We start from the raw sequence: 115,343 nt of genomic DNA on the forward strand, positions 1-115,343 counted from the left end.
GTTTAGGGGTCATATCACTGAGGAAGAGTACGAGGATATTCTTTTAACAATCAAACAGTTTAAACAACCGATAGCTACATCCAGTCTCGATGCAGGGGAAGTATATCAGGTTTCAAGACTGGATAAAAAAATGGATTCTGATAAAGTGAAATTTATACTTTTACATGATATCGGTGAAGCAGTGATTGATTCTAGCATAACAAAGGAAGAGATGATTGAGGCAATTGAATCGGTATTACAATAGGTTAGGAAATTCGAATGAATACTTAAGATAATAGGAGGAAATATGAAAGAACGAATTAAGCATCTTATATTACTAATCGCACTGATTGGTTTAGACCAGTTGGTGAAATTCTGGATATCTACTAATCTAAAGGGGCAGGATCCGATTATTATTATACCTCACAAGATATTGAACCTACAGTATTATGAAAATACAGGTGCAGTTTGGGGTATCCTGAGTGGTCGTGTTGATTTTTTAAGAATTTTAACATTGATGATATTAGTAGTCATATTATTCTTGTATTTTAAAATACCTAGTGGAAAACGTTACGGTGCCTTAAAAGTATTAGCTGTTTTTATCGTTGCAGGTGCGTTGGGTAATATGATTGATCGCTTTGCTCTTGGATATGTTGTGGATTTTATCTATTTTGAGTTCATTAACTTCCCGTTATTTAATGTTGCGGATTGTTACCTAACAATATCATCCGTAGTATTAGTATTGTTTGCATTATTTTATTATAAGGACGAGGACTTTGCCTTTTTGGAAGAGACACTTGGTAGGAAAAAACATAACGTGGAAGATAAAGTAGAAGAGGAATCTGCTAGAGAAGAAGAATTACAAGTGACTAAAGAAACAGAAGATGCCGGAAAGTAAACAGAAGATACCGGAAAGTAAACATCGTGATGAAAGAAGGAAAGCATCATATTTCGGCGAAATGCGAGAGATCGGACACGTGTCTGATGGACGTTGATCAAGTTTACGAATAATGACTTTGTGAATAACGAAAAACTGGAGATACAAGAAAGTATGAAGAATAATGAGTTCGACTATCAGGAATGTATAGATAAGGATAAGTTTGAAGAATTGGAGACCAAGGATGAGGAGCTTGTTGATCTGGACAGCGAGGACGAGGAGCTTGAAGATTTGGAAATCGAGGAGAAAGATAAGAATGTGATACAGGAATATATCGTATCGGAGGAATATAATGGCCTTCGAATCGATAAATATCTTACTTCTATTCAGACTGATTTGTCCAGAAATTATATCCAAAAGCTGATTGAGGATTCGATGATTGAAATGAATCAAAAATCGGTGAAAGCAAATATTAAAGTAAAAACCGGTTCCGTTATCACAATCCGCCTTCCGGAGCTAAAGGAAACTGAAATCCTACCGGAAGATATTCCTTTGGATATTATATATGAAGATAAAGATTATATTATAATTAATAAACGTAAGGGTATGGTAGTGCACCCTGCTGCAGGGCACTCTACCGGTACTTTAGTAAATGCATTACTATATCATTGTAAGAATGATCTATCCGGTATTAATGGTGTATTACGACCGGGAATCGTACACAGGATTGATCGGGATACCACTGGTGTAATGATAGCGTGTAAGAATGACAAAGCGCATCAATTTATTGCGGATCAGCTCAAGGTTCATTCCATTACCAGAAGATATCAGGCAATTGTGTACCATGCGTTTAAGATAGATGGCGGTAGAGTTGAGGCTCCGATAGGTAGAGACCCGAAAGACCGAAAAAAGATGGCAATTAATCATAAGAACGGAAAATCTGCAGCCACAAATTATAAGGTGATTGAAAATATAAATAATCAATATGCAGTCATAGAGTGTTCGTTGGAAACAGGAAGAACTCATCAAATCAGAGTTCATATGGCGAGCATTCATCACCCACTGCTTGGCGATACGGTGTATGGACCTAGTAAGGATTCCTTTCGATTAGTGGGTCAGGCACTGCATGCAGAAGTATTGGGATTTATCCATCCGACGACAAAAGAATATGTAGAATATCATGCGCCACTTCCTGATTATTTTACTCAACTTATTGAGAAATTAAGAAATAAGGGGTAATATTTGTTGAAGAGAAAAGCAATCGATGAACTGATTAAATGGAAAGAAAATGATACACGAAGGCCTATGCTTATAACAGGTGCTAAGGGTGTGGGAAAAACATATCTGGCTTATGAATTTGGCAAAGCCTTTTATAAAGATATATGTTATCTCAATTTTGAAAGAGAGCCATCATTGAAGGAGTTTGTTTCAAAAAAGGATTTTAATGCGATACAAGCTCAACTCATATCACATATTCATTCGGTTAATGAAGCTGGGGATGCGATATTAATAGTAGATGAGGTTATCTTGTCGTATCAATTAATCGCTTTACTTAGTATGCATAAAATTCAAGAAATGTTTGCGTATGTTATATTAATAACCAGTGAATCTATTCATCACGAGCTTGGCGAATGCTTTGACCGATTAACACTTTATCCATTTGACTTTGATGAGTTTTTGAGAGCAACAAATAATGAATGGTATATTGAATTGATTATGAACCACTTTCAGACTAATTCAAAGATACCTGAGATAGTACATAAAGAACTGATGGAACTACACCATATATTTTTGAGAATCGGGGGTATGCCCGGAGCGATCAATGAATATATGAATTTGTCAACCATGATTAACATTCCCGAGCAGCACAATACTTTGATCGGTTCCTATCATGATACCATTATGCGTGTTTTTGCAGAGAGTGATGCCTTCCGCATGAAACAAGTCTTTGACAGCCTTGTATCCCAGCTGATGAAAGACAATAAAAAATTCCAATATAAGCTGATACGTAAGGGTACGACCCATTCCATGTATAAAGATGCGATTCGAAAGCTTTCAGATATTTATTATATAATCAAATGCAACCGTGTTTCGAATGAACAGCTCCTTGCTGTAAATGGTGCGTTGAGTCATTTGGATCTACAGGATGATAATATATCTAATTTTAAGCTATATCTATCCGATACCGGATTACTGTATTCAAAGATATTGGAGGAGAATGGTTTATTTGATCATAGTATTTATCAAAAAGTGATTATGGAAAACTATGTTGCGCAATCTCTCCAAGCGAATCACCATACTTTCGCATTCTGGGAATCTGAGTCAATGGCAAAAGTTGATTTTATCATTCCGGAGGACGATAAATTTATTCCAATTGAAATTCATGAAACCAAAAATACAAGATCAAAGAGTATCAGCATACTACGGCAAAAATTTGATTTTGACTACGCAATTAAGATCTCACCGAATAATTTTGAGTTTTCGAATCGCATAAAATATGTTCCCTACTATGCTGTATTTTGTATATGAAACTTGTAACAGATCTTGAGAAAAAATATTGGATTGTGGCTATAAACCATACAAAGAGCTGTTTTTCATAGTAAATAAAGTGGTTGACAAAGCTGTTCTATTATAATAGTATAAGCTGTGAAGAGTTATCTACTATAGTAGATATTTATATAGATGGTATTTTTATGGGTTGAAAAATAAGTTGATAGAAGAAAATAAGGCTAGCATATATCTTGATAAATGCTAGCGAAATATTGATTCTATAACTGTAGAATGTTTATATTAAAGGGGTGTAGTTGCGAATGTCGTCGTTGCCAGAAATACGGTTACACGAGGGTGAACTTAATATTATGGAATTGTTATGGTCGAATAAAGCTTTAGCTGCTAAGGACATTTCTAAGATTATTAAAGAGTACATAGGATGGGAAAAGAATACGACTTATACAGTAATAAAGCGTTTAATTGATAAAGGTGCAGTTAAGAGAGAAGATCCTGGCTTTGTTTGCCGTGCAACGATATCAAAAAGAACAGTACAGACTATTGAAACAAAAGTATTGTTGAACAAATTATATAATGGTTCCTTAAGTACGTTTCTTTCGGATTATCTTAAGAATCAGGATTTAACAAAAGCAGAACTATTAGAACTTCAAAGAATAATTGGAGAACAGAGATTTTAAGATCTCTGTTTTTCTTTTCCTTGAATTAACGTAGTTATTAGTGTGGGAACCTTTTTGAATCATCTGTCGTCTGTATTAATAGCTTTTTATACCTTATATTGGTATGAATATGTTAGTAATGCAATATATACTAATGAATGGAAAATAAATACATGCTATATGTTAAAAGTAGACAATTAAACATAAGTGTGTTATAATTTACAAACATTAGAAATTCTATGATACATTAACGAAGTGGGGTGATAACGGGCGCGTTAAGATTACATCGTAGTGACAAACCTGAAGCGAAGAAAGGTGTGAAAATTATGTACAACCAACTAAAAGTAACAAATCAAATTTCTGAACTCTCTAAACTGTGTGAAAACCGAAGCAGAATTGACCCTGAATTATACATAAAGTATGACGTGAAAAGGGGACTGCGTGATATTAGTGGCAAAGGCGTTGTTGCCGGTTTGACTGAAATTGGGGAAGTAAAAGCCTATGAAATGAAGGATGGTGCTCCGGTACCCTGTGAAGGTAAACTTTACTACCGCGGAATCGATGTGGAAAATATTGTTAACGGATTCGTTAAAGATAATCGCTTTGGTTTTGAAGAAACTACATATCTTTTATTATTCGGAAAACTACCGACAAAAGCCCAACTCGATGGGTTTAATCAAATATTAATGGATTATCGTCAATTACCAATTGATTTTGTTCGTGACATAATTATGAAAGCTCCAAGCAAAGATATGATGAACACCTTAGCAAGAAGTGTTCTTACATTATATTCATATGACGAAGCACCGGATGATATCAGTATTCCGAATACATTACGACAGTGTCTGGAATTAATCGCATTATTTCCGTTGTTATCCGTATATGGATATCAAGCATATAGACACTATCATGATGGGGAAAGCTTAATCATTCATCGTGCTAATAAAAGCCTTTCTACTGCAGAAAATATTTTATATATGCTTCGTTCCGATAGTAACTATTCTACACTTGAAGCAAAAATTTTGGATATAGCATTAGTGTTGCATGCGGAGCATGGCGGTGGTAATAATTCAACCTTTACCGCACATGTAGTTACATCCTCCGGCACAGATACATATTCGACTATGGCTGCAGCAATCAGCTCATTAAAGGGTCCAAAGCATGGCGGCGCGAATATAAAAGTAGTGCAGATGTTTGAGGATCTAAAAAGAGTCGTAAAGGATACAAAGGACGAAACTCAGGTAAGGGAATATTTAAAATCATTACTACATAAACAGGCATTTGACCGTTCCGGTCTTATCTATGGTATGGGGCATGCTGTATATTCTCTATCCGACCCCCGTGCAAATGTGTTCAAAAACTATGTGGAGCTTCTCTCGAAAGAAAAAGGAAGAGAAGAAGAATTCGCTTTGTATAATATGGTTGAACGACTTGCAGCGGAGGTTATTGCAGAGGAACGTAAAATCTATAAGGGTGTGGCAGCAAATATTGATTTTTATAGTGGGCTGGTTTATAGTATGCTAGACTTGCCGAATGAACTGTTTACTCCTATTTTTGCGATAGCACGTGTTGTAGGATGGTCTGCTCATCGAATCGAGGAATTAATTAGTGCGGGAAAAATCATACGTCCGGCTTATAAGAGTGTTATTGAGATTATGGATTACATTGATTTAGACAATCGATAATAAAGTATAAAGAAACTCCCTGATTGGTTACGGTTTATACCGTACCGGTTTGGGAGCTTTTTCATTCTATATTAGGTAAAATAAATTGTTTTTATGCTGATTCACGTATTTTAATAGAAAAGAATATATTAAATTGTAAGTACTAATTACAAATTTAAAAGGGGGTATTCTTCGAAAGCTTTAAAAGAGAAGGCAGATATGAATATTTATTCTAGGTTTGGAAAAAGGATATTTGATATTGCGATAGCTTTGATTGCACTTATTGTCCTATTACCCTTATTCCTTTTTATTGCACTTGCAGTTAAGATTAAAATTGGTAGTCCGATTATATTTAAACAGGAACGACCGGGATTAAATGAGAAAATCTTTATTTTATATAAATTTCGAACAATGACAAATGCAAAGGATGAGCAAGGTAAGTTATTAAGTGATTCAGAGCGATTAACAAGGTTTGGGAATGTGCTACGAAAGACGTCATTAGATGAGTTGCCAGAGTTGTTTAATGTATTGAAGGGGGATATGAGCATTGTTGGACCGAGACCTTTACTTATAAGATATCTTCCGTATTTTTATGAGTATGAGAGATTAAGAAGTAAGGTAAGACCCGGTATCACAGGACTATCACAGGTAAACGGACGAAATGCTTTGTGTTGGGAGGAAAGGTTTGCTACGGATGTAAAGTATATAAAAAGTATAACATTTCGAACAGATCTCGGCATAATGTTTAAAACCTTTCTCGTTGTTTTACAAAAGAAAGATATCTTAATTGGTGAAGAGTTGCATATTAGTGATCTTGATATTGAACGAAGTAGTAATGTTCGAAATACTGAAGCAGATAATAAATCCATGTTATAGTTAATTGATTATGAAGTATATCGAATAAGCAAGGCTGCAGTAAATGATAAATCCTTAAGGTAGCAACAAAGCTTGATGTTAAGGAGAATATCATATACTGCAGCCTTTATAAATTCAGATATAGACAGATAATTTGTATTCATTAAGAACCGGTTCCGGTATATGTGGTTGCACCTTTCATCCATATACGATAGCTTAGGTAAAAGAATGCAATCGCGATTATTGGCGACAGCCAAGTAAGTAAAGGAATACTATCCGTTCGAAGAAATAGTAAACTTGGATAGTATGCTATAAATGCAATCGGAATAATGAAGGTAAATAGGAATCGAAATACCGGGTTAAAAATCGTAATAGGGTACTTTGCATAATCTTTGAATTTGTTAACTGTTACCATGATATAACCAGTGTTAACCACCCAGAAGCATGTAGCCGCTGCGATGACCATTAACGCGATAATGAACAGGGATGATGTAAGCACAGCAAGCAATAACTTTAATAAAATCATAAATGAAAACGGGAGTTGTAGTTTGTTCCAGGCATAGACTAATGTACCGATTCCAAATGCACACTGGCCAATCCCCTTGATATCAAATACCTCCGAAGTAAAGTAGAAGAATAAATTAATTGGTCGGAAGCAATATTTAATAAAATCACCTGAATATACATAAAATCTTAAATCCCAGTGATTATCGAATAAGCATTGCACGGGTGTTAGGGCTATCAAGGAAAACCCATATAAAAACAACATCTCATAATAACTCCATCCCATGATTGAAGGGAAATTCTTATAGATAATCCAGAAGGACATAAACCCCAGGATATTTGTAAAAACCAAGCCCACAGTAGATATAATAAAGTCTGCCCGGTAGCTTAACTTGCTTTTTAGATCTTGAAACAATATCTTCTTATATATCTTTAAATAGAAGAGTATACCTTTTCTTTTCATTATATATTAACCTCCGTTTACCGTGATGATCTTTAAGGATTTTCTCCAGAACAGATCGCTGATAATTCCTATAACTAAAACCCAGAAAAGCTGGATAGCAATTAATGTAACGCGGTCCTGCATTGACATTTGATAATCGATCAGAAGTCTTAACGGTGTATTATAAATCGCCTGGAACGGTAGATACATTACAATTTTGCCAAGTAGCGCCGGGAAAAAAGCAATTGGAACAACCGCTCCTGATAACAAGGTTACGATTACCTCCTTCATAATATTAATACCCCAGGAGGACTGGGTATATAAGCAGATTGTGGATACAAAAAAGTTGATATAGAAATTAATGATTAAGCCAAAACCTACACCAATTATAAAAAACAGTAGGTTTACGCCCAGGTGAAGAGCGCCCTGTACAATAATAAATACAATTACAAAGGTTGGTAAAAATGTGATGAAGAAGGACATAACATTACCACCAAAATTTAGGAAAAACATGAATTGCCGAAACTTCATAGGCTTAATGATATTCAATACGATTTTTCCGGTTTGTATATCTCTGACAATCTGCCACACCAGATAATCTTCCATAAAATAAAACAATGCTGTTGCGAGAACCAGATAAATAATGGTATCTTGGAAGGTCATTCCGTTAACCACAGGGGTGCTTACTGAAGCATAAATGGCTTTCCATAAAAAATATACAATGACGAGGTAGATTAAATTACCGAGGACAGTCACTGCGGCGCCTAAACGAAACTGTAGTGACTCAATCATTCCCGCTCTGATTAATGTAAAATATTTTTTTAGACTCACCGTAATCCCCCTTCGTATATTTTCTTAATAATACTTTCTGTGGAAATCTCTTTAAGTTTCATATCCTTTATTCGGTACTTATCTTGCAGGGTATTTAAGATATCCATCAATAATACTTCTTCCTCGTTCATCAATATATCAATCCATTCCTCGTTTTCTGATATTGCTATCGAAGAGGCATCAGGATATCGTGAATGAAGAAGCTGTTCAAGATTAGAGATCAGGATATTCTTATCAACCTTGTTCCCGCCTTGAATAGTATCCTCCAACATAATTTGCAAAGTACGATATGCACCAAAAAAGCTCTGTAGATTATCGATTGCATCATCATATAGAAGAGCTCCCTTGTCTATGATAACGATCCTTCTGCATAACGCATCCACATCACCCATATCATGTGTGGTGAGTATGATAGTGGTTTCTTTTTCCCTGTTCAAGGTCTTGATTAAATCTCGGATCTTACTCTTCATGGATACATCAAGACCGATAGTGGGTTCATCTAAAAATACAACACCCGGATTATGTAAAAAAGCGGCCAGAATATCACACAGGGTTCTTTGGCCAAGGGACATCTGCCTAACCGGCTTATGTAATAAAGCATCCATATCCACTAAAGACAAATACAGATCCATCATATCCTTATAGTCCTTATCGTTCACCTGATAGATATCTTTAAGAATTTTGAAGGATTCGATTACCGGCAAAGCCCACCAAAGTTGAGAACGCTGGCCAAACACTACACCTATTTCCTGTGCATTCTGAGTTCTCTTCTTATATGGAATTCTGCCGTTTACCGTGATTTCTCCATTCGTAGGTTCTAAAACTCCGGTCATCATCTTGATTGTGGTTGATTTACCTGCACCATTTGGCCCGAGATATCCAACAATCTCCCCTTTTGTGATGTCCATGGTAATATGATTAACTGCTTTTATTATGTTATAATCTCTTGAGAATAGATCCCTAAATGAGCCACGCAGACCTTCTCTACGATTTAACACTTTGAATTCCTTTGTTACATCATTTAATGTAATGATATTTTCCATACTCATATCGCTCCCTGTTTTTGAATTACATAATTTTATACTATGGGATTGTAAACTAAGAATAGAGTGTATTGAATTTAGGTCGACGTTCAAGAGTAAATCCCTTACAAAATTACCTTATATTAGTATAATAAGAACATATGTTTTGTGTCAAGATGTTTTTGGTTTTTTATACATTTTTACTCAATATTTCCTATTATTAGAAAATAAAAGGATTATTTAATACTAAGTTCGTATAGTTGGTAGTTGATTTCTATATGGTTCACTAGGTTCTTTCATTGACACAGATTTTTTTACATGTTAACTTTAAAAATAATTGAGTATTGTTTTGCATACTGCTATAATAGTAAAAATATTTATTCCGTGCTAACAATCGGTTTGAGAAAATGAGGATGAAAATTATGAAGGTACTAATCACGGCTGGAGGTACAACGGAGTCGATCGATCGTGTTAGAAGTATTACCAATACTTCGACCGGTAAGTTGGGTTGTGAGATAGCGAAAGAATTCCAGAAGAGATCGGACATAACTAAAATATATTATATCTGCGGAAAAAATTCGCTTTACCCGGATTTAGAAAAGACAGAAGTCATATTTATAGATTCCGTTGCTAGTCTTGAAGAAGAGATTTTGAAGATATGTTCAAAGGATTGTATTGATATTGTTATCCACAGTATGGCGGTGAGTGATTATCGGGTAAAAGCTGTCACAACCTCATCAAGAATTGCGGATACAATTAATAAATATAGAAATCAAAATCGGATACATACTCAATCAGTGGATGAAGAGCTTGTATCAAACTTGGTAATAGATTCAGATTCGGTTCTTAGCGGGGAGGGGAAAATACCTTCCGGTATCAATGACTTGATCTTGTGTATGGAGCAGACGCCTAAAATTATATCTTTATATCAAACAATCGTTCCGGAGGCTACATTGGTGGGTTTTAAATTACTTGATCACGTGCAACATGATCAACTGATTGACACTGCTTACCAAATCTTAAAAATTAATCACTGCGATTTCGTTCTTGCGAATGATCTTAAAAATATCAATGATACGCAACATATCGGTTATCTACTAGATGAAAGTAAGAATTATATAACATGTACTACTAAAATAGAGATTGCCAAAGCAATTGTATCATCAACTATGAAAAAAAGAAGGTGTAAATCATGAAAGAGATTATTTTAGGTGTTACCGGTAGTATTGCAGCTTATAAGGCAGCAGACATCGCAAATCAATTATCGAAAAGTGGCATCGCTATTCATACAATTATGACGAAATCTGCCACGAAACTGATCACACCACTCACATTTCAGACATTAACTAAGAACAAAGTATATACTGAGATGTTTGATGATTCCTATTATCCCGATGTACGTCATATTTCCTTAGCGCAAAGAGCAGATTGCTTTTTGATCGCGCCGGCAACTGCCAATATTATTGGAAAAATTGCATCCGGTATTGCGGATGATATGCTGACTACCGTTGTTATGGCGATAAAGAATAAACCTGTCATAATATGCCCTGCGATGAATACAGCCATGTATGAAAATCCAATTACGCAGGATAATATTAAGAAATTAAAGTCATATGGATATCTTTTTGTTGAGCCGAAAGAGGCACTTCTTGCTTGTGGAGATATCGGAAAAGGAGCGCTCGCAGATATTGATACCATAATTGCAAAAGTAAAAGAAGCTATTGGAGAAAATTAACATGAACAGAATTAATATAAATGATATAGAAGGATTTAAAATTGGCCAAGCGCAAAATACACTGGCTGCAACTGGATGTACGGTTATTATCAATGAAAAAGGAGCGGTATGTGGGGTGGATGTGCGTGGCGGTTCTCCGGGAACCCGCGATACGGATGCGCTTAATCCGATCAACAACAGAGAAAAGGTACATGCGATAACTATAGCGGGTGGAAGTTCTTATGGACTGGATGCTGCCGGAGGTGTGATGCAATATTTAGAGGAACATAGAATCGGACGGGATGTGGGGATGACGGTTGTTCCAAATGTATGCGGAGCGATTTTATTTGATTTAAAGTGTGGTGATTACAAGGTACGACCGGATGCAAAGATGGGTTATGAGTCATGTGTCGATGCCTTTACGAACTCTGAATGGAAAAGTGGTAATTACGGAGCAGGTACGGGTGCTACGATCGGAACCACCTGTGGCATTGAACGTGCTATGAAGGGCGGGATAGGTAGCTTCGCCTTTCGTTATCAAGATCTATGTGTGGGTGCGGTCATCGCAGTGAATTGTGTTGGAGATATCTATGATCCAAATGAAAGTAGAATCATTGCCGGGATGCGCTCCGTGGATGGTAAGAGCTTATATGGAAGTGAAAGAGCAATTTTGGAACGTTACCAGAAAAAAGCGGATTTATTCAGTGGAAATACAATGATTGGAACCATCATCACCAATGCAAAGCTAAACAAATCACAGATGACGAAACTGGCAGCAGTTGCACAAAACGGTATAGCAAGATGTGTTAGGCCGGCTCATACTATTTTTGACGGCGATACGATATTTGCAATGAGTAGCTGTGAAGTGGAATCCACTCTGGATGCGGTTGGAATACTGGCTTGTAAGGCAGTGGAACATGCGATTTTGGATGCAATCGGTTCTGCTGAAACAATCGGATGTTATTTATCATGGAAGGATTTTCAGAATAAGTACTAGTTGCAGTTTGAGAATAGTATGATATAATACTCTTTATTCATTATTACAACGAGGGAATCGTATATGACATCAATCAGATTAAATCAACGGATTATGATACTGCTTATAACGATAACGGTAATCGTATCAGGAATGTGTAACCTATATCAGGATACAGATTCCGGCTTTTCATACCCACATTCTGTTCATACGCTATCAACCTTTGAATTTGATAAACAGATGGATTCCTTTCATGCAAGACCGGGTATTATAACGGATGAGATAAAAGCCAGTATAACCTCTGATGTAAAGGAAGACCTTCCCTCAAAAGCAAATGTAATCAAAGGTTTTATTGCGTTTTTGATGTTATCTATTGTTCCTGTTATCGTAGGAATGATCTTAATAATATTGCTGCAATATATATTAGAAAATAAAATGTATCTTATAACATATATTCACAAATCGGACGGTAAGAAAGGAGACAGCTTAAGCATTTTAACGGCATAATAAACTGAATAGAAAAGAGGATTATTTATGAAGCCAGGTAAAAAAATGCTTGCTGTCATATTTCTTGTGATTGCCGCGGTTATCTATATTGCGGGATTCGGTTTGGGAAATAACATCAAGAGTGTGTTTGACATGCGTTACGGTATCGATATCAGAGGTGGAGTGGAGGCGATTTTTGAACCACAGAATCTGAAGCGACTACCTACGGAAAAGGAATTGGATTCTGCCCGTGAAATCATTGAGAGTAGACTGGATGCACAAAATATTACAGATCGTGAAGTGACAGTTGACAAGAACGGTGGTTATGTAATTGTACAATTCCCCTGGAAATCTGGTGAAACTAACTTTAACCCGGAGGACGCGATTAAGGAATTAGGACAGATGGCGCAACTTACCTTTCGGGCACCGGACGGGAAGGTATTAGTAGAAGGAAAATACATTAAAAACGCTACCCCAAAAGTGGGCAATTCCGGTGCAACAAATGATTATCAGGTAGCATTAGAATTTAATGCCGAGGGAGCAAAACTGTTTCAGAAAGCAACCGGAGAGCTTGTCGGAAAGCAATTAAGAATTTATATGGATCAAACCTTGATCTCCAGTCCTACTGTACAGAGCCAGATATCAGGCGGTCAGGCGGTGATAACGAATCTGGACAGTATGAAAGAGGCGAAACAGCTTGCTGAAAAGATTAATGCCGGTTCCCTGCCTTTTTCATTAAAAACGACAAATTTTCAGACGATCAGTCCCACGCTTGGAAGTAATGCATTAGGGGTTATGGTGGCAGCAGGAGTGATTGCTTTCTTTGTGGTGTGTGCGTTTATGATGATATATTACAAACTACCCGGTGTGATTTCATGTATAACTCTGGTTATGCAGATGCTGCTGCAGCTACTGGCAATATCGGTGCCGCAGTTCACGCTCACGCTTCCGGGCATTGCAGGTATTATATTAACACTGGGCATGTCGGTTGATGCCAATATTATCATATCGGAGCGAATATCGGAAGAATTGATGAATGGCAGATCGATCTTAGATGCGGTAAAATCGGGTTATAAACATGCATTCACATCTGTATTAGATGGTAATATTACAACAGCGATAGTAGCGGTTATCCTAATGATATTTGGATCCGGTTCTATGCTAAGCTTTGGATATACCTTATTAATCGGTATGTTTATAAATTTATTTACCGGTGTTACTGTGTCAAGATATCTTTTATTAAGCTTTATTGACAATAAAAGATGGAATAAAGAGAGATATTTCCGTAAGAAGATTTACAAAAAAGCAAAACCGTTCTATCAAAAGAAATTCATCTATGCCATTGTATCGGGTGTGATATTTTTGATCGGAATTGTGGGGGTCTTTGGCAGAGGAGTAAAGTTAGATACCCAATTTACAGGTGGAGCAGTACTGAGTTATACGGTATCAAACGATGTGGATACGGATCAAATTCAAAAAGCAATTATGAAACAGACCGCAAGACCGGTAACCGTGCAGGTTACGAAGGATAATATAACCGGCACAGAAAAACTCTCCGTCACACTTGCCGGTAAAGGTGGATTATCGCCGGAGGATCAAAAGGCGATCACGAATGCAATCAACAGCACTTCGCCGAATCTTCATGCAAAACTTTCCCAGACATATGCGGTGGAGCCATATATCGGTGCAAAGGCATTAAAGAATGCTGGACTGGCGATTTTGTTCTCATTTATCGCAATCGGATTGTATATAGCGGTACGATTTACAGTTTTATCCGGTTTCTCGGCAGGGGTTATGGCTGTTGTTTCACTGATCCATGATTTTGGGGTGGTGTTCTTTGTGTTCGTAGTATTTGGTATTCCGCTAAATGATGCATTTGTGGCAGTTGTGCTGACAATTATCGGTTACTCAATTAACGATACGATTGTAATCTATGATCGAATACGAGAGAATAGGAAGGAGAATTCCTCCTTATCCGTTGTTGAACTGGTAAATGATAGTTTATCCCAAACGCTTGGTAGATCCATCAATACCGTATTAATGACTGCAATCTGTATTCTCATCATTCTAATTGCATCCTCCATCTATCAGATTGATTCCATTATAGAATTCTCCCTGCCGATGCTATTTGGTATAGTGATCGGATGTTATTCCTCCATCTGTATCGCAGGAACGCTATGGGCAATGTGGATGAGAAGGAAGGAAGCGCGCAGTTGAGAGCTGAGGCATAAATATAATTAGAAGTTGGCTTAAATAAATGTGATAGGTGCTGTTACGAAATAATAATTCAATTATGAAAATATGATATATTGACTTCATAGTGTTTGTGAGGCAATGAATTATGATGATATTACTATTTTCTTTCGGATTATTTATTTTGTAACAGCATCTTTTGTATAAAGGTAAAATTAGTCATAATGATATGTTGAAAACTGCTAACATTTGGTATATTATATAAATAGAGCGCAAAATGACGAGATGTGTCATGGGAATTTGGATATAAGCAATGATGAGGTAAAATCAACGGAAGCGAGATTTTCCCTGAATTATTGCTTATTTTGCTTTAGTATCACGTTGACCGGTTTGAAAAGGAGAAATCATGAGTTTTAAATTCAAAAAGAAGTATGTAGCAGCCTTGCTTATCCTTTCGCTTGTCGTTCAAAATCTATTATTTAATTATACGGATAAAGTATATGCCACAACGACAGGAACAGTAACAGCTAGCTCACTTTATGTTAGAAGCGGGCCTTCAACATCATCCAGCCATGTAAAAGTTAATGGCAATAATGTGTATTTGAAAAAGGGGGCAAAAGTTTCTATTCTTAGTTCGAAGGGAAGTTTTTATTATGTATCCTTGAAATTTAGCGGAAAATCAGTAAAAGGGTATGTACATAAAAACTATATTAAAACAACGACTGCGAAGCCTACGCCTACGAAAAAACCAACACCGAAACCAACACCGAAACCATCCGGTACAGCGGGTTTATCTGTCAGTGGGAAGGTTACAGCTTCCTCGCTTATAATTAGAAGTGGCGCGGGTACAAAATATTCAAAAATCGGAACATTAGTGAAAAACAATTCCGTAACAGTAAAAGGGGATACCACGGTCGGAAATACAAAATGGTATAAAATAACTGCGAAAAAGAATAATAAGACACTAAACGGCTACGTATCTGCATATTATGTCAAACTTTCATATACCAAAGCGCTGAACGCGCAGGTGTTGACATCGAAAGTTAATGTAAGTACAAAAGCCGGAAGCACGTCTTATGTTAAAAATAAAAGTAAGAAGGCGATTTCTTTAAACAAAGGTACTAGTATTACGGTAAAAAATGAAACCGTTATAGGGTCGAATAAGTGGTACCAGATTACCTTTAAGGTGAGTGGTACAAGCTATGTCGGTTACTTACAGGCGGCTAAGTTTTTATTTAAATCGGTTATAACCCCAACCCCTACAAAAAAACCAACACCAAAACCGACCAAGAAACCGACACCAATTCCAACTAAGAAACCAACACCAAAGCCAACGAAAAAGCCAACACCAAAGCCTACGAAAAAGCCAACACCAAAGCCAACCTCAAAACCTTCGAATAATAATCCGCCGGCCAACGGTGGGACAATAGGTATTCCAAAGGAAGGTACTGCTTTTGAAGTAAATAATTTAAAAGTTTATGACAGCATTACAACACCAACTACCGGTTATGTATGCAATACGGATTTTGTATTCAATGTTTTTAGTTATAATTCGTCGTCCAAAACATTAAGCTTTCTTAAAGATAACAATGATAAGCATATCAAATTAAAAAGTGCTCAGGCTGTAAAGGTAACCGAATCAGTAATATTAAATTATGTACGATATTATAAAATAGAATTCACCTATAACGGAGCAAAGAAAACCGGATATATAATGCCGTCGGTGATATATATTCCGTCAAAAAATTCACCGGTTCCGACGCCGAAGCCTTCAACTGGTTCAGTCACGCCCACAAAGGCTCCGTTAAATAATACACAATTTGAACAGTCATTAACAAAGGAGAAGTTCCCGGAAAGCTATAAAGTATATTTGAGATTACTCCATAACCAGTATCCACAATGGGTATTTAAGGCTTACCATACGGGACTTGACTGGAATACAGTGATTACTGCGGAAAATAAGACCGGTGTCAATCTGATTCCTAATTATAAGGGATTAGAATGGTTATCCATGCAAGGAAGTGCATATAACTGGAGCACGGATAAGTTCACTGTATATGACGGATCATATTGGGTCACCACATCCAAGGCAGCCCTTGGATATTATATGGATCCGCGTAATTTTATTACTACGAATGGTATCTTTCAATTTGAATTATTAAAGTATCAGAGTGCATATCAAGATATCAATGGTGTGGAAAATATATTGAATAATACTGCCTTTGATAAAAAATACAGTTTCACTAACAACTATGGTGTAAAAAAGGACTATAGCTATGCCGAAACATTTTTAAAAGCTGCATTATATTCCGGTGTAAGCCCGTATCACTTAGCTTCCAGATCAAAACAGGAAGTGTTAAGCAGCACAACAAGCTTTAGTGGAAGCGCCACTGGTACATATTCAGGTTATTCCGGATATTATAATTTCTATAATATCGGTGCCACAAACAGTTCCTATGGAGGAGCTATTGCAAATGGATTATCCTTTGCAAAGAACTCGTCTATTACCGTTAATAATACACAATATATGCTGGCTTGGAATGACCGTTTCGGTGCAATTGCTGGCGGTGCTTTCTGGATCGGTAGCCGTTATATCAACAGAGGACAGGATACGGTATATCTTCAGAAGTTCAATGTAACTGATGTTTCAAGATACAGCCATCAGTATATGAGCAATGTAGAAGCTCCATATGCAGAAGCAAAGAAAGTAAAAAGTGCATATAACAGTTTGCTAAATACTCCAATCGTATTCTCGATACCAGTATATCTGAATATGCCATCAAAGCCGGTTCCAATACCTGCTCCGATCAAAAATCCAAATAATAGAATTAAAACTCTTACGGTTAAGAAGACGGACGGAGCTTCTTTGAGCCTTACACCATCCTTTAGTCAAACAACCAAAACCTATAGTGTCGCTGTAACTAATAAGATTACTAAGGTAGTGATTGGTGCAACTGCGGTAAGCTCAGATGCTACGTTAAGCGGAACAGGAACAAAAACACTGAATGTTGGGCAGAATAAGATAGTAGTTTCCATTAAAGCGGAAAACGGCTCTGTTGCCAATTATACGATTATTATTGAAAGAAAAAAATAATTCAAGTATAAATTTGAATGATTAGTGGATAATGTAACGACGTTGTGAAATCATAATTATCTCTTGACTATGGCTAAAATTCATACTATACTAATTACAGTTGAACAACTATTCAATTGTAATTAGTATGGGAGGATTTTATGATACAGTTAATTGGAATTATAGAAGTGATAATATTTTATTCTGCATACTTTTTAAAACTTTTTGATCAAAGAAAAAGAGGAATACAGACAACTCAATTAGGAATCGGAAACAAAAGCAAAAAGACTATTCGGGTCGAAAGTTTACTTAGAATATTTAGTATAATAATTGTACCCGTAATGTTAATCAGTGCGCTGATCAATACCAATCTTACTAAGAATATAAGTTTTCGTAGCATAGGATTACTATTATTCGCGCTTGGAATTATCTCATTTATTATTGCTATGACCACAATGAGAGATAATTGGAGAGCCGGTATACCGGATGAAGATAAAACGGAGATGGTAAGTTCGGGAATATATCGAATTAGTCGTAATCCAGCCTTTTTGGGTTTCGATCTGACCTATATCGGAATATGCTTAAGCTTTGGAAATGCAATCTTGATTATTTTATCAATCGTTACTATAATATTAATGCATCATCAGATATTAGAAGAAGAACGATTTTTAGAGAAGACATTTGGAAAAGAGTATTTGGATTATAAGGGCAAGGTTGGACGTTATTTTATATGGGTTTAATGTGATCATTTCAAGCTTCTTAAGTGATTAATAAATATTGACATGCAATATACATTTCTATAATAGTGATTGGAGAAAATAGAATGGCAGATCGGAAGATACCGGATTTTAAAGAGCTAGAACATAATATTATTGATGTAATAAAGGAAGAACAGATAAAATTGGGATATCGAAGTGAAACCATACGTTTATATTATCCGATGGAGTCCGTTCAAAAATTACTAGGAGAAAATTACGACATAACTACATTGAATGATGTTTTGGATCGATTTTGTCAATCGGTTAAGGAACGTCTTGGAGATGTGTCTCATTCCCATCAAGGCAGCAGATATTGCTTCATTATCCCTGCTTACGGAGTAACCTATGTACATGAAGAGGTGGAAGAGAACTTGTTTTTAGTGGATTTTATCAATAAAATAAACCAACATGGTTGTACACTTGAAGAAATTCTTGATTTATTTCACCATTATAGTGAAAAGGTAGTATTTGAAAACACCACGCATGGTGAATTTGATTACTTGATTTATTTTGAAGATTCTGTTCCGGATGGTTATCGATACTGCATAAAATTTGAGCATGGGCATGCAATTTATCATCGTTTTACAAAAAATGATTATAAAAGTTTTGACTTTGATTAACTTAAAAATCGACAATTTATTTTATATATTTTACAAAGAATAGCGCATATTAAACAAATTGAGTTAGTAATTATTGCTTAAAATGTTTCGATATGTGCTCTTTTTTTGTGATTTAATTGATTAAAGCGAATAATATGTTATAATTCAATTGGCAAATCGTGTAGTTATTTAGCAAATTATTAAGATAGGATTATGACGGTGGTGTGATGAAAAGTTTCTTACATAACGACTTTAAGGGGTTAAAGTCAAGAAAAGCAAAATTTATATTATTAGGAGTGTTTCTAAGTATTTTATTATGCTCTTGTAAGAAGGTTGACGATGATGAGAAAACCATATTCTTACAGCATGAGAGAAAGGACGTATACAACTATTCTTATGTTCAACGAGGTGAAGTGAAATTATCTCAAGAAATTATGTGTACCTATGTCCAGTCTAGGAGTGAAAATTATGCCTTTGCGGTAAAGGACAGAATGATTCAAAATATCTGTGTTAACGAAGGGGAACAAGTACAAAAGGGACAAGTCTTAGCAGAACTTGACAATGATAATGCAGATGCCAAGATTAAGGACAGTAATTATATTATTAAGAAGAATACCTTAATGATTAGTCAGACAAAACAGCAAAAAGAATTGGATTTAAAGGATGCAAAGAAAATTTATAATGCTTCTCCAAAATCAAGTCAGGATAAGAGCACTTATGATAATAAAGTGAATGAGATCAATGCAACTTACAATCAGACGATTGAGGATGGTAAGAATGCTATTGAGATTGAGAAACTCAAATTAAAGTCATACAACAAGACAATAGCGCAGAGCAAGATCTTTTCCGGTATAACCGGAACGGTGTCCTTTATAAAGGCTAACCTGGTAGGTACCTATTCTAATCCGGAAGATCAGGTTATTACAGTAGTAGATAATACAAGCTGTGTATATGAGGTCAAAGATACAAAGTATATGAAATACTTTAAGGATAAACAGAAGATAGATTTGCATGTAAAAACGTCTGATAAAGATAAAATATATCAAATAAAACCGACTGAGGTGTCCAAGTGGAAGAATGTAATGATGTTTCGCTTAGATAAACAAAGTTTCAATCCTAAAGTTGGAGACAATGGTTATATCTATGCAATTATGGGACATAAGGAAAATGTATTATATGTCGACAGCAAGACGATTCATAAGGCAAAAGATAAATATTATGTCTATGTGCTGGATAGCGATGGAAACCGACAAATGAAATATGTGACGATCGGACTTAAGGGTAATAACACCACGGAAATCGTAAGTGGCTTAAATGAGGGCGAGAAAATTATCCTGACAATGGATAGTGTGTGGGGTGAATAATGGAAATTAAAATTTTTAAACAAATTATAGCTTACATATTAATTGTATCACTAGTACTTATTTCAGGAGGATGTTCTAGTTCAAAGAGCATTCAGACATCAAAAGAAATTACCGCCAAGGATCTGATTGAACCGGTTGCTGCACACGATACTTATGTAAAGGCCAACTATGGAGACATAATGAATGCAGACGTTATGAATGCAAGAGTTAGCCCAGAGGTAAAATATCTATCCTTTAAGAAATCAGTCACCTTTGGAGAGTTTTGTGTATCTATTGGTGATAAAGTGAAAAAGGGAGAAGTATTAGCTAGATCATATACAACAGGCACAGAAAAAGCGTTAGTGGATTTGAAGAAACAACGGAAGGATTTACAGGATAAATATAAATATGAAAGCTCATCAAAAAATTATCAGCTTTCCATACTGAAATACCAATTACAATTAATTGATAAAAAGAAAAGTTATACGGATTATGTGGCTAAGAAGGCTGAAATTGATAAAATACAGCTTTTAATAAACCAGTCCAAGGAGACTGAGAGACTGGAAGAACAACATATAAATGATCAGATATCAGAATTGACCGGTAGTAATTCGGTCTATGAAATAAAAGCACCATATGATGGTCAAATAGCCAGCTTAATGAAATTAAAGCAAGGAGATATCGTTTCCACTGCAGCAAAAGTAATCGCTTTTGCGGATAATACGAAGTCTTTAATTCAGACCGATTTTGTTGAACCTAGTATTGTGTCACAGTATGTAAGAAAGTTTGTGGTGATTGACGGGAAAGAGTATCCAATTAAATATGAACCGTATAGTGATGCGGAGTATAAAAGCATAACAGCGGCAGGGGATGCGCTGGTAGGAAATTATAAATTTGAAAATGCTACAAACGATACATTAATCGGTTCATATGCAACAGTCGTTCTGGTTAAGGAGGAACATAAACAAGTTCTCTGCATACCGAATGAATCGATTAACCAGGATACATCCGGTCAGTACATATTTAAAATTGAGAACAATAAAAAAGTTCGGTATAATATCAAAACCGGTATCTCAGATGGTGTATATACTGAAATCCTTGATGGTGTTAAGGAAGGGGATAATGTCTATACCTGGGATAATAATAAAGATGCCACTTTCTCAAAGAAAGCGGTGAAAAAAGGTAATTTTGCGAAGGAATACAAAATAGGTAGTGAAAAAGTATGGTTAAATGACAAGCCAATCACTTTTGACTCTGAAGGTACCAATATGGTCTTTAACTCTTTCGCTGTAAAGGAACATAATAGGATAAAAGCAGGACAGACAATTGCGTATGTAGTGCCTTCCGCAGATGATGTAACATTGGTTGAAAAAAAATTCGAACTAAATGCACTGAAAAAGAAAATGTCAGGAATAGAGGATAATTATAAGTTGTCTTTGAAATTAAAGAACAGCGAATTGAGCAAGTTGAAATCATCCATTGATCGGAATATTAAGAATACAGAGATAAAGTTGTTAAAGCTTGACTATGAATATCAAAAATCAGAATTAAATAAACAACGTCAAATTCTGGAACAGGATGTCTCGAAGATATCAGCGATGTCGAAAGTATCAAAGATTGTTGCAAAAGAAGATTGCATCATAACTGGTCTAGGGCATTTATCAAAGGGAGATGTCATTTTGCCAACAACAATTATAGCTAGAACAGCGAAAATCAACGAATATTTTATTTCGGTTGGAGATGAGGAATGCTCGTTGAATTATGGTCAGAAGGTTAAAGTAGTAGACGATAGTAAGAGTAAAACAGATGGTACTGTTATCACTACATGGAAGTATTCTCTCCCGGGACAATTAGTAAACAGTACGATGTTAATTAAAGTGGACGATTCAACAAAAATCAAACATAATTTAATGACAACAATAACAGAAACGAATATTGCTAAAAACGTAATTATGATTGATAATTCTTATGTTTTTGCTACTGAAACAAATTCTTATGTAAAATATAAGGACAAAGATGGTAATGTAGTTCGAAAAGTATTTATTTCGGGCGGTTATGATGAGAAACGTTGTTGGGCAATAACCGGCATAAGCGAAGATATGGAACTGATGAAAAATACAGAAAAGTAGAGGATATGGCGTAGATATGTTTCAATATTTATTACAAAAAATCATTAATAAAAAATGGATGATTATCAGTCAATTGATTGGCATTGTTTTATTAATCGGAATAGCGACGTCAAATCCTATGTATTTGAATGCAGCACTTTCCCGAATGTTGACTGATGAGTTCACTTCAAAGGTTGAAAAGAATCAGTCCTGGCCGTTTGAAATGGTAACATCAAAAGATTTTGACGTTAATACATCGATAGCAGATGTTAATAAGGTGAATGACTTTATGCAACAAATTCCGGATAGTTTTAATGTGAAAAAACATAATACTATTCGATTATCACAACTTGATACCAGTCTTGCAGATTCTCTCTATGGAAGAGAAGAAAACAGCAATAAAGTTTATAGTATTTCATCCATGACGGATATGGATCAGCATGTTAAGATTGTATCGGGTAAAATGTACTCAAATGAAATCAAGGATGGTAAGATTGAAGCAATAATAAGTGAAGCAGCGATGGTTTCATTGGATGTTCTATTAAATGAAGAATTACAGCTTACATCCTATAAATCACCGGATGGCAAACCGATTATTATTAAAATAGTTGGGGTATATAAAGAAGCCAATCCAGGCGATATGTTCTTTACAACGAAACCAGATAAATATACCACTCAGTGCTTTATACAACCGTCAGTATTTGAAAAAATGTTTGAATCAAAGAGTCTTCAAACAATAAAGATGAATGTTACTTGGTATTCTCAAATGGAATATAAGAACATGAACATAAAAAATATTGATCATATTCTTAAGAAAACATACGATATCAGTGGCGGAGAATATAAAAACACCTTAAAATCCACTAATTATCAGGATGTATTGAAGAATTTTGATAGTAAAATGGATCGAATTCGTACTACCTTTTGGATCTTACAGATTCCATTACTGATATTACTATGTGCCTTTTTATTCATGATATCCGGTCAGATGTTGAAGATGGAGCAAAGTGAAATCTCCGTTATGAAAAGCCGTGGTGCCAGTAGCTTGCAGATCATTGCACTATATTTTTACCAAAGTACTATACTTGCTGTATTAGGATTATTAATTGGAATTCCATTAGGGCGGTTGTTTACCGGGGCTCTTGGCAGTACCAATGAATTTTTACAGTTTTCGAGCTTAAGAAATCTGAATATTCAATATTCCTATGATGTATTTTTATCTGCTTTTGCAGCAGCACTCCTAACGATTTTGGTAACGATTATACCTGTGTTCCGATATAGTAATATCTCAATTGTTGCATTAAAGCAGCAAAAGTATCAGAATAAGAATCCGTTTTGGGAACGCTTTTTCTTAGATTTTATTTTAATCGGTATCGCGTTATATTGTTATTTCACCTATTCAAAGAATACCACTAATATAGTTGCATCCGTAGCAACTGGAAAAGGAGCGGAACCGTTATTATACTTAGGAAGTTCCATTTTTGTATTGGGACTCGGTATGTTTTACATGAGAATACAGCCGTTACTAATTAAATTGATTTATTATATCGGCCGTAATCATTGGAAACCAGCATCCTATACTTCGTTCCTTCAAACAATAAGAGTTGGTAAGAAGCAACAGTTTATTATGCTGTTCATGATTATGATGGTATCACTCGGTATCTTCGATTCCGTTGTTGCCAGAACGATTGTTGTAAATGCGGAAAAGAATATACGCTATCTAGATAGTGCGACCGTTTCATCATTAGAGTTATGGAAAAATAACGGATCAGGCTCTTCGATGGCAGGACCGTTTACCTATTACGAACCCGATTATGACAGATATGCGACGATTAAGGGAGTTAACAAAACCACAAAGGTAGTAATTGATAAGGGAGCTTATATTAAGACTACTGCGGAAGAACTAAAGGGTAATCTGACATTGATGGGAATTCAAACGAAGGAATTTGGTACGATGATTTCTCTTCCGAAGAATTTGAACAGTGAAAATTACTACAGCCAATTAAATAAGATGGCGAAGTCTTCTAATAACGTCCTTGTGTCCTATAATTTTAAAGATAAGATGGGTTACCATATCGGTGATAAAATTGATATATATAATCATAAGGATAAACCCTATATTGGAACCATAAGTGGTTTCTTTAAATATTGGCCAACTTATAAGGATAAGAAAGCGATTATTACAGAAGATGGTAATTATAAAGAAGATGATCAGTATATGATAGTTGCGAATATCGCATCCTTACAGGATACACTTGGAGTAATACCGTATTATGTATTTATGGATTTTAAGGGTGATACGAAGGGATATTATGATTTTGTTGCCAAGAATGAAATCTTAATATCAGATTATACAGACATGACCAAAGATTTGGATGGTATCAGGACAGATACGCTATTTCAAGGGACGAATGGTATCCTAACTATGAGTTTTATCATCATTTTGGTACTATGCGTAATCGGATATTTAATTTATTGGATTCTATCGATAAGATCCAGAGAATTATTGTTTGGTGTTCTTAGAGCGATGGGTATGAGAAAGCGGGAGATTAATCAGATGTTGATTAGTGAACAAATCTTCTCAGGAATTTTTCCGATTATCGCAGGAGGCTGTATCGGATACTTCGCTTCCGTTTTATTTGTTCCTCTATTGCAGACGGCATATGCGACCTCTGACCAGGTGCTTCCTTTAAAATTAATGATACAATCCAGTGATATGATAAGATTATTCATCGTAGTCTTGATGGTGCTTTTGGTCAGTTTAGCAGTAATTATGAGAATTGTATCAAAATTAAATATTACGAACGCTTTGAAGCTGGGAGAGGATTAATAATAATACGGTGTAACCTAGATTAAGAAATGCACGAGTGAGAATGAGGTAAAATATGAATCAGACTTTAATAAATGTCGAACATGTAAATCAAATATTTAATAAGGGTCGTTCCAATGAATTTCAAGCACTGAAGGATATTAATTTCCAAATTCAAGAAAAAGGACTGATTATACTTAGAGGTAGATCCGGTTCCGGTAAGACAACACTTCTAAATATATTGGGCGCGTTGGATTATCCAGAAAGTGGTACTGTAAAATTCGATGATCAGGATATCACAGAAATGTCGGAGGCCAAGAGAGAGCAGCTCAGGCGCGAGCAATTCGGTTTCGTATTTCAATCCGTATCTCTGGTGCCGATGATGAGTGCTTATGAGAATGTGGAATTAGCGATGAGACTTGCAGGGATGAACGAGAACCGAAAGGACAGAGTAGAAGAAGCTTTGAATATGGTCGGTCTGGGTAATCGTATGACCCATATGCCGGCTGAGATGTCCGGTGGTGAGCAACAAAGAGTAGCAATAGCAAGAGCGGTGTCTCATAAGCCAAGAATTATATTTGCCGATGAACCGACCGCTGAATTGGATACTCAAACTGCACATGAGGTTCTCAAGTTATTTAAAGAAATGATAGAAAAAGAAGGAATTACTATCGTAATGACAACCCATGATATCAGCTTAATGAACCTTGGCGATATGTTAATTCAATTAGAAGACGGTATGGTTAAAGAAATAAGTAATAAAAGATAGCAGGGTTTTATATCCGCCAAAGGAAAGGATAAATATATGGCTGAAGCAATGGTTAAGTCGGACAACTTAGTCAAAATATATAAGACAAAGGACATAGAGGTTCTAGCGCTCCAAGGACTTGATTTGAACGTAGAAGCTGGAGAGTTTATGGCCATAATCGGCAATAGCGGAAGTGGTAAAAGTACATTTCTTAATATGATTGGTGGACTGGATCGACCAAGCGCGGGCAAACTATACGTGGATGGTAAGAATCTATTTACGATGACGAATAAGGAATTGGTAGATTACAAAAGAAACACAGTAGGCTTTGTTTGGCAAAATAATGCCAGAAACTTGGTTCCTTATCTGTCGGTACTGGAAAATATTAAAATGCCGATGCAGTTCAATAGTTTAAAGGAAAAGAAGGAAAAATCTTTAGAACTCTTAGATATGGTTGGGTTATCAAAGAAAAAAGATAATAAACTTTATCAACTCTCCGGTGGTGAGCAGCAGCGTATCGCGATCGCGATTGCGTTAGCGAATTCGCCAAAGGTACTTTTGGCAGATGAGCCTACCGGTGCAGTGGATCGTGCTACCGCAGATGTAATCTTTGATGTGTTCAGACGATTAAATAGAGAGCTTGGACTGACCCTTATTGTCGTTACTCATGACGTGGAACTATCCTCTAAGGTTGAACGAGTGGCAGCAATCCGTGATGGTAAGATCAGTAGCGAGCTCTTACTGAAAGAGGCCATTGATTTAGACTCTGAAGAAGCTCATATTGATGGTTGGGGAAGAAAAACACATCAAAAGGAATATGTTGTTGTGGATAGAGCAGGTCGTATTCAGATTCCTAGAGAAATATTGAATGATATGGAGCTGGAAGGTAATAAAATGGTATTGGATTATAAGGATGGTAGAATTACAATTGATAGACCTTAAATCAAAGTTGTGATGTTATCCTATAAACTGTAATTATTCAAGCTGCAATACTTATAATAAATGTTAATGGGACGTTTTTCGGTTGAATAGTGACTGAAAGATGTCCCTTTCCTTTGAATAGAAATAACTGATAGGATTACTCTTCTGGAATATACTAGAAAGGATTGACATTATTAAAGATTAGGAGTAAACTAAAACTACTTAATAAATGCACTTTATAAAGCGCGTTAAATAAAGGGATATTGACAAATTATATGAAGTATTATTAAAAATCATCCCACACAATTTATGAAATAATATCACTATATTTCAATAAATATCAATTAATATCAAAGGTATCAATCAGTATCCATAGGCATCAATAGGTATCAATCAGTATCAATAGGAATCAAAGGTATCAATCAGTATCAATAGGTATCAATCAGTATCAATAACATCAATAGGTATTAATAGTTATTAATCATTATTAATAAGATTCAATAATTATCTATAAGTATTAAAATGTATCATTTAATTTCAATAAGAATCAATTTAAACTATTTAAGATGAAGGAGATTTTTATGGCAACTGGGTTCTTAATCATTATTTATATGGCGTTTATTAGTTTAGGGTTACCGGATTCGTTACTTGGGTCAGCATGGCCGATGATATGGCCAGACATGGGCACATCTTTCGGGACGGCAGGAATTATTACAATGGTGATATCGGGAGGTACAATAATCTCAAGCTTATTAAGTGGAAGGATTATAAAGAAATTTGGAACCGGTAAAGTGACCTTAATTAGTTGTCTTCTTACTGCAGCTCCATTAATGGGATTTTCCGTAGCACCATCTATTATATGGATTATTCTTTTGGCTATTCCACTTGGATTAGGCGCAGGTTCTGTGGACTCAGCTTTAAATCATTATGTAGCTGAAAATTATAAAGCACATCATATGAACTGGTTACATTGTTTCTGGGGCGTAGGTGCAACTACCGGTCCAATTATTATGTCCTACTATACCACGAAGCATAATTCTTGGAGAGGAGGTTATATGGCAGTATCGATCATTCAATTTGCCTTTGTGATTATCCTATTTGTTACCCTTCCACTTTGGAAGCGAGTTGCACAGATCCATGAGCGAGAAAAAATGAATCAAGAATCTACAGATGCGATTCAAACAGACGAATCCTCACAATTCCATGATAAAACCAAACAGAATGTATTCAAAATAAAAGGAGTAAAATTCACGTTATTAGCCTTTTTATTATATTGTGGCACCGAGATGTCGGTAGGTTTGTGGGGAGCCAGTTACTTAGTCGGAGCTAGACATATTTCTGCAGAACGTGCAGCCGGATGGGTTTCACTTTATTATGGCGGTATTACGGCGGGAAGATTAATTACCGGTTTTATAACGATGAAAGTAAGTAATCGTATATTGATCCGATGCGGTCAGATTATCGCTTTGGTAGGTGGAATTTTATTATTACTTCCATTACCAGTTCTATTCTCATTGATCGGATTTGTTCTAATTGGGCTTGGACTTGCGCCGATATATCCTGGTCTGATTCATGAAACACCGAAGCGGTTTGGAAGTGAGAATTCCGCCAATTTGATCGGTTATCAGATGGCTGTTGCTTATACAGGAAGCACATTTTTGCCACCTTTATTTGGAGCATTAGCTACGAATATGAGTGTAGCGATATTACCGATTATTGTTCTGGTATATGTGGCGTTCATGTTTGCGAGTACGGAACGAGTTAACCAACTTTTATCTTTAAAGGGTGTGAGAGGATAAATGAATGGATAAAAAAAGTAATATTATTAAGGATATCAATCTGAATAAGATACGTAAGGCTTTAAAGGAAGTGGGTATTGCAACGAAGCCACAATTATCGGAAGCAACTGGTCTTAGTGTGGTTACTGTTAATTCACTTATTAAAACTTTAATTAATAATGGAGAAATCATTCCGGATGAGATGGTGAGCTCGGAAGGGGGACGTCCTGCTTTGTCTTACCGATTTAACTCAGATTACCGCATGGCTTTGACGATTAATATGCAAGAATATAAGGGAAAAGATATCGCCTTTTACTGTATGATCAACTTAAGAGGAGAGGTGGTAGAACGTAAGGAACAGATTTTGTCCGATGTTAATTTGGAGTCATTTGATACCTATATTGAAGATTTCGTTCATCGATATCCGAATCTTCAAGTCATATACTTTGGTATTCCAGGAGAGGATGTAAATCAAAGGCTGGTAATTTGTGATTATGAGAAGTTAAGAGATCAATCCTTATCCGGATACATCAGTGATAAATTTCAAATGCCTGTATTTTGCGAAAATGATATCAATGCCGCCGTAAATGGATATTGTCATAAGAACGGAACCCGGAAAGACCAGTGTATTGTAGGATTGTATTTTCCGGAAAAATACCCACCAGGAGCAGGTGTCTATTTAGACAATCATATCTATAAAGGAAGAGATGGATTGGTGGGTGAGATAAAATATTTACCATTAGGTATTGACTGGGAAACTTTTGATTTTGATCCGGAGATGGTTCAAGATATCATAATTAAGACCATACAGACATTTCAATGTATGTATGGTCCTAACAGGATCATACTTTACGGAAATGGCGTGAAAAGGGATATCAAAGAGCGCCTGGAAAATCGTTGTTTATCCCAAGTTGAAAAGATGATGCTACCTGACTTAATCTTATCAGACGAATTACACTTGGATTTTGAAGAAGGAATCAACCGTATTGCACTTGACTTTATTGATACAGAACGAATCGAATTATCATGATTTTTATATGGGGAGGGTATTTATGGAGAGCTTAACGAAGAATAAACAGAGCAGGAACACGATAGAAGAGATGGTCAAACGTAGCTTCCAGGATTGTGAACTAGCAAAAGGGGAAGATGCAGTCACCGAGATGAAGGAAGGATGGTTCAATGTAGCCTATAAAGTTATATTATCGGATGGAAGGGATACTGTTTTAAAAATCGCTCCTCCTGTGATTGCTGATATTATGACCTATGAAAAAAATATCATGAAAACCGAGGCTAATATGATGAGACTGGTTGGGGAGCTTACGGATGTAAAGGTTCCTAAAGTTTATTATTATGACGACAGAAGAGATATCTGCGATTCGGATTATTTCTTTATGGAGTTATTGACCGGTAATAATTATGGTAATGTGAAAGGTGATTTATCTGAAGAGGAACAGAGAAATATAGACTTTGAAATTGGTCATTATGTAAGAAAAATGAATGATATTCATGGGAAGGATTACTTCGGATATGAAGCGAATACAGATCTGAGGGGCACCACATGGAAAGATACATTTTTAAAAATGATGGAAGCACTCATAGAGGATGGAAAAAGGAAAGAAGTAACGCTTACTTATTCTTATGATATGCTACGTTCACTAATCGCTGAATACGATACCTATTTGGAAGAAGTTAATGAGCCACGATTTATACACTGGGATCTATGGGATTCTAATGTATTTGTAAAAGAAGGTAAAGTAATCGGACTCCTTGATTTCGAGCGTGCATTATGGGGAGATCCGCTAATGGAAGCACATTTTCGTACCATGGAACCAATGAAGCTGAAGGGGTATGGGAAGGTGGAGTTTACTAGAAGTGAGCAAATCCGCTGCAAACTATATGATATCTATTTATACCTGATTATGATAATTGAGAGCTTCTACAGGAGTTATGATACGGATGAAGCATATAACTATGGATGCGAGAATTTAATTAGGGCTGTGGACTGGTTGGTGAAGGAGCGTAAATAAAGAGAGAGAAATCCTTCCCTATATTATTATAAATACACTGGATAATACTTGAAAGCTACCCATCAATTTGATAATGATACTGGTTTAGAATGTATTTATAATGATAATATACACTCGTTAATCTATTTATCATGAAGTGGAGTATGCCTATGGCACGAAAGCGAAAATTAGTTTCTTTTGCTTTGATACTACTTCTTTTACTCATAATAATGATGAAAGAGCAAATCAGAGCACAAGCAGCAACCATTCGTATCAGTAGTAGTTCATCTACGATGGAAGCGAATCATTATAAAACATTATACATAAATGGAACTAGTAAAAAGGTATCCTGGTATTCAAGTAATAAATCAGTTGCAACAGTGACTACAGGTGGAAAAGTGTACGGTAAGGCACCAGGAACGGCCATCATATATGCTTCTGTTTCGGGTAAGAAACTAGCCTGTAAGGTAACCATAATTAAGCTAAATTCATCCTCGGTTACAATGGGTAAGAGTATCACTCTCAAAGTAAGCGGTACCTCCTCGAAAGTAACCTGGTCAACAAGTAGTAAAAATATAGCCACCATTACCACAACCGGTAAAGTTACGGGGAAAGCACCTGGGAAGGTTACGATTTATGCTTCAGTGGCTGGTAAAAAGCTATCCGGCACCGTAACAGTAGTAAAATTAAGCGGCATTTCTGCTTCCTTATCAATAGGTCAATCGACAACACTGAAAGTTTTAGGAACGACGAATAAAGTTAGTTGGAGCACTAATAACAGTAAAATTGCAGTGGTTTCTGCAAGTGGTGTTGTAACAGCAAAATCAGCTGGTACAGCTGCAATTACCGGAAGTGTATTAGGAATAAAACTATCATCAAATATCACAGTAAAAAGACCGGTTATAGCTCCCGTGGTTACACCAACGTTAACCCCGATAAAAACACCGACTTCGGTACCTACCAAAGTGCTAACACCTTTATCAACACCAACCACGACACCAACCAAGGCACCAACCATGGCACCAACACTTGTATTGACACCAACAACAGCACCCACAAAGGTGCCGACAGTTACTCCAATACCTTCACCATCAAATAAGATAGTCGGGTATTATGCAGCGTGGTCAAGATATTCGGGCTATACTCCGGATAAGATGGATGCGAATAAACTAACGCATATTAATTATGCCTTTGCCGATATCGGCAGTGATTTAAAGATTAAATTAGGTTATCCTGATATCGATGCTGCCAATATTAGTGGTCTGAATCAATTAAAAAAGATCAATCCTAATTTGAGAACGATAATATCGGTAGGAGGATATTCCTGGTCGGGAAGATTTTCGGATGCGGCATTAACCGATCAATCCAGATTAACATTTGCAAATAGTTGTGTTGACTTCATGGTGTATTATGGGTTTGATGGAATCGATATAGACTGGGAATACCCGGTATCGGGAGGATTGTCTTCAAACAGCAAGAGAACGGAGGATAAGCATAATTTCACCTTGTTAATGAAAACCTTAAGAGAAAGATTAAATACACGCGGTATCATAACTGGTAAGCATTATGACCTCACCTTTGCAGGAGCAGCCGGAGCCTGGTATTTGAACAACATTGAATTGATGCAGATTAATCCTTATGTAGATTTTGTGAATATCATGACCTATGATTTACATGGAACGTGGGAGTCAAAAACTAATTTTAATGCACCTCTCTTTAGTGATGATCCTACTAAACCATATAATATCAGTGTGGATAAGAGTATTAAAGAGTGGTTGCAAACGGGTATCCCAAAATCGAAGTTAGTTATGGGAGTGCCATTCTATGGATATATCTATCAATCAGTACCGAATGTGAACAATGGATTCATGCAAACATATTCAGGTGGTGCATCCATATCCTATCAAAAGGTTATATCAAATTACCGGAATGCACCCGGGTATCAATATTATTATAATACCTATGCGAGGGTTCCGTGGATATTTAACCGCTCTACCTTTATCACCTATGAAAATGAGCTGTCCATGAGTGAAAAAGCACAATACATTATGAATAATGATTTAGGCGGCGTTATGATTTGGGAATTAAGCCAAGATCCAAATCAACAGTTATTAAACTCATTATATCAGAAGTTAAAATAAACAAAAATTCATGGATCAAAGGTCTATCTAATCAATAAATATGTTGTAAACAATTAGGCTGGTGCTTGAAAGGGATTCTGTATGGATTCTTATCAAGTATTAGCCTGATTGTTTAATGAAAAAGTCATTTGGCATTTATTTGGTAAGTATGTTATATTTGTTATAGTGATAGGGAATGTAGTACAGGCAAAAAGTACTATAATTATGATTGCTGCAGATATAATGATAGATGCGAAAGGATGGATAATGGAATGAAAGAATCGGATATTAATTTTGACTGCGATGTGATACATGCAGACATTGTCGATAAAGTAAGACTAGTTATGCCGGATGAGGATGAATTATATGACCTTTCGGATTTCTTTAAGGTCTTAGGAGATAGTACGAGGGCGAAGATTATGTGGGCACTAGATGAAAGTGAGATGTGTGTCTGTGATTTAGCGGTATTATTGAATATGACGAAATCTGCGATATCTCATCAGCTAAAATCCTTAAAAGCAGCAAATCTAGTGAAACACAGAAAAGAAGGGAAGGTAGTTTTCTACTCATTAACCGACGATCATGTAAAGCAAATATTTGAAAAAGGATTAGAGCATATACGGGAAAAATAATGAGGTAATATAGATAAGAAGCGTGTGAATAATTTATCCAATTGTTCACACGCTATTCTTATAAATAAATGATATTGGTAGTATTTATGACTCTGATGAAACTTCTTTTACAGCTTTTTTATTATAATCTGCTTCGTTGATGCCAAAAATCATGGTTAAGATAAAGCTGATGATAAAGGCTAGCACCATGGAGAAAAAGAACGTCCAAAAGCCTTCTCCTAGATAAACAACTAATGACGCCATCGAAGGAAACGCAAATGCGATTGCTCCGGCATGTGAGGTTCCTACAATTGCTCCTCCAATTGCTCCTGCGATACAGGCTGCAAACATAGGGCGCTTTAATGGGACGGTTACTCCAAACAAAGCAGGCTCCGTAACTCCAAGAATCGCAGCGATAGAACTAGACATACCTACTGATTTTAAACTTTTATTTTTAGCTATAAAGCTGACTGCCATAGCGGCACCTGCCTGTCCCATAACAGCCGGTCCTAGCAATGGTAGACAGGTATCTATTCCTGTATTTTTAATATTATTAATAATAGCAGGAACCATTCCCCATTGAAAACCAAAGATTACAGCTGGCTGCCAGATAAATCCGAAGATTGCACCCGCTAAAATCGGGCTGGTATTGTATAATGCATTATATCCACCGGCGATGGAATTACCAATAAATGCCCCGATTGGTCCAAAGATAAGGAAAGTTAGAGGAATTACGATTACTGCTGAAAGTAAAGGCTTTAAAAATCCTTTTATCGTATTCGGCAGATATCGTTCCAATGGAATTTCTACATAGTGAAGTAAGGCTACGGCAAGGATAATAGGGATGACACTGGACGGATAATTTAATGATCGAACTGGTAATCCTAAGAATTCCGTCCCTCCACCACCATTCATTAAAGTAGTGATACTGGGGTATACTAGAGCTGCAGCAATCATAACAGAAGTATAAATATCTGCTTTCAGCTTTTTCGCAGCGGAATACGCCAAGAAAACCGGTAAAAAGTAAAAGAATCCGTCAGCTGCTGCATATAAGATCTGATAGGTTCCTTCTGCCTTATCGATCCATCCAAGATTCGTAATCAGGATTAGTAATCCTTTTAATAATGCGGCGGCCATCAATACATTGATGATGGGTAGAAAGATACCGGATATGATATCAATCAATTTGTTGAAAATACTTAGTTTTTGTTTCAGTGTAGTAGTATTCATAAGCGCTCCATTCTGTTCTTTCTTATGTGGATAAAGTGAATCTATTAATTCATGTAAATTCAATCATAATTCGAAAAGAAGTAGAAGTTTGTCGAACGTAGATTGTTTATTGACTTAATTATATAATATACTATTGTAATAGGATATTACAAGTGTATATAATAAATTTATTTCATAATAAGGTATTATGGTTTTAATAAACTAAAATATATACAAAGTTACGTGTGGGTTTGTTTATACTGATAATACAAAGGCATAAACTTTGACTGTACATTATGTTATTAATAATTTAAAGGGAGGTTATATCAAAATTTTAATACGAAAGGACGTGAATAATTGAGTACAAAACATTTAAATATATCTTTTCCTCAGTGGCAGGGGGGTGGCAGGGATTTATCTACATATCATGGTGCAAAGGAATTTCTTGAACTTTATCTTAAGGAAAGTAAGGTGAAGATAATTGAAGTATCTACAGATGACGTGAATTGCACGAAAAATAACATATTCGGTTATGATGTCATTGTAAAACAATTGATGCATGTACATAATTTATTAAAGGAAGAAGATCCGGATACCATATTTACCATTGGAGGGGGATGTGATGCAAATGTTCCGATGGTTTCTTATCTGAATTATAAATTATCGGGTGATATGACGATTCTTTGGTTTGATTCTCATGGTGATTTGAATACGCCACAATCCTCTCCTAGTAAAAATTTTTACGGAATGCCCCTTAGAACCTTATTAGGAGAGAGTGACGATAATATAGTGGAAAGCTTGCCGTCCACATTACTTCCGTCGCAGGTTGTTATGATGGGTGCGCATGAGCTTGATCCGGAAGAGAAGGAGTACATTAAGAATTACACTATCCCTGTTGTATCAGTTTCAGATATGGAGCATAATACAGAGGATGTGATACGATTGATACGGTCAAAGGGAAGCAAGAATCTCTATATCCATTTAGATCTTGATGTACTTGATTCGGAGGATTTTCCTTATGTTCCACTTCCGGTTAAGAGTGGGTTAACAATGAAAACCCTACAAGAGATGATATCCTTACTTAATAATGAATTCCAACTAATCGGGTTGGATATAATGGAATATAATAAAACCGATATGGCTCGATATGAAATGTTTGAAGTTATAACACGAATCGGTTTAGAGCTTGAGAAAAACAACTTATGATAGGAGACAAATAATATGAGAGCATATGAAAGACTTATTAATTATACGAAATACGAAACCGGATCAGTGAGCGGAAATGAGAATTGTCCCAGCTCTCCAGAGCAGTTGGTATTTGCAGATGCATTGGCAAAAGAGATGAAGGACATCGGGATTGACGATGTGACGGTTGACCAGAATGGTTATGTATTCGGTACAATAAAATCCAATATTGAAAACTGGAATGGTACGGTTATAGGCTTCCTCGCACATATGGATGTGGTTCGTGATGTTCCATATCAAAATGTAAAAACAAGACTTGTTGAGAATTATGATGGAACAGATATTATCCTTAATAAGGAGCAGAATATCGTATTAAGCCCATTAGAATATGATTCCTTGAATTCATATATTGGATGTGATCTTGTGGTGACGGATGGAACCACTTTATTGGGTGCGGATGACAAATGCGGTATTGCTGAGATACTCACCATGGCAGAACACCTCTACCAAAACCCTGATATTAAGCATGGAACGATTAAAATCGGTTTTACACCTGATGAGGAGATCGGAAGAGGAGCGGATTTATTCGACGTGAAACTCTTCGGTGCGGAATATGCCTACACTGTAGACGGAGCTGCATTCGGAGAAGTGGAATATGAGACTTTTAATGCAGCTGCTGCACATATTACAATTAATGGGGTCAATATTCATCCGGGCTCTGCAAAAGATAAGATGAAAAATGCATTGCAGATCGCGATGGAATTCAATCAAATGCTGCCAGCGTTGGAAAGACCGGAACATACACAGGATTATGAAGGATTCTATCATCTGGATCAATTGGAGGGCAATGTTGAGAAGGCGGAGTTGCGTTATCTGCTTAGAGACCATGATAAGGATAAATTAGAAGAGAAAAAAGAAAAAATTATAACTATCGCATCAAAGCTGAATCAAAAGTTTGGCGAGAATACAGTGATTGCTAAAGTTAGAGATAGCTATTATAATATGTCCGAGCAGATTAAACCTCATTGGCATTTGATTGATAATGCATATGAAGCTATCAAGGAGTTGGGTGGAAATCCGGTTAGTCTTCCAGTACGTGGTGGTACGGATGGATCCAGATTATCCTTTATGGGATTACCTTGCCCTAACCTGGGAACCGGCAGTCATAATCACCATGGGAAGAAGGAATATGCCTGCGTACAGGCAATGGATCAGAGCGTTGAGCTTTTGATCAAGATCGCAGAAAAGTACGCAAATCTATAGACTAAATTAAATTATATAGCTACAAAACTATAATGATATTGTAATCACATATATCAATTATCCTAATCATATGTGGCTTTAAAGAATATAATATGAATTTTATAATAATAAAAAATGCGCTCGCATTAACTGAAGTACTTGGTTAATACGAGCGTATCTTTTATTATTATTATTATTTAATAAAATTCGTTTACACTATAAAAGTGGATATTTCCTTAATTAATACATCGGAACTTTCCTTTGAAACTGTTGCCTGGGTAGCAATTTCAGAAGACATATTTGTGATTTGGGATATCTTTTCAGCAATATCACCCGTTCCAATTGCTCCTTCAGTAGCTGCTTGCGCAACTTCATTTACAGATACCATAATGTTTTCAATGGATGCAAGTAATTCCTCAGATGTTGCACTGAAATCTGTAATTAAATTATCCATATAAATCGCATCATCATTATATGCTTCCGACACTTTTAAAAACTTATCAAAGCTTTCTGAAATATCACTTGATACGAAGGATAGTAGTTCCTTTGAGCTTTCTGACAGGTTGTTCATCGCTACCGTAACATCACCGGTTACAGTATGTATATTAGTAGCAGCATTCTTGGATTGTTCCGCAAGATTACGAATTTCATCTGCAACAACTGCAAAGCCTTTTCCGCTTTCCCCTGCTCTGGCCGCCTCGATAGAAGCGTTAAGTGCCAACAGGTTGGTTTGTGCAGTGATTTGCATAATTGTATCAGTAAGAACATTAATTTGACTAACAACTTTGGATTGTTCAATTGCTTCTTTCAGTTTAAATTGAATATCATTACCAATACTAACTGTTTTATCCTGGGTTGTTAAGATGTCCTCTTTGGAATCTTTTGCACGTTTGCTGATTTCGATAACTTGTAATGCGGCTTCCTGCGATCTTGTCGCAATATTCTTTGTAGCTGTTTCGATTTCTGAAGATGTGGTTGCCATCATTTCAGCAGAAGCAGATGTTTCTTCCATACTTGCTGCCAATTCTTCTGAAGTTGCAGCAACATCTTCAATGTTACCATTTAGAGCCAATATATTATCGTTAATATTAGAAACTACCTCAACGATATTATCTGAAGCATCTTTAGTGCTACCGATTAGTCGGCCTATCGAATCTTTCATCGTCTCAATTTCATTCGCGAGGGAACCAAAATCATCCCTTCTTATGAGGAATTTACTTGGTAATTGTACAGAAAAATCTCCGGTCGCTAAGGTCTTAAAATAGTTACTTATGGTTTTGAATGATTTTCCTAAATTAATGGATAAGTATACAGATACGGAAACAGCAATAATAATTGAGATAGCGAAAATAATGATGAAACGCATTATAATCCCTTGTGCTACCGCTTTTTCTTCTTTCGTAATATTATTTACATAGCTATCAACAAAATCAACATAATTTCCGGTTCCAATTACCCATTTATATGGTTCAAAAGCTAAGCTATAGCCCCTCTTAGGAGAGGGCTTGGTTTCGTTTACTTTCGGAAACCAGTAATCGGTGTATCCACCACCAGGCTGCTGGCCGGCTTTAATAATAGCTTTGACCATCTCGAAGCCTTTGGCATCTACCATGTCCAAACGATTTTTGCCTTCTTGGTCTTTGCCAAGCAGAACTACATTTGTGCCGTCGTAGGTATCAATCCAAAAATACCCATCCTTACCATAAGTCATCTTTCTTACAGTGTCAGCAGATATTTTCTTTGCTTCCTCTAAAGTATATTCTCCGGATTTATACTTTTGATAGTTATAATCAAGTATGGAGTAAACACTTTGTACATGTTCCTTTATGTTGGTATCGAAATCAGAGCGAATACTCTTTTCCATGGATTGTGTCGTTCTTTTCATAGCGTTATTTTGCTCAATAATAGCAACACTCGCTAAGAGAACAGACACGGCAAGCAGAATCACTGCAAATAAAATAATTTTGGTTCGCACTTTAAAGTGGTTTAGATTCATATTAACAATCTCCTTATTTGGGGAATAGTTTTGTAATACATTTATATATAGAATTTTATAATATTTTGTAGAAATATGCAACTTTATAGTGATTCCAATTATAGTAAAATTGTACTATTAATACTCATATATGTTAATTTTCTTGGCCAAATAGACTGTTTATAGAATAAAATAGGGACACAAGCAAAATATTTGTATGCAAGGGCCCCTATTTCTAATAAATATTATGAAATTGTTTTTGAAACTGTCTTTCCGTATTGATCGATTTCATAAAAAATAATTTTCTCACTTCTGTATTCAAGATTTTTCAGTTGATTCTTAGATTTATATAATGTCTTCCCGGAGTAATTCATGATTTTATATTCCGGATTCTTGGGATTCTCAAAATGTGCAGGACCTTCAATGTATATGAGAGATTTAATATCCTTCTTATTCCATACAAACCAGCTACCATACTCTGTATATTCAAATTGATTACTGATGGAATTATATATTGTAAAATAATCGAGAGAGGGATTGACATGACATATAATCTCAACTCTATTATTATCGATCCAATCCAATGATTTAATTGAGGTTACTGAGGAACGTTGATCCTTCACTTTCACTAAATGATCATCAATAAGAAAGCTTGATTTATCATTTTTATCCACTGCTAAATTCTTGTGTAGAACGGAAGGGGAGGGGGAAGAAGTTAAAGAGTGAAGGTTGCTTTTTGTTGAGTTTAATTTACATCCAGAAAATAAGATAGCTACAATTAAAATGATAAGTAATATTTTTTTCATAAACATCTCCTTGGTGGTATGGTGAAATATATCATATTTAAAGAACGAATATATTATAAGAATCACGATAACATATATTGACTTAATATGCCATATATTATCAAATTAATAAATGCATATTGGATTTACATATATATCCATGTGCGTTATTATCAACATGTAAAATCTAGTATGTTGGAATAAATGAAAAGAGTTTACATAATAATGTTATGTAGTTAAATTAAAACAAAATATGATATTTAAAAAATAACAGAAAATATTAATTGAAATATAAATATCGAATGGTTTAAATGAAATTACAAGATGATCATAGATGAAATTAATGTAAGAGATAGCATATAATATTGTAAACGATTATCAGAGGTTCATCATGGAAATATATGAAATTAAGCAAGGAGATACCATTCAGTCTATAGCTAAGAAATATGGTGTAACTGTTGATAAGATATTACAAGATAATGGGCTCTCAAGCACGGATGATTTAGTAAATGGTCAATCCATTGTAATAGCAAATCCTAAACAGAGCTATATCGTGAAAGAGGGGGATACCTTATTTAACATTGCTAATACATTTAATGTATCTGTTATTCAACTTTTAGCAAATAATCCGTTTCTGGCTGAACGTCAATATATTTATCCGGGTGATATCCTTATTATATCATATGATACAAAAAAGAAAATCACAACTCATGGGAATTCTCCGCCTAATATTGATAAATTAATTTTAAGAAAAACATTGCCTTATTTGACCTATCTATCTGTATTAAATTTTACAGCCACTGCAGAAGGTGGAATAAAGTCGTATTATGATGATTCTGAGATTGTTAAGATATCTAAGGAATACGGGGTAGCGCCTTTAATGCTTCTAACAACATTAACAATTACCGGAGAAGCGAATATAAGAGTTGCATTTGACTTACTGTTAAATGAAGAGTATCAAAATAAACAAATAGAAAACATACTTAATATTCTAAAAGAAAGAGGATATTATGGTTTGAATTTATCATTACAATACATGAGCATTTCAAACCTGAAATTATATGAAAGTTATTTTACAAATGTGGTGAATCGCTTAAATAGAGAGGGGTATCCGGTTTTCTTAACAATAAATCCGGAACTTACTACAGATCAGAATAATGTTAATTTTGAAAAGATAGATTACTCACTATTAAACCAGTTGGCATATAATATCATTTTTATGAGTTATGAATGGTCAACGAAGGTAACTCCACCATCCCCAATTAGTTCTTTTAATGAAATAAATAATTTTTTAAAATATATCCTTCAGTATATACCCCCTGAAAAAATTATATTAGGAATAGCTACGATTGGATATGATTGGGAATTACCATTTGTCCCGGGGATTTCAAATATCTATAGCATTTCTTTAAGTAACGTTTATACTTTGGCTCGGAATGTTGGCGCCGAAATAAAGTATGATGAAAAATCTCAATCACCATATTTTTTTTATACGGTTAGAGATGAGGTTCAGCATTTAGTGTGGTTTATTAATTCTAAAAGCATAAATGCTAGCCTGGAGTTAGTAGCAAACTATAACTTGTCAGGTATAAGTATTTGGAATATAACAATTTTTAATCCTGAATTATGGTTAATCATTAATTCACAGTATGAAATTGTAAAAGTAGATGTAAGTAAAAACGTTCAATCAACTAGATAAATGCAATGTATCTAGTTGATTGAAAAGTAATATGTCAAATATATAAAATCAGGACGGTATTTTTGACCGTCCTGATTTTTATTATAAATGAATGGTTTGAACTTCCTAAAGTAAATTATGAACAGTAGAAGAGGAAGGCTTAAGCTTTCTAAATTCTCTGATTATTAATATAGCACACACCAGTGTTGAGACCACATCGGATATCGGTCCTGCATACCAGATACCATTTAAACCAAAGTAGCGTGGTAGGATCAGTACAAATGGAATTAAAATGACTACCTGACGCAATAAACTTAGTGTCATTGCTATGAGAGCTTTTTGAACTGATTGAAAATAGTTAATACAAGCTGTTTGTGCTCCAACGATAAGCATTGCTACAAGATAGATCCGAAGGCCATTGGAAGCTATATGGATTAATTCAAGATCCTCTTTATTAAATATTTTTATGATTTGAGTTGCAAATAATTCAACGGACAGCCAGCCAAGGAGGGAAATACAAGTATTAACTATGATTGAATAAAGTACAGTTTTCTTAACTCGTTGGATGTTATCGGCACCATAATTATAACCAATGATTGGTTGTGCACCTTGATTGACACCAAAGCTTGGCATTAATATCAGCATGGCAATGCTTATAATCAGTGAATAGGCGCCAACCGCAAGATCTCCGCCATATTTTACAAGATTGATATTGAATATAATCGTCACAAAACTTGCAGCCACCTGCATGATAAAGGGTGAGATACCAATAGAAGAGATTTCTTTAAATGTATGACTACTTAGCTTAAGATTACATTTCTTCAACTTGACGAGACTTTTTCTGGTTAGATATAAGACAACCCATATGGAACATACTGCTTGTGATATCAAGGTAGCTAGAGCAGATCCAGCAACACCGAATTTGAATATAAAAATAAAGATTGGATTCAGTATGGTATTCAGAACCGCTCCAATTAACATGGTATTCATTGCGGTTTTTGCATCCCCCTCGGAACGGATGATCGAATTAAGACCAAAGCCGATATTCTGAAGAACTGCACCGGTGAGTAGAATCCTAGCAAAGGTTTTAGCGTAGGGCATGGTTTCAGAACTTGCACCTAACATTGTCAGGATGGGATTTAAGAATATCAATCCAATTACAGTTACAACAAGTGAAAGTATTATGGTAAGAAGAAATGCATTTCCGACTATTTTTTCGGCTTCCTCATATTTCTTTTGTCCTAATTTAATGGATACAATTGTTGATGAACCGATACCAATCAACATACCCACCCCCATAATTATATTGGTTATCGGTAATGTAACAGCAACACCTGACAGCGCAATTGAACCCACGCCTCTGCCGATAAAGATACGGTCGACAATACTATATAAGGCATTTACAAGCATTCCAATAACCGCGGGCACTGAAAACATAAGTAGAAGACTGCCGATACTTTTTGATTCTAGATCTTTTGTAGTATTCAAATTTACTTTTCCTTTCTAATAAAACTTTTGATAGGATTTCAAAATTATTTACTTCATATATATTATTCATGAAGTACTAATATTTATTATATCCTGGTTGGATTTCATTATATGATGAAGAGAGATGACGGTTTCATTGCACATCCCAATTTTAGACGTCTGATTTTCCCAGTATTTACTGTGATTTGATTCTGTAGAAAAGCTTGCCACAACATATAGATGCATCACTTTTAGTATTCTATAATACTTTTTTAATAAACGCAATGTTTATACTTATTAAAACAGATATTTATTATATGATAAAGGATTAGGTTTGTTGAGAGTTGTTGAAAAATGGAATGGGAGAGAAGATGACTTGATTTGTTAAGTAGAGTAGTTGGATGAAATAATTGAGGAAAAACAAAAGGAAAAGCGAAAGAAAACATTGAATAAAAATTATATAGATTAGGAAATTATGATAATGGTCCCTAAAGAGAATTATGAAATGGAGTGAGTCAATGATAAAAAAGATAATTTTAGTTGTAACTATATCTATTGTAATTATAGTTGCAATCACTATAAAAAATACGTTTGTTAATGCCGAAGTAAAGCAAACGGAAGAAGAGCCACGTGATATTTTGTATCAAGATGTTATCATAACAGCACTTGCTCCCACAATAGATACAGTAATTGACTACTATTATAAAAATATTTTAACTGAGACACCATTTTATGATAGCACATCGATAAAAGTTCTAAATATTGAACGACCCAATGGCAATCGTACTTCGGATTTTATAATTAATATAGAAGTTGAACCTTTTATAGGGCCACACATCACGGTGGGTAAAGACAGGATTTTGATAGAACTTTCATACCCAGGCCTGCAAAAAGTATTAAAATATGAACATATGGAAGACTATCCGTTACCAGAACGATATAAGGATCTTTATTTACATTAAGCAGTAAATAGAGATAAATAAGCTGTGTAGATTGATATAAATAAGCTTATTATATTATTTATAGTAAGATTTGCATGTAGTGGTATAATGTTGTTGTAAAACATCAATCTAATAGATATAATTTTTATATGTTTAAAGTAAAGAGAGGATAATATGAATAAGAAAAATAAACAGGCATGCGCACCTAAAACACAACAATTTGGAATAGAAGCATTTGCTCCATCGAATAAAACAATAATTCGTTGGTTGGGGAATGCAGGTATATTCGTTAATTGCCGTGGAACATGTGTCATGATAGATCCTCTTTTAGAGGGGTTTGATTTACCGTTACTAATCGATATGCCTATTCTACCAGATGATATACCTCATTTGGATTCAATATTGGTTACTCATAGCGATAATGACCATTTTAGCAGAGTAACCTGTAAGAAAATCGAACCAGTTTGTAAAGAATATCATGGAACCAAATATGTATCTGAACTAATGAAAGAGGAAGGTATGGCAGGATTCGGACATGCTATTGGAGAGACTTTTGAAGTTGGGAATATAAACGTAACTGTAACACCTGCGGATCATGCCTGGCAAAATGAAACAAAGGAATTTACAAGGATCTTTCAATTTGAAGACTGCTGTGGTTTCTGGCTAGAAACTCCAGATGGTTCAATATGGGCTCCTGGCGACTCAAGACTTTTACCCGATCATCTTAAGATGCCAAACCCGGACGTCATAATTTTTGATTTCTCAAATAATTCGTGGCATATCGGTCTGCAGGGAGCTGTTAAATTAGCAAACACATATCCCAATGCCGATTTATTATTATCTCATTGGGGAAGTGTAGATGCACCTGATATCGATGCTTTTAATGCTGATCCGGATGACTTACTTGGGCTTATTGATAATCCGGAACGTATATGTGTACTTGCACCAGGAGAAGCCTTTACGCTTAATAACAGTACCTTAAAAAATAAGTAAATAATAAAAAAGGATAGGCTATAAGTTCGGAAAATTCAGGTGATAAAAGTGATATTTAAATGATAAATAAGTAAGAAAGAACATGCAGATAGCCATGATGGAACTGCGTGTTTTTTTACGATTCCAATTTCACTTAAATATTACATAAACATTACACAAATCATATTGACAAATGTCTATATGATTTATAATATAGAGACATAGATAAATGTCTATATCATAAGGGTATAGTAAATACAAATAAGGAGACTCTGTTAAATATGAAAGATTACACGGAAGTAGCACCGATATTTAAAGCACTTGGAGACAGTACAAGGTTGAAAATCATAGAAATGCTTTCTTGTGGTGAATTGTGTGCCTGCGATATCCTTGAGTCTTTCCAGATCACTCAGCCTACACTATCATATCATATGAAGATACTAACAGATTGTGGACTGGTAAAGAGCCGTAAAGAGGGTTCTTGGATGCGTTACAGTAATAATAATGAGCTCATTCTTAATGTCAAAGAGTATTGGAATATCATTACAACGCAACAGGACGACTGTATTTGTAAAGAGATAATGGAGGGCAATTCATGCGAATAGTTATAATTGGTGCGGTAGCTGCAGGAACATCGGCAGCCGCAAAAGCACGAAGAAATGATGAAAGTGCAGAGATTGTTATATATGATAAAGATAGCTTTATTTCTTATTCCGGCTGTGGTATGCCTTATTACATCGGAGGAGAAGTAGAAGAAGTAGATATGCTGATACCCAGAGACCCAGCGTTCTTTAAAAGTAAATATAATGTAGAGGTAAGAATTCAACATGAAGTATTGAAAGTAAATACCGAAGCAAAAACTGTGGAAGTTAAGAATCTGATGGATGGGCAGGTATTTACTGATAATTTTGATAAGCTGATACTTGCAACAGGTGCATCGGCAATTATTCCCCCAATGGAGGGTGTAAATAATTCTAACGTGTTTACCTTGCGTAATATTAATGATATGAATCGTATAAAAGCCTATGTTGATAATACGAATCCAAAGAATGCAGTAATCATAGGGACAGGGTTTATTGGACTTGAAGTATGTGAAAACCTGAAAGGGTTAGGAATAGATGTCACATTAGTGGAGAAGCTTCCACAAGTTACACCGGGTCTTGATCCGGATATGGCAGTGTATGTAGAAGAATATTTAAAGAAGAATGGTGTAAAGGTATTTACAGGAGTATCTGCTGTTAAGGTAGAAGAAGATCAGGTGCTTCTTGAAAATGGGGAATCCATTGCCGCTGACTTTGTTCTTCTTGCGGTAGGAATAAGACCGAATACTAATCTAGCCGTAAATATGGGAGTGGAGCTAGGGGAGACAGGGGCAATCAAGGTTGATAATCAAATGAAGACAAATCTTGCAGATATCTATGCCTGTGGAGATTGTATCGAACAGTTTCATGTGGTAACAGGAAATCCAGTCTATCGTCCGATGGGTTCTACAGCGAATAAGACAGGTAGAATTGCAGGTGATGTGATTACCGGAGGAAACTTTTCTTTTCGAGGAGTTCTCGGAACAGGAATATTCAAGGTCTTTGGCTTGAATGTGGCATTAACCGGATTATCAGAGAAGGATGCACTAAAAGAAGGTTTTGATGTTGAAGTATGCCATAATATAAAACCTAACAAACCGGAGTATATGGGTGGTAAAGAAATGGTTATAAAAGGGATTGCTGATAGAAAAACGGGAAGACTTCTGGGTGTACAGATTGTCGGTCAAGAAGGTGTAGATAAGCGAATTGATGTATTTATCACAGCAATCACATATCGGGCAAAAGTAGAAGATCTGTTTCATCTGGATCTGGCATATGCACCACCATTCTCTACAACCAAGGATCCGGTTATGTATACTGGTATGATTCTTGACAATGCAATTAACCAGGGAAGAAAACTTATCACAACCAATCAACTCACAGAATTAATTGAAAGCAATGAAAAGATACAAATTGTAGACTCAAGAGTATCAAGTCAGTATGAGAGGGATCATGTTGAAACAGCAGTTAATATGCCTCACAGCAAATTACGAGGTCAGTTAGATCAGCTTGATCCTAAGGTAATGACGGTTACTTACTGTAACAAAGGAGTTACTGGGAATGCGGCTCAGAATATTTTATTAAATAATGGATTTAAGAAAGTTTATAATTTGTCCGGTGGTCATAAGAATTATTCCAAAACGAAGAAATCATAGTAACAGATGATATTTTCACGCATAGTATATGCATATATGCTCATATACATATTTATGAGAAAGGGGTGAGGAAGTGGTTGATATCTTTAAAGCACTATCAGAGATAAGCAGATTAAGAATATTAGCATTACTGATAGAGGAAGAATTGTGTGTCTGTGAGATTGAGCATTGTTTAAATATGACACAATCGAATGCTTCAAGACATTTAACAATCTTAAGACAGTGCGGAATTCTTGACTACAATAAAAAAGCTCAGTGGGCATATTATCAGGTGAATGAAGACTTTAAGAAAAACAATAAGGGACTATGGGAATATTTAGTTGTGGAACTAAAGAAACTTCCGAACTATAAGGAAGACAATGAGCAAAGGGTTAAGTGTAAAGATATTGATATTTGCTCATTAGTGGACGAAAAGAGAGATTAAACTTAGTAAAGATAAGTTAGTTTACTAAATGATGATTTATATAAAGAATGAAAAGGAGAATATGGATGAATCAAGATAAAAAGGAAAGGCTGTCTTTTCTTGACCGCTTTTTAACACTTTGGATTTTTATTGCAATGGGAATCGGGGTTTTTGCAGGTTTCTTATTCCCGGACTTAGGCAAAGCTTTGGAAGGATTGAGTACCGGAACAATATCATGGCCAATTGCGATTGGCCTTATCATTATGATGTATCCACCATTGGCAAAAATAAAGTATGAAGAGATAGGGAAAGTTGCAAGGAATCGAAAGGTTCTAATTCTTTCACTAATACAAAACTGGATTGTTGGGCCGTTATTGATGTTTATATTAGCGGTATTGTTATTACCTGATATGCCAAACTATGCAATTGGATTAATTATAATTGGATTGGCTCGTTGTATTGCGATGGTAATCGTTTGGAATACGCTTGCAAAGGGTGATAACGAATATTGTGCAGCATTAGTTGCTTTAAACTCCATTTTTCAGATTTTCCTATACTCTGTATATATTTATTTGTTTGTCACTGTCTTACCAAAATGGTTGGGATTATCCTGGGGTGGTCAGGTGATCGATATATCCATATGGGATGTTGCAAAGAGTGTATTAATTTATCTTGGAATACCATTTGCGGCAGGATTTATTACAAGATTTTCCCTATTGCGAATTAAGAATAAAGAATGGTATGAAAAAGTCTTTTTACCCAAAATATCACCCTTGGCATTGATCGCATTACTTTATACGATAGTGGTTATGTTTACATTAAAAGGTCATGTTATTATAACTCTTCCAATGCATGTTGTAAGAATTGCCATTCCGTTATTGATTTATTTTATGATTATGTTTTTGGTTAGCTTTTATATGTCTTATAGACAGGGGATTAACTACGAAAAGTCAGTCACCTTATCGTTTACGGCGGCAAGTAATAATTTTGAACTTGCAATTGCAGTAGCAGTAGCAGTGTTTGGAATTTCGTCAGATCAGGCCTTTGCAGCTGTAATTGGACCATTAATTGAGGTTCCAGTAATGATTGCACTGGTAAACCTAGCACTTTATTTTAAAAAGAAATATTTTGTTCCAAAAAATAATTAATTATAAACATGGAGGTACGAAAATGAAAACTATGAAAATTTATGAACCAGCTATGTGCTGTTCAACCGGGCTTTGCGGTGTTGGAATTGATCAAGAGTTGTTAAGAATTTCTACGGTACTAAACTCATTAGAGAATAACGGAGTGCATGTTGATCGTTTTAACCTTAAAAGCGCTCCTCAGGAATTTGTAACCAATAAAACAGTTAATACTTATATTAATGAAAGTGGAGTGGATGGCCTACCGGTTATCGTTGTGGATGATGAAATTGTAATAACTGGCAGATATCCATCCAATGATGAATTTGTAAAAATACTGGATTTACCTAACAGTTATTTAGGGGAAAAAGTAGCTACGGAAGAAATTTCAGAAACTGAAAATCAGGGATGTGGATGCTCTGGTGGAGGATGTTGTTGTTAAAAATTATTGTAATGCATCAATACAAGCAAAGGAGTGAAACTGACTTATAATGGAGAACTTTAATGTGCAAAAGATAGCACTTACAAAATATCTTTTTTTCACAGGGAAAGGAGGAGTTGGTAAAACTTCGACTGCCTGTGCAACCGCAGTATCGCTTGCTGATTCAGGAAAGAAAGTTATGTTAATCAGCACGGATCCGGCATCAAACTTACAAGATGTATTTCAGACAGAGTTGAACAATAAAGGGGTTGCAATTCATGATGTTCCAAACCTTGTGGTTGCGAATTTAGATCCAATCGAAGCGGCTGCGGAATATAGAGAAAGTGTAGTTGCACCATATCGAGGGCTGCTACCTGATGTTGTATTAAAAAATATGGAAGAGCAGCTATCTGGATCCTGCACTGTTGAAATTGCATCATTTAATGAGTTTTCGAAATTTATAACAGATAGTGAACTTCAAGATGAGTTTGAATATATAATTTTTGATACAGCACCAACAGGACATACATTAAGAATGCTACAATTACCGTCGGCATGGAGTAACTTTATAAGTGAAAACACACATGGCGCTTCCTGCTTGGGACAGTTATCAGGTTTGGAAAGCAAAAGAGAAATCTATAAAAATGCAGTAGAAACTTTATCAGATGGAAATCTTACGACTTTGATTTTAGTATCAAGACCAGAAGTAACTCCTTTAAAGGAAGCTGCCAGAGCATCATTAGAACTTGCACAAATCGGAATAAAAAATCAAGTAATGATATTAAATGGAATATTAACAACTTATGATGACGTTATATCTGAGAGCTTATACAAAAAGCAGCAAACAGCATTGAATAACATTCCGGAAGAAATCAGAGAACTGAAGGTGTATTCCATACCACTTAGAGCTTATAATATCACCGGCATTGAGAACGTAAGATCTTTCCTTGAAAAAGATAATTATACTATTAGGGCAGAAAAGATATATGCAGATGTTATACCTGGTCTGAAAGATGTAATTGATGATCTGTTTCACACCAATAAAAAGGTTATCTTTACTATGGGTAAAGGGGGCGTTGGTAAGACAACAATTGCAGCCTATATTGCGTTAGGTCTGGCATCAAGAGGGAAAAAGGTACATTTGACAACAACTGATCCTGCAGCGCATCTTAAATATGTTATGGATGAGTTTGATGGAATTACAATGAGTCATATCGATGAAAAAGAAGAGTTAAAAAAGTATCAGCACGAGGTGTTATCAAAAGCAAGGGAAACAATGACGGAACAAGACATAGCATACGTAGAAGAGGACTTAAGATCTCCTTGTACGCAGGAAATTGCCGTATTTAGAGCATTTGCAGATATTGTTGAAAAAGCGGAAGATCAGATTGTTGTAATTGACACAGCGCCAACAGGACATACGCTTTTACTTTTGGATTCTACACAAAGCTATAATCAAGAGATTAAACGTTCTGGCGGTGATATACCGGAATCAGCAAAAAAGCTATTACCTAGATTACGTAATAATGAAGAAACTGAAGTCATAATCGTAACTCTTGCAGAAACTACACCGGTGTATGAAGCTATGCGTTTGGAAGAAGATTTAAAACGGGCTGATATTGCTACAAAATGGTGGGTTATCAATTCATCCCTGTATCGAACAAGGACTACGAATAAATTGCTATCAGCAAAAGCAAGCAATGAAATTGAATGGATTAATAGGGTTGATGAGTATTCAAATGGGAATTTCGCTGTGATTGAATGGAAAGCGGATGAGATTAAAATAAATATGCTAAAAGAGTTGTCAAAAGTATAATATTTTATTAATACCGGTTCAGATGGAAAAATCAGATGATGTCAGATGATTTGGTTTAATAAAATAATTAGGAGTTAAATAATATATTTACTTCAGATACTAATCTAATTGATTATATTAAGTCAAAAAGCGATCAAACAAATTTTATTTAAGGAAAACACCAATATGACAGGTATTAGTGAAAGAACATAATTTCGAGCTAATCAAGAATTCTACGAATGATAGTTGATAATCATACATTTATAATGTGGAAGATGTATGATTATCAATATTAACATTTTATAAATAATAAATTCAGGAATATTAAATCAAAAGCCAAATCTAAGGAAAGAAGGGGTGTCATGGATAACAGTTATGAGGTAAATATAGATTATCTTAATCAAGTTATAGAAAATTATAATATATCTTAAATATTGCAATCAAGCCTTTATTTATCATATATTTAAATATTCTATAAGGTTATAGAAAATAAACATAAATTTGAAATGAATAAATGTATAATTATAATATTTGATAAGGAATTGAGATTAATCTCCTTTCCTTATTTTTTATTATAAATTAAAAATAATTTATTACCATGACAAAATATGGTATAATATCTCTTGATAAATAAAGTTATATAAATTTTCATTATTTATTAAGAGATATGAAATTGAATGAAGTGAGGTAATGTATGGCTAATTATTTGATACCGTATGTTGATCCAAAAAAACTGGAAGGCCATGAAGATCCAATGATAGATGAATTTACATATGGCGATGTAAATGCTAGAGGAAAAAAACTTTTGGAAGAAGTAAAAAAAGGCGATTTCTTATTTTTTCATACGAGCAGCAGAAATCGAAGGATTATTACAGCGTATTATTGTGTGGAAGAAGTAATGTTGGTATCAGAAGCTAGAAAGAATAACTTGATTTCTACAAAATACCGAAATCCTCATTTGAAAAAAGAGCCTGAAAGTAAATATGATACATTGGTATTTGGTAACCCAATTACGTCAAATAAATTGAAAGCACCTCTACCGTTGACTCCTACTATTTTAGCTAAACTTTCGAACCCCTCTAATCTAAACAATGATCAAACAGAATTTGCTGCAATAACATCAGCTTTGAGAACATGGAAAGCACTTAATGCAAATGATGTAGAAATGTTAATTTCCGACATAACCAATCTTCAAATGAAAGAACGACTGAAAGATGTATTTTTGAGTAACGAAGAAATTTTACAGCTAGATGAAATTGATATTGAAGATTATCTGGTTAATACTCCTAAAAATCTAGATATAGACTATGAATACGTTGATCGACAGATTGTACTAGATTCAAAATTGAGGGTTGATGTGCTTTTAAAGAATGAAAAAGAAAAAGAGCTTATCGTTATTGAGATAAAAAAAGGTATGATTGGAAAAGAAGTTTATAAACAGTTAAGGGATTATATTAAAGAATTGGAGCCACAAGTAAAGTCCAAATATGGATTGGAAAAAATCAAGGGAATTATTGTATGTAGTGGCATCCTTCCTGCATTTGAGGATTTCTATTATGATCTGGTTATGAAAAAGGATATTGAAATTAAGTTTTACGCTTGGAAATTTAGCTTTAGATCATTTTAAATAAAGGATACGGGAGATCATTAAAGTAGGATTATTTTTATGTGGTATATTTTATCACGCATTGTGTATACGAAACTTACTATTGATTTTACTTATTATTTATAATTATAACTTATATCCTTATTTCTATTATAGGTGGTAAAATGAAAGACAATAATATATTCGTTTCTTATTCATGGGAAGACAAAGATATAGTAGATAAAATTGATGCAGATTGGTGTAGTTGCTACAGCGGCAGGCGGTCTACTTAGCAGCTCAAGCTTAGCACGACGATGACAAGAAAAATTTAATACATCACCCCGATGGAGATGACGACGAAGGAGGATTACTATGGGATGTAATTATAGTGATAGTTGGTTTGAAAGCGCCACATTAGAAGAACTTCAGGCCGAAAGAGATAAAGTTCAGTCAGATTATTTGAATCCTGATTTGGATATCGAATATCGAGGAGAACTGTGGGATTTACTCCCTAAGTTTGACAATGCTATCGGTGAAAGAAAATGGGACGGACAAGAATATGGTTATCCTGCACATCGCGAACATGGATGGTATTTACCCAACGATGACTGATTTGGCAAGGCAAAAAATATGTAAGGTATATGTCCAAGGGAGGATAACTAATGTGCGAAGAAGAGATGACTTTAACGCATTCTGACCTTTCTTTTTTAGAGAGATTGAGAGAGTATACTTTTGATAGTAAGATGTGTATTTGCCAGAGATTTGCTTCTCGGATTATGAGTACGTCAGAAGTATCTACCAAATATATGTTAGAACAGAACATCATGCCGTGGGAATTAGAGGCTTTTGCTGCATTTTCTGTAATATATGATGACCCAAGCGCTACAGAAACAATAGGCGGTGAGGTTTTTGCAGAAATTATTACTCTATTAAGAAACTACTGGCATCCTGAATTGACCCTTGCAGAACAAAATGGAATCTACGCAGATATATATATGATGATTTCGATAATACAACAGTTTCCAACACAGGGTATATTTTTGCAGAAAATGTTCCGTTACGATTTCTTCTTCAGCTTTAAGAATGAAAATGTGGATATGGAACATGAGTTTCAGAAAGCGTTCGGAACAGAATATAGATTATTTGAGGCATTTGCTTTTATTGTATTTTTGACATGTAGTATTGATGGACAAAAGCAACTGGGGAACGAGGCGTGTGGTATTGGACTCACAAAAGCATTTTCTATACCAAAAGTATATTCACATCTACAGGTTACAAAAGAAAAATATCAAGAGCTGTTAGAAGGACAGTATAACGGAATTGTATTAGATTACTACTACGGCTTAAAGGTTCAGTATCTATATCCGATAATTGAAGGAGAGATTTGCTCATACGTTCCTTCGCCATACCTTACTGTAAATGCTATAACAGAGTCGTTGTTGAATAGATTGACCTTAGGTAACAATTCGCTTAGAAGAAAACTGGGAAAAGAAGTAATCGAAGAGTACCTGTATTCAATTTATAGAGAGCTTGACTCGGTTACATGGATTAGTAGAGAGTTTGAATACAAAATTGGTAAGCGCCTAATTCGGACTCCGGATATTTTAGTTGAGGAAGATGCTCATGCATTATTGTTTGATACTAAAGCTCTGGTACCGAACTTAAAAATGCGTCAGTTTGATAAAGAAGAAATCGAGAAAGAAACCAGTACTTATGCAGATGATATTCTGCAGATATATCAAAGAATACTTGATTTGTTAGAAGGTCACTATGCCCTACAAAACACGTTTGACCAAAATGACATATTTGGTGTTGTTGTTGTTCTGGAAGATGCTGCAGTTGCAAGGCATATAGTATATGAAAAAGTGTTTGATAAGTTAAGTGAGAAAGACTTAGAGGATTCGGTGGCTGTAAGAGATTATATACATAGCCATATAAAAATTGTTCCTCTCTGTCAGATAGAGCAGACGGTTCTTATTGGCCACAGTTTTATGGAATGCTTAATGAACCAGGTAGATAGTGCTAATAAATGGGACAATTACACATTCTTTATTCCAAAGGATGAGTATACATGTATTCCGTGCTATGAAACATATTGCTCAGCGATAAAAGGCTTAGTGAGAAATATACTCAAATAAAAAAAGCACTTCACTGCTGACATCAAAACCACAATCTAGAGAGAAAATAAGAAAGATTATGAGGATGAAAATGAAATCTAAAATACCGTTATGGAATAAAGAAAAAGTAATTGAAAATATTAGAAAATATTTGCTACTACCAGAAAGAAATTCAATAGAATACAATTGCTTGAATTATCCTATGAGTGATATATTAGCAGAGTTTTATAATAAAGCCGATATTTTAGGTTATGATTTTCATTCACTTCAAAAATTGAAAATTTTGTATCAGAATTACAAGTCAATCCATCCCCAATTTCAACATACCCTACAGGACTTAATAAATAATGGTTGGATATCAGTATTTCTAAATAGATGGGAAATTCCTATTCGTAAATCTAATCCATTTAAAGGTGAAAATCTTGATGGCTATGAGCAAGGTGAAATAATAGAGTTTTTTTTATGGCTTTTGGAGAAAGAGGAAGAATTGATACCATTTATTGAAATCGTTAATCCGAATTTATATATTATGAAGTGGAAAAATCTTTATCCAGGTACACCTTATTTGCATGAATTTGTGGATAAAGGTTACTTACAGGAAATAGAAGGAAAATATTATATTTGGAATAATTATTCATGGGATAGAAATATTAATGAAGCATTAGCAAAATTATGGTTGTTTAACATTGACCATACATCAAGTAATGGTTTTAATATATGGCTGTCTATTGCCAGGACTGTAAATGGTACATATGGCATTATGGATTATTTAAATAGGGATCAACAGAAAGAATTATTAAATATAATTTTAGATGAATGTGTTTTAAAATACTCAGTACCAACATTAGAAACTGAAGAAAAATTTATTATTCATCAACAAATTTTGCAGAACAAGGACTATGTAAAAAATAATGTTAATACAAGATTATTTTCTGAGAACAGATCTTTTAATACTACTGATTTTGAGAGAAGAGGTTTTGAATATCATCAGCTTTTAAGCAATCGAGAAATTGACATTTATTTAATATTATATATGGTGTATAACCACTTACATTTACTTTCGGAGAATAAGTTTGAGATATTGGAGCCGATATTAAATGCATATGATATGATGGGTATTACTAACCAGATTATTTTAAATTCAGCAGAAAATGTTTTGGAACTATGTCTTCATTATAATACACAGTTCATCGGATTCAGGCTTTTGTTGACTAATATAGGTCAACAAGATGATCATTTGGTTAATTATGTAGATTGCTATCTTGATATTATGAGAGGGTTACTCCAGGATGCTGATAAGTTTATCTCACCATTAAATTCTAAAGAAATGGCTATGCTGTTATTATATCTTGCAGAAAAATCCTTAATGAGAAGCAATGGAAATAAAATTTATGGAATCTATTGGAAAGTATTAGATGGAGTGGTTAGGTTAATTTGTTCAGATGAAAATCGTTTTGAAATAATGTGTGGAGAAATATGTGACTATTTTGAAACCTTATTATCACAAGATAATGTTATTAATTGGACGCGTGCATATCATTTGATAAATTTTTGTATGGAACAATGGTTCTATAAAAAAAATAAATTTAAAATATTACCGGTTTTTAAACGAATGCAGAAAATAATTCTAGGTGGATATGTACTTATTTTCCAGTCTGTTAAAGTGAATTATGCTAATTATATGGATGTGGATTATATATATCCTGACATCTGGAATGATATTTATGATGATATAATTGGAAAGAAGACCAGTGAAGATAGGCGAAATCTGTTAATGCCTATTCATATATATGGAAATAAGGAGCAAGATGAGTTATATGTCATTAGACACCAATATAGAATACTATTAACCATTCTTTGCGATATTTACGAAATGCACATTGGAAATTGTGATCCAATAAGAGATGCAATTATTGAATGTTTGGAAACTTTATTAAAACATGATTCACGATTATTTGATTATTCTAACATTCAAATATTTCATTCCGAGGGACCGATACGAAGAAGCATTGAAATTATAGACAGTGAGAAAGAGATTTTTCATCCCTTGATGGAATTAATGTTGAATGCAGAAGTACCGGATTTAATAATATACTTTGATGCCTGCAAGGATACAATATTTAGAGAACAATTGAGAAAAAAAATTGATCAGAAGAAACAACAAAATTCTTTGGATGTCTTTAGTAATCAACATGCAATTGATTTAGTTCTAAATAATAAGATTGAGTGCTTATATCCAGCTGTGGAAAGTAATTTGAAAAATCACCTTCATATTTTAGATGAACGAAAATGTAATCCTAGTGCAGTTTTTTATCAGCAAGCCGTCCAGCAATTAAGTCGACTATCATATGTAAAAGGTGAATATACTGACATCATAAATGGAGATGATCAATTTTTCAAAGCAATTGTTTACATGGAAGTAGATATATATAAGGATTATGATAAAGCAGCTACAATTTGGGAGAATATAATAAATAGAAGAAATAATATACGTTACTCTAGTTCTGTATTTTTAAATTATCTTATCTTGTTATTTAGAAGTATAGATGAAATAAGAAAAAATAAATCTTTAACATGTGATAATAATAAAGAACTTAGAGAACTCAATACTAAGTTTAGTAGGATAGCTTTAATCATCGAAAAGGAAGAAATTTTACATTGGTCAAAAGAAGAAAAGGAAAAATACTGTATTCTACAGATACAGAAAAAGGCTCTTTTAGGAGAGGACTTTGCAGATCAAATTTATCAATATAATAGCAGTTATCAGTTAAAACTTATAATTGATGATTTTATGAAAAAGGAAGAGACTATATTGGGTGAAGGAAGCAATAGTATAGGGGGCGTGTCTGATGAGTCTTATGACCGGCAAATGGCCGATATGCTTTGCAGATTTAAATCTATGGAACAAAGGTCAAAAAGTCGTATCTATTATCTTAGTAGGAATATATCTTCGTTGCAAATGGAGGAATATGTATTATTGCTTGATACAGTGATGAAAACCTGTTATACACTTAGTCATTATGGACCACAACTTCTTGTTGAGGATAGTAAGGTAAATGAAACAGATGCTAAAAATACTAAAAATGACAGTGACAGTTATGAAAAAAAATATCGTTTATATGAGGATTATGTGACACAACTATTTCGTGAAATGTATAATTTAGCATTTGCAGAGACATTTGACTTGTCTGTACATGATCAAGAGAAATCAGCAACAACGGGATATACCTTTGGCAAAAAGAGATCTAGTGCTGAAATTGATCTAACAGCTTATTTACAAGGAGGAAAGCCACAATGTATCGTAGAAGCATTTGTTTTGGAGGATAAAACGTCTAAAACAGTATTCAGGGATCATATCGGTAAAATAATAGGTAATAATATAGCGCATTTTCCAATATCCTTTATGTTGATTTATGGTAATGCTTTAAATTCAACAAAAGCATATGAAAGATATTGTCAATATCTTGAGAATGATATGAATAATGAAATGAAAGGTAAGGTAACTTTATTAGAGACTCGGGAATTTGAGAATTCGCCACTTTACTATGATATAATTGATAAGGAATATAATAATATTTTTGTAAAATATCAAAGAATTAAATTTGATAATGGTGATGAAAATCAAATTTATCATATTTATATAGATATTGCAAAGGAAAAAGAAGCTCAGATAAGGTTAATAATGTCAAAAAAATCCAAGAGAGAAGAAGTCTAAATATAAACTTTGGAGTGAAATTTCTAAAAATAAGTTTGTTTTGATACAATTAGAGTGCATCTATAGGAAACTTTATTCTGGAACCAAATATAAATCTTATAATTAAAAATTATAATTCAAATCAAAAAAAGGAAGTTTGTTTGATTGTTGTTTTGGTCAATTTATTAATGATTTTTTAATAGAAATGCTATATAACATGAAAATGATCGTTTATATTATAATAGGTGCACAGGCCTTCAGAAAAGTAAGCATAATATAGAAAACAAAGTAAATATTATAGGAAAACCAAAGAAATATACAACTAAACAATTAAAAGATGCGCTAAGCTTACATGATAAATTTACTTTTGAAGAAATAAGTAAAATGACAGGTATAAGTCATAGAACATTATAATAAATTTACTGAATGATAGTATATAAATACACAATCCAATTGTTTTGATGTATAATTATAATTAATCTGGAGTAGTGATTAAAAAAATGATTCTAGAAAATTAGATAGTATGCAAAAATCAAAAGAAGAGTTTTCTCTATAAATTTCATGTAGATAATGACAATACATCCAACTATTCGCAAAACCTAAGTTTAACGAATAGTTGGATGTATTTTAATGTGAAACCACTTTCAATCCTTGTCTGAGGAAGTAAATCTGGTAATATTTTTGAAGAGAATCTGGTAATATATTATTTATTAATACTATCACAACCGGAATTTAACCATCAACTATTTATTCATACTTAGTGCTACTATATTATTTACATGAATATTCTATCTAATATACCTATATATTGAACCAAATATGGTAATAAGCCGTAACTCTGGAAGTAAAACTGGTTATATCCCGTATTAATATGAAGAGAATATGGTAATATCCCGTAACTAGGTAAGTAAATCTGGTAATATCCCGTAGATTGAAGTAATTCTGGTAAAATGCCGATGAACATAAAATTATTCTATCATAACATACAAAAAAGACTTGCACTATTTGAATAGATACAAGCCATTCTTTTTAAATCTTAATTGTCATTTGCTATACACCATAATTTTCCGTAATCATCGTTTAATTCTAATATATAGGAATTAGGATCTTCTATGTCATTCCGGAAATGATTATAATAATCATCCAATATTACATTATTAAACTCTTCATAATCCAACGTAACTTGTTCAAGAATTAAGTCATAGGTTTTTAGTAGCCTTAGAATAAATAACCTATAAATAACATTATGGTATATGAATAATTTTCTATCCGTCGGAAATTTATGATATAAATTATCTAAATGCCCTAATTCATTAAATATATGCTTTGGTAGCCACTCATCCCTCCCAATACTATAAGAATGAAGTCTACGTTGTTTCATATATAAACTATGGATTAAATTTATATATGAAACACCTTCAGAATATTTTACCCAAATAAAATAAGCAATTGTTTCTTTATCATAATAATTCAGCTGTAACCTTGTATTTGATAAATTATAGATTTTCTTTATATCTTTTAACTTCTTAAATCTTCGAATATGTCTCCCAGCTATCTGAATTGCTTTCCAGTAAACAATGTCAATATCTGCATCAGTACTTAAATTGCTTGATTTGTCATGGTTGGAAATGTTATCCTCATTCTTTTTATTATCTTGAACTACAAAGCTATAATTTGGCTTTTTATTGAGATCACTATATATATAGCTTACAGTATCTATTAAATTGGGAGTAATAATCTCACGATTATAAATTAATTTTGGAATAATGATTGCCATAGAAGTTAAAATATTACCCCTCACACTTTTTTCTGTTATTTCAATAGGATTAAACCAAATATTATAAGCTTCATCAAACTGCAAATCAAATAATTTGTGACCACAACTGCACGTAAATGGATATTTATTCTCTTTTGATAGTGCATATGGAATTGGATTACCACATTCAGGGCAACAATTATTTAATTCTATTTTATGTATGAAACATTCATTATTATTAAATATATATTGGTGAAGTAAACTATGATATCCTAATTTAATACATTCCGGACAATAACACAATTCTTTCTTGAACCACAGATTTGTTTTATATAAGGTTTTATAATCTGAGGTAAAAAAGCTATTTAATGTGAATGGATATAGAATATCATTTATGCTTCTCTTCTGCTTATCAATGATATCGACACCTAAGTGTGATGTGATTTCTTGATAATTAATCATAAATCTTTCCATATTATACATTTTTATATCTTTTTTCATCCTTAACTCCTTATTACAATAAGGATAATCACTTTTTAAATCTACATCATTGACTTGATTTGCATATTCAAGTTTATTAATAAATCCCCAAACAGATTCGTATTTCCATAACCATTGGTTATCCCATATTATCATTTTATCTCCTACTCTTCTTTTTATCTCTTTTATTTTCTAGTTGAATACTCAACATGGTTCTTTCAGCTTGTAAAAATCCTGAATCTTCAACTGCTTTAAACCATTCCTTAGAACCAGGTTTATCTAAATCATCTCCGTCAGCTCCATAGGATTTTAAGCAATTATTAATTGCCGAGATAACATATTGCATAGGTATCTCGATTTTTGATTCTAAGCTTACATTTCTACTGATTTTTTCAAAACAACTGAATAATGTCGCGGCATCATCACTTAAACGATAACCTTTTTCATAACCTTCAGGAAAGAAATATTTCGTATAAGTCCAATCGCTATCATAGGGGTATTTGAGCATGTAGTCATATGATGCAAGACATTTTTGTAAATCTAGGGAACATTTAACACCATGAAAATGATATTCAAAGACCATAAACCGGCCAATTAATTGTTGAAGATCGTCTCTAATAAATTGTAACTTTTTGTTAAGGATATCATTTGTTCCAACTAATAACGTTGTGAGCCTAATATGTTTTAACATTAGTCTATTATAAATATCCATTAACCAGGCATATTCTTTCTCTTCCAAATAATTTGCTTCATCAATAAATAAGATAATCTTCTTACTATTTGCTTCCAAGGCACTATAAATGAAAAGATTAATCAATCTTTCTTTTTTTTCGTAAGTTGTTCCCCTTTTTATATCATGACCAACATCATGTAGAAACTGTTCATAAAAGGTTTTTTCATTTATAATATGGGATGTCATGTTCATCCGAAAAATAGGAAGCTTTTCTCCATATTTATTTTGAAGCATAGTCTCGATGCAATCAATAGCTTTTGATTTACCAAGTCTCGCTGCTCCATATATTATTGCACCTGGAACTTGATTATCAATCCATTTAGTCACATTACTAAATAACCCATTAATCTCATTAGTATTGATCGAATAATCACTATCATATAATGGGTGTTCACTATGTTGTAAATAAGGTCTTACTATCATACTTATCATCCTTCCTTGGTATATAATGCTTGTATTTCATTTGAATTAAATGAAGCAAGTAATTCCTCTTTTGACAATAATCCGTTATTACTTGATTCATTATCTGACTTTTCTTGGTGCTGCTGTGGTAGAACACTGTTGGGAGTATGAAAATTTTTTTTATTACCCATAGTATTTTGTAAGTAACCTAGTTTGTTTCGGGCAGCTTTATTATCTTTTGCTCTATATTGTAAATGATCATGATAAATTGATACCGGATCATCAAAAGGTCCTAGAGTAATATGATTCATTTTGAAAAACTTTGTAATTTCTTTTCGTTGTTTTAATGTATGTGGCGTATTGCCCCATTTACCAACGACATACAATTTTCCTATTTCTGAACCATCTTCTTTATATGCAATAAGAGTCCGCAGATCCTCCGGATTAATTAATATTGTTATTTTTTGACCTATCAATTTATAATTATAAGATAGATCATCACTTCTATATTCTGCTTCTTCAAATTGAATATATGGGCGGCGGCCTGTTTTAATAGATCCTCTTACTTGTCGAGTCTCTGAATATTGCAATAACGCAAAAGCTTCTTGCTTAGCTTCCTCAAGTAATGATGGTTGTAGTCCACGATCTATTCGTTGTTTCATAATCTCAAGCGGTGAAAAACCTTTTAGTATGGAATGTGGAGTGAGGTTATAATTTGCAATTAATACTTCTGTTAGTTCGACGATTTCCTGAAAGGTTATTTGAAACTTAATTGCATCTTCTTCACTCTGTCTTCTTCTCGCATCATTTATGTTTGATCCAGTAGTTGATACAACCCGATGATATCCTTTCTCTTCTAATACACCAAAAAATCTTTCTATAATACCTCGTCTTTCCGGAGTAGAAACTGGTCCAAAACTCATTGCAGCATTTAAGTATTCCGTTATTTTAGATACTGCTAACTGAGAATGATGACTTAAAGCATTATCCAGTTCTATTTCATCAAATACCGCCCATTTGGCTTCAGTAATTTCGAAAGAAGGATAGCCACCACCTTCTGGGTATTGAAACTTAGGAATCGTAAATTTCATTCTTTTTCTAGGTTCAATAGCATTTTGTATGCAAAGTAGAATATCAAACCGGTCATATTCATCTTTAATCGTCATATGATAGCCTAAAATAGTTCTGGTAGCTACATCTATTAATGTCAGCAACCAAAATCGCTTGATCGGTACATAACAGATATCACCATTCTCATCCTCTAATCTGATTGTTGTTTCCAGATCAACTTTATGACCGTCTATCTGCACCTTACTATAAGGGCGCAAACGTTCATAATTTGTTGCTATACCTATACCAGTAGAGTTGAATTTTTGAATAGAATTTTTATTGTACCTATAAATAGCTTCATTAGCTATCTGCTTTTCCAAATTTTTGAGGTATTCATAAAATGAACGTTTACCCATATTATTTGTGTTAAAAGGGTATTCATTTTCTTTTATGCCTAACTCTTTACATTGACTTTTAAACTTTTCATATATAATGCTTGGTCTCATATTTTTTTCTAAAATATTTTTATCTCTTTGAAGAAAAAGATCATCTATTCTTTCTTTTAATGATGGGTGCTTATCAAATAATTGTGATAAAGCACCTGTGTAGTTTGAAGAATTATCTTTCACTTCTTGTTTTCTCTCATATTTCTTAAGGTGTTTATATGGGATTAAAGCTGTATACCCTAACATTATTCCATGTTCGTCTAATTGAAGACACTTTTTTACTAGACCTAAATATTTTGTTGCTTTTATATTAGTGGTTGCCTCAATTTCTTTTAAAGTTTTACCGTTAATATACATATCAACCGCAAGTTTTCTGCTTTGAAATGTTTGTTTATCTAGATCAGATAAACATTCCACATTTACAGATTTCCATTCTTTATGTTGCTCATATAGCTTTGCTAAGTTGCATTGTTTATTTGCCAAGCAGTTTTACCTCCGTGTTATTATCTAAGGGTTTATCAAATAAATTTAGGGTTATTAAACCGTCATAATAAGCAAATGAAATTACTGATAGGAATTCATTAAAATATAGCTGAAGAGCCATATTATAATATAAGCTACCTAGTGTATATTCATCTTGCTTTAAAGTGCTGCTGATGCGGTCATAAAAAGATCTCGCATAACTATGATCATATCTCTTAATGCAGGAGCAAATATGAGATATATTCTCAATATGATGTCGACCTTTCTCTATATCATCTTCATTTCTCACTGTGTATGGTATTTTATTTAGCTTGCACCATCTTCTTTGGAAGTCTACTTGCTCAGTACATCGTATATAATTAATGTTTTGCGAATTAATTAGCTCATCGCTGTATTTAACTTCCTGGAATTCTTCAAGACCATTTTTGTACAATACCCACATATCAAAAATAGTTTCTTTTTTATTACCACTTATAAACATTTCAGCTTTATATGGCTGCTCACAGAAAGTTAGTACTTCTGGATTAGCTTCTAGGGTTAAACAGTTTTTATATTCAAGATTACTATATAAGGTAACTATTCGCCCAACTTTATAACTGTTTACAACGAAATAATCACTTCCATATTTTTTGCCTACAGGCATTTTTATAGGTGTAAACTTATCTTTTATCATATATCTCCTATTCCATATCTTGTAGATTTAGATCTGTTTTGTTTTTATAAATACAGCTTTCATTGTTTTCTATATGTATATAATGAGATTTAATCCATTTCCCTTTATCTACTGACAACTGAATAAATTGTTGTTGATTAATAATCCAATCAAGTTTCGACTCAAGTATATTTTGTATCATGTCTATTGACATTAAATTTGGCGCTTTGATATGTACTTCCCCGTCCGGCGGTATTATTCTAATACAAAGATGTTTAGTATTGCTCCTTATAATCTTCATGGTAAAACCATTAACAAGAACTAACGTACATTTTTGTTTCCTCATTATTAATCTCCTCTCATGTTCTTTAAAATTAAAATCTCAAATAGTATGATAGAAAATTTCTGTTTTGCATAAAAAAATACGACTTTATAAAAATTTAATAATTCATCTTTTATTGCTTATGAAAAGAGCTTCTCCAGAACTGAGGTTACACATTTTTTCTTTCGATGCTTTTTCAACCGGCAAGATAGGATAGCTACTCCTCTGATTCGGCATTTAAATTATTAACCATATTTTACCTTTAATACACTCGGCAGAGAATTATAGATAAAAAATGGACGCCATCATCTAATATTGACAGCATCCATTTTTATTTAAAAAATTATATAATCATAATTATCCGCTTTAGAATTATTATTGCATCAGCCTGAAAGCTGGTACCCTTTTCAAATGCCCTATGGGAATGCATTATAAATATTAATGGGAAGTTGAGAAATTATAAAATTATCGTTAAAATATCTTTTTCTCAATTATCTTATAGTCACATTAATATAATTATGGTCACGTTGATAACTGCTCTTTAAAAAAAATACTGGGGCATGAAAGTATTGCCACAACAGAAATTTATACACATATTGATAAGAATAAATGCATTCTGCTGTCAATTTCAATCCTTTAGCCAAAATATTCTATTGAATATCATGGCTTATTAAATATAATGAAACCATTAATTAATACAATAAACTATGGAATATAGTTTTCATTCCTATTAAAAAGGTATTCTTAATACCATATTTCGACCACTTCTCTTTGCAAATTCAAATTTTCCTTTGATAGCTTTACTCGTAAATATAAAATACAATAATCCACTTTTCCCCTATTCATAAAACTCTTTATTCATTGTTTTGTGAGGAAGCTTACTTATTTTTTAATGACTTCCAATATTTATGAACATTCCTTATCTCTTTCGGTTTTTTTATTACTTTCTGTGCTGCATCAGTATCCTCGTTATTGGCTGCATAATATATGACTTTCCTAATCTCTAGATTATTATTTATGGCATCAAAGATATGTACATCATTATTTGGTGACATGCCTATTATATATAAATCACCGACTAGATTCTCAAAAAATGGAAAAGGGTATTCAGAATGACTAAGTTCTGGATGCGTTAACTTCGCAAATACTGAATTATAAGCATATATTTCTTTTTCATCAATCGATGTTCTTAGTTGTTGAAATCTTGTATGGAATTCTGTATCTAAAGGATTATTGTATCTTTCTATCATCTGGCTCAACCCAAAATTTCCATTAGTATACAAATCCATAATGCCTTTCTTATAAGCCCCGGAATACCCCATAATGGCATTACAATACAGATGCTCCAACCCTTTGATATATGTTGGTGGATTTGGTTTATGTTTTGCTATATACCCATTGATGGTTTCTTCTCTATATGTATCATCTAGAACATCGAATGAACCATGCAAGTGATGTACTGGCTTATCTGTCAGCTTATCCAAATTAGTATCATAATTAACAGTAAAGATATTATCATACCAATCTAGTTCTTTTCTGAGGCAATCCATATTTGTATAAAGTGTTTCTATCTTCCCCTCGTTATAGATGGCATCCAAGAAGATATACTTCAAGGCATCAAAGATTGTATGCTCTGGCAATGCATCAGCACCGAACTTGTTATTAAACCATTTCATTACATAAAAATAATCTTCCATGCCCACTTCTAAGATATCGGGCGATTTACCCTTGTAACGAGATATTATTTCAAGTAAAATCTTCATATCTTCTGCATCACTTGTCCACCTAAATGCCGTTATTCCTCTTAACATTTCTTTAAATTGTTCATTTAAACCAATGATAACTGCCTTTATCTCTGACGGCTCTACTGTATTTAAAAAGACCTCGCGGAACTTGTCTGTGTCTAAGACTTGTAATAAACGTTCAATAATTTTATAGTTACAGTAATCAGAATTACCACTAAAAGCTATATTTATCCCGTTACCAAATAAGACTGATTTATTCATTTCATTTTCCTCACACACCTAATAATTACTCTTTTCCATTGATCTTTGTTGTTTAAAAGTTATCGTTTTACCCGGACCACCTGTTCTTCGGATAAGCTCTTCCTGACCTATAACCTTTACCAAATTAGCAATCTGCTGAGCATATACCTCTTTACTATGATGAAAGATTGTCGTTTGTATATTATTATTTAGAATTAAATCACGCAGAATGTCTTTATCTGTTATATCAAGGGAATGTCCAAATATATATAAGTTATGTAATTTCAAACCTATTACTTTTTTTATAGTAAGTGCTGCTATGTTATTAATCATTGAATGAAGGCTATCGCCCGGATAACTATGCATTCTTCCATTTGCTTCTTCTTGCGTTTCTATATAATCAAGATATTCCGCTTGTACCTCATATACCCAATCCTTATAAAGGGAACCTGTCTGTTTATGAATTCTTTGGAAGTACTTTTTAAATGCTATAAAATCAACATCAAAATTTTTTCTGTCTTCTGACAAATATTCATCGATACCTAAGACCAATCTATTATCCTCAATTGAATGATGTTGTTCTGCTCGTCCATGAATAAAGTCATATTCTATCTGTTTCCCTTTTCCGTACAGTTTATTATAGGTATCTGTATAGTTAAAGCTTAAAATTTTATCGGGATTTAAATCCTTTATATCTGGTGACACAACTTCAATCTCTATTTTGTTAACATACTCTATAAGGTAATATTCTAAAGTCTTGATTAACTTATTAAGGTCGTCAAATAGCCTATCTCGAATTTCTTTAAATGTGATATTTCTATTAACACTATCTATAAATTGTGCAACAAATGTATAATCGCTATAATATTCTGCCAAAAATGGATTACTGAGGTTTCCCATATTACTATGTAATGAAATTCTTTTTTTATCTGATTCATTCATATCTTCATCAAGCGATTTTATTACTGATGCAATTTCACTTTCAAAGTCTATCCAGCCTTCTTTAATTAATATTTGGTTCCTGTGAAATACTCAACCCATATATTATTACCAACCAAGTCCAACCAAAAATGTTTACTTTCAGGGCTTGTAATAAAACAACTGTCGAGATTTGTTTGAATTAATACCTGTATCCATTTATTTAACTTGCCCCAATGTACTTTATCATTACCTTTTTCAATAACTTCTCGAACTACTCTGATAAATTCTAAGAAATCAGAATATTTTGTGGGAAGATCATGAGTGAGGTCAAAACCATTACCTAATACTAATATCTCCACTGTCTTTTCCTACCGTTACTTTTATATTTTTAATTTGCGTATTATTAAACTCCTAATATAGCTAAAACATGTAATTATTTACAACTCCCAGGATTCTCTATTACTTATTTGTACAAAAGATACTGTTTTGCATAACTACATACCTTTATAAACAACTATAGAATTATTAATGCATCAGTCCCAAAAATGAAACCCTATTTAAATGCCCAATGCGAATGTATAAAAATATTAATTAAAAACCATTAACTAATATTATATACTATGTAATACAGTTTTCGATCCTTTTAAAAAGGTTTTTAAAATTTTCCAAACATACCTTACCACAAATGTAAGATTTATCTTCAACAGCGTTGCAGAATAACTTTGCAGTCAACGTTTTCCCAAGCTTAGCTGAAATATTTTTCTCTTTTTTAAAGCGTTCTATTTCTTCTCTTGTTACTACATCTTCTATAACAAATGGATTTTTTAAATAATCTTTATTATCAATACATTCTTGGGATACATCTTTAATATAAAGGTATTGTTTACCCATCTCATATAAAAAGTCTTTTCGGAGAATTTCTCCACTTTTAGTTACACCTTCATTATCATAATCAAATATTGCAATATATTGACACCCCCAACCATGTAAGATGGAACATAGATTCAAACAATTTGTTGCTCCATTTGAAGGAATAAAAACAAATCGGTGTAAATCAAATTCTAATTGTTTTGCCATTAAATGTAGGTAAATATAATCACTAACTCCTTCAGTTACTATATTTATCTTGTCTTTAGCAGGGCCAAAAGTATCATTTAGATTCATCCCAATTGCATTGATTATAGGAGTAAGAGTATCTTCTTGATTTTCTTGATGAATTCTTGCATCATAAGCGGTTTTATAAATATATGTATAGCCTAGAATGTCTTTTTCAATAGCACGAATTCTATGTATACCACCATTATCGATATTTAGCATATATGGGGAATGTGTTGTATAAATCACTTGATTCCCCTTGCTAACTAAATCTTCAAATAAATTGATTAGTTCCTTTTGGGCATTGACATGTAATGAAATTCCAGGTTCATCAAATAAATATACAACATTGTTTTCTAAAGAATCGTTTGCTTTGGCATCTATGAAAGTGTTTAGATACCAACGAAGTCCATTGCTTCTCTCAGATAATAGCATATTTTCACCATCCCCTGATTGAACGGAAAAATATACAACATTAGCATCAAAATCTACGGTTAAAAATACATGTTCCACAGTGTAGAAAGTACTAAAATTTTTATTAATTATTGTATCAATGTTTCTCTTTATTTTGCTTCTTATAGTCGTTTTATTGCCAGAAATACCTGATTGAACAGCCATTAAAAATTCTTCATTTGTGACTTGTATCAAGCGGATAAGATCAGATAAAAGGCTACCAGAGTATGAGGCTGGAGACTGTAACTCTTTCTGTATTTCTTCAAAATTATACTGAGATTTTAAAACTTTATCTGAATTACGATAAAATATTTTCGGAAATAATGAAATTAACTTATTCCATAAAGGTTTAACATTACTTATTGAATTTTTTATTTCTTCTCGCCTATCAAGTTGAGCATTTGAAGTCCATGCTTCAAATGCTTTTAATGCTGTGTCCATTTTGTAGAAGTTAAGGTTATCCGTTTGCTGTAAAGCCGAAATATATAAATTATAGTTTTTCAAGTCCTGATCACGTAATTGAAAAGGATTATGTTCAAATGATGTAACAAGGGCATCTATTTTATCTTTAATATTATTGTTATAGTAATCTACAATGCCACCCACTGCATTATAATTGTCTTTGGTAATAATTATCTGTGAATCTTTAGTGATTTTCATAGTATCAATTTCAGTTTGATTCGGCTTAAGAAAAATAGAAAATTTAATATTCGTTTCCAATCCATTATTACGATTTATATTTTCATTATTAAATGCAGAGACCATACTTTTAAAAAATGAAATTTTACTCAATCCATCAAGTATATTACTCTTTCCACTTTCGTTTTTGCCAATAATTGCAGTAACTCCAGGTTCTATAATAATTTCTGAGAGATCATATTCTCCAATTGATTTATAATTCATAAGTTTTACTGAGTGAATATACATAACAACTTTATACCTCCAATTTTAAATTGACTGAATTAGTATATAACAACAATGCCTCTTTTTTATTAGATTACATATATTTTTCAAGTGCTCGCTTGATTTTATCAATCTCAGCGCTACCATTTGTCGGTAATCGCAAAAATGGAATACTATAGAGATTCAAAATGTGGTCTTTCATCCGGTCGCGTTCATATTGACGTGTTCCTATCTTGTGGTTATGGAATCCATCGACCTCTATTGCAAGGACTGGCGTCTTACTAATTCTGTTATATATAAGAAAATCTATATGAGTAGCTGTATTCATTACATAACGACACTCTTCATCATTCAGAAACTTCGGATCTTTAATTAACATATTGAGCGGTTGATGACATATTATATTCAACAACAATTGCGGTCTGCTATTCAGTAGGTCTACAATTGTACCATACATTAGGTTTTCTGAATCGTATGCAGAAATTCGTGAATGCCGTTTCAGAAATGCAATTCTGGCATCTGTATATTGTTGATACAATAGATCAAATACTGAATAGATTTCGCTTTGAACAACTTGAAAATTATTATATTCGATATAAGAGATAAGATCACCAATATTACTGTCTACTGGCTGTTCATTACCTGATACGATGAGACATAGTCTGCTCTTGGCGCGAGAAACTGCCACATTCAAAAGGTTTGGATCATCGGAAAAATCCGTTACTTCATCATCTACTGTAGTCAGCAAAATAGTGTTTTTCTCGCGTCCCTGATATTTATGTACGGTATTTACTTCGATTTTTTCAGTATCTAATTGTTTGGCTATGGCAGCTACCTGGTTCTTGTAAGGTGCAATTATTCCTATGTTTTCAGGTGTTTCATCTTTAAGCATTGGAAGCGCTTCCTGAATGGTAATATCAATTTGACGCTGGTTAATATGATCTCTCCGATGATTACCAACATTAGTTTTAATAACAGACAGTGTATCTGTTTCACCATGATCTTCCGTCATTATAACTAGATTATTGTTATAAAATTTCTGATTGCAAAAACCGATAATTTTTGGATGACAACGATAATGTTCCCTTAGTAACGTCTGTGGTGCGTCTTTAATGATGCTGCAAATAGATTTAAGGAAACTATTTTCTGAGAAAGAATAACCAGGCGGTAACTTGTAGGAACTAAAAATGGCATCACTACGTCTCTTCATATCATCTTTAATTACGTTAGGCAGTTGATTGAGATCTCCAACGATAACTGCATTTTTTGCAGAGGACAAAGCCAAGGCACCTGTGGCTATATCTACCTGTGAGGCTTCGTCCATAATTAAGTAATCGTATGTCACATCCTTAAGACAGCTCTGTGAAGCAAACGTTGTGCTAAGTACAATGGGATACTCCTTCAAAATATTATTTGAACGCTTCCATAAATCATCACCGGAGAAGGATAACCGCTCGGAACGGTTGCCATATCGCTCAAACAATTTATCTCTTAAATAATCCATTGATAAACTTATGAGTTCATCCATTTTTCTTTTGGTATCATTATCCGCTAAATATTTTTCAAGCATTTCAATTTCTAAATTCAATTCCACCTGTCGCGCATGATAAAAGCGACTTTGCAATAGTGTTATAATAGCTGATAGACTATTTTTATAAAATTTCCAATCAGATATTCCGTAAATAAAAGCGCTTTTAATTTTGAACCAGAAAGTTATCGACCTATCCTTTTCAGAGAATTCATAACATTCCTGCCAAAGCTGCATTAGTGTTTCAGATTTTAGGTTATGTCGAGATTTTATATCTGCACAATTTAGCCCTGTGTCGCTACAATATTGATTAAAATACTTAATTTCCAAAGTCAAAGAATTCAGCTCAAGCCGAGCTTTTGCTAACATTTCCTGTTTATCAAACGATTTTGAAATTGCATCTGAATGGCTTTGGATTTTATCTCTTAACGCATTTTGATTCGATGCATCCAACTTCCAGCCAGATAAATCCGGATAACGACCGCTTTGATTTTGAACAAAGATTTCCTTGTTTTTTGAATTACCCAAAGGCGCAACCAAAAACCCTAAGTTGTATTTGGAGGAGGTCAACTTTTCTAGTATATTTTCTGTTGCAGAGTTATTATTAGAAACTATCTGTACCGTCTTGCCATCTATCAATAAATTCGCAATGATATTTAGGATGGTCTGGGTTTTACCTGTACCCGGTGGTCCTTGAATTACACTAACCTGATTATTGATCGCATTATTTACCGCTTTAAACTGGCTAGCATTTACACCAAATGGGAATATAAGAGAACGCTTATTATAAGTGCATATTTTATGTATTTTGGGATTCAAATATATAGCTAATGCAGTATTATTACCCACAAATTCAATCTTTTCATACTGCTTCTGGAGTAGGATGTCTCCTTCCTCACTTCTGAGTTCGTTTATAGCAGCTATCTGACGTAAATAGCCCATACCATTCTGAGCCTCTTTATCACCAAGACAAGAGCATACAACATTAAGATCACGCTTATCGTAGGTTCTTTCACTTCCATCTGAAAAACGAATATACCAGAAGTCTGTTACTTTTGAATGAAAGATGGAGATGACCTGAATATTGAATAGTTCACGTCCATTATGTATAACTCTAAATAAACTTGGATTCAGAACTTCAGGATTTCTTATCCATTCTATAGATGTATAGCCATATGGGTACATTTGTCCATTATTGAATGTTACGTTATATCTACCAGTATTAGGATCATACCTGCAAAATTGAACATCACCGGTTATGTCTTTGCCATTATTAATAACTAAATTTTTACTTTTGTTCATTTTGTAACCTCCGGGTAATGGATAAATAAACATTTAAAGTTAAGAAAGATACGTTATAAACATTATGGAAAGTTCAGTTTCTTCATGAAGATATAGTTTGGTATACTTCAATATATTTGAATTTAATTAAAAGTTTTTTAGGAATCAAATCATAGTCAGAGCTCAATTCATCAAAAACTATTTTATATACTGGAATATTCAGCACATGAGCTATTTTAACAATTCGATCCTCATAAGTGGGCATACAGTTCATACCAGTATATATTTCTTTTGGTACCGCTGATAGATAAGGCATACCCTCAGCATTTGCCCCTACTGTACACCTAAATTCGTTTTCGTAACTCTATGAAAGATGCTTTATATTGCAAAATAAAGTTGTCAAATATACCAACGATAAGTCATCCAATAATATTTGCTTTTTCCCCTCTGCTAATTGAGTGTCTAATTCTCGTAATACTTTATTTGCTTGTTGATTCATCAAGCTAGTAACTTTTTATTTCGCTAATGCATGACCTAGAGTAGACTTTCCACCTCCATTCAGCCCCAAAATAGCAATCCATTTAATCTTTCTTTATACCCACATATTCTAATTTGTAGTAACACTAACATTATATAATGATGATACATTTTTAACTACCAAAGGATAGATTGTATATTCCCATGGTATCAATTTAAGTAGATATGGAATATTTGCTAACCTTATTATTTCAAAGCCATCTTGATATACGAAAATTACATACTTGATTTTATTTTTAAATTTATAAATAAAATCAAGCAATATCTTATCTCTTGTTAACCGATAACAATGTAAATTTTCTTGTTCTCTCATATCTCCTTGTGACATTCCATTAATCCAGCCTTCATATACATTCTCTACCATGCTAAGAGCATAATCCGAATATTCAATTAAAAATATCCCAACATCTTTTTTACCTGTATATTTATTGAGGCTATTTATATGATTTTCCCAGTTATCTTCAAATGACTTTATAAGAAAAGAATGACTATGTTCTGGATTATCTATTATCCATTGTTTTGAACGCACCTCATCATAACTAGGTATTTCATTCCATTTTTGTTTTAAAATTTCTTTTTCCTTATTTACGTTGGAAATAAAGCAATTCATTTTTTTTATATGTTCCGCACCCTTACGTGTGATTTTAGATGATGATACTTGAAAATGTTCTATAAAGCCATAATCAAATATAAAATCTGGAAATTCACTTGTTTTAACGTTAGGTTTAGCAAAACGTAATATCTGTTCTATTTCGTTTCTGTCTTCTTCTAATAACCCAAAATAACTTTTATGGCATTTATCGTTAATAAACCATATTTGCTCCTTCGCAAATTCATTATCGTCTACTTCGGTATATGTTTTCCCCGTAAATGGGTGGAGTTTGGGTGTACCATCACTTGTAAATATTTCTTGTTTTATAAAATCTAAACAGTTCTGCTCTTTGTCGCCTCTCATTTCTTATCCCTCTATTTCAACCACGATTTTATCTATATTTTCATATAATATAAATTTTTAATGTTTCAATGGTAACCGCTTACTTTCAATGCATTTTCCTACAAATCAAGCTATATATCCTAGCATTCAGTTAATCAGCTATCATAATGTATTAGATAAGTCTGGATGATATAGCTACAAATTCAAATTTGTCTGTTACTCTTAATTTTATTACCTTCATAAATATAATGGGAGTTTCACCCTAATCTATACAAATTGAAATTTGTCTTCGCACAAATAAAACTCTTATATATTTACTACAAGTATTGACAGATTATTTCGTATACTTCAATTAATGTTTTTTGGCGTTTACTCGGATGTCCCCCAAAATTAGTAAATTCATTCTGATCCGTAAAAACAGTATTTTTCTCTGGTTGTCTCTCAAAATCAAATATTTTATGTATTGTTCCTTCTATACCAACATGTACTGCTTGTACCTCTTTTGAAGAGACTAATTTATTTACAAATTGGTCTCCTGTAATGTCGATTACAATCTCATTATTAGTTAATAACCACACATGATGCCATTGTTCATCGCACTTACATTTGCCTTTCATTTGATATGTTTCTATATCATTTTCAGACAAATACTGTCCCAATAAGTCACAAGTAAGGTCACAACATTCATTAGGAAATCTTGAAAACGGCGGATGTTTTCTCATTTCTCCACTATCATAAGCAGCCTCTATAGCATTTCTAAATTGTTTAGCCAATCGTTTAATCTCTCTCATTATAATCTCCAATATGCTCTACGAATTTGTCATTAGTTTCACTGATACAAATTTAAATTTACTGTTACCTATGCTTACATTACCCCATAAATATAATAGGAAGTTAAAACAAATCCATTTCCATTTGTAAAACAGAAAAATTAGAATCTTGCAACTGCTTCTTCATAATCGAAACGATATTTTCTTTCTATATATTTACCGATTCCATCTAATCCAGGAAATAGAGTTTTTTCATTTATTCCCATTATATCTAGTGTTCTAAGTATCTCCTGCTTACAATCATTATAAATTTCTAATTTTAATATAATTCCTTGCTCTTGCATTTTGCCAAATGTCCTTTCTCCATTTGAGTCAATATTTGAAAGTTGCATGTAATTTTTCTCAAGAATCATCTCTTCTAATGCTTCACATTTACTTCCCCAAACCATAAAGTAACTGGACTGTGCACTCATACGGGCATCTATATAAAGCGGTTGATATAAGGTAGGGTAATCAAATATAGGTTTACCAGCTAACATTTGATTGAAAATTTCGGACCTTTTCATAGTCTTGATAGTATCTTTATCTAGTTTTTCAATATTTTTATGATCGGAAAATCGTATATAATTACTTATATTTAGTATCCATACAGCCGGATTTTCTTCACCCTGTGCACAGCAAGCAAAAAAAAGTGCTACTAAGGGATTACCTGTCCAATCCAGAAAACGTGTTGGTACGCCAAAGTGTTGGGCATATTCTGCCCAACGATACCAATCTGTGGCAGGGATACTATTTACAATCCCGGATGCTTCCGCAATGAAATTTTTCAATATACTACTTTCCGTTGCCCAAGCCGTATATTTTTGATTGCTGATCTCCTGTCCATCAATATTCGTGTTATAATTTCGTAATATATTCGGTAATAACGGATAGCTTTTTTTACCTATTCCTCGAAAAACAAATTTCTGAAGAACTGGTACATCCGAAAAGACATTTGTAGGATAACACATAGATAATTCATCAATTATTCCAATAAAATGCTGTACTCCTTTAATAACAGTTTCCATTTTGTGTAATCCCTCCTAGTAACTTTGTTTAATCAATTCATCTATTATAATTTAGCCTGGAGTGTATCCAGCTTGTCACAAAAATCAGTCCATCCTGCAACAGCTATTTCTTTTTTAAGCTGAAATATTTCTTCTATTCCAAATATTTCTGTACCGCTTAACCACAAACAATGCATTTTCAAAATTTCATTTAAAGCCCTTATATTATCCTCCGTATCAAATCGTGAAAACAATGCAAATGTAAAATGTTCTAAATCCGTCATTAGACTATAATATATAGATGTCCACCCCTTATTCCTATAGAGATAAAAAGTATTAATTATACTACTTAATACATCTTTGACCTCATCCTCAGTCAAATATGGAAATAATTCTTCGTATAATCTATTGCAGCCATCATATTCCAGAGGATTAGTTTCTCTTTTATCAAGCATTTGCATTATTTGTGGCTTATATTTCAAAATGCAATGAGGTTCTCTGTTTTTTGCCACCTGAATAAAATATTTAATATAATCCCATGAAAATCCATTCTTACCAAACTGTGCTACGATATAAGAAAACATTTCATCAAGAGCCATTTTACTTGTAATATTAATAAAATCATCCATATTCCCAGGATACTCTGATTCATACCATCTGCTCGGAATAATGCAGCTATGTTTCGAACTATTTAACCGCCCTTGTACATATTCATGATGAGCCATTTTGTCCATTTTTTCTTCTACTTTATCATACCCTAATCTCTGAGCACATAAATTGATTGCTTTATGAATATCGGAACAGTAAATTTTATTCCTGGTATTTTTGTTATCGTATCGCTCCGCATATTCGTCTAAAGCAAAATAGTTAGAAGCCTTTCTCCATATTTGCAGTAGTTCTTCTTCTGTAAAATCACCTGTTTCCAACGCCGAGATCACTCCGTCAAATGTCAATTCTCTCCAGTCTGTTTCAGATGCTTGAACCATATTTGCAAATTGATAAAGACTACAAGCCCCCATTTTTCCTGCCGCCGCCGCTAATGCACTGCCAATTTGAATAAATGCCCTGTTATCTCCAATTCTGGACGCATATTCAGAAATATTCATAAGTAAACGTCCCTCTGTTTTCCAAACTTCATTTTTATTTCTTGCAATTCTTTCAAACCATTTTAACGGATTGAAAAGACTATAATCTTTGCGCCCTACATATCCAATTCTTCTTACATTAAGTAATTCTACAGCCTTTTGCGCTCTTTCTTGCCATCTCATTTCTTTTGCAATATTTAGCAAAACTCCTGAGATATACTCCCTATCAGACAGATCCTCTATCCATATTTTACCATTATATCCCATCCACATATCAAAATAGTTTTCAACTAAATCAGTCTTACCTTGGACACACAAATATAACCAATAACTTTCAAAAAGTGCCACCTCGCTATAATCTTCTGCTTTAGCACAAAGCTTTTCTTTTAGCATATTTATAAATAATTGAGGAAGCCTATCATTAAGTCGAATGATACTTTCCAATATTCTTTTTCTAAAAAGAGTGGTTTCAATTCTATAGCATCCATTATAATATTTTTCTTCCAAAATTATGTCTAGCAAAACCATAAAATCTTCCAAATTAAGTCTACTATTCACATTTAGTAAAACACATTGTTCGATACGGGCTATATTAGCAATTGCCGTCAGTATATTCTCTGCAACAATCTTATCACTTTCATACTTACTTATACCGCATTTCTCTAATGCACTCTCTCTTAATTCAAAAAATTTTGTTTCCGAGATAAATGATAATACATACATAATATCAGATACTACTTTAAACTGCTGTCTTTCTCTATCAATTTCATTATACTTCCGTTTCACCCACTCGTCTGGTATAAATGCATACTCTTTATCTCGAATATCCTTCAACCAATCTTCACATAAAGCTACCCTATTATTTCTTACTGCCCATGCACATGCAGCAAGCTTATTATATTCTGAAAATGCCTCTCTTTCTTTTCCGCATAGAATATATTCGATTTCTTCCAACCGATTGCTCTTTATAACACACTGAAAGAAATCCTCTATGTCTGCATTATAATAGTAGGTCAGATTTTCTAAAGTGTAATCTAATTGAGGTATTCCATTAGAATTTTGAGCTTCTTTTAACCAGCCCTTATAAAACTGTGCTGCCGCTCTTTTTTCTTTATCTTCTAAATAATCCACTTTTTCCGGTTTCACTTGAAACATGCGGGCATATTTCCCCCATACTTCAAGAATATCATTTAATTCATCTATTTTACATTTCATTTCCAAAAGATCAAATAGCGTCTTCGGTGATCTCATTCCCATCCAACGTTCTAAAAGACACTTTGCTCTGGTTTGGTACCCATGTCGAATCAATGACTCCATATTTCCAAACATGCTACTGAAATCATCGATTGAAAGAAGTGTATCTGAAATGGTTCTTCTTTCACTTTCCAGTGCGAAAGGAATTTCAATATCATACTGGTATTTTATATCGAGCCATCGTAATGATTCATCATGCTGTTGCATAGTTGTTACGGCACAGCTAAACTTCAGAATTTTTCTTTTATCCTCAACTACATTAAGCGACTCCAACGTAGACAACATTTGCTGCCGAATTTCACCCAGATCTCTCTTTAAAGAATAAGCTTCAATTACATACTTACTGGTAAATATATCCACATATTCATTTTCTCTTCCGGCATCCTTTAATAGTTTAAAAACTATTTCATGTTTAATTATCGCATCAAAACCATTTTCAACTAAGAAATCTGCTATTTTACCATTTATTTCTGGCATCATCTGGTTTGCCTTCTTGTAATGAGCCGCTAAAAAAATCCTTACATCATTATGAAATACGCTATATCCGAATTTATCACATTTAATAATAGGAAACAGATTTCTAAGAGTATCTTCACACTGCCAGGCTGATATTGTATTATCAAATATTTCCGTAATAGTTTGTGCAGATATTTTTCTATTTATAGTTGAAAAAACTGCTGACAAGTACATATCTATAGTATATCCAACATCTCGTGTCCGTTGTAATGCTCTCTTCCAAATATATTCATAATATGATTGAATACCTGAACTTAATTTTTTTACATTACTATTTCTCTCATAATCATCAAAAGCATTATATTTCGAAGCTTCCTGCATGGCAAAAACTGCCGAAAGTGTATTGCCTTTGGCTATATCAGCAACATGGTTTATCACTAACGATTTTCCTAATTCGTCGTATTTCATTAACTCATTGTTTGCTTCATACAATAATTCCAAATCTTCTATTTGTACATCGGGTACTTCTATCAATTCTATTCTATCTGAATCAGATAGAAAATCCGGATATTCTGTGAACTGATGTATCGGCTGCCCGGCAAGTATAAAACGCACATTAGCTGGTACTGCTTCCGGAGGTAATAAAGTATGTAAAAAAGTATGTATTTCTCCACACCTAGCGGCATGATCAATTCCATCAACAGCAATAACTGTTGGTTTTCTTGTAATATCTGCCCAAGCGGATGACAATCTCATAACTTCATCTCTGAGACTATCAACAGAATCAATCAATTCTATTGATATAGGTACACGATACTCATGAAGTCTACCACTGAACAACTCTCGAAGCATAATTAATAAACTACCCCAGAATTCTTTTTGATCGCTAATACCTGTATCTGCTGATATGTATAAATCTCCTGGTATAATTGGTTTAAATGCATGGAATCGTAAAGTAATGATACTTTCCGGCTTACAAGCTAAATAGCTTATCACATTAGTCTTTCCACATCCTGGATTACCAGTCAAAAAAGCCACTCTTGATTTTCCATCTAATATTTTTTTCTCTAAACCACATATAAATTCAATTCTCGATTTAAAAAAAGGCTCGCATAATGGTAAAATGTGTTCCCCTTTTATATCATCTCCGCTCAAAGAAAGTGCCTGCATTACATCTTCTTTTTCCACCTCCTTTTTATCACAGATAGTAGTTGACCACCACATTAACTGATAGCATAGTTTTTGATGTAACTCTACCGCTTTTCTATGTGTTGTCTTAAATATTTCTTGAAGCCCATCTGCAATTGCATTAATCATTCCATCTAAATCTTCCTGATCTGTTACTAAATCAAAATTCTGCAAAAAATGAAACTGTTCTTTTTCATCAAGAGCTCCCATGTACTCTTTCCAGACTTTCCATGCCTCTTGCCATTCTTCTTTCACAACAAGTTTATTAATGTCTGCTTGTTTATAATCTTCTGCTTGTGTCAAATCATCCACTTGTTTCTTTATGGACTTCCAAAAAGATGCTAAAGGTGGACGTTGCCATTCCTGCTTTGGCGTATATTTTCTATCTCCTATTTTCCTGTTTGTAAACAAAATCACTCTGTTTTTACCAGTATTTTTTTTTGATAATTCTTTCCACTCAGATGAATATTTATAGAGATATGACTTTTCTTTTTCCCCCTCAATCATATCTGAATAAGCTAATTTATCATTCTCTCGCGTATGTTTTACCTGAATATATTCTATTATCCCGTCCTCATAAGTAATAACCACATCATCCAAACTTTGATTCTTATTTGATTGTAAAACTACATTTTTTATATTATTATCTGGATTTAACATTTTTACCATATACAACAATCCTACCGACCATTCAAACCAGTATGGAGTTCCTGTTCCAGCAGTCAAATTACACATACAAACACCCCTATAATTATTTTTCATAACAAAACAAATTCTTCTTACCATCTATGAAATATTTTGTTTTATTGAACAAAGTATTTTCCGTAATTTTTATCTTCGCATTATTGCTATAACCAGTATGACAGTATGACTACTTTATATAAATTATAGTTCATTCAAATACAAGTTTCCAATATATTCTAACATAAATCCAGAAATAATACCATGCATTTCCATATCTATTTATCTACTCTAGTAAAGTAATAAATGTATAAAAGTAGTTCTCAATTAAAAAAGATTAAAGTTGTTAATCATTAATCTTCATAATTATGCATTGATTATTAAATTTGACATTTTGAATTTCTTGAACCTTATAGAATATTTAAATCACTGTAAATTAAGGGATTGATAAAGATTTAATAATTTTCTATAATTAGAATAATAGAATATTACCAATTTTACTTCCACATTTTTAGAGCAACATAAAAAATCCCGTAGATACGACTTTTTACCACTTTCTCCTCAATTCTACGGCATTTAACCAGTTTTACTTCCACTTTATAGCCATTTATTAGGAAGTAAACAAAAACAGAAAAAGTGGTAAAAAGCTTGATTTTGCTTAGCTTTTACCACTTTAATTATTTACCACTTTTACTTCACCCGACAATCCTTGTCTGAGGAAGTAAATCTGGTAATATTTTTGTCCTATCAATTGATTATCTTTATATCTTCACTTATATAGATTAATAAGATCCTTCACAAATATTTCGCCATTTGTAAATTGAATTTTATTATTGCTTAATAACCCATCCAATGATTGAATTGTTTTTTCAACAATAGAGATCTTCCATTTTTTTTCGAAATCTGTTTTTAAACTAATATAAGCTTCATTTTTTAATGGCTCAAATACTATTGAACACATAGTTATCTCTTGAGAAGTTCTTTTTAAAACTTCAAAAGCTTCATTTATCCCAAAGCTATTAATATTATTACTGATATATTTATGAGCACAAATATATCGATCTGCACCGCATCCATATACTTTGTCATAATTTAATTCTTGGAAAGCTCCATTTGGAAAATTAGTCATAATAATAAAATCATTCTTAATTTTACTTATTATATTTTCATCTATTCCTTCTTCTAGAATAAATGCATCACCATATTTATCTGCTATAATAGTGTGCAGCCCATAACCTGGAAATAATGGATTGCTAGGAAACACTATTATTCTATTGTTAAGAATTTCAAAAAATTCAGCTGCTTTTTTTGTTTCCTTTAATGACTCATCAAAAATATCAAAGGCAAATACATCATTTTCACTACAACTTGGTTTAAAACATGCACTATATTCTAATGCCTGAGTATAGATAAAAAGACCGTCACTATTAACACCAGCGATATCAATGTATTGATTTTCAATTAAGCCTGAAAAAGTAAAAATGTTTTTATCATTATGACTATTAATTTTCAGTTTTAAATCAATATCATTACTATCGAAATTCATACCATATATGATTTTTTTTTGTCCGTATACTGCAAAGCTTGTACACATGTTGTAATTTCCTTTCAATATATATATTTGTCATATTAAATGCTTAGAATTAAGTTTCATTATATTTATTAAACATAATGGGATTTTCATGTTTTCACTCCGCCTAAGAATAATCATTGTCAATTAATACAGGTTACATTATATTTAACTTAATATTGTTGATTAATGATACAATCAAAGGCATAATGATCAATCCTATTGTGTATGAGCAAACATTAATAAGCAAAGACAATAAAATGGCTCTGCTTCGATTATATTGCATCATTAAAATTATAATAAAGGCTTCAACAATAACTACACATACCTCTAAAACCAGTACAACAACCAAATAATTTACTCGACCAAACCAAGTGACATACAGTACTAAAAGCAGATTTAAAAGTGGATTGGTCAACAAATTACATAGGAATATCGTGTAGGTCAGTTGTTTTGATTTAAAGAATAGAGATATACCGCATTCAATTAACTCTGTTAGCAAAAAGGCGGAAAAAATCAATAGTAGGTTACTCATCTTTTTGTGCTTGCGAAGCATCTTTATTGTTCTTTAAACTTCGCTTTACTAATATAATTGCTACTGCCACAACGGCAGCGACAACAATTACCCCCACCAATAATGTGCCTGCCGGTATATCGGTAATTGTTTTTTCAGGGATATCAGAATCAAGTAAAATAAACATTGCTTATTCCTCTCCTTTTTCTTGTACATCGTCTACTGTTTCGGAAGTTGATGCACTATCCTGATGTTTTTGATCTGAAGGTTGATGCTTATTTTGAGATTTCTTATTGTTAACGCTTTGCTCAATCAAACAAAATGCTACAATAACAGCGATAATAACAGCGACTATTAAAAAGGGTAAAACCACATCACTTAATGTGATAGACGGCGTCGAAATATCGAGATAGATTAACGGCATTTTCATTGCAATTCCTCCTCATATTTTGTAGAACGGTTTGACGCGGTTAAATAAATACTAATTGCTGATATTAATGTAAACGTTATGAGTAAAATTGGACGTAACGATGATGACATGATGAAAAAGAAACAAAAAGCAGTCCCAATAAAAAGCGTAAGCGTTGTTAATCCAAAACCTAAGCCCGGATTATTCGGAAGCTTTGATACGATAATGCAAAGGGTTATAGATGTTGAAATGTTAAAAAGCAAAAGGCCGATACAACATAAAATCACATTGCTATTATACAATGCCAGTAACGGTGCAGCGATCATTAGTGAAATAACCGTCACATTTTTCGCACCATATTTATCTGCCAACAATCCACCAAAAAATTTACCTATAAAAACACATAACGTCGGCAACAGGGTCAGCATATACGAAGTTCTCCAGGTTATCGGTGTGTAAGAACCTACTAATGCTCTGATGATAATTGTAATCATACAAATATAGATGACGATGTCTGCACGATTTATAATTGCCGGTTTCATACTGAACCTCGCAACCTTGACAAGATCTTTTGTATTGCAATAAGTTAATTGTAAACCAGCACAAATTATTAAAAGGGTAATCAAGAACCAAGCCGGCAGTAAATTGTGCTTTCCGGTAAGTGTACCGATTGTTACGCCTATCGCACCAAAGGAAATGAAAATTCCGCTTCTAGCATATCTCCCATTTGCGTTCACAAGGGAATCGATTCCGCCTCCAATATGAAAGAAAGCATTGCCAAGTGCGCACATAATGAGCTTTACCCATGCGAAACAAGGAAGCGCAACTCCCAAAGCAACCGCTAAAGTACCCATTATCGCAAAATATGTATAGGATATCTTTGTTTGATCGGCAAGGTATCCGATTGGTACTTGTAATGCAAAAGCAATAAAATTGTATATAAGAAAACCTATAGTTATCAACGAGATACGATTGACATCATGGGAAAAGCTACCCATCAATATAAAAAAGCAAGCAAAATCAACAGTAAAATGAGAAATTGAAAAAATGGCAAGTTGTTTTTTGTATTTGATAATTCTTCACCTTCTTTAGCATATTTGATCTATATAACATGAAATCAATATACCATAATATACCAAATATTACAATGATGTATCTGCTTTGTGGCTACTATCAAGTAGAATTCAAAAGTATTAATTTTCTATAATTATTATATTAATCTTTGGCTCATAACTATCATATATTCAGAAGTTTGAAACCCTTTCTTTTGATAAAATCCTTCGGTACGTTCTCCTTTAGAAGTTATTAAATAGATATTTGATACATTAGTATTCTTTAATGTTGTTCTTAAAGAATCTAATAATTTGGTTCCATAACCTTTCCCCTGTACGTTTGCTCTAACGCAAAACTCTTGAATTTGAAAATGAATTCCATCAAAATATTGCTCCTTTTGGCCCCATATCATACCGATTAAAATATCATTATCAATCAGCGCTTTTCCGACAAAGGTGTTCGTTTCCATCATATTCTTGATTCGAATCCTTGCTGTTTCTTCTGTCCAGCTGTCATTCCAGGGATCCGAATTAAACACTGCAACAAATAATTCGACATATTTTTCTAAATCTCTTGTACTCATTTCATTTATTTCCATATTATGTCTCCTTATACAATAATCCAATTCGGATTATATTATTTATTGTTTTATTTGTAATTTTTGATATTAATTTTACTTAAAAGCTCATTGTCAAATCAGTTAAGATTCAGGATCATACCTTCTTCTGTTTTAACAAATCCCATCTTTTCATATAAGAACCTTCCGGATTCTGTGGCATCCAGTGAAATCTCAGTGACTCCTTTTTGTTTCGCCTCTTCGATCAATATATTCATCATATTTAGTGCGATACCTTGCCGGCGGTAAGCGCTTCTTGTATATACGTTCATGACATGCGCCCTGTTTCCGCTGGGATGGTCAAATGTTGGCATAAGATTGATATAACATATGGTAGCACAACCAATGACCTCATTATCAAAATCATCAATAGCTAACATGGTAGATTGATTTCCATTTTTAAAATACTCTTCTGTGCTCTTCATAAATGCCTGGCTAAATAAGGTATCTTCAGGTAAGTTGTTTACTACTTTCAGCATTTCAATTCTGCTATGCATTACGGAGTCGAGCTCATTTGCACTTGCTTTTACAAAGTTAATCATAGAATCTCCTTTTAAATTTATCATTAGAAAGTAAATGAATTAGTATAACAAAGTATTATAAAATAAATCCTGTAATACTGAGAATGAAAATAATTAGTAGTATTGCAGACTCTGTTTTGGTAAACAGCATGCCTTTTACATCTTTTGAATATTGCGTATAAGCGTCACCGAACAATGGTTTAAGCTGCTTATTCTCTTCTATCCTTGCATTTACATATTGCATTATTATTATAAGGAAAGCGAATAATAATCCATCGAGTGAACGAAGGGACATCATAAAACCTGCTTGCAAGATAATGAAGGTTCCATACATGGGATGACGAACCTTAGCATAATAGCCATTTTTAAGCAAAGTCTTCGGGGTAATGCCCTTACCCCTTGCTTGATGGTTTTGAAAGGTTATCGTAGAAAGCCTTAATGATCCGTAGCAATTTATAATTAGCCCCGTGATAAAGTATAATAGATCAGCTTTTGTAAAACTTAATTTATCGATATAGAACAAGGTATTAGAGTCATTCCAGGGCTGGATGTCCGGAATATACTGAATGAGAGATTTACATATGTAATATAACAACAGATAAACTACTACACCCCATATTAATCTAATGAATTTCATGATAATGTTATTGGATTGTAATATTTGATACTGTTTATCGAAATGTAACTTTTCCTCATACTTTAACATAAATTCACCCCTAATAATTGTTTAACTCACTAATTAGTTCTGCGTAACATTAGTCGTAGACCAAAATATATAATAATACATCCGACAATTATATTAAGTGCATTCATGATAACCGGTGATAAGAAGCTGCTAATCACGGTACCAAGAAACGCTATTACAGATAAAAAGACAATAGTGGACATTACACAACCGAATCCGAAGTAACCAAGTTGTATCCGGTTGTAATTATTTTCAATAACTTGAGTGGAAAACACGCCGCTCCAGAATATTATGGTTAAAGGATTCGATGCTGTTAATAGAAGCCCTTGAAGAAAGATACCTTTCTTATTCCCTTCCGATAATAAATGAATACCTGGTAACATATTGATATGAAAAACGCTCCCAATCATATTAGTGCCAAATAATATTAATACAAATGCACCGAATATCTTAATGAATGTTTTAACGTTTTTCCTGTCAATGATTGCGCTAACACCGACACCGGATAACGTGATAAATAATAAATCTACTAAGGTGATAGCTAGAACCAGCGATAACCCCTTATCAATACCGTATTTTGCGGACGTATTGAACACTAGTAGGCACATGGGACCAACGGCCAACTGTAACAACATTCCGAATCTGAAGCCTTTTAAAATCATATTTTTCCTCACTACTAATTTCACCTATTATGTATCGATTTCAAGAGAATATTTTAATTCCTCTCGCTCTTCCTCTGATAGCTTGTTTTTGCGTCCCCATCTTCTGCTTTCCAGTGACATTCCTAATTTCTCCATGACTCTGTAGGAAGCAATATTCTCGCTGTCACAGAAAGCGACAAATCTATTGATCTTAAGTTCCTTGATCGCGAACTTTATAATTTCACTTGTGGCCTCCACTGCATATCCATTACCCCAGTAGTTCTTATGAATGATCCAGCCCAGTTCTCCAACCTTTCTCTCTTCATCTAGATAGATGCAAGCTCCACCGATATGTTCCTCTTCAAGGAGGATAGCAAATTCATAGTATTCAGGGTCTGAACTGTGCCATTGTGATTCCACATCTTCTAAAAAACTTTTTGTTTCAGATATATCCATATTCGGGAGATATACCATAAATTTTGCGTTTTGCGAATCACCGGAGTATGCGTGAGTTGAGATCAGATATTGAGATCCTAATGGAACAAGTAATAATCTTTTTGATACTAATTTCATTTCCCACCGTCCCTTTAATAATTGATAATCTTTCGCAATTACTTATATTCATTTTAAAATTATTTATAATGATACCAACATATTATACAACTTGTTAACGGTATTCCAATTTCGAACGGTACTTGATTTAAAGAGCTTTGAAGCTTGGATTGCCAGTTTTGAGTCACGTACACTTTGATGACAAAGTAGATAAGCCTCTCTCTTCCCGGGTCTAAGGATATCGGATTTAGCATATTCCTTACATATTGTATCAATCTTTGATTGTTCGGGTAAATTGTCCATGAAGTACACATATAGATGTTCTACCTCACTATTTGAAGCAATAGCAGCTGCAATCTCATCCGTAGTGATAGGTAGGTTATTGATTAGGTTTTCCATCTGTTCAATATTTCGTATGATTACATCACATGTGTAGTTAAAATGTTTCTCAAAACCACATTGTACTACAAGCTTTAATTCTGATTCAACCATATTTGTTTCTACAAGGGCATTTCCACTTTGGATATATGTCGCAACCTTATTTAGACCCAAATCAAGAAGTAACTGTTTCAGATCCTTCATTTTTACGATGTTCTTTCCTCCAACATTAATTCCACGAAAAAGTATGATGTATCTCATGTGCACCTCGCATATTGTGTTTATAATTGTTTATTGTTTTATACAGCGTAACGTTTATATTATGGGTAGAAATGTCGTTGCGGAAAATTAGATAGAGCTAGATTCGAAATCAATGCTCTCTCATTCGTTTTAAAGTTTCTTCTAACGTAATATATTCCGCATATCTGTTATTCCAGATAAATTCATTGTAGTATTTATAACTCATCTCAGAGGTCATATATTGATTGCTCATTGTTGAATTAGAATGAGATGGTATTATCATATGAAAACCGTGCTCAAAACCGCATTTTACCGTCGCATCAATACAATAATCGGTTTGGAGACCTACAAGGAGGATTTCTTTTTCCCCTTTATCTTTCAGATATTCTAATAACCCGCTTTCTTTAAAGGCACTGTTCACCGTTTTATCGAAGATTTTTTCGCCCGTTTGGGGTTCGAACTCAGAGTAAATTTCAAAGCACTCATTCCCTTTGGTCAATTCGCTACCCTCACCGTCGTCATGGCGTACATAGATAACTTCGATCTGGTTCTCCCTAGCGGATGTTATCAATTCTTTTACATTTGATACAAACGTATCAAACGCGTATAAATACTGATTGGTAATCAAATTTTGAGTATCTACTACAAGTAATATCATGTCTTATCTCCTTGCTTTATAGTGTGTTATTATATATAGATTATCATAATATGTATTTTAATATACAACTTCATACGCGATATATTCATGGTCAAAATGATATCCCAGTTTTTCAGATAAAGCCACGGACCATTTGTTCTGGGCATCCCAGCTTGGATATAATTTTCTATCCAAACATTCCAGGATTAATTTTGCACCGCATACATAGGCAAGACCTTTTCTACGGAACTCTTCCTTTGTGTCAATCTCTATTTCAATCCCCTCAAGATATCTTGAGTAGGAGGAGGCACCGGCTACAAGCGCACCATCCTTTAATATAGCCACTCCTATTCCTAAGCGGTGATACATATTATAATCTTTATATTGGGATACTAGATCCTTGCACCATTCATTTGATAAGCATTGATGAAATATGGCTTCGTCAATCATGCTTATGGTGTATTCACCTGGCAAGGAACGAACTACCTGCTTTAATTGCTTCTTGTCAAATACATCAGGTTCTTTTTTTATGGCATAACGGGTCACTTGTTTTGCATTTGCTCCATGAATCTGTTCAATCAGAACTGCCCATTCATCGTTCTGCGGCACCATGATGATGAAATTCTTCTGTTCCGGTTGGAATTTCACCAGCTCCTGACTGGGGGCACCGCCTAAAAAACAAAAATCACCGAGCACTGCCATTGCTGACCTAGGCTTATCTTCGCAATCAGTATAAATACTGCCCATAATATTTTGCAAGCTTGACCATATGGGAGTTTCCTGCCAATTTGCGAATAATGTTTCCGCTTTCTTTGTGTCATCTATTTTTGTAATCATTGTTTTCTCCTTGTTAGATAAGTTGTTAATTATCTTGCTATTGTAATATATGAAACAGAATTTAATTTAGTTTGGAAATGGATCCGTATTCGGATCTGTTTTCCATATGTACTCAATTCCATCGGCATACCATCTTAATTAAAATCTAAAAACAATATGACATTCATATAAAATTAAAAAGTTATTATTAATCAGTAAAGCGAACAATGTAGTTACGATACATGGCATGTTATACATTAGTTATATTTAATCAAAAATTATTTATCATTCTAATTATTTTTTCTTTCTCTGCCTTATATAAGGTTCCTTCTCCTATAAACGAATGGATTGGGTGAAATCCTATTCTCTCTAGACAGTGGCTTCCTTCCGGTGATACAGCATCTGCATATATGGAAGAATAAGCGACACCATTTATATCCAACCACGTTTTTAGTCCCTCATATAATCGATATATTAAGCCTTGTCCTCTGTATTGAGGTAGCAATAATATACAATGACAATAGAGAATGCCTGGTTTGGAATCATTCAGTGCCTCTGGAGTTAATAACTTGTAGATCGGCCTGTTTGTTTTGGTTGAGATGTTTGGAATCTGCTCGTGAATAGGTATTATTGTTATAAAACCGGCAGGCTCCTTATCGATTGTAAGCCATATAATACTATCCTTTCTAGAATAAATCATATCTGCATCCTTATCTGTTATCCAATCTGATTTTTGGAATGCAGCGTAATCCATATTCTTTGCTATTTCCATTATAGATTCTGTTGCATATTCAATAAGATTGATTTCATACATTGATACCTGCCTTCTTTCCTAACAAGATAATGTCAATTCTTTAGGGTGACACTAATTTCCTTAAACTGATTACATAACTATTATTTATTAAACTCCTCTTCATGTGATTTAAAAAAGTCAAAATAGGTTCGTACATTTTCTAGATTTGTCCATCTCTCGATCGTTACAGGATTTTCATCAAGGTTATATATTTTAGCACTACGCATCGCCAGTAGAAAGGGTGAATGAGTTGAGATAATAAACTGGCACCCAAAAAATCGTGCCGATTCTTCCAGAAAGTTCACTAATTCCATCTGACGTTTTGGAGAGAGGCTATTCTCAGGCTCGTCTAATAAATAGAGTCCGTTTTCCCCTATTTTCTCGGTGAAATAGCGAAATGCACTTTCACCGTTCGAATATTCTCGTACATTGTCAATTAATTCTCCCCTTACATAACGGGATTGGGATTTACGTCTGGAGTTATTAACTTTTTTGAGCTGTTCATAATCATCCATGGATTTCATCTGAAAATTCGAGTATTTTGACTCAAGATATTCATCAAATAGCTTGTCACGCTTTAAGTCAATTCCTTGATTTAGATTACGGATATTTAACATATAATCAAATACGTCATCGCTGGTAATAATTCTACTACCCTCAGGTATATCCTCTTCCTCATCCTTATTCATATCACACATACTCACATAGTCAGGGAAAAAGTTTGATTTATTATAAACAGAATCACGGATTACACCAGTTTTTTCTGCAATCACATTTAATGCAGTTGTTTTTCCTGAACCATTTCCACCATACAATATGGTAATCGGTTCGAAATCAAGTCGGTCTAGATCATGACTGGACAAAATTTTAAATGGGTAAAAGGAGTCGTAACAGGTTCTTCGAATGCTCATAAAAAAATTAAATTCCATGTCCGAGCTTGGGAAGGTAAAGCTTCTTAAATAAATCATGAGTACTCCAATCTAAGAATAAATTAAATATGTATGATAACTAATAGTGAAATTAGAAGTTATTTAAAAACAAATATAAAATCAATTTCATATATTCTCTAATTATCCATTAATTATCCATTGTTGGAATAAAACTAACATAACGATATCCTTGTTCTGCAACTAATTGAAAACAGAGGAAAGTTCTTTTATCCCGTATGTATAACAAGATTGTACTTCATGGAGCATATTGTTATAAAAAGAAATTGCGGAATGTTTTCGATCTTTGCCAATTTCTATGGCTCGTTTGGTATAAAATTTGTCATATATGTTTTCAAGTTTGTATTTGTACTCCTGAAAAAAGGATGCTTGGTCATCATGGGTTCCATCTAGTACATTACCGTTTGCATCAAGGGAGTATAATGGATCAGAAACAATACCTTTATACAGTAAGGTACGTGCAATTCCCAATGTTCCTGTTACATCTAATTTATCAGAGTCAAATAGTATTTTTGCTTCTAGGGTATTCGGTGGATTGTCACTACGAAATCTATGTGACAATATACATTCCCTAATATGCTGAGCGCTATTTTTTGACCAGTTGTTATTGATCAAAAAATTGTAAGCTTTTTGACTTCCAACTTGTTCATGCCTTAACTTGGCATTTTCAAACTGCTCCTGTCTTCCAATGTCATGTAGTAAACATGCTGCAATTAAAACATCCTTATTCACATTATTCTCATATGCGGCGATGTCCAAAGCTAAATAAAGTACCCTGTAAACGTGATCTTTATCATGTGCGCTATCTTTCATACATTCCAACATATAATTTTCAAGAAGTGTAAATGAGTTTTTATCCATAAGTTTTCCTCCGTGTAGTTTCAATAGTAAGTATAATTCTCCAAATTATACGATTAATCATTTACTAATTATTCTATTATATTCCTCCAGCTTTGTAGCTCAATAATATTACCCTCCGGATCTCTAGCATATACAAATACTGCTTCCGTACCATCAGGGTATCCTGCGGTAACCAACTCTCCAACACTACTTCCGCCTGCGCTTATAATATCAGCTAAAGTCTTCTCTACATCATCCACCTCAAACGCCAAGTGGGCAAAACCCGGTCGGTTAATCTCAGCGGGTATACTTTCCTTTAGCTCATCATAAGAAAATATTTCAAGAGTTGGATGATCCGTATCATATCCCGGTAACAACAGGTGTTCTCCAGTGATATGTGCCCCCTTAATATGGGTAAGTCGATCTAACCACTCTCCCCTTAGGTCTCGTTTTTCATCGATACTTTTGCAATGAAGAACATTCTTATAAAATTTGATAAGGTTTTTCGCATCCTTTGCGATAATATTGGTGTGTACATAGCGAAACATAGGATACTCCTTTCGATACTGATTTATGTGGTATATTGATCAATTGGTGTAAAATAATTCAATTCTGATATTTCTATTACTGTGGATTATCTTTTACTGATTTTGTTTTAATTTGCTGTGCTTCATCAAAGAATAGGCTATCACTAACGGGAAGGACTTTATTATAATGTTAAAAATAAAAATTCTACTCCTCAATTGTGGTTCCCCCTGATTTTATCTTTTGTAAACCGCTTAAGTATCAAAGCTAATTTATGTAACGGACTGATAAATATATGTAATTAGGTTACACCAAATATTAACAGAATACAACCTAAAATTTATACCTATCAGGGTATAGTTTCGATTATAATGTCGGTCGGTGATTCTTCTGTTATGTGCTTTGATGTTATGGATAATCAAAAAGGTATGTAGCAATTTTATTTGCTACACACCCGGATTAATCATTCAGTTATATATATGATATTAGCTAATATAAAATCTTATCATGGAGCTATAACACAGTTCATTATTAATTCTGTGTTTTGTGATGAATCGGCATTGTATCATCGGTAATTCTTTTGAACCGATACCCTCGATTTTTGTAGATTTTAATTATTTGCGGCAGTGCTTTTACAGTATTTTGCTTACCGGTTGCATCATGAAGCAATATCGTAATCTTGCTCCAATGACAGGAGGTAGCACCTTTTACGATGGATGCCACTGTAGTATTTTTAGCAGCATCTTCTGAAGAGATATCCCAATCAAAGTATTGGTAACCATTATCGGTTACTTGGTTAACCAGACGGCTCATAATACCGAGGTTATACTTTTTACTTACGCCGTTGGAAGCACCGCCAGGGAAGCGAATATAATGAGGCACAAAGCCGATTTCCTGCTTTACTAAGGAGCCGATGGAATTTAAATCATCAAAAAAAGCATCGTCGGAAGCATAGACTTTTGAATAATCATGGGAATAAGTATGGAGGCCTATCGTATGTCCTTTTTGATAGGCCTCCTTAATCATGGGAAAGTATTGTTTGTTTATACCGGTTACAAAGAAGGTTGCTTTAATCTTGTGTTGATCTAATATCTTCAGAATTTTTTCTGTATTTGATGAAGGTCCGTCATCAAAGGTGAGATATACCACTTTATCCTTATTTTCGTTTGATACATTTTTTACTGGTTTATCGGGTTTCTCTGTTTTATCCACATTAGGATCATTTCCCTTGGGTATATTATTATTGTTGGATGTATCATTTCCCTTGGATATATTATCATTGTTGGATGTATCATTTCCCTTGGATATATCATCATTGTTGGATGTATCATTTCCCTTGGATATATTATCATTGTTGGATGTATTGTTTCCCTTAGATATATCATCACCTTTTGAAATATCATTCTTATCATCGTTAGTGTTACCAGTGTTTGATGAAGGCGGGAACTGTTTGAAGTACAGCTCCAGCCCGTTTAGGATGCCCTGTGAAAGTTGATCACGGTATTCCTCGGTAGTCATCTTTGACCGTTCCATCTCATTGGATAGATAACCTACCTCTACCAAACAAGAAGGTATTATTGTGTCACGGATTACAACGAGTGTTTTATTGGAATAGGTTCCGCGGTTTTTCGCATTGGTCACTTTGGTAACGGAATCTTCTATTGTTTCTGCAAGTATAGTGTTGCGGGGATTGGAATTCGGATTAAACCAGGTTTCTATACCCGATATGCCGGTATCATCATGTGCATTTAGATGAAGACTGATGAATAAATCGGCTCCGCTTTCATTTGCAATCTTTGGCCTCTCTTCAAGCGGAACGCTCTTTTCCACTTCTCTTGTTAATAATACCTTATATCCGGCACTGGTCAGCTTCTTCTTAAGTTGAAGAGCTAATTCTAGTGTAATATCTCGCTCAAAAAGACCTCCATAGATACATCCCGGGCTATCTTTCCCGCCATGACCCGGATCAATTACGATATATCCCTTGGATCCACCCTTGGGTCTGTCCTTGTCTATGTAGTCCTGCTGATTCGTGGAATTGACGCTATGTCTCGAATTTCCATAGGTAAATAGTAATCCGGTTGCTACCTTTACGAATGAAACACACAAAATAATTGCTAAAATACTATAGACGACAAAACGTATACCGGAAGGGCTCCACTTTCTCTTATTCTTTCTCCGGCTAGATGAATATCTCTTCTCCTGCTGTTGCTCTTGATTTGTTTCCATCGTTGTTCACCTCATAATCTCTCGTAATATATTGCAGAGAGCTTAGATAATCCTTAGTGGGATTGAGTTAGTACTCCCTGTTGCAAATTTATCCTAGCAGGATAATGTATTGTTTTTGTACAATAGTTGTGTCAAAGTTGTCTTTTTTCAAAGAAAGTAAGTTGACTGATTAACCTTAACAAGATCGCTTATCGGAGTTATAATGATAAGAGATACAATACTTTGGAAAACTAGGTGGATTCTGTGTCATGCAGAATTTACATCTATGATACAAGTGAATGATAACCTATTTAAATAAGATGAAAGGTTGGTGGATTATTTGTTAAATATTTTGATTGTAGAAGACGAACAGGCAATCAATGAATTAATTTATGTTAATTTAAGAGATAATGGATATAACTGTACGCGTGCTTTTGATGGGCAGGAAGCGGCAGATTTGATAGAGAATAATGTATATGATTTGATATTGCTGGATATCATGCTTCCCAAAATAGATGGTTATGAGTTGCTTGATTATATCCTACCCTTTGGAATGCCCGTGATCTTTATTACAGCGAAGAATGATATCAACGAACGTATTCGAGGGCTAAAGCTTGGGGCAGATGATTATATCTCTAAACCATTTCAAGTTGGAGAACTTCTAGCCAGAATAGAGGCAGTTCTAAGACGCTTTGGAAAAAGTGAAAGAAAAATTGAGCTATATGGTGTTACCATTGATATTAATTCCCGTGAAGTAAGAAAAGATGGCCAGTTAGTCGATCTGACTGTGAAGGAGTTTGAGCTGTTAATACAGTTGATTCATAATAAGAATGTTGCACTTCGTCGTAGCTGGCTGTATGAACGAGTTTGGGAAAATGAATTTACAGGAGAAACACGAACTCTTGACACACATATTCAACGCTTGAGAAGAAAACTGGAATGGGAAGATCGTATTAAGACAGTATTTCGAATTGGCTATCGGCTTGAGGTGTAAAATATGAAACTATTTTCAAAAATATTTTTATGTTCGATGATTGTGTTAACCATGGCTCTATCTTTGTCCGGTTTTCTTCTTATAACTTCTTCTTATAAAAATGCCGTAAATCAAGAGATCCAGCGTGCGATGGATCAGTATCAATATATTAAGTTTCTTCTTCAGGCAGATCTTATTCAACAGGATGTGCAAATGGATAAAACAAAGCTGGATGACACGATTTATTCCAGTGTGTCTAAGCTGAATAATCAAAACTTGCCTGGTTTTTCCAGTGATAGTAACTATATCAGTGTTTTTAGAGAGGATCATACCTCAATATACACCACATTTCCTGAAGGGGTAAAGTTTAATATATCGGATTATGACGTGAACAAGAAGATAATTAATAAGATTATACAAATCGATGGAGTAGCCCATATCCTTGTGCTTGGCAAGATAACTCAAAAAGAGCAAACAGTATATCTTCTGACTTCAACGAACATTCAGCCTGTGATAGATCAAAAGGAAAAAATGATACAAAACTATGGAACGATATATTTCGTTACGATCAGTATTGGAGTGATATGGGTTATTCTATTCTCTTCTCTTCTGACTGGACCACTAAGGAATATGTCCGTGGCAGCAGCTAGAATCGCTGATGGTAACTATAAGGAACGTCTCGAGGTTTATTCCGGAGATGAAATTGGAGAACTATCAAAAAGATTCAATATGATGGCGGAGATGATTGAAGAAAGGATATCGGAGCTTTCTACGGTTGCGAAACAGAAGGAAGACTTTGTATCAAATTTTGCGCATGAGTTAAAAACTCCACTGACATCAGTAATCGGTTATGCGGATATGATTTATCAAAAACAACTGTCCAGAGAGGACACTAAGAACGCGGCAGCCTACATTATGGATGAAGGACTTCGGCTAGAGGCACTTTCCATTAAGTTGATGGATTTGATTGTGTTAAATAAACAGGATTTTGTTCTTGAAGAGCTTCCGGCGGATGAGCTGCTTCAAAATATCGGTGATACGCTAAAGCCATTATTTCAAAACAATCAAGTGACATTTACTCTTGAAGCGATGAATGAGTACATTAAAGTAGACTTTGATCTGTTCAAAACGTTGCTTCTCAATCTTATCGATAATGCAATTAAGGCAGGTAGTACACAAATCACCCTAACCGGTGAGATTGTGCAAAACTGCTATGTGGTTTCCGTATCGGATAATGGGTGTGGGATTGCATCAGAAGAATTAAGTCGTATCACAGAGGCTTTCTATATGGTGGACAAGTCCAGATCCAGAAAACAGCATGGCGCCGGACTTGGTCTGGCACTAGCCTCAAGAATCGCACAAATACATGGCAGCAGGTTAGAATTTGAAAGTATTCCATCCAATGGGACGACGGTATCAATACCTCTACCGCTGAAAGAGGGTGACAATAATGAATAAGCAGCGTATATTATCAGTAATTGTAGCACTGTTTTCTGTGTTGACCGTATTCGGAGGTTGGTTATTGACCAATGCCTTAATGGATCAGCAACAGTATAATTTGATTAATACAGTTCGTTCTGTTCATGTCAAGGAATCTCCTGAAGTCGATCAGGATGAGGAAACGGATAGAATTGTTTTGAGTACCAAGGAAATTGCAGATATTTTAAAAGTTTGGAGAACTGAAAAGACAGGATATTATCATGATCCCATCGATGGACAGTTAACGATGGAGGAAGCCATAAAAGCTGCCAGCTCCGGGTTATACTATTTTTGTAATAAAGGGGTTTTACCTAGTCAAATCCTTGAGGGAGATTTCAACCAGACGAAAGCTTTTTTATATGATATTCAGTCAACTCCTACCCGAGAGGAGGTTAATCCCGCTCCCCGTCCGGCCTACAGCTTCTGGTCAGTAAGCCTTGCTAATCAAAAAATCTTAGTGGATCTTACGTTAAATGCACAAACCGGTCAGATATGGATGGCGAATATTACTTCTATTACAGATGAATTCAACTTTAATAAAATCAGTGCCATAGATTTATTACAAAATTATGAAAGCTATCTAAAACTTAGTGATGGGACTCAATTAAAAGGTGATGAAAGTTATGCAGCAAAAAGCTACTACAATGATTTAATCGGATTAGTTGTATATAAAAAATCAACCGATTATAGTAAATATAGTATGATTCAATTTGCCATTGGATCAACACAAAAATAAAGTTAGTGAAGTTTCTTATATGCATTCATAAGTTTTTGGCGTGTTATTGGTTTACCATGAGCGGGACAATACAAAGCACAGGTGGTTTTTATTAATGTCTTCCAAGATGCCTTTATACTATCTTCATCATCAGCAAAAGGAGGATATATATTACCAAAGGCATTGACCATGGTATCTCCTACTAATGCTACTTTTTGATCGATTAGTAATGATATGCTGTCCACCGTATGCCCAGGCGTGATTTGAAGTTCAACCAAATCGCCAAAATATTTTATAATGGTTTGGTTGTTTAAAATCTCGGCCTGAGGGCATGGGTGATAACTAGTAATTTGATTAAAATGCATGTGATTTACCACCCAATGAAGCATTTTCCCAATAGGGTTTGTTCCATGTGGCATATCACATACGCCTTGCTTCAATTTATCAATTCCCATTTCTGAGATATACAAATTGCAGCGATAATGATTCGATAAAGTAAAGGCATTCGATACATGATCAAAATGATTATGGGTTAAAAATATAGCATCAATTTTATTAATATTCATTTTATGAATACTTTTTATCAACTTACGAAGCTCAAATTTTACACTAGTATCTACAAGAACATGAAGTCCGTTACTCTCAATTATATAGCAAGAGCATCGATGAGTCTCAGTACGATATATGCGGTAATCGTTCCCTTTAAAAATGAGCATATTAGTTCTCTCCATTACTCCGATTTTTCATCGGCTACATCATTCACTTTATTAAAGAATTGGGTGATATCTTTTACCCCGCTTAATGCATGCGGATCATTGATTGCCGGCTCTACGTTGGTATTAAAGCTGGATACCAAAGGTAATATATCGTATGCATTCATATGATGAAGTAAAATCTTGGCCGTCTCATAAGGTTTATTCAAATTCCCATCTCCGCCACCAACTAATATTACAGCTCCTCTCTTCTGCTTTATCGATACCTCTTCTTTTCTAAAGTATTCTGCACAAAAATAGGTCTGTAATCTACTTGCAACATCCAATAATTTACCGGTCAATTCGGAGAAATAGATAGGGGAAGCAATTAGAATATTATCACATTCTTGAATATAATCATAAACTGACTGCATTTCATCCTTAATACTACAGCCGCTTCGATTCCAGCAATATCTACAGTCAATACATGGACTGATATCACAGTGATATGTATTCACGATTTTATAATCTCCGTTTAATTCCTGAGTCAAGAGATTGATTAGGCTTGCACAATCCCCGTTTTTCCTTGGAGAACCATTAAAAATCAGTGTTTTCATTCTATTCCTCCTCTTTATCACAGTATAAATTTACGATTATACCGTAACTACCCCGACTTGATATTCATCTTCATATATTATAGTTCCTGGATCGTCTGACTGTGATTTTACTACATCAATTTTATATTTAAGAAGCATTCTAAAATAAAACTCTAATTTTTCTATTAACGATATGGTATTATCATTGTCTTTAAACCAGGTAACTGCGCCCACTGAATTACCATCCGAATAAAAAGGAGGGATAGGTAATACTTTCTCAAAGTATTTACGGGTTTGCCAGTATTCCTGAGCCTCATCTTTGGTTAAACAGGTATCAAGTATATTCCACACAGCAACAAATAAACCAACCGGTTGCCCTGTTTTAGGACTTATATAATTTACATGATACCTAATATACATAAAATCGTCTCCCAATCTATACAGAATTAACCTTGTAACCCTCTGGCTTGTCTGTCCATATCTTCGATTACAATATCATAAATCTCCCCGATAGATGAACAATATTCTAATACCTTCCAGGGTTCATTCGTATGAAAATGAATTTTAAAAAGTTCCTCATCACCGACCGCTAATAAGCAGTCACCATCAAAATGTTTGGTAAAATATTCGTTGATGATTTCTTCATCCAGATTATCGCCTTCCAGTAAAAGTTGCGTATCATATTTAAATTCTAACATAGTTTTAACCTCCTAAATAGTTGTTCTAGATTGATTATATTTAATCATATCATACACACCCCAGTTTTCCTTACCATAAGGAAATGCGGTTTCGTGATATTTCACATCTTCAAAGCCGGCAGCTTTATAGCAATTGTGTGCGGATGGGTTATTATCAAATACCGCTATTTTGAATAATATTATAATACAGATTCTTGGAATTATTAAAAGCAACTAGAAAGCAAATATTTGCGATGAAGCCTACTATTAATAATACAATATTTAAAAGTGGAACTAAAGCAAATGTTATGGTTAATACATAAAAAATTGTAAAGAAAGTCCAATTAGATTTAAGAGCGTCACCTTCTAAATGTATTAAAAATTTGCTCTCCATATCTTTTACTCCCATTACGATATTATAAGTCATATATAGATATAAAATTACAGATGCAATTAATATTAGGATATTTAGGCCACCTAGGGTAGCTGTAATTCCAAATAAATCAGTAATAAATATAATTGATGAGATTATAAGCATAATAATCGAAGTCGGTTTAGCCTTCATAAATAATATGCTTTTACTCATCATCTCATTTAATCCATTTATAACCATGATATATCCGATAAAGTTTGGCAATACATCAATACTAGAACCATTAAATTTTAAACTAAAGTTAATAAATATAAATATAAATCCCCAAAATATGTATTTCATATAATATACCCCATCTCCCCTATTATTTACTGCGCTGTTTTAAATCTTACGGATTACAAATTGTTGACTGTCAGAAAATACGTTTTATCATGATCTGTAATTTTACATATGATTTTGCATGGAACACCTGCTGCTATCACGTTAGGAGGTATCCTTTTTGTGATGACACGTGGCATAATTCTTTATATATATTCTTTAATCTGTTTCAAGTAACTCCGTCTTTATCCATCCAGGGCATGCGACTGTAGATACAATTCCGGTTCCCTTCAGTTCCACATTCAAAGCTCTGGAATCTTCTTTCTTTATGTAATTATTAAATCCTATGCCTTTACCCGATGAGCCGTAATTATTGTATAACTATATGCATTAACAGTGATTTCATAATTATCTATATAGATGTACCAGTTCTTACCTCTTCTATCTATGATCGCATTCGTATTACAGATTTTCTCAATGCACCAATTAACTACATTAACATCGTTCAAATTCAAATTTCTCTTGATCCGAATCACACCCAGTTCAGTAGTATGAATTTTATCAATATTCGCAATTAGCTCTGAAACACTGGTGTTTTTCTTGATTTGTTGATGCATTAATTCGCTCATAAACCTATTCTCCTAACGTATGTTGTATGTTGATCCGTATTCGGTAAGCTTATCATGGTATCTGATATATTAGTTCTTGCGTCTGTTGTCAATGATGTCTTTCATGTCTATGGGTTCTTCAAGTACTCCTTGATTCTTCTTATAAGTTAACCATCTATATGAAATCACATAACTCACATCTTTATTGACAACTAATTGGTCATATATATCTTTCTTACATTCGATTTTAACCAGATGAGTATTTTTATTAATATAAAAATAGTACTTTCCATGTGAAATATCCTTATTCGTAATGCTCGTTGACGTTACGGTGCTATAACCCACATCGCCGTACGTTTTATACATCATCGTATGTATACCAATAAATACTACAAAAATGATGATGGTTCCCAACCTCTTACCAAAAGACACAGTTTTCTCGGAATCGATATCACGAACTATGCGGATGGCAATTAATATCCCTGTTAATACGATTATTACCATTCCGACCACAGTAACTATATTTAACATGTCTGCAATCGTATGAAAGCTATTTACCCACGTATATCCAAAGAGGAACCATATAATCCAAAAGAGTATAACTTCAATTACAAATGTAGTTACACTTATTATATTAAATTTGCTGTTTTTCTTCATTGTGTCTCCTTTTGAGTAGAAAAAGTACTATATATTGTCTTCCGTTATGTCTGTCATTATAAATGCTATTGTTTCCGTAATTCTTTCCATGTACCATGTTTACTACCTGACAAATACGAACCCTCACTTTTCAAAAAACCTTATATGTTAATGCACATTATTAAATCTTGTTCATTGGCTTCTTTTTTACGCTAAGTAATAAAATAATTTCATTAAATAACAAGTCGTTTTCCACATCAAACATTAACCATTTGCCATCATGAAATACCTGTGTCGCATCATAAAGCTTTTGGAGTTCTTCAGTAAACTGGTATCTGTTATCTTCAAATTTACTTCTCTCATTTTTACCAAGAATAATCCATACTCCCAATTGATTTTCTCTGAAATAAAGTGTACACAGAGTCTTCCCGCTCTTGGTGTAACGCAAACAAGCCTGACCGTATTTTCCGCCCTTTGACCATGCTTGATCAACATTGTAGCTATTCGTAATATAATCATTAAGTTTGTCATACATTTTGAATGAATTAGAACCTAACAATTCTTGTATTGCATCTAATGAATATTCTTCCATAGCTCCTCCACTGTTAGTAAAAATTATTAATTAGTACCACCGATTACTCGTTTATGCATAGGGTGATCTTCTTTGAATTGTACCAAATCCCAGAGGTTTCCGTAGAAATCTTTAAATACTGCAACAATCCCATAGGATTGCTCTTTGGGTTCGCGAACAATTTCAATCTCTTTGGATACGATGTCATTATAATCTCTCCAAAAATCATCTGTTCCAAGGAATAAGAAAACTCTTCCCCCTGCCTGATCTCCAATAAAAGGATGCTGTTCCGGTTTAGAAGCTTTTGCAAGTAAGATTGTAGTTCCGGAGGAACCGGGAGGTGAAACAACTACCCAACGTTTATCCTGTTCTGGTTGATAGGTATCTTCGATCAATGTAAAATGAAGCTTGTTCGTGTAAAAATCAATTGCTTCATCGTAGTCTCTCACGACCAAAGCAATATGTACGATAGATTGCAACAAGAGTAATACCTCCTTTATATGTGAATTAATAAGTTTCCATGCGATTTATCTATTATGAGATTGACTTAACGCTATAAATAGGATTTGTAGATAGATATCTAATAAGTTAAGGATATCTATCTCATATCCATTCTTTTATTATGATTTTGCAATATCTTGTCCTACAAGTTTTTTAATAAACTTATTCTTATTTGATATTTCTCACATATATGAGTTTGATTTTTCTATTACCCGTATCTCTTTCATCAATTTCGAATTGCTTTAATGTTTTTATTAGTGGAGTGATTTTTGTGAAGCCAAAATTACGAACATCAAAATCAGGCTGTTTCTTTTGTATCAGATTACCGACATCTCCAAGGAACGCCCAGCCCTCTTCATCAGCAACATCAGTGATCGTGTTTGAAATTAGTGAAATAATATCATCGCCAATTTTTATTATTGGGTCATTAGAATGTTTATACGGGGCATTATTTTTTTGATTTTCTTGATTCTCAGGGTTTTGTCCGATTTTTGAACCAATTATCTCAATGTATGTAAATTTATCACATGCGACGATAAAAGGATTCGGTGTTTTACGCTCACCTATCCCAAATACTTTCATTCCGGCTTCTCGTAATCGTATAACAAGTCTAGTGAAATCGCTATCACTAGAAATAATGCAAAAACCTTCTACCTTATCAGAATACAGAATATCCATCGCATCAATTATCATTGCAGAATCAGAAGAATTCTTTCCACTTGTATAACTGTATTGTTGAATCGGTGTAATGGCATTCTCAAGCAGAACATTTTTCCACCCTGTGATGTTAGGTTTTGTCCAATCACCATAAATACGTTTTATTGTAGGTGTTCCATATTTGGCGATCTCCTCCATGATTCCTTTAATATTACTATAAGGTACATTTTCGGCATCAATTAAAACCGCAAGTTTAATATCTGTATTTTCCATAAAATTTCCTCCCTTTCTTCATTAGAACGTTAAGTTTTGCGTTGTTATGTAAATTCTAGAATCATGTTAAACATACTACTCGAATAAATCGCGACTACCACAAAAGAACTATTTTCTAAATAATTCCTAATTTCTACTCTCATATTATAACCTATAATGTACCGGTTGAGCCTTATTAATTATATTTTATCCTAAAATTTTTCTTATTTGATAGAAAGAATTTTCATCATGAGTTTACATATCTCTAAACTTTTAGAAGTGTACTCGTCCTTTGGGTTCATAAGCAATCTCAAATTTTGAATTCAGTTTGATTGCTTTGGATAGTGATAATTAATTTGAATTTGATCCAAATGCACGAATGCCTAGCTTTTGTTTTAAGGTTCCAGTTTATTGAAAAGTATTTTTATTTCACATTTTCTATTTGAAGCTAATACATTATCATCCTTAAGAAATTACCACCTTTTCATACGTATAGCTTCCGTTATCCACAATCATACGGCACATCGTAATTTCCAGATCAAAGCGTCGCTTGCCGCAGCTGCCGGGATTGAGAAACAACACACCATTATTGACATCAGCAGAATATTTATGGGAGTGCCCATAGACAACCACATCAACATTATTCAAGAATTCGGGGATATCTTTCTTATTATGAACGATGAAGAATCGTACCCCATCAATAGTAACAGTAAGGCTTTTGGGTAGATCTTCCGCCCAGTCTTTATCATTATTCCCACGTACAACATAGGTCTCTCCGGCCTCCCTCATAGTTTCGACTATGGAGGGCGTGTTGATATCTCCGGCGTGTATTATATAATCAGCAGTAGCCAGCTCTGTAATGACCTGTTCTCGTAATAGTCCATGAGTATCGGATATAATTGCGATTTGTTTCATAAGATTTCCTGAACTCTTCCCACTTGTCCATCCGTTAACATTACTTTGATTCCATGTGGGTGAAAGCTACTATTAGTAAGTAGTTTTGCGACTGTTCCCTCTGTTAGTTTTCCTGTCTTTTGGTCAGCTTTTAATACAATTTTCACCTGTGCACCAATTTTAATATCAGATCTATTTTGCCCGTTCATCTAATTCCTCCTCTAATGTAATCGGCTATTTATTTTATGGTATGGTTGATATCAGTTTTTGATATAGCTGCTTTGTCTTCTTACTGTTTCCAAAGCTTATATATATATCTTTCTTATTCGTGCGTTCTATTTTTATTGTTGGAGATGAATTTGCCTGAACAAATAATAAGGTTTTTCCGAGTCGCTCCGATTCAAAGTTTCCTTTCAACGCCCCTCCAATTCCGCCGTAACCGTTAGTTCTTGTTCCTATTCCAATATCGTTCATGCTTGTATCAATAAGAGCGATATGGGTGATTTCAGAATAATCAACTGTTAAACCATACATCGCTTTTATTTGAAAGTTGTTGTCATAAATTTTTATTACTGGTTCTTTTGAGCCATTATAAATCATAATACCCACTAAAATAAAAACCATTCCCACAAATGCAGTGACAGCGATAACAACCGCTTTGGGTGTCTTTGTTCTTGAACTATCAATTTGATAAGTGACTGATGTATTTTTATATTTTTTATAAATTCGATTATAAACGATGATTAAAACAATCGTGCCAGGGATACATATTAATACTAATGAAATAGCACCAATTATTATTGTGAAAAGTGACAATATACCTGTTACAAACATACTAAACGTATATATTGTCCACATCCAGCCATTCGCGCGATTATACGCAGGAATGTCGGTGATTTCATCCGGTCTTACTGTACTACCTGACCAGAAATGCACTGGTTCTTTATTCTTGAATGCCCATATTGCAATTACACCAAAAATAGCTGAGCATAACCAACATATGGCGGCGAAGAAAATATTTGAAAATGTCATATCGGAATCCTCCTAGACTTATAAAAAATATAATACGTTATGAGAATACAAAGTTTTTGACTGTGACAACTAGATTCCATAGTATTAACTTCGAATAGATGTGCTTATAATGAAAAATTCATAAGGATTTTCTTAAATCTTCCCATGATTTTATTATATTTTTTAATCGAAGTTTGTTCACCATTGACATCGTATTCATTTACATAGGAAGCATCTTTAATTGTTCTTTTTGTATATGGTGTGTTTTTATCATCATAAAATAACTTTGCGTTTTTAACCAAATCATCTTTATCATAGTTAATCGCGTCTTGGGAAATATATAGATAAGAGGTTATATCCTTGACTTTACTATTCATTATAGTGTAAAAGTCATATCCGGAAGAATTACCCCCAAAGCCGCCTGCATGATTGTATGTTGAAATTACAATTTTTGAAGTGACTTTATCTTTACTAAGGCAGGCATAGTCTCCACCCATAGAACCACCGCATTCTGAAGCAGACAATAAAGTGTTTACTTTGTTTTTATGTATTGAATAAAAGCCGCTATAAGAAGCTGGAAAGCCTTCAGAGTTATTAGGCTTCATATAAAAATATAATATTTCTTTGTTGCTTCCATCCAATTTATATAATCGAAATGTTTTTATAAAATCATTCATTTGATTCACATTTAATGTAGATTCCTCCTCAGAAAAAAATCTTCAACTTGCATATCTTTTATATAATCATGATACAACTTGATTTTTGGAGTTATCTCATTCTCTAGTATTAAATCGGATAAATCATCGCAACTTTCTGAATTTGTTACAACAATACTATCATTGCCACTGGTATCATAACTAGAAGCAACAAAGCTAGTATTAGAGTTATAGTTATCATTACCGTATAGTGTAATATAATCGTAAGTTTGTGGTAGTACTTCTACTCCTTCTTTGTTTAAAATTCCATATTTATTATCTTTTTCAAAAGAAAAGAAATCTCCTAATTGACTAATATTATCATCCTTGCTTTTTGTTAAAATATTACCGTTTTTATCAGCAAGGCTATAACCACTGCTATCTAGCTATTACCAAAGTGATAAATATCCCCAATAATATAGTTTTTTTCATGATGTTTCTCCGTTCGTAATATAAATTTGTTGATTTAAACTCATTATACCATTATTAGGTAAAATCAAGAAATAAAAAGTAAAAATCATTTTGTCTAAATATACTTTGATTCATAAACTGCCTGTAGTCCTAGATAAAAGCTTATGTTAGTAAGCTGGTATGGGGATACAGGCAATAATATAGATAAACCTAATAATATTTGCTGAAATTTTAATAGTAAGTATGATTCACTTTTTGGCTTTTATACGTAAAATAAGAGATAATATCAAACATATTGCAGTTGGTGGTAAAAACAATATACTGTGAATGAAAGCATCAACATCGGCACCCGCAGAAGCATAGGGGCTATATTCTTGAATATTATAAATATAAAATATGCCTCCGAAGTAACATATTAATAATACTATCCCGATTCCAAGAAAAATTCTTGATGCATTATTTCTCTTTATTTTAAATCCCATATTAACCTCCAGTACAAAATTAATATTAATGGTTCACAAATGCTACTATTTTCTTGAGAAAAGTTGGCTATCAACGAAAAGCCATCTTAAGCCCCTTCATCTCATCTCTCACTCTTATCTACAATACAAGTTATAATACTCCCTGTAGATGTTAAAACAAGTACTATTTCGTTATATTTACATTATATGTAACATATGTGATTATTTCAATGCCTTTCTCAATATCATGCTCCGGAGACCTATTTCTTCTCATTCATAATAATCGAATTATAAAATTTACTGGGAAAATGTATAAGTATATGTTATGTTATATAAAATATGCTATAACAGATATACTAAAATTGGAGGCGTTGATAATGGATAATCTAAAAGCAGTTATCGTAGAAAGATTAAAACTAATTCGATATTCAAAACAATTAAATCTGGATCAGGCGGCGGAGGTAACAGGAATCAGTAAGGCAATGTTAAGCCAAATGGAGAGAGGGCAATCGATGCCCACCATTACTACCCTATGGAAAATCGCAACCGGATATAAAGTACCGCTTACTTATTTTTTAGAAGAAGAAAAAAGCAGTTATACGCTGATTGATTATAAAAAATCAATACCTATTTTAGAAGAGGACGGTTTAATGCAAACCTTTACGCTTTTTCCTTATAATCCGGTACAGAATTTTGAAATGCTTTATATTGAATTCGCCCCAGAATGTATCCATGAATCTTCGAAGCATATAGACGGTGTTGAGGAATATATTTTTGTTCAGGCAGGAAGTCTTACGCTACATCTTGGACAGCAGGAAATTATACTACATGAAAAACAGTGCTTCCGGTTTCAGGCAGATATCCCACATCGTTACGTAAATGTGGATGATAAAAATAGTTGCAGCATCTTAAACATTATTTTTTATCCTACAACTATGCCAAAGAATGAACGAGGAAATTAAAGTGATAGAAAGTTTATGTCGTGCCCGAAGGCGCGTGGAATGGAGATTAATATGAAAAAAGCATTTTTACTTGGGATTGCAGGCTCCCTCTTTTTCGCTTTTACCTTTGTATTAAATAGAAGTATGCATTTATCAGGGGGAAGCTGGATTTGGAGTGCAAGCTTACGTTACTACTTTGCCCTACCGATCATGGCACTTATCGTCAAAAAGAAGTTCGGATTTCAAAAGGTTCACCAAGCAATCAAAGAGCGTTGGGGAGCATGGCTACTATGGAGTACGATTGGTTTCGGGCTGTTTTACGCCACAATATCGTATGCGGGCGATTATGGAGAGTCCTGGCTGATTGCAGCCTCTTGGCAGATAACCATAGTAATGGGTGTGTTAATGGCGCCTGTATTTGGTAAACGAATCCCTATTAGAAATCTAGCGGTATCCGCGATTATATTAATCGGTGTTTTTTTACTGCAAGCGAACAACTGGGAAGAGTTCAAATTAAATACGGCCACACAGACATTAATACCTATCTTAATTGGTGCCATATCATATCCACTTGGGAATCGGAAGATGATGGAGATAAGTACAAAACAGCTTTCCACTATAGAACGAGTATATGGGATGATTTTATGTAGCATACCGTTCTGGCTATGCTTATCTATCGTTGGACTTTTTACGGTTGGTACTCCATCTTATTCCCAAACACTTCAATCCTTTGTTGTTGCATTGTTTTCCGGTGTCATCGCTACACTGCTGTTTTTCAAAGCAACGGATTCTGTTAAAACGAATCAGAGACAATTAGCGGTAGTGGAATCCACCCAAGCTGGTGAAGTGATTTTTTCTTTGTTGGGAGGTATTCTTCTGCTTTCGGATGCCATGCCTGATGTCTGGGGGATGGTTGGAATTGTGCTCATTTTATTTGGAATGATTTTAAACAGCTTGATTTCAAGTAAATAAAAATGATATAACTAGCCATTAATAATTTTAGTGCAAAATTCTTCTATCTCACTTCTTCTAGTTTCAACATCGTCTTTATTATCAATTGAGCAGAGCCCTAAACGATCCTTTGATACTATGTCCAAGTGTCCATAAAAGTGTTCTAAACTTTCTATTATTCTAAGGCACTCCTTCATACTTGGTCCGGTTCGTAAAGCAATACTATATCCTGTTTTTCCTTGACCAATCGTTGCATGTGGTTCATGTGTGTTACACCAAGGAGTACATCTGTCTATAAATGCTTTGAACTGGCCGGGAATATCAGCCCAATAAGAAGGTGCTACTGATATAATAATATCAGCCCAAGAATATTCGTTAATAATACTTAAAACATCATCGTTAAGGATACATTCAGCTGTTTTATGGCATGTCCTGCATCCTTTGCAGAATTTTATATCGTAATCATCAATACAAATATGTTTGATATTAAATTTTGTTTTCAAAAACGAGTTCACATGGTTTATGATTTCTGCTGTAGCTCCATTATTTACAGGACTACAATTCATTAATAAAACATTCATTCGCACGCCTCCACAAATACTGTTATAACTTTTTTAAAAAAATACTGCTAACATGACAGTTGATCAAATAAAACTAAAATGAGCTTCATTGGGTATAGATTATTTTGTCAAGATCTAACCGAATGTTATAGTCCACTTGACGCCTGCGATCGTTAAAATTGCTGAACTTATAACAATAAGGCACAAAACAGAAAGGGCAAGAAACCGCTTTTTCGATATTTTGTTCTTTTTAAAATCCTTGAAGAATAAGTAAATGCATAAAATATTGCAAATGATTACTATGTATTGAGCCAGATTTATAATAAGTGTACCTCACAGTATTTATTTTTTTTGAGTTTTCTTTTAAAGAAATAATTATTAATTTATCAATTTGAAAATCACAAACTAAAATAATCAGTTAACAATATTAAATTGAACAAGCCAGATTATTAGTTTTATTGCAATACAGCATATCGTAAGTATAACAAAAAACAGCATGCAGTTCTTAATCGTTTTCAGATATTTCAGTTTTCTGAATAATAGTAATTCATCTAGTTCATCATTAGTAATATCTGCATTAATATATCTAAAGAAGTAATATCCATCAACATTAATATCTTCTGGTAAAGGTTGATTGTTGTTGATTAATTCTTTGTATACTTTTAACTCATCTTGATTACAGCCAGCTTTCTTTATAATTCCTAGATCCAACTTGAAATTAAGTAACTCTTGTTTTAACTCGTCCATGATTATTCCCCCATAATTTATTAAGTCATCCTCTTATACCCATCAATATACTTACCCAAAAATCCCAAACTTCTTTTTCTTATAAAATGGTTCGACGGCCTTAACTGCTTCTTTTCCAAAGCTACTAGATACCGGAACAAAATCAAAATATTTGCCGTAAGAAAAAGGTATTCCAGCATTGGCTATGCCACTAAAAATTTCATTTTTATCACCAGAGAAGTCAACAACGATAAGATAACTCTGTTCATTATCTTTAATCATTAATCTAAGATATGCCGCTTTAACATTCTTCTGAGTTTTAAGGTATTTACAGATCTCATCAACCATCTTTTGAGGATATTCTGCCGGTTCTCCAAGCATGACTTCTGTATCCTTTTCTGCTACTTGTTCTCTAATCACAGTGTTTTGAGGTGTGCCGTTTTCAGCACTTTCAATAACATTAATCATATCAAACTCCATAACTTCTATTTTTCTCAGTACTGTAATATTTAGATTATTTGTTTCACTATATTATTTCTTTTTCTTACCGAATGCCTTCCTGATTAATGGTCTTTTAATCTCAATAGCGCCTTCAGGGCATAATTCCTGACAGCAATAACAACGAATACACCGTTCATATTTATATGACGGAGGATTTTCCTTATTACCGTCATGCCAGTTTATAGCCTTGGGATCAACTGGGCACATCTTTACACAAACACCACATTTTACGCATTTATTTTTTAAGATATACGGTCTTGGAACAATAAAACCATTTATATGTTTTAGAAGAGTTCCGCCTGATTTTAGGCTTTTAATGGGTTCTCTATCCACTTTGAATTCAAGGTCTTTAAAACTATCGATCGGATCTCCGACAAGCTCAATCTTGTTTTCGTTATATGTACCAAGTCCTGCTGCTTCTCCCATTGTTATCGTATGGGAGTACGCTGGGTCTACGCCGATTATGCGGCAAACAGTGGCATCCAGAGCAATAGGATCTGATGAAAACAGGAGTAGCCCCATTTTTCTAGGAGTGCCGTTCATCGGACCATTCCCTTCCATAGCAATAATTCCGTCCATTATGTAGAGTCGTGGTCTTATATAGGAATTAATATCAACAAGCATTTTTGCAAAATCAACAGGATCGGGAAGCTTTACATGAAATTCACTTTTAAGTAACCCAGGAACACAACCAAATTGATTTTTAATAGATCCGGTTAGCTTTAAGAATCCATGAGTCTTTAATTTTGGCAGACTAATTAATCCATCGCTTTCCAAAACTCCATTTGCCAAAGTTAATTTTTTGTTTTGCATTGCATCAGCAAAAAAAACTTCTTTACCGTTATTAAAATCAGAGATAGGCATACCCAATTCGTTAGCTACAGCTGCACAACCTGTCTTTTTTGCTGCATTTTCAGGTGAACCAAATCCTGGAGAATCTCCATAAGTTAGATTTACCCCGTTACTCTTAAAAATCTCAGCGACTGATTTAAAAACCGTTGGATGCGTCGTAGCCGCTTTTTCCGGAGACACAGCCATAATCCAATTTGGTTTTAATAGAATTTTTTCTCCGGTTTTTACAAAAACGGAAGGACCACCCAGAAGATCAATTCCTCTTTGAACCGCCGCTTTCACTTGATCATAATCATAATTTTCACATCTTACTAATGCAACCTTTGACATAAAATCAACTCCGTTTCATTCAATATATTTATATTATAATAATCTTAACATAGCAGATTCAGTACATAACTGTTCTATCGTTGTATCTTCAAAGGTTCCATGACAATCCGAACCACTTGTTACTTTCCCTAATCAATATAATGGGAAGTTCACTATTGCAAAAGATTGTTTATTAAGTTTACTGTAGATTATGCTTATTATCTATGTGAAATCATCTTGCATAGCTTTAATATTTGCCCCTACATCTTCAGGTTTATGAGCATCTGATGCATAACGTATGTCAACACCTTTACTCTTGCAAATATTTAACAACGTTTTATTCATGCCCATTTCGTGATAATTATAATTTAGTGCAAGACCACCACTTTGTTCTATGTACATATTATGTAAGTTTAATTGATTAGCTAAATCAGAATATACATTTGATAAATTTTGTGGTGGTAAAAAATCAAAGCATTTTATGGAATCTGGGTGAGCAAGTCCAGTAAACAAGTCGCTCTTAACAAGATTTATCATACAGTCATAATATTGATTATACAACGATTCAACATCGACGCCATTCCAAAATTCTATCTTATGGTCAAATCCAAAACCATTCACCCAATGAATAGAACCAGTCGCAAAGTCAAAGTTATATGATTTAAGTATTTCAGATATTAGTTGCTCATACTCAGGGAAATAGCAGATTTCAAGACCCCATCTTATTTTAATAGGAAACTGATGCAATCTCATTTCATCAATTAGATTCGTATATTGTTTGATGGCAAGTCCTGTTCTTCTATTATACCAAGATTGCTGATATTCACTAAATTTACAAACGGATGAATACATAGGTGCAAATTCCTTAAAGCGATGTGAGTGCTCTAAAAGATAAATTTCCTCAAGACCCATATTCATTGCCTGTTCAACAAATTTATCTATCCATTCTTTGGTATAGTTACCTCTTTCAATGTGAATATGTACATCTCTCATATAACCACCTTATCCTACACATTATATAAATTTTCCATTACTCAATTTTATTGCAAGTCAAATATCTTCTGATTTATGTATCTCCCTAATAAACATACTGGGAAGTACACAATAGCTAGGCAAATTGGAAGTTGTTGCTACTTTATATATTCTCTGAATCCAATCTTAACCGATAGAACTGTTGAAGCCATCCTACTTCTTTTTCAAATGATACTTTCACATTATTAAGGGTTCTTTTGCCAATACGCCTATCTAACACAGCAAACATTCTTTCCAGCGAATTCTCGGAAATTATACTGTCTTGAATACTCTGATTTCGATAATTTTCTAGAGCTTCACAGAATTCATCATCCGTGTATTCTGATCGCAATTTCATAGGAACAGTATCCATAAGTGACCAAAATTCATCCCAATATTCTTTAATTCCAACAGGAATGGAATTATTCTTGTAACCAATTTTAATGAAATAACTATTAACGGTTTCATAAGAAAATTGCTTTATTAAATTGTTATCAATATAAATTTCAAAAATATGGCATCCATCCATCCCAACATAGGAAGTACAGTTATATCTAACTCGTCCGTGCAAACATTCTGCAAGCATTTCTTGTTCAAGATATTTACGCATACCACTCCAAGAACTTAATATTTTACCCATTCAATCACCCCCCCTAAAAATTCAAATTGACATATGTAATTTATAAACATAATGGGAAGTTGACTTCTTCGCTTTTGTGAAACATTGTGAATTAAAATAAATTCTAATTATGCTTATTAGCAATGTATTATTTTTGTTTCATTCCGAAAGCCAACCACCGTCCGTCTATATCTTCTAACACAAATTTCAAATTATTATAATCTGTCACATGGAGCGGACGAACAATTTTAGCTCCTTTACTTATAAATTCATTTTGTAATGCTTCTTGATTGTCAGCAATAAAATAAGAATCTTCCCCATAACCATACAGTTCCCTATTCGTGTAAACTTTTTCATTATTTGCTTTAAGCAATACTATTTCCACACTATCACGGTAAAGGCATATATGAGGTTCTTTTACATCTAAATATTTAACAACTCTAAATCCCATAACCTCGTTATAATACTTAGCGGTTTCATCGATATTCGGTGTAGGAAATACCGCAAGTATTGAATGAAGAATTTTTTTCTTACATTATCTCTCCTTCTTTTGATGCTTTTTAAGCCTCTTGGATACATTTATATACCTACTGAGTCAAATAGATACAAAGTATTCTCCTAGATCTGTTATTTCTTCCGATGAAAGCAATAATTTCATCATTAATATCTAATTTTGCAAGTTTTTCTGGGCTTAAATTTGCTAACTATTTTTCCTTGATGCTTTATTATCTTTTCGTATCTATTGCCATTCCAATATCTAAGCAAATATTTGGATATTGTTATTCTTATTAATAAATCCAATATCTGTTGTAGATTTTGAATGTTTTTGGGATAAACCTTGTTGATCCATTTTTATACTTTTATTACTAATCTGTTTGCTATATTTTGATATTTCATATATTGTCGGAATACGTTCACTCTCTTTGACCTTAAAATCCTCTTGACATAACATGGAAACAGACATATACCTATTATTGTGCTTTTTATACTCATAGGATTTAGTATAAGGAATATCTCCTGGACCATTATATATCTCCTTTACTTCACCCGTTTTTCGATTCATATAAAGAGCAATTAGATAATCTGGTTGTTCCGATATAACTATTGTATCTCCTTGCGTCATTTTAATTTGCACTTTTCGTCCATCCGGCGCTTCCCCATCATGTATTGCTGCCGATGCCGGATATAATTTAATTCCATAATGATATGATGCCAATACTTCTCCAATTGAACCTACTAGATGCCCATCTAAAGTAAAATGCCGTCCACTAAAAATTCCTTCTAAATTCTGTACAATTTGTATTAGTTGTTGAACATTTTGGTGTGCCAACTCCATTTGCTCTTTTGTATAGTTCTCCATTATTATTCTACCCCTTTTAAAATTGCATGCATTCTTAAGTTCTATTTTTCATTATAAATATAATGGGAAGTTTACTATTTTGAAATATTGCGAATTGATAATTAATCAATACTGTATTTGGTCCAAAATGGCATTAATAATCCTATAAGTATCAAATATATAATAGATCCATAAAAAATATAATTAGATTGAAAGTG

The 115,343-nt window shown here is 33.9% G+C and carries 107 protein-coding genes (2 of these 107 cut by a window edge); 45 read left to right on the top strand and 62 right to left on the bottom strand.

Annotated elements, in window-relative coordinates:
• The 7 genes from aroB to AC6IWN_RS06650 all read left to right on the top strand — a co-directional run.
• Positions 1-244, top strand: partial view of a 3-dehydroquinate synthase gene (aroB, locus tag AC6IWN_RS06620; RefSeq protein ID WP_497991581.1) — the end only. 845 nt of this gene lie to the left of the window's left edge; the window shows 244 of its 1,089 coding nt (coding positions 846-1,089); its start codon lies off the left edge, out of view; it ends in the stop codon at positions 242-244.
• A gap of 42 nt (positions 245-286) precedes the next feature.
• Positions 287-877, top strand: coding sequence for a signal peptidase II (lspA, locus tag AC6IWN_RS06625; protein WP_497991582.1), 591 nt, complete (start codon positions 287-289; stop codon positions 875-877).
• A gap of 297 nt (positions 878-1,174) precedes the next feature.
• On the top strand, positions 1,175-2,095 hold the full coding sequence (locus tag AC6IWN_RS06630) for an RluA family pseudouridine synthase (RefSeq protein WP_497992183.1): 921 nt from the start codon (positions 1,175-1,177) through the stop codon (positions 2,093-2,095).
• Between the two features lie 6 nt (positions 2,096-2,101).
• Positions 2,102-3,385: an ATP-binding protein gene (locus tag AC6IWN_RS06635; protein ID WP_497991583.1), complete on the top strand. Its 1,284-nt coding sequence runs from the start codon at positions 2,102-2,104 to the stop codon at positions 3,383-3,385.
• 281 nt (positions 3,386-3,666) lie between these two features.
• Positions 3,667-4,041 carry a BlaI/MecI/CopY family transcriptional regulator gene (locus AC6IWN_RS06640; protein ID WP_497991584.1) on the top strand — a complete coding sequence of 125 codons (375 nt, stop codon included), beginning with the start codon at positions 3,667-3,669 and terminating at the stop codon, positions 4,039-4,041.
• A gap of 305 nt (positions 4,042-4,346) precedes the next feature.
• The gene (locus tag AC6IWN_RS06645) at positions 4,347-5,705 is read left to right on the top strand and encodes a citrate/2-methylcitrate synthase (protein WP_497991585.1); all 1,359 of its coding nucleotides are present in this window, start codon (positions 4,347-4,349) and stop codon (positions 5,703-5,705) included.
• Positions 5,706-5,903: 198 nt separating this feature from the next.
• Positions 5,904-6,560, top strand: a complete 657-nt coding sequence (locus AC6IWN_RS06650) for a sugar transferase (RefSeq protein WP_497991586.1) — start codon at positions 5,904-5,906, stop codon at positions 6,558-6,560.
• Between the two features lie 142 nt (positions 6,561-6,702).
• On the opposite strand, the gene AC6IWN_RS06655 is transcribed toward AC6IWN_RS06650, so the two are convergent.
• Genes AC6IWN_RS06655 through AC6IWN_RS06665 form a run of 3 tightly spaced genes read right to left on the bottom strand, consistent with a single transcriptional unit; the run spans position 6,703 to position 9,359 of the window.
• The gene (locus tag AC6IWN_RS06655; RefSeq protein ID WP_497991587.1) at positions 6,703-7,506 is read right to left on the bottom strand and encodes an ABC transporter permease; all 804 of its coding nucleotides are present in this window, start codon (positions 7,504-7,506) and stop codon (positions 6,703-6,705) included.
• A 6-nt stretch (positions 7,507-7,512) separates the two neighbouring features.
• Positions 7,513-8,316: an ABC transporter permease gene (locus AC6IWN_RS06660; RefSeq protein WP_497991588.1), complete on the bottom strand. Its 804-nt coding sequence runs from the start codon at positions 8,314-8,316 to the stop codon at positions 7,513-7,515.
• Complete coding sequence (locus AC6IWN_RS06665; protein ID WP_497991589.1) at positions 8,313-9,359, bottom strand: ABC transporter ATP-binding protein; 1,047 nt, start codon at positions 9,357-9,359, stop codon at positions 8,313-8,315. The genes AC6IWN_RS06660 and AC6IWN_RS06665 overlap by 4 nt, the downstream gene beginning before the upstream one ends.
• Before the next feature lie 401 nt (positions 9,360-9,760).
• Between AC6IWN_RS06665 and AC6IWN_RS06670 the strand changes: the two genes are divergently transcribed.
• The 18 genes from AC6IWN_RS06670 to AC6IWN_RS06755 all read left to right on the top strand — a co-directional run bounded on the left by AC6IWN_RS06670 (position 9,761) and on the right by AC6IWN_RS06755 (position 33,602).
• Positions 9,761-10,534 (top strand): phosphopantothenoylcysteine decarboxylase domain-containing protein, encoded by a 774-nt coding sequence (locus AC6IWN_RS06670; protein ID WP_497991590.1) that lies wholly within the window; start codon positions 9,761-9,763, stop codon positions 10,532-10,534.
• The gene (gene coaBC, locus AC6IWN_RS06675) at positions 10,531-11,073 is read left to right on the top strand and encodes a bifunctional phosphopantothenoylcysteine decarboxylase/phosphopantothenate--cysteine ligase CoaBC (RefSeq protein WP_497991591.1); all 543 of its coding nucleotides are present in this window, start codon (positions 10,531-10,533) and stop codon (positions 11,071-11,073) included. The genes AC6IWN_RS06670 and coaBC overlap by 4 nt, the downstream gene beginning before the upstream one ends.
• 1 nt (position 11,074) lies before the next feature.
• Positions 11,075-12,049, top strand: coding sequence for a P1 family peptidase (locus AC6IWN_RS06680; protein ID WP_497991592.1), 975 nt, complete (start codon positions 11,075-11,077; stop codon positions 12,047-12,049).
• Between the two features lie 63 nt (positions 12,050-12,112).
• Complete coding sequence (locus AC6IWN_RS06685) at positions 12,113-12,535, top strand: hypothetical protein (RefSeq protein ID WP_497991593.1); 423 nt, start codon at positions 12,113-12,115, stop codon at positions 12,533-12,535.
• Between the two features lie 27 nt (positions 12,536-12,562).
• A complete protein-coding gene (gene secD, locus AC6IWN_RS06690; protein WP_497991594.1) occupies positions 12,563-14,731 on the top strand; it encodes a protein translocase subunit SecD in 2,169 nt (722 codons plus the stop codon).
• 382 nt (positions 14,732-15,113) lie between these two features.
• The gene (locus AC6IWN_RS06695; RefSeq protein WP_497991595.1) at positions 15,114-17,801 is read left to right on the top strand and encodes an SH3 domain-containing protein; all 2,688 of its coding nucleotides are present in this window, start codon (positions 15,114-15,116) and stop codon (positions 17,799-17,801) included.
• A gap of 140 nt (positions 17,802-17,941) precedes the next feature.
• On the top strand, positions 17,942-18,520 hold the full coding sequence (locus AC6IWN_RS06700; RefSeq protein ID WP_497991596.1) for a methyltransferase family protein: 579 nt from the start codon (positions 17,942-17,944) through the stop codon (positions 18,518-18,520).
• An 83-nt stretch (positions 18,521-18,603) separates the two neighbouring features.
• Positions 18,604-19,158, top strand: coding sequence for a DUF3877 family protein (locus tag AC6IWN_RS06705; RefSeq protein ID WP_497991597.1), 555 nt, complete (start codon positions 18,604-18,606; stop codon positions 19,156-19,158).
• A 206-nt stretch (positions 19,159-19,364) separates the two neighbouring features.
• Positions 19,365-20,501: an efflux RND transporter periplasmic adaptor subunit gene (locus AC6IWN_RS06710; protein ID WP_497991598.1), complete on the top strand. Its 1,137-nt coding sequence runs from the start codon at positions 19,365-19,367 to the stop codon at positions 20,499-20,501.
• A complete protein-coding gene (locus AC6IWN_RS06715) occupies positions 20,501-22,609 on the top strand; it encodes a hypothetical protein (RefSeq protein WP_497991599.1) in 2,109 nt (702 codons plus the stop codon). The genes AC6IWN_RS06710 and AC6IWN_RS06715 overlap by 1 nt, the downstream gene beginning before the upstream one ends.
• A gap of 16 nt (positions 22,610-22,625) precedes the next feature.
• A complete protein-coding gene (locus AC6IWN_RS06720) occupies positions 22,626-25,418 on the top strand; it encodes an ABC transporter permease (RefSeq protein ID WP_497991600.1) in 2,793 nt (930 codons plus the stop codon).
• A 55-nt stretch (positions 25,419-25,473) separates the two neighbouring features.
• Positions 25,474-26,166 carry an ABC transporter ATP-binding protein gene (locus AC6IWN_RS06725; protein WP_497991601.1) on the top strand — a complete coding sequence of 231 codons (693 nt, stop codon included), beginning with the start codon at positions 25,474-25,476 and terminating at the stop codon, positions 26,164-26,166.
• Between the two features lie 36 nt (positions 26,167-26,202).
• A complete protein-coding gene (locus AC6IWN_RS06730) occupies positions 26,203-27,087 on the top strand; it encodes an ABC transporter ATP-binding protein (protein WP_497991602.1) in 885 nt (294 codons plus the stop codon).
• 560 nt (positions 27,088-27,647) lie between these two features.
• Entirely contained in the window at positions 27,648-28,865 is a 1,218-nt protein-coding gene (locus AC6IWN_RS06735) for an MFS transporter (protein ID WP_497991603.1), read from the top strand.
• A 4-nt stretch (positions 28,866-28,869) separates the two neighbouring features.
• Positions 28,870-29,874 (top strand): ROK family protein, encoded by a 1,005-nt coding sequence (locus tag AC6IWN_RS06740; protein ID WP_497991604.1) that lies wholly within the window; start codon positions 28,870-28,872, stop codon positions 29,872-29,874.
• A gap of 22 nt (positions 29,875-29,896) precedes the next feature.
• Positions 29,897-30,871, top strand: a complete 975-nt coding sequence (locus AC6IWN_RS06745; protein ID WP_497991605.1) for a phosphotransferase family protein — start codon at positions 29,897-29,899, stop codon at positions 30,869-30,871.
• A 149-nt stretch (positions 30,872-31,020) separates the two neighbouring features.
• On the top strand, positions 31,021-32,991 hold the full coding sequence (locus AC6IWN_RS06750) for a glycosyl hydrolase family 18 protein (RefSeq protein WP_497991606.1): 1,971 nt from the start codon (positions 31,021-31,023) through the stop codon (positions 32,989-32,991).
• A gap of 251 nt (positions 32,992-33,242) precedes the next feature.
• Positions 33,243-33,602, top strand: a complete 360-nt coding sequence (locus AC6IWN_RS06755; RefSeq protein ID WP_497991607.1) for an ArsR/SmtB family transcription factor — start codon at positions 33,243-33,245, stop codon at positions 33,600-33,602.
• A gap of 84 nt (positions 33,603-33,686) precedes the next feature.
• Here the strand turns inward: AC6IWN_RS06755 and AC6IWN_RS06760 are convergent, their stop codons facing one another.
• Complete coding sequence (locus AC6IWN_RS06760; RefSeq protein ID WP_497991608.1) at positions 33,687-34,811, bottom strand: PTS transporter subunit EIIC; 1,125 nt, start codon at positions 34,809-34,811, stop codon at positions 33,687-33,689.
• Positions 34,812-35,147: 336 nt separating this feature from the next.
• Here AC6IWN_RS06760 and AC6IWN_RS06765 point away from each other — a divergent pair, with 336 nt between their 5' ends.
• Entirely contained in the window at positions 35,148-35,996 is an 849-nt protein-coding gene (locus AC6IWN_RS06765) for an arginase family protein (RefSeq protein WP_497991609.1), read from the top strand.
• A 15-nt stretch (positions 35,997-36,011) separates the two neighbouring features.
• A complete protein-coding gene (pepT, locus tag AC6IWN_RS06770; RefSeq protein ID WP_497991610.1) occupies positions 36,012-37,238 on the top strand; it encodes a peptidase T in 1,227 nt (408 codons plus the stop codon).
• Positions 37,239-37,428: 190 nt separating this feature from the next.
• Here pepT and AC6IWN_RS06775 read toward each other — a convergent pair whose 3' ends face one another.
• Both AC6IWN_RS06775 and AC6IWN_RS06780 read right to left on the bottom strand, forming a co-directional pair.
• Entirely contained in the window at positions 37,429-39,213 is a 1,785-nt protein-coding gene (locus AC6IWN_RS06775; RefSeq protein ID WP_497991611.1) for a methyl-accepting chemotaxis protein, read from the bottom strand.
• A gap of 224 nt (positions 39,214-39,437) precedes the next feature.
• Positions 39,438-39,998, bottom strand: coding sequence for a hypothetical protein (locus AC6IWN_RS06780; RefSeq protein ID WP_497991612.1), 561 nt, complete (start codon positions 39,996-39,998; stop codon positions 39,438-39,440).
• 370 nt (positions 39,999-40,368) lie between these two features.
• On the opposite strand from AC6IWN_RS06780, the gene AC6IWN_RS06785 reads away from it, so the two are divergent.
• The gene (locus tag AC6IWN_RS06785; RefSeq protein ID WP_497991613.1) at positions 40,369-41,676 is read left to right on the top strand and encodes a LysM peptidoglycan-binding domain-containing protein; all 1,308 of its coding nucleotides are present in this window, start codon (positions 40,369-40,371) and stop codon (positions 41,674-41,676) included.
• Positions 41,677-41,781: 105 nt separating this feature from the next.
• On the opposite strand, the gene AC6IWN_RS06790 is transcribed toward AC6IWN_RS06785, so the two are convergent.
• Positions 41,782-43,143, bottom strand: a complete 1,362-nt coding sequence (locus AC6IWN_RS06790; RefSeq protein WP_497991614.1) for an MATE family efflux transporter — start codon at positions 43,141-43,143, stop codon at positions 41,782-41,784.
• Between the two features lie 497 nt (positions 43,144-43,640).
• Between AC6IWN_RS06790 and AC6IWN_RS06795 the strand changes: the two genes are divergently transcribed.
• From AC6IWN_RS06795 to AC6IWN_RS06850, 12 genes are all read left to right on the top strand, one after another.
• Positions 43,641-44,084: a DUF3888 domain-containing protein gene (locus AC6IWN_RS06795; RefSeq protein ID WP_497991616.1), complete on the top strand. Its 444-nt coding sequence runs from the start codon at positions 43,641-43,643 to the stop codon at positions 44,082-44,084.
• Positions 44,085-44,237: 153 nt separating this feature from the next.
• Positions 44,238-45,056 carry an MBL fold metallo-hydrolase gene (locus AC6IWN_RS06800; RefSeq protein WP_497991617.1) on the top strand — a complete coding sequence of 273 codons (819 nt, stop codon included), beginning with the start codon at positions 44,238-44,240 and terminating at the stop codon, positions 45,054-45,056.
• A 260-nt stretch (positions 45,057-45,316) separates the two neighbouring features.
• Entirely contained in the window at positions 45,317-45,640 is a 324-nt protein-coding gene (locus AC6IWN_RS06805) for an ArsR/SmtB family transcription factor (RefSeq protein ID WP_497991618.1), read from the top strand.
• Complete coding sequence (locus AC6IWN_RS06810; protein ID WP_497991619.1) at positions 45,631-47,271, top strand: FAD-dependent oxidoreductase; 1,641 nt, start codon at positions 45,631-45,633, stop codon at positions 47,269-47,271. Before AC6IWN_RS06805 ends, AC6IWN_RS06810 begins: the two co-directional genes overlap by 10 nt.
• A 73-nt stretch (positions 47,272-47,344) precedes the next feature.
• Complete coding sequence (locus AC6IWN_RS06815; protein ID WP_497991620.1) at positions 47,345-47,695, top strand: ArsR/SmtB family transcription factor; 351 nt, start codon at positions 47,345-47,347, stop codon at positions 47,693-47,695.
• Positions 47,696-47,760: 65 nt separating this feature from the next.
• Complete coding sequence (arsB, locus tag AC6IWN_RS06820) at positions 47,761-48,822, top strand: ACR3 family arsenite efflux transporter (RefSeq protein ID WP_497991621.1); 1,062 nt, start codon at positions 47,761-47,763, stop codon at positions 48,820-48,822.
• A gap of 22 nt (positions 48,823-48,844) precedes the next feature.
• Positions 48,845-49,240 (top strand): arsenite efflux transporter metallochaperone ArsD, encoded by a 396-nt coding sequence (arsD, locus tag AC6IWN_RS06825; RefSeq protein WP_497991622.1) that lies wholly within the window; start codon positions 48,845-48,847, stop codon positions 49,238-49,240.
• 64 nt (positions 49,241-49,304) lie between these two features.
• The gene (arsA, locus tag AC6IWN_RS06830) at positions 49,305-51,035 is read left to right on the top strand and encodes an arsenical pump-driving ATPase (protein ID WP_497991623.1); all 1,731 of its coding nucleotides are present in this window, start codon (positions 49,305-49,307) and stop codon (positions 51,033-51,035) included.
• Positions 51,036-51,708: 673 nt separating this feature from the next.
• Positions 51,709-52,641: an endonuclease NucS domain-containing protein gene (locus AC6IWN_RS06835; protein WP_497991624.1), complete on the top strand. Its 933-nt coding sequence runs from the start codon at positions 51,709-51,711 to the stop codon at positions 52,639-52,641.
• 330 nt (positions 52,642-52,971) lie between these two features.
• A complete protein-coding gene (locus AC6IWN_RS06840; RefSeq protein WP_497991625.1) occupies positions 52,972-53,211 on the top strand; it encodes a hypothetical protein in 240 nt (79 codons plus the stop codon).
• Between the two features lie 50 nt (positions 53,212-53,261).
• Positions 53,262-54,737: a hypothetical protein gene (locus AC6IWN_RS06845; RefSeq protein ID WP_497991626.1), complete on the top strand. Its 1,476-nt coding sequence runs from the start codon at positions 53,262-53,264 to the stop codon at positions 54,735-54,737.
• Positions 54,738-54,807: 70 nt separating this feature from the next.
• Positions 54,808-58,431 carry a hypothetical protein gene (locus AC6IWN_RS06850; protein WP_497991627.1) on the top strand — a complete coding sequence of 1,208 codons (3,624 nt, stop codon included), beginning with the start codon at positions 54,808-54,810 and terminating at the stop codon, positions 58,429-58,431.
• Between the two features lie 1,015 nt (positions 58,432-59,446).
• On the opposite strand, the gene AC6IWN_RS06855 is transcribed toward AC6IWN_RS06850, so the two are convergent.
• From AC6IWN_RS06855 to AC6IWN_RS07005, 31 genes are all read right to left on the bottom strand, one after another.
• Complete coding sequence (locus AC6IWN_RS06855) at positions 59,447-60,802, bottom strand: hypothetical protein (protein ID WP_497991628.1); 1,356 nt, start codon at positions 60,800-60,802, stop codon at positions 59,447-59,449.
• Position 60,803: 1 nt separating this feature from the next.
• Positions 60,804-61,802 carry an AAA family ATPase gene (locus AC6IWN_RS06860; protein WP_497991629.1) on the bottom strand — a complete coding sequence of 333 codons (999 nt, stop codon included), beginning with the start codon at positions 61,800-61,802 and terminating at the stop codon, positions 60,804-60,806.
• A gap of 5 nt (positions 61,803-61,807) precedes the next feature.
• Positions 61,808-63,760, bottom strand: a complete 1,953-nt coding sequence (locus AC6IWN_RS06865) for a TnsB C-terminal domain-containing protein (RefSeq protein ID WP_497991630.1) — start codon at positions 63,758-63,760, stop codon at positions 61,808-61,810.
• Positions 63,750-64,433, bottom strand: a complete 684-nt coding sequence (locus AC6IWN_RS06870) for a Tn7 transposase TnsA N-terminal domain-containing protein (protein WP_497991631.1) — start codon at positions 64,431-64,433, stop codon at positions 63,750-63,752. Before AC6IWN_RS06870 ends, AC6IWN_RS06865 begins: the two co-directional genes overlap by 11 nt.
• Before the next feature lie 7 nt (positions 64,434-64,440).
• Entirely contained in the window at positions 64,441-64,758 is a 318-nt protein-coding gene (locus AC6IWN_RS06875; RefSeq protein ID WP_497991632.1) for a YgjP-like metallopeptidase domain-containing protein, read from the bottom strand.
• Positions 64,759-65,612: 854 nt separating this feature from the next.
• Positions 65,613-66,740 carry a hypothetical protein gene (locus AC6IWN_RS06880; protein WP_497991633.1) on the bottom strand — a complete coding sequence of 376 codons (1,128 nt, stop codon included), beginning with the start codon at positions 66,738-66,740 and terminating at the stop codon, positions 65,613-65,615.
• Between the two features lie 18 nt (positions 66,741-66,758).
• The gene (locus AC6IWN_RS06885) at positions 66,759-67,733 is read right to left on the bottom strand and encodes an AbiH family protein (protein WP_497992184.1); all 975 of its coding nucleotides are present in this window, start codon (positions 67,731-67,733) and stop codon (positions 66,759-66,761) included.
• Positions 67,727-67,999, bottom strand: a complete 273-nt coding sequence (locus AC6IWN_RS06890; protein WP_497991634.1) for an AbiH family protein — start codon at positions 67,997-67,999, stop codon at positions 67,727-67,729. Before AC6IWN_RS06890 ends, AC6IWN_RS06885 begins: the two co-directional genes overlap by 7 nt.
• Positions 68,000-68,258: 259 nt before the next feature.
• Complete coding sequence (locus AC6IWN_RS06895; protein WP_497991635.1) at positions 68,259-70,115, bottom strand: AAA family ATPase; 1,857 nt, start codon at positions 70,113-70,115, stop codon at positions 68,259-68,261.
• A gap of 70 nt (positions 70,116-70,185) precedes the next feature.
• Positions 70,186-72,921 carry an AAA domain-containing protein gene (locus tag AC6IWN_RS06900; RefSeq protein ID WP_497991636.1) on the bottom strand — a complete coding sequence of 912 codons (2,736 nt, stop codon included), beginning with the start codon at positions 72,919-72,921 and terminating at the stop codon, positions 70,186-70,188.
• 586 nt (positions 72,922-73,507) lie between these two features.
• A complete protein-coding gene (locus tag AC6IWN_RS06905; protein ID WP_497991637.1) occupies positions 73,508-74,392 on the bottom strand; it encodes a hypothetical protein in 885 nt (294 codons plus the stop codon).
• Between the two features lie 296 nt (positions 74,393-74,688).
• Positions 74,689-75,162: a hypothetical protein gene (locus AC6IWN_RS06910; RefSeq protein ID WP_497991638.1), complete on the bottom strand. Its 474-nt coding sequence runs from the start codon at positions 75,160-75,162 to the stop codon at positions 74,689-74,691.
• Positions 75,163-75,302: 140 nt separating this feature from the next.
• Entirely contained in the window at positions 75,303-76,208 is a 906-nt protein-coding gene (locus AC6IWN_RS06915) for an FRG domain-containing protein (RefSeq protein WP_497991639.1), read from the bottom strand.
• Between the two features lie 44 nt (positions 76,209-76,252).
• Positions 76,253-80,905: an ATP-binding protein gene (locus AC6IWN_RS06920; protein WP_497991640.1), complete on the bottom strand. Its 4,653-nt coding sequence runs from the start codon at positions 80,903-80,905 to the stop codon at positions 76,253-76,255.
• A gap of 715 nt (positions 80,906-81,620) precedes the next feature.
• Positions 81,621-82,445, bottom strand: coding sequence for a linear amide C-N hydrolase (locus AC6IWN_RS06925; protein WP_497991641.1), 825 nt, complete (start codon positions 82,443-82,445; stop codon positions 81,621-81,623).
• A gap of 503 nt (positions 82,446-82,948) precedes the next feature.
• Positions 82,949-83,122 carry a hypothetical protein gene (locus tag AC6IWN_RS06930; protein WP_497991642.1) on the bottom strand — a complete coding sequence of 58 codons (174 nt, stop codon included), beginning with the start codon at positions 83,120-83,122 and terminating at the stop codon, positions 82,949-82,951.
• 3 nt (positions 83,123-83,125) lie between these two features.
• Entirely contained in the window at positions 83,126-83,365 is a 240-nt protein-coding gene (locus tag AC6IWN_RS06935; RefSeq protein ID WP_497991643.1) for a hypothetical protein, read from the bottom strand.
• A complete protein-coding gene (locus AC6IWN_RS06940) occupies positions 83,362-84,306 on the bottom strand; it encodes an MFS transporter (protein WP_497991644.1) in 945 nt (314 codons plus the stop codon). Before AC6IWN_RS06940 ends, AC6IWN_RS06935 begins: the two co-directional genes overlap by 4 nt.
• A 248-nt stretch (positions 84,307-84,554) precedes the next feature.
• Complete coding sequence (locus tag AC6IWN_RS06945) at positions 84,555-84,995, bottom strand: GNAT family N-acetyltransferase (RefSeq protein WP_497991645.1); 441 nt, start codon at positions 84,993-84,995, stop codon at positions 84,555-84,557.
• 98 nt (positions 84,996-85,093) lie between these two features.
• Positions 85,094-85,555: a GNAT family N-acetyltransferase gene (locus AC6IWN_RS06950; RefSeq protein ID WP_497991646.1), complete on the bottom strand. Its 462-nt coding sequence runs from the start codon at positions 85,553-85,555 to the stop codon at positions 85,094-85,096.
• 55 nt (positions 85,556-85,610) lie between these two features.
• Complete coding sequence (locus AC6IWN_RS06955; RefSeq protein ID WP_497991647.1) at positions 85,611-86,240, bottom strand: methyltransferase family protein; 630 nt, start codon at positions 86,238-86,240, stop codon at positions 85,611-85,613.
• 29 nt (positions 86,241-86,269) lie between these two features.
• Positions 86,270-86,881: a LysE family translocator gene (locus tag AC6IWN_RS06960; RefSeq protein ID WP_497991648.1), complete on the bottom strand. Its 612-nt coding sequence runs from the start codon at positions 86,879-86,881 to the stop codon at positions 86,270-86,272.
• 27 nt (positions 86,882-86,908) lie between these two features.
• Positions 86,909-87,433: a GNAT family N-acetyltransferase gene (locus AC6IWN_RS06965; protein WP_497991649.1), complete on the bottom strand. Its 525-nt coding sequence runs from the start codon at positions 87,431-87,433 to the stop codon at positions 86,909-86,911.
• Between the two features lie 63 nt (positions 87,434-87,496).
• Positions 87,497-88,051 (bottom strand): DUF1697 domain-containing protein, encoded by a 555-nt coding sequence (locus AC6IWN_RS06970; RefSeq protein WP_497991650.1) that lies wholly within the window; start codon positions 88,049-88,051, stop codon positions 87,497-87,499.
• 109 nt (positions 88,052-88,160) lie between these two features.
• Positions 88,161-88,688, bottom strand: a complete 528-nt coding sequence (locus AC6IWN_RS06975) for a cysteine hydrolase family protein (RefSeq protein WP_497991651.1) — start codon at positions 88,686-88,688, stop codon at positions 88,161-88,163.
• A 57-nt stretch (positions 88,689-88,745) separates the two neighbouring features.
• Positions 88,746-89,504 carry a GNAT family N-acetyltransferase gene (locus AC6IWN_RS06980; RefSeq protein ID WP_497991652.1) on the bottom strand — a complete coding sequence of 253 codons (759 nt, stop codon included), beginning with the start codon at positions 89,502-89,504 and terminating at the stop codon, positions 88,746-88,748.
• 250 nt (positions 89,505-89,754) lie between these two features.
• Positions 89,755-90,297 (bottom strand): GNAT family N-acetyltransferase, encoded by a 543-nt coding sequence (locus AC6IWN_RS06985; protein ID WP_497991653.1) that lies wholly within the window; start codon positions 90,295-90,297, stop codon positions 89,755-89,757.
• 80 nt (positions 90,298-90,377) lie between these two features.
• Entirely contained in the window at positions 90,378-91,244 is an 867-nt protein-coding gene (locus tag AC6IWN_RS06990; protein WP_497991654.1) for an AAA family ATPase, read from the bottom strand.
• A gap of 162 nt (positions 91,245-91,406) precedes the next feature.
• Positions 91,407-92,084, bottom strand: a complete 678-nt coding sequence (locus tag AC6IWN_RS06995) for an HD domain-containing protein (protein ID WP_497991655.1) — start codon at positions 92,082-92,084, stop codon at positions 91,407-91,409.
• A 68-nt stretch (positions 92,085-92,152) separates the two neighbouring features.
• Positions 92,153-92,611, bottom strand: coding sequence for a VOC family protein (locus AC6IWN_RS07000; protein ID WP_497991656.1), 459 nt, complete (start codon positions 92,609-92,611; stop codon positions 92,153-92,155).
• Between the two features lie 508 nt (positions 92,612-93,119).
• Complete coding sequence (locus tag AC6IWN_RS07005; protein WP_497991657.1) at positions 93,120-94,817, bottom strand: N-acetylmuramoyl-L-alanine amidase; 1,698 nt, start codon at positions 94,815-94,817, stop codon at positions 93,120-93,122.
• A 319-nt stretch (positions 94,818-95,136) separates the two neighbouring features.
• On the opposite strand from AC6IWN_RS07005, the gene AC6IWN_RS07010 reads away from it, so the two are divergent.
• From AC6IWN_RS07010 to AC6IWN_RS07020, 3 genes are read left to right on the top strand one after another with little or no spacing between them, the layout of a single operon-like run.
• Complete coding sequence (locus AC6IWN_RS07010) at positions 95,137-95,790, top strand: response regulator transcription factor (RefSeq protein WP_497991658.1); 654 nt, start codon at positions 95,137-95,139, stop codon at positions 95,788-95,790.
• A 3-nt stretch (positions 95,791-95,793) separates the two neighbouring features.
• Positions 95,794-97,227, top strand: coding sequence for a sensor histidine kinase (locus AC6IWN_RS07015; RefSeq protein WP_497991659.1), 1,434 nt, complete (start codon positions 95,794-95,796; stop codon positions 97,225-97,227).
• On the top strand, positions 97,220-97,984 hold the full coding sequence (locus tag AC6IWN_RS07020; protein ID WP_497991660.1) for a hypothetical protein: 765 nt from the start codon (positions 97,220-97,222) through the stop codon (positions 97,982-97,984). Before AC6IWN_RS07015 ends, AC6IWN_RS07020 begins: the two co-directional genes overlap by 8 nt.
• 2 nt (positions 97,985-97,986) lie before the next feature.
• On the opposite strand, the gene AC6IWN_RS07025 is transcribed toward AC6IWN_RS07020, so the two are convergent.
• The 15 genes from AC6IWN_RS07025 to AC6IWN_RS07095 all read right to left on the bottom strand — a co-directional run bounded on the left by AC6IWN_RS07025 (position 97,987) and on the right by AC6IWN_RS07095 (position 107,337).
• A complete protein-coding gene (locus AC6IWN_RS07025; RefSeq protein ID WP_497991661.1) occupies positions 97,987-98,679 on the bottom strand; it encodes an MBL fold metallo-hydrolase in 693 nt (230 codons plus the stop codon).
• Between the two features lie 14 nt (positions 98,680-98,693).
• Positions 98,694-99,272, bottom strand: a complete 579-nt coding sequence (locus tag AC6IWN_RS07030; RefSeq protein ID WP_497991662.1) for a flavodoxin family protein — start codon at positions 99,270-99,272, stop codon at positions 98,694-98,696.
• 36 nt (positions 99,273-99,308) lie between these two features.
• On the bottom strand, positions 99,309-99,671 hold the full coding sequence (locus AC6IWN_RS07035) for a hypothetical protein (RefSeq protein WP_497991663.1): 363 nt from the start codon (positions 99,669-99,671) through the stop codon (positions 99,309-99,311).
• Between the two features lie 26 nt (positions 99,672-99,697).
• Positions 99,698-99,949, bottom strand: coding sequence for a fatty acid kinase subunit FakA-related protein (locus tag AC6IWN_RS07040; protein WP_497991664.1), 252 nt, complete (start codon positions 99,947-99,949; stop codon positions 99,698-99,700).
• A gap of 154 nt (positions 99,950-100,103) precedes the next feature.
• Positions 100,104-100,643 (bottom strand): hypothetical protein, encoded by a 540-nt coding sequence (locus AC6IWN_RS07045; protein WP_497991665.1) that lies wholly within the window; start codon positions 100,641-100,643, stop codon positions 100,104-100,106.
• 320 nt (positions 100,644-100,963) lie between these two features.
• On the bottom strand, positions 100,964-101,248 hold the full coding sequence (locus tag AC6IWN_RS07050; RefSeq protein WP_497991666.1) for a DUF3781 domain-containing protein: 285 nt from the start codon (positions 101,246-101,248) through the stop codon (positions 100,964-100,966).
• Positions 101,249-101,317: 69 nt separating this feature from the next.
• The gene (locus AC6IWN_RS07055) at positions 101,318-101,884 is read right to left on the bottom strand and encodes a hypothetical protein (RefSeq protein ID WP_497991667.1); all 567 of its coding nucleotides are present in this window, start codon (positions 101,882-101,884) and stop codon (positions 101,318-101,320) included.
• 160 nt (positions 101,885-102,044) lie between these two features.
• The gene (locus AC6IWN_RS07060) at positions 102,045-102,455 is read right to left on the bottom strand and encodes a DUF3788 domain-containing protein (RefSeq protein WP_497991668.1); all 411 of its coding nucleotides are present in this window, start codon (positions 102,453-102,455) and stop codon (positions 102,045-102,047) included.
• Positions 102,456-102,481: 26 nt separating this feature from the next.
• Positions 102,482-102,916: a VOC family protein gene (locus tag AC6IWN_RS07065; protein ID WP_497991669.1), complete on the bottom strand. Its 435-nt coding sequence runs from the start codon at positions 102,914-102,916 to the stop codon at positions 102,482-102,484.
• Positions 102,917-103,103: 187 nt separating this feature from the next.
• Complete coding sequence (locus tag AC6IWN_RS07070) at positions 103,104-103,865, bottom strand: NYN domain-containing protein (protein ID WP_497991670.1); 762 nt, start codon at positions 103,863-103,865, stop codon at positions 103,104-103,106.
• A 444-nt stretch (positions 103,866-104,309) separates the two neighbouring features.
• The gene (locus tag AC6IWN_RS07075; RefSeq protein WP_497991671.1) at positions 104,310-104,759 is read right to left on the bottom strand and encodes a metallophosphoesterase family protein; all 450 of its coding nucleotides are present in this window, start codon (positions 104,757-104,759) and stop codon (positions 104,310-104,312) included.
• On the bottom strand, positions 104,756-104,947 hold the full coding sequence (locus AC6IWN_RS07080) for a YwbE family protein (protein ID WP_497991672.1): 192 nt from the start codon (positions 104,945-104,947) through the stop codon (positions 104,756-104,758). Before AC6IWN_RS07080 ends, AC6IWN_RS07075 begins: the two co-directional genes overlap by 4 nt.
• A 34-nt stretch (positions 104,948-104,981) precedes the next feature.
• Positions 104,982-105,770, bottom strand: a complete 789-nt coding sequence (locus tag AC6IWN_RS07085; RefSeq protein WP_497991673.1) for a hypothetical protein — start codon at positions 105,768-105,770, stop codon at positions 104,982-104,984.
• Positions 105,771-105,874: 104 nt separating this feature from the next.
• Complete coding sequence (locus tag AC6IWN_RS07090; protein ID WP_497991674.1) at positions 105,875-106,426, bottom strand: hypothetical protein; 552 nt, start codon at positions 106,424-106,426, stop codon at positions 105,875-105,877.
• Positions 106,427-107,103: 677 nt separating this feature from the next.
• Positions 107,104-107,337 (bottom strand): hypothetical protein, encoded by a 234-nt coding sequence (locus AC6IWN_RS07095; RefSeq protein ID WP_497991675.1) that lies wholly within the window; start codon positions 107,335-107,337, stop codon positions 107,104-107,106.
• A gap of 356 nt (positions 107,338-107,693) precedes the next feature.
• On the opposite strand from AC6IWN_RS07095, the gene AC6IWN_RS07100 reads away from it, so the two are divergent.
• Together AC6IWN_RS07100 and AC6IWN_RS07105 are read left to right on the top strand one after the other, a co-directional pair.
• The gene (locus AC6IWN_RS07100; protein WP_497991676.1) at positions 107,694-108,278 is read left to right on the top strand and encodes a helix-turn-helix domain-containing protein; all 585 of its coding nucleotides are present in this window, start codon (positions 107,694-107,696) and stop codon (positions 108,276-108,278) included.
• 51 nt (positions 108,279-108,329) lie between these two features.
• Complete coding sequence (locus AC6IWN_RS07105; RefSeq protein WP_497991677.1) at positions 108,330-109,229, top strand: DMT family transporter; 900 nt, start codon at positions 108,330-108,332, stop codon at positions 109,227-109,229.
• An 11-nt stretch (positions 109,230-109,240) separates the two neighbouring features.
• Here the strand turns inward: AC6IWN_RS07105 and AC6IWN_RS07110 are convergent, their stop codons facing one another.
• From AC6IWN_RS07110 to AC6IWN_RS07150, 9 genes are all read right to left on the bottom strand, one after another.
• Positions 109,241-109,789 (bottom strand): flavodoxin family protein, encoded by a 549-nt coding sequence (locus tag AC6IWN_RS07110; RefSeq protein ID WP_497991678.1) that lies wholly within the window; start codon positions 109,787-109,789, stop codon positions 109,241-109,243.
• Positions 109,790-110,182: 393 nt separating this feature from the next.
• On the bottom strand, positions 110,183-110,515 hold the full coding sequence (locus AC6IWN_RS07115; RefSeq protein WP_497991679.1) for a hypothetical protein: 333 nt from the start codon (positions 110,513-110,515) through the stop codon (positions 110,183-110,185).
• 51 nt (positions 110,516-110,566) lie between these two features.
• Positions 110,567-110,962 (bottom strand): enhanced serine sensitivity protein SseB C-terminal domain-containing protein, encoded by a 396-nt coding sequence (locus AC6IWN_RS07120; protein WP_497991680.1) that lies wholly within the window; start codon positions 110,960-110,962, stop codon positions 110,567-110,569.
• Between the two features lie 63 nt (positions 110,963-111,025).
• Positions 111,026-112,177: a DUF362 domain-containing protein gene (locus AC6IWN_RS07125; RefSeq protein ID WP_497991681.1), complete on the bottom strand. Its 1,152-nt coding sequence runs from the start codon at positions 112,175-112,177 to the stop codon at positions 111,026-111,028.
• A 201-nt stretch (positions 112,178-112,378) separates the two neighbouring features.
• Entirely contained in the window at positions 112,379-113,149 is a 771-nt protein-coding gene (locus AC6IWN_RS07130) for a PHP domain-containing protein (protein ID WP_497991682.1), read from the bottom strand.
• A 142-nt stretch (positions 113,150-113,291) separates the two neighbouring features.
• The gene (locus tag AC6IWN_RS07135) at positions 113,292-113,807 is read right to left on the bottom strand and encodes an SF0329 family protein (protein ID WP_497991683.1); all 516 of its coding nucleotides are present in this window, start codon (positions 113,805-113,807) and stop codon (positions 113,292-113,294) included.
• A 127-nt stretch (positions 113,808-113,934) separates the two neighbouring features.
• Positions 113,935-114,309: a VOC family protein gene (locus AC6IWN_RS07140; RefSeq protein ID WP_497992185.1), complete on the bottom strand. Its 375-nt coding sequence runs from the start codon at positions 114,307-114,309 to the stop codon at positions 113,935-113,937.
• Positions 114,310-114,543: 234 nt separating this feature from the next.
• Positions 114,544-115,146 (bottom strand): DUF6998 domain-containing protein, encoded by a 603-nt coding sequence (locus tag AC6IWN_RS07145; RefSeq protein ID WP_497991684.1) that lies wholly within the window; start codon positions 115,144-115,146, stop codon positions 114,544-114,546.
• Between the two features lie 101 nt (positions 115,147-115,247).
• Positions 115,248-115,343 carry the final stretch of a TIGR04104 family putative zinc finger protein gene (locus AC6IWN_RS07150; protein ID WP_497991685.1) on the bottom strand. 180 nt of this gene lie beyond the right edge of the window, so 96 of the gene's 276 nt are visible here — the last part of the coding sequence; its start codon lies beyond the right edge, outside the window — the gene reads right to left on this strand; it ends in the stop codon at positions 115,248-115,250.

The sequence above is a fragment of the Variimorphobacter sp. HTMS_6 genome (assembly GCF_059717775.1).

Coding starts and splice junctions, on each gene's coding strand:
- lspA (WP_497991582.1), top strand. CDS start 287: ATGAAAGAACGAATTAAGCATCTTATATTACTAATCGCACTGATTGGT.
- AC6IWN_RS06640 (WP_497991584.1), top strand. CDS start 3,667: ATGTCGTCGTTGCCAGAAATACGGTTACACGAGGGTGAACTTAATATT.
- AC6IWN_RS06645 (WP_497991585.1), top strand. CDS start 4,347: ATGTACAACCAACTAAAAGTAACAAATCAAATTTCTGAACTCTCTAAA.
- AC6IWN_RS06650 (WP_497991586.1), top strand. CDS start 5,904: ATGAATATTTATTCTAGGTTTGGAAAAAGGATATTTGATATTGCGATA.
- AC6IWN_RS06655 (WP_497991587.1), bottom strand. CDS start 7,506: ATGAAAAGAAAAGGTATACTCTTCTATTTAAAGATATATAAGAAGATA.
- AC6IWN_RS06665 (WP_497991589.1), bottom strand. CDS start 9,359: ATGGAAAATATCATTACATTAAATGATGTAACAAAGGAATTCAAAGTG.
- AC6IWN_RS06670 (WP_497991590.1), top strand. CDS start 9,761: ATGAAGGTACTAATCACGGCTGGAGGTACAACGGAGTCGATCGATCGT.
- coaBC (WP_497991591.1), top strand. CDS start 10,531: ATGAAAGAGATTATTTTAGGTGTTACCGGTAGTATTGCAGCTTATAAG.
- AC6IWN_RS06680 (WP_497991592.1), top strand. CDS start 11,075: ATGAACAGAATTAATATAAATGATATAGAAGGATTTAAAATTGGCCAA.
- AC6IWN_RS06685 (WP_497991593.1), top strand. CDS start 12,113: ATGACATCAATCAGATTAAATCAACGGATTATGATACTGCTTATAACG.
- secD (WP_497991594.1), top strand. CDS start 12,563: ATGAAGCCAGGTAAAAAAATGCTTGCTGTCATATTTCTTGTGATTGCC.
- AC6IWN_RS06695 (WP_497991595.1), top strand. CDS start 15,114: ATGAGTTTTAAATTCAAAAAGAAGTATGTAGCAGCCTTGCTTATCCTT.
- AC6IWN_RS06700 (WP_497991596.1), top strand. CDS start 17,942: ATGATACAGTTAATTGGAATTATAGAAGTGATAATATTTTATTCTGCA.
- AC6IWN_RS06705 (WP_497991597.1), top strand. CDS start 18,604: ATGGCAGATCGGAAGATACCGGATTTTAAAGAGCTAGAACATAATATT.
- AC6IWN_RS06710 (WP_497991598.1), top strand. CDS start 19,365: ATGAAAAGTTTCTTACATAACGACTTTAAGGGGTTAAAGTCAAGAAAA.
- AC6IWN_RS06715 (WP_497991599.1), top strand. CDS start 20,501: ATGGAAATTAAAATTTTTAAACAAATTATAGCTTACATATTAATTGTA.
- AC6IWN_RS06720 (WP_497991600.1), top strand. CDS start 22,626: ATGTTTCAATATTTATTACAAAAAATCATTAATAAAAAATGGATGATT.
- AC6IWN_RS06725 (WP_497991601.1), top strand. CDS start 25,474: ATGAATCAGACTTTAATAAATGTCGAACATGTAAATCAAATATTTAAT.
- AC6IWN_RS06730 (WP_497991602.1), top strand. CDS start 26,203: ATGGCTGAAGCAATGGTTAAGTCGGACAACTTAGTCAAAATATATAAG.
- AC6IWN_RS06735 (WP_497991603.1), top strand. CDS start 27,648: ATGGCAACTGGGTTCTTAATCATTATTTATATGGCGTTTATTAGTTTA.
- AC6IWN_RS06740 (WP_497991604.1), top strand. CDS start 28,870: ATGGATAAAAAAAGTAATATTATTAAGGATATCAATCTGAATAAGATA.
- AC6IWN_RS06745 (WP_497991605.1), top strand. CDS start 29,897: ATGGAGAGCTTAACGAAGAATAAACAGAGCAGGAACACGATAGAAGAG.
- AC6IWN_RS06750 (WP_497991606.1), top strand. CDS start 31,021: ATGGCACGAAAGCGAAAATTAGTTTCTTTTGCTTTGATACTACTTCTT.
- AC6IWN_RS06755 (WP_497991607.1), top strand. CDS start 33,243: ATGAAAGAATCGGATATTAATTTTGACTGCGATGTGATACATGCAGAC.
- AC6IWN_RS06760 (WP_497991608.1), bottom strand. CDS start 34,811: ATGAATACTACTACACTGAAACAAAAACTAAGTATTTTCAACAAATTG.
- pepT (WP_497991610.1), top strand. CDS start 36,012: ATGAGAGCATATGAAAGACTTATTAATTATACGAAATACGAAACCGGA.
- AC6IWN_RS06775 (WP_497991611.1), bottom strand. CDS start 39,213: ATGAATCTAAACCACTTTAAAGTGCGAACCAAAATTATTTTATTTGCA.
- AC6IWN_RS06780 (WP_497991612.1), bottom strand. CDS start 39,998: ATGAAAAAAATATTACTTATCATTTTAATTGTAGCTATCTTATTTTCT.
- AC6IWN_RS06785 (WP_497991613.1), top strand. CDS start 40,369: ATGGAAATATATGAAATTAAGCAAGGAGATACCATTCAGTCTATAGCT.
- AC6IWN_RS06795 (WP_497991616.1), top strand. CDS start 43,641: ATGATAAAAAAGATAATTTTAGTTGTAACTATATCTATTGTAATTATA.
- AC6IWN_RS06800 (WP_497991617.1), top strand. CDS start 44,238: ATGAATAAGAAAAATAAACAGGCATGCGCACCTAAAACACAACAATTT.
- AC6IWN_RS06805 (WP_497991618.1), top strand. CDS start 45,317: ATGAAAGATTACACGGAAGTAGCACCGATATTTAAAGCACTTGGAGAC.
- AC6IWN_RS06810 (WP_497991619.1), top strand. CDS start 45,631: ATGCGAATAGTTATAATTGGTGCGGTAGCTGCAGGAACATCGGCAGCC.
- arsB (WP_497991621.1), top strand. CDS start 47,761: ATGAATCAAGATAAAAAGGAAAGGCTGTCTTTTCTTGACCGCTTTTTA.
- arsD (WP_497991622.1), top strand. CDS start 48,845: ATGAAAACTATGAAAATTTATGAACCAGCTATGTGCTGTTCAACCGGG.
- AC6IWN_RS06835 (WP_497991624.1), top strand. CDS start 51,709: ATGGCTAATTATTTGATACCGTATGTTGATCCAAAAAAACTGGAAGGC.
- AC6IWN_RS06840 (WP_497991625.1), top strand. CDS start 52,972: ATGGGATGTAATTATAGTGATAGTTGGTTTGAAAGCGCCACATTAGAA.
- AC6IWN_RS06845 (WP_497991626.1), top strand. CDS start 53,262: ATGTGCGAAGAAGAGATGACTTTAACGCATTCTGACCTTTCTTTTTTA.
- AC6IWN_RS06850 (WP_497991627.1), top strand. CDS start 54,808: ATGAAATCTAAAATACCGTTATGGAATAAAGAAAAAGTAATTGAAAAT.
- AC6IWN_RS06855 (WP_497991628.1), bottom strand. CDS start 60,802: ATGATAATATGGGATAACCAATGGTTATGGAAATACGAATCTGTTTGG.
- AC6IWN_RS06860 (WP_497991629.1), bottom strand. CDS start 61,802: ATGATAGTAAGACCTTATTTACAACATAGTGAACACCCATTATATGAT.
- AC6IWN_RS06870 (WP_497991631.1), bottom strand. CDS start 64,433: ATGATAAAAGATAAGTTTACACCTATAAAAATGCCTGTAGGCAAAAAA.
- AC6IWN_RS06875 (WP_497991632.1), bottom strand. CDS start 64,758: ATGAGGAAACAAAAATGTACGTTAGTTCTTGTTAATGGTTTTACCATG.
- AC6IWN_RS06880 (WP_497991633.1), bottom strand. CDS start 66,740: ATGAATAAATCAGTCTTATTTGGTAACGGGATAAATATAGCTTTTAGT.
- AC6IWN_RS06895 (WP_497991635.1), bottom strand. CDS start 70,115: ATGTATATTCACTCAGTAAAACTTATGAATTATAAATCAATTGGAGAA.
- AC6IWN_RS06900 (WP_497991636.1), bottom strand. CDS start 72,921: ATGAACAAAAGTAAAAATTTAGTTATTAATAATGGCAAAGACATAACC.
- AC6IWN_RS06905 (WP_497991637.1), bottom strand. CDS start 74,392: ATGAGAGGCGACAAAGAGCAGAACTGTTTAGATTTTATAAAACAAGAA.
- AC6IWN_RS06910 (WP_497991638.1), bottom strand. CDS start 75,162: ATGAGAGAGATTAAACGATTGGCTAAACAATTTAGAAATGCTATAGAG.
- AC6IWN_RS06915 (WP_497991639.1), bottom strand. CDS start 76,208: ATGGAAACTGTTATTAAAGGAGTACAGCATTTTATTGGAATAATTGAT.
- AC6IWN_RS06920 (WP_497991640.1), bottom strand. CDS start 80,905: ATGTGTAATTTGACTGCTGGAACAGGAACTCCATACTGGTTTGAATGG.
- AC6IWN_RS06925 (WP_497991641.1), bottom strand. CDS start 82,445: ATGTGTACAAGCTTTGCAGTATACGGACAAAAAAAAATCATATATGGT.
- AC6IWN_RS06930 (WP_497991642.1), bottom strand. CDS start 83,122: ATGTTTATTTTACTTGATTCTGATATCCCTGAAAAAACAATTACCGAT.
- AC6IWN_RS06935 (WP_497991643.1), bottom strand. CDS start 83,365: ATGAAAATGCCGTTAATCTATCTCGATATTTCGACGCCGTCTATCACA.
- AC6IWN_RS06945 (WP_497991645.1), bottom strand. CDS start 84,995: ATGGAAATAAATGAAATGAGTACAAGAGATTTAGAAAAATATGTCGAA.
- AC6IWN_RS06950 (WP_497991646.1), bottom strand. CDS start 85,555: ATGATTAACTTTGTAAAAGCAAGTGCAAATGAGCTCGACTCCGTAATG.
- AC6IWN_RS06955 (WP_497991647.1), bottom strand. CDS start 86,240: ATGTTAAAGTATGAGGAAAAGTTACATTTCGATAAACAGTATCAAATA.
- AC6IWN_RS06960 (WP_497991648.1), bottom strand. CDS start 86,881: ATGATTTTAAAAGGCTTCAGATTCGGAATGTTGTTACAGTTGGCCGTT.
- AC6IWN_RS06965 (WP_497991649.1), bottom strand. CDS start 87,433: ATGAAATTAGTATCAAAAAGATTATTACTTGTTCCATTAGGATCTCAA.
- AC6IWN_RS06970 (WP_497991650.1), bottom strand. CDS start 88,051: ATGAGATACATCATACTTTTTCGTGGAATTAATGTTGGAGGAAAGAAC.
- AC6IWN_RS06975 (WP_497991651.1), bottom strand. CDS start 88,688: ATGATATTACTTGTAGTAGATACTCAAAATTTGATTACCAATCAGTAT.
- AC6IWN_RS06980 (WP_497991652.1), bottom strand. CDS start 89,504: ATGATTACAAAAATAGATGACACAAAGAAAGCGGAAACATTATTCGCA.
- AC6IWN_RS06985 (WP_497991653.1), bottom strand. CDS start 90,297: ATGTATGAAATCAATCTTATTGAATATGCAACAGAATCTATAATGGAA.
- AC6IWN_RS06990 (WP_497991654.1), bottom strand. CDS start 91,244: ATGATTTATTTAAGAAGCTTTACCTTCCCAAGCTCGGACATGGAATTT.
- AC6IWN_RS06995 (WP_497991655.1), bottom strand. CDS start 92,084: ATGGATAAAAACTCATTTACACTTCTTGAAAATTATATGTTGGAATGT.
- AC6IWN_RS07000 (WP_497991656.1), bottom strand. CDS start 92,611: ATGTTTCGCTATGTACACACCAATATTATCGCAAAGGATGCGAAAAAC.
- AC6IWN_RS07005 (WP_497991657.1), bottom strand. CDS start 94,817: ATGGAAACAAATCAAGAGCAACAGCAGGAGAAGAGATATTCATCTAGC.
- AC6IWN_RS07015 (WP_497991659.1), top strand. CDS start 95,794: ATGAAACTATTTTCAAAAATATTTTTATGTTCGATGATTGTGTTAACC.
- AC6IWN_RS07020 (WP_497991660.1), top strand. CDS start 97,220: ATGAATAAGCAGCGTATATTATCAGTAATTGTAGCACTGTTTTCTGTG.
- AC6IWN_RS07025 (WP_497991661.1), bottom strand. CDS start 98,679: ATGCTCATTTTTAAAGGGAACGATTACCGCATATATCGTACTGAGACT.
- AC6IWN_RS07030 (WP_497991662.1), bottom strand. CDS start 99,272: ATGAAAACACTGATTTTTAATGGTTCTCCAAGGAAAAACGGGGATTGT.
- AC6IWN_RS07035 (WP_497991663.1), bottom strand. CDS start 99,671: ATGTATATTAGGTATCATGTAAATTATATAAGTCCTAAAACAGGGCAA.
- AC6IWN_RS07040 (WP_497991664.1), bottom strand. CDS start 99,949: ATGTTAGAATTTAAATATGATACGCAACTTTTACTGGAAGGCGATAAT.
- AC6IWN_RS07045 (WP_497991665.1), bottom strand. CDS start 100,643: ATGAAATACATATTTTGGGGATTTATATTTATATTTATTAACTTTAGT.
- AC6IWN_RS07050 (WP_497991666.1), bottom strand. CDS start 101,248: ATGAGCGAATTAATGCATCAACAAATCAAGAAAAACACCAGTGTTTCA.
- AC6IWN_RS07055 (WP_497991667.1), bottom strand. CDS start 101,884: ATGAAGAAAAACAGCAAATTTAATATAATAAGTGTAACTACATTTGTA.
- AC6IWN_RS07060 (WP_497991668.1), bottom strand. CDS start 102,455: ATGGAAGAATATTCATTAGATGCAATACAAGAATTGTTAGGTTCTAAT.
- AC6IWN_RS07070 (WP_497991670.1), bottom strand. CDS start 103,865: ATGGAAAATACAGATATTAAACTTGCGGTTTTAATTGATGCCGAAAAT.
- AC6IWN_RS07075 (WP_497991671.1), bottom strand. CDS start 104,759: ATGAAACAAATCGCAATTATATCCGATACTCATGGACTATTACGAGAA.
- AC6IWN_RS07080 (WP_497991672.1), bottom strand. CDS start 104,947: ATGAACGGGCAAAATAGATCTGATATTAAAATTGGTGCACAGGTGAAA.
- AC6IWN_RS07085 (WP_497991673.1), bottom strand. CDS start 105,770: ATGACATTTTCAAATATTTTCTTCGCCGCCATATGTTGGTTATGCTCA.
- AC6IWN_RS07090 (WP_497991674.1), bottom strand. CDS start 106,426: ATGAATGATTTTATAAAAACATTTCGATTATATAAATTGGATGGAAGC.
- AC6IWN_RS07095 (WP_497991675.1), bottom strand. CDS start 107,337: ATGGGATTTAAAATAAAGAGAAATAATGCATCAAGAATTTTTCTTGGA.
- AC6IWN_RS07100 (WP_497991676.1), top strand. CDS start 107,694: ATGGATAATCTAAAAGCAGTTATCGTAGAAAGATTAAAACTAATTCGA.
- AC6IWN_RS07105 (WP_497991677.1), top strand. CDS start 108,330: ATGAAAAAAGCATTTTTACTTGGGATTGCAGGCTCCCTCTTTTTCGCT.
- AC6IWN_RS07110 (WP_497991678.1), bottom strand. CDS start 109,789: ATGAATGTTTTATTAATGAATTGTAGTCCTGTAAATAATGGAGCTACA.
- AC6IWN_RS07115 (WP_497991679.1), bottom strand. CDS start 110,515: ATGGACGAGTTAAAACAAGAGTTACTTAATTTCAAGTTGGATCTAGGA.
- AC6IWN_RS07120 (WP_497991680.1), bottom strand. CDS start 110,962: ATGATTAATGTTATTGAAAGTGCTGAAAACGGCACACCTCAAAACACT.
- AC6IWN_RS07125 (WP_497991681.1), bottom strand. CDS start 112,177: ATGTCAAAGGTTGCATTAGTAAGATGTGAAAATTATGATTATGATCAA.
- AC6IWN_RS07130 (WP_497991682.1), bottom strand. CDS start 113,149: ATGAGAGATGTACATATTCACATTGAAAGAGGTAACTATACCAAAGAA.
- AC6IWN_RS07135 (WP_497991683.1), bottom strand. CDS start 113,807: ATGGGTAAAATATTAAGTTCTTGGAGTGGTATGCGTAAATATCTTGAA.
- AC6IWN_RS07145 (WP_497991684.1), bottom strand. CDS start 115,146: ATGGAGAACTATACAAAAGAGCAAATGGAGTTGGCACACCAAAATGTT.